The organism is Acidovorax sp. ST3 (assembly GCF_003231145.1).
GTDB lineage: Bacteria > Pseudomonadota > Gammaproteobacteria > Burkholderiales > Burkholderiaceae_C > Acidovorax.
The window spans coordinates 1-111,409 of the sequence record NZ_QKVP01000004.1 but is presented as its reverse complement, the minus strand read 5'-3'; the positions used below and the strand labels follow the sequence as shown (position 1 = coordinate 111,409).

Annotated in this window: 106 protein-coding genes and 2 pseudogenes (1 of these 108 cut by a window edge); 58 read left to right on the top strand and 50 right to left on the bottom strand. The window is 66.0% G+C overall.

Features of this window, described 5'->3' with window-relative positions; genetic code table 11:
- Positions 1–659, bottom strand: a pseudogene (locus tag DNK89_RS13225) (YifB family Mg chelatase-like AAA ATPase); its annotated part reaches 409 nt to the left of the window's first position; the annotation flags it as partial.
- A 213-nt stretch (positions 660–872) separates the two neighbouring features.
- On the opposite strand from DNK89_RS13225, the gene DNK89_RS13220 reads away from it, so the two are divergent.
- From DNK89_RS13220 to DNK89_RS13170, 11 genes are all read left to right on the top strand, one after another.
- Positions 873–1,583 (top strand): TorF family putative porin, encoded by a 711-nt coding sequence (locus DNK89_RS13220; protein ID WP_015012093.1) that lies wholly within the window; start codon positions 873–875, stop codon positions 1,581–1,583.
- A 43-nt stretch (positions 1,584–1,626) separates the two neighbouring features.
- Positions 1,627–1,965 (top strand): P-II family nitrogen regulator, encoded by a 339-nt coding sequence (glnK, locus tag DNK89_RS13215; RefSeq protein ID WP_015012094.1) that lies wholly within the window; start codon positions 1,627–1,629, stop codon positions 1,963–1,965.
- 36 nt (positions 1,966–2,001) lie between these two features.
- The gene (locus DNK89_RS13210) at positions 2,002–3,447 is read left to right on the top strand and encodes an ammonium transporter (protein WP_110960486.1); all 1,446 of its coding nucleotides are present in this window, start codon (positions 2,002–2,004) and stop codon (positions 3,445–3,447) included.
- Between the two features lie 258 nt (positions 3,448–3,705).
- Entirely contained in the window at positions 3,706–4,833 is a 1,128-nt protein-coding gene (gene glcE / locus DNK89_RS13205; RefSeq protein ID WP_110960912.1) for a glycolate oxidase subunit GlcE, read from the top strand.
- Between the two features lie 47 nt (positions 4,834–4,880).
- A complete protein-coding gene (locus tag DNK89_RS13200; RefSeq protein ID WP_110960485.1) occupies positions 4,881–5,690 on the top strand; it encodes a YoaK family protein in 810 nt (269 codons plus the stop codon).
- 41 nt (positions 5,691–5,731) lie between these two features.
- Complete coding sequence (gene glcF / locus DNK89_RS13195; RefSeq protein ID WP_110960484.1) at positions 5,732–6,985, top strand: glycolate oxidase subunit GlcF; 1,254 nt, start codon at positions 5,732–5,734, stop codon at positions 6,983–6,985.
- Positions 6,986–7,058: 73 nt separating this feature from the next.
- Positions 7,059–7,673 carry a cold shock domain-containing protein gene (locus tag DNK89_RS13190; protein WP_110960483.1) on the top strand — a complete coding sequence of 205 codons (615 nt, stop codon included), beginning with the start codon at positions 7,059–7,061 and terminating at the stop codon, positions 7,671–7,673.
- A 91-nt stretch (positions 7,674–7,764) separates the two neighbouring features.
- Positions 7,765–8,682 carry a ProQ/FINO family protein gene (locus DNK89_RS13185; RefSeq protein ID WP_153064286.1) on the top strand — a complete coding sequence of 306 codons (918 nt, stop codon included), beginning with the start codon at positions 7,765–7,767 and terminating at the stop codon, positions 8,680–8,682.
- Positions 8,683–8,915: 233 nt separating this feature from the next.
- Positions 8,916–9,407 (top strand): GyrI-like domain-containing protein, encoded by a 492-nt coding sequence (locus DNK89_RS13180; protein WP_110960482.1) that lies wholly within the window; start codon positions 8,916–8,918, stop codon positions 9,405–9,407.
- Positions 9,408–9,432: 25 nt separating this feature from the next.
- Entirely contained in the window at positions 9,433–10,077 is a 645-nt protein-coding gene (locus DNK89_RS13175) for a glutathione S-transferase family protein (RefSeq protein WP_110960481.1), read from the top strand.
- 59 nt (positions 10,078–10,136) lie between these two features.
- Positions 10,137–10,871, top strand: coding sequence for a YafY family protein (locus DNK89_RS13170; RefSeq protein WP_043565913.1), 735 nt, complete (start codon positions 10,137–10,139; stop codon positions 10,869–10,871).
- Here DNK89_RS13170 and DNK89_RS13165 read toward each other — a convergent pair.
- On the bottom strand, positions 10,861–11,799 hold the full coding sequence (locus tag DNK89_RS13165) for a LytTR family DNA-binding domain-containing protein (RefSeq protein WP_110960480.1): 939 nt from the start codon (positions 11,797–11,799) through the stop codon (positions 10,861–10,863). The two genes, DNK89_RS13170 and DNK89_RS13165, sit on opposite strands and share 11 nt — an antisense overlap.
- Positions 11,800–11,974: 175 nt before the next feature.
- Here DNK89_RS13165 and DNK89_RS13160 point away from each other — a divergent pair, with 175 nt between their 5' ends.
- Both DNK89_RS13160 and DNK89_RS13155 read left to right on the top strand, forming a co-directional pair.
- Positions 11,975–13,195, top strand: coding sequence for an acyltransferase (locus tag DNK89_RS13160; RefSeq protein WP_110960479.1), 1,221 nt, complete (start codon positions 11,975–11,977; stop codon positions 13,193–13,195).
- Positions 13,196–13,207: 12 nt separating this feature from the next.
- A complete protein-coding gene (locus DNK89_RS13155; RefSeq protein ID WP_110960478.1) occupies positions 13,208–13,699 on the top strand; it encodes a GNAT family N-acetyltransferase in 492 nt (163 codons plus the stop codon).
- A gap of 13 nt (positions 13,700–13,712) precedes the next feature.
- Here the strand turns inward: DNK89_RS13155 and DNK89_RS13150 are convergent, their stop codons facing one another.
- The 3 genes from DNK89_RS13150 to lplT all read right to left on the bottom strand — a co-directional run bounded on the left by DNK89_RS13150 (position 13,713) and on the right by lplT (position 16,756).
- Positions 13,713–14,201, bottom strand: coding sequence for a glutathione peroxidase (locus DNK89_RS13150; RefSeq protein ID WP_110960477.1), 489 nt, complete (start codon positions 14,199–14,201; stop codon positions 13,713–13,715).
- Between the two features lie 75 nt (positions 14,202–14,276).
- Positions 14,277–15,176, bottom strand: a complete 900-nt coding sequence (locus DNK89_RS13145; RefSeq protein WP_110960476.1) for a DMT family transporter — start codon at positions 15,174–15,176, stop codon at positions 14,277–14,279.
- 275 nt (positions 15,177–15,451) lie between these two features.
- Complete coding sequence (lplT, locus tag DNK89_RS13140) at positions 15,452–16,756, bottom strand: lysophospholipid transporter LplT (protein ID WP_060985777.1); 1,305 nt, start codon at positions 16,754–16,756, stop codon at positions 15,452–15,454.
- Between the two features lie 156 nt (positions 16,757–16,912).
- On the opposite strand from lplT, the gene alr reads away from it, so the two are divergent.
- A complete protein-coding gene (gene alr / locus DNK89_RS13135) occupies positions 16,913–18,028 on the top strand; it encodes an alanine racemase (RefSeq protein ID WP_110960475.1) in 1,116 nt (371 codons plus the stop codon).
- Between the two features lie 137 nt (positions 18,029–18,165).
- The gene (locus DNK89_RS13130; protein WP_110960474.1) at positions 18,166–19,035 is read left to right on the top strand and encodes a hypothetical protein; all 870 of its coding nucleotides are present in this window, start codon (positions 18,166–18,168) and stop codon (positions 19,033–19,035) included.
- 1,618 nt (positions 19,036–20,653) lie between these two features.
- Here the strand turns inward: DNK89_RS13130 and DNK89_RS25030 are convergent.
- Positions 20,654–23,815 (bottom strand): annotated as a pseudogene (locus DNK89_RS25030) (Ig-like domain repeat protein); the annotation flags it as partial.
- A gap of 637 nt (positions 23,816–24,452) precedes the next feature.
- Here DNK89_RS25030 and DNK89_RS24570 point away from each other — a divergent pair.
- On the top strand, positions 24,453–24,734 hold the full coding sequence (locus DNK89_RS24570; RefSeq protein ID WP_203422260.1) for a hypothetical protein: 282 nt from the start codon (positions 24,453–24,455) through the stop codon (positions 24,732–24,734).
- Positions 24,735–24,830: 96 nt separating this feature from the next.
- On the opposite strand, the gene DNK89_RS13120 is transcribed toward DNK89_RS24570, so the two are convergent.
- From DNK89_RS13120 to DNK89_RS13095, 6 genes are all read right to left on the bottom strand, one after another.
- Positions 24,831–25,337: a phage tail protein gene (locus DNK89_RS13120; RefSeq protein WP_110960472.1), complete on the bottom strand. Its 507-nt coding sequence runs from the start codon at positions 25,335–25,337 to the stop codon at positions 24,831–24,833.
- Positions 25,338–25,370: 33 nt separating this feature from the next.
- On the bottom strand, positions 25,371–25,886 hold the full coding sequence (locus DNK89_RS13115; RefSeq protein ID WP_110960471.1) for a phage tail protein: 516 nt from the start codon (positions 25,884–25,886) through the stop codon (positions 25,371–25,373).
- Between the two features lie 13 nt (positions 25,887–25,899).
- Entirely contained in the window at positions 25,900–26,406 is a 507-nt protein-coding gene (locus DNK89_RS13110) for a phage tail protein (RefSeq protein ID WP_110960470.1), read from the bottom strand.
- Between the two features lie 30 nt (positions 26,407–26,436).
- On the bottom strand, positions 26,437–27,702 hold the full coding sequence (locus tag DNK89_RS13105; protein ID WP_110960469.1) for an ABC transporter substrate-binding protein: 1,266 nt from the start codon (positions 27,700–27,702) through the stop codon (positions 26,437–26,439).
- A 48-nt stretch (positions 27,703–27,750) separates the two neighbouring features.
- Positions 27,751–28,263 (bottom strand): GNAT family N-acetyltransferase, encoded by a 513-nt coding sequence (locus DNK89_RS13100; RefSeq protein ID WP_110960468.1) that lies wholly within the window; start codon positions 28,261–28,263, stop codon positions 27,751–27,753.
- Between the two features lie 212 nt (positions 28,264–28,475).
- On the bottom strand, positions 28,476–28,937 hold the full coding sequence (locus DNK89_RS13095) for a MarR family winged helix-turn-helix transcriptional regulator (protein WP_110960467.1): 462 nt from the start codon (positions 28,935–28,937) through the stop codon (positions 28,476–28,478).
- Positions 28,938–29,012: 75 nt separating this feature from the next.
- Between DNK89_RS13095 and DNK89_RS13090 the strand changes: the two genes are divergently transcribed.
- A complete protein-coding gene (locus tag DNK89_RS13090) occupies positions 29,013–29,825 on the top strand; it encodes a siderophore-interacting protein (protein WP_110960466.1) in 813 nt (270 codons plus the stop codon).
- 37 nt (positions 29,826–29,862) lie between these two features.
- Here DNK89_RS13090 and DNK89_RS13085 read toward each other — a convergent pair whose 3' ends face one another.
- Positions 29,863–30,750 carry a LysR family transcriptional regulator ArgP gene (locus DNK89_RS13085; protein WP_110960465.1) on the bottom strand — a complete coding sequence of 296 codons (888 nt, stop codon included), beginning with the start codon at positions 30,748–30,750 and terminating at the stop codon, positions 29,863–29,865.
- 77 nt (positions 30,751–30,827) lie between these two features.
- On the opposite strand from DNK89_RS13085, the gene DNK89_RS13080 reads away from it, so the two are divergent.
- Both DNK89_RS13080 and DNK89_RS13075 read left to right on the top strand, forming a co-directional pair.
- A complete protein-coding gene (locus DNK89_RS13080; protein WP_110960464.1) occupies positions 30,828–31,436 on the top strand; it encodes a LysE/ArgO family amino acid transporter in 609 nt (202 codons plus the stop codon).
- A gap of 88 nt (positions 31,437–31,524) precedes the next feature.
- Positions 31,525–33,105: an ABC transporter substrate-binding protein gene (locus DNK89_RS13075; RefSeq protein WP_110960463.1), complete on the top strand. Its 1,581-nt coding sequence runs from the start codon at positions 31,525–31,527 to the stop codon at positions 33,103–33,105.
- Between the two features lie 75 nt (positions 33,106–33,180).
- Here the strand turns inward: DNK89_RS13075 and DNK89_RS13070 are convergent, their stop codons facing one another.
- The 3 genes from DNK89_RS13070 to hpaI form a co-directional block, all read right to left on the bottom strand.
- On the bottom strand, positions 33,181–33,804 hold the full coding sequence (locus DNK89_RS13070) for a glutathione S-transferase family protein (protein ID WP_110960462.1): 624 nt from the start codon (positions 33,802–33,804) through the stop codon (positions 33,181–33,183).
- A gap of 76 nt (positions 33,805–33,880) precedes the next feature.
- Positions 33,881–34,858: a 2-dehydropantoate 2-reductase gene (locus DNK89_RS13065; RefSeq protein ID WP_110960461.1), complete on the bottom strand. Its 978-nt coding sequence runs from the start codon at positions 34,856–34,858 to the stop codon at positions 33,881–33,883.
- Positions 34,859–34,892: 34 nt separating this feature from the next.
- Positions 34,893–35,723 (bottom strand): 4-hydroxy-2-oxoheptanedioate aldolase, encoded by an 831-nt coding sequence (gene hpaI / locus DNK89_RS13060; RefSeq protein WP_110960460.1) that lies wholly within the window; start codon positions 35,721–35,723, stop codon positions 34,893–34,895.
- A 114-nt stretch (positions 35,724–35,837) separates the two neighbouring features.
- On the opposite strand from hpaI, the gene radA reads away from it, so the two are divergent.
- From radA to DNK89_RS13025, 7 genes are all read left to right on the top strand, one after another.
- Positions 35,838–37,217 (top strand): DNA repair protein RadA, encoded by a 1,380-nt coding sequence (gene radA / locus DNK89_RS13055; RefSeq protein ID WP_110960459.1) that lies wholly within the window; start codon positions 35,838–35,840, stop codon positions 37,215–37,217.
- A 59-nt stretch (positions 37,218–37,276) separates the two neighbouring features.
- Positions 37,277–37,696, top strand: a complete 420-nt coding sequence (locus DNK89_RS13050) for a glycerate kinase (RefSeq protein ID WP_110960458.1) — start codon at positions 37,277–37,279, stop codon at positions 37,694–37,696.
- 114 nt (positions 37,697–37,810) lie between these two features.
- Positions 37,811–38,749 carry a branched-chain amino acid transaminase gene (locus DNK89_RS13045; RefSeq protein ID WP_110960457.1) on the top strand — a complete coding sequence of 313 codons (939 nt, stop codon included), beginning with the start codon at positions 37,811–37,813 and terminating at the stop codon, positions 38,747–38,749.
- 163 nt (positions 38,750–38,912) lie between these two features.
- Positions 38,913–39,119 (top strand): zinc-finger domain-containing protein, encoded by a 207-nt coding sequence (locus tag DNK89_RS13040; RefSeq protein ID WP_056057299.1) that lies wholly within the window; start codon positions 38,913–38,915, stop codon positions 39,117–39,119.
- Positions 39,120–39,134: 15 nt separating this feature from the next.
- Positions 39,135–39,950, top strand: coding sequence for a glycosyltransferase family 2 protein (locus DNK89_RS13035; RefSeq protein ID WP_110960456.1), 816 nt, complete (start codon positions 39,135–39,137; stop codon positions 39,948–39,950).
- Positions 39,947–41,233 (top strand): O-antigen ligase, encoded by a 1,287-nt coding sequence (locus tag DNK89_RS13030; RefSeq protein WP_110960455.1) that lies wholly within the window; start codon positions 39,947–39,949, stop codon positions 41,231–41,233. Before DNK89_RS13035 ends, DNK89_RS13030 begins: the two co-directional genes overlap by 4 nt.
- 12 nt (positions 41,234–41,245) lie before the next feature.
- Positions 41,246–42,220 (top strand): glycosyltransferase, encoded by a 975-nt coding sequence (locus DNK89_RS13025; protein ID WP_110960454.1) that lies wholly within the window; start codon positions 41,246–41,248, stop codon positions 42,218–42,220.
- Positions 42,221–42,428: 208 nt separating this feature from the next.
- Here the strand turns inward: DNK89_RS13025 and DNK89_RS13020 are convergent, their stop codons facing one another.
- Both DNK89_RS13020 and DNK89_RS13015 read right to left on the bottom strand, forming a co-directional pair.
- Entirely contained in the window at positions 42,429–43,547 is a 1,119-nt protein-coding gene (locus DNK89_RS13020) for a nitronate monooxygenase family protein (protein ID WP_110960453.1), read from the bottom strand.
- Positions 43,548–43,579: 32 nt separating this feature from the next.
- A complete protein-coding gene (locus tag DNK89_RS13015) occupies positions 43,580–44,464 on the bottom strand; it encodes a LysR substrate-binding domain-containing protein (protein WP_110960452.1) in 885 nt (294 codons plus the stop codon).
- Positions 44,465–44,536: 72 nt separating this feature from the next.
- On the opposite strand from DNK89_RS13015, the gene DNK89_RS13010 reads away from it, so the two are divergent.
- Complete coding sequence (locus DNK89_RS13010; RefSeq protein ID WP_110960451.1) at positions 44,537–45,781, top strand: YbfB/YjiJ family MFS transporter; 1,245 nt, start codon at positions 44,537–44,539, stop codon at positions 45,779–45,781.
- Positions 45,782–45,805: 24 nt separating this feature from the next.
- On the opposite strand, the gene DNK89_RS13005 is transcribed toward DNK89_RS13010, so the two are convergent.
- From DNK89_RS13005 to DNK89_RS12995, 3 genes are all read right to left on the bottom strand, one after another.
- Positions 45,806–47,062: an ATP-binding protein gene (locus DNK89_RS13005; RefSeq protein WP_015012130.1), complete on the bottom strand. Its 1,257-nt coding sequence runs from the start codon at positions 47,060–47,062 to the stop codon at positions 45,806–45,808.
- 42 nt (positions 47,063–47,104) lie between these two features.
- Complete coding sequence (locus tag DNK89_RS13000; RefSeq protein WP_110960450.1) at positions 47,105–47,827, bottom strand: response regulator; 723 nt, start codon at positions 47,825–47,827, stop codon at positions 47,105–47,107.
- A 150-nt stretch (positions 47,828–47,977) separates the two neighbouring features.
- Positions 47,978–49,372, bottom strand: a complete 1,395-nt coding sequence (locus tag DNK89_RS12995; RefSeq protein WP_110960910.1) for an AmpG family muropeptide MFS transporter — start codon at positions 49,370–49,372, stop codon at positions 47,978–47,980.
- Between the two features lie 143 nt (positions 49,373–49,515).
- Between DNK89_RS12995 and DNK89_RS12990 the strand changes: the two genes are divergently transcribed.
- Positions 49,516–50,367: a M48 family metallopeptidase gene (locus tag DNK89_RS12990; protein ID WP_110960449.1), complete on the top strand. Its 852-nt coding sequence runs from the start codon at positions 49,516–49,518 to the stop codon at positions 50,365–50,367.
- Positions 50,368–50,550: 183 nt separating this feature from the next.
- Here the strand turns inward: DNK89_RS12990 and DNK89_RS12985 are convergent, their stop codons facing one another.
- From DNK89_RS12985 to DNK89_RS12950, 8 genes are all read right to left on the bottom strand, one after another.
- Complete coding sequence (locus DNK89_RS12985; protein ID WP_110960448.1) at positions 50,551–51,651, bottom strand: GGDEF domain-containing protein; 1,101 nt, start codon at positions 51,649–51,651, stop codon at positions 50,551–50,553.
- A gap of 244 nt (positions 51,652–51,895) precedes the next feature.
- Positions 51,896–52,534, bottom strand: a complete 639-nt coding sequence (locus DNK89_RS12980) for an MBL fold metallo-hydrolase (RefSeq protein ID WP_110960447.1) — start codon at positions 52,532–52,534, stop codon at positions 51,896–51,898.
- 170 nt (positions 52,535–52,704) lie between these two features.
- A complete protein-coding gene (locus tag DNK89_RS12975; RefSeq protein WP_110960446.1) occupies positions 52,705–53,319 on the bottom strand; it encodes a chemotaxis protein CheC in 615 nt (204 codons plus the stop codon).
- Position 53,320: 1 nt separating this feature from the next.
- The gene (locus DNK89_RS12970; RefSeq protein ID WP_110960445.1) at positions 53,321–53,683 is read right to left on the bottom strand and encodes a response regulator; all 363 of its coding nucleotides are present in this window, start codon (positions 53,681–53,683) and stop codon (positions 53,321–53,323) included.
- A gap of 23 nt (positions 53,684–53,706) precedes the next feature.
- Positions 53,707–55,356, bottom strand: coding sequence for a GGDEF domain-containing protein (locus tag DNK89_RS12965; RefSeq protein ID WP_161958939.1), 1,650 nt, complete (start codon positions 55,354–55,356; stop codon positions 53,707–53,709).
- Positions 55,337–55,885, bottom strand: coding sequence for a molybdopterin-dependent oxidoreductase (locus DNK89_RS12960; RefSeq protein WP_110960443.1), 549 nt, complete (start codon positions 55,883–55,885; stop codon positions 55,337–55,339). The genes DNK89_RS12965 and DNK89_RS12960 overlap by 20 nt, the downstream gene beginning before the upstream one ends.
- Positions 55,886–56,082: 197 nt before the next feature.
- Positions 56,083–57,990 (bottom strand): GspE/PulE family protein, encoded by a 1,908-nt coding sequence (locus tag DNK89_RS12955; protein WP_110960442.1) that lies wholly within the window; start codon positions 57,988–57,990, stop codon positions 56,083–56,085.
- 25 nt (positions 57,991–58,015) lie between these two features.
- Positions 58,016–58,819 carry an exodeoxyribonuclease III gene (locus tag DNK89_RS12950; protein WP_110960909.1) on the bottom strand — a complete coding sequence of 268 codons (804 nt, stop codon included), beginning with the start codon at positions 58,817–58,819 and terminating at the stop codon, positions 58,016–58,018.
- Between the two features lie 10 nt (positions 58,820–58,829).
- Here DNK89_RS12950 and pyrE point away from each other — a divergent pair, with 10 nt between their 5' ends.
- Together pyrE and DNK89_RS12940 are read left to right on the top strand one after the other, a co-directional pair.
- Positions 58,830–59,528, top strand: a complete 699-nt coding sequence (pyrE, locus tag DNK89_RS12945) for an orotate phosphoribosyltransferase (RefSeq protein ID WP_060986588.1) — start codon at positions 58,830–58,832, stop codon at positions 59,526–59,528.
- A 5-nt stretch (positions 59,529–59,533) separates the two neighbouring features.
- Positions 59,534–60,232 carry a DUF4124 domain-containing protein gene (locus DNK89_RS12940; protein ID WP_110960441.1) on the top strand — a complete coding sequence of 233 codons (699 nt, stop codon included), beginning with the start codon at positions 59,534–59,536 and terminating at the stop codon, positions 60,230–60,232.
- A gap of 108 nt (positions 60,233–60,340) precedes the next feature.
- Here the strand turns inward: DNK89_RS12940 and gatB are convergent, their stop codons facing one another.
- From gatB to gatC, 3 genes are read right to left on the bottom strand one after another with little or no spacing between them, the layout of a single operon-like run.
- Positions 60,341–61,789 (bottom strand): Asp-tRNA(Asn)/Glu-tRNA(Gln) amidotransferase subunit GatB, encoded by a 1,449-nt coding sequence (gene gatB, locus DNK89_RS12935; RefSeq protein WP_110960440.1) that lies wholly within the window; start codon positions 61,787–61,789, stop codon positions 60,341–60,343.
- A gap of 1 nt (position 61,790) precedes the next feature.
- Positions 61,791–63,284 (bottom strand): Asp-tRNA(Asn)/Glu-tRNA(Gln) amidotransferase subunit GatA, encoded by a 1,494-nt coding sequence (gene gatA / locus DNK89_RS12930; protein WP_110960439.1) that lies wholly within the window; start codon positions 63,282–63,284, stop codon positions 61,791–61,793.
- 12 nt (positions 63,285–63,296) lie between these two features.
- Positions 63,297–63,596: an Asp-tRNA(Asn)/Glu-tRNA(Gln) amidotransferase subunit GatC gene (gene gatC, locus DNK89_RS12925; protein WP_094290150.1), complete on the bottom strand. Its 300-nt coding sequence runs from the start codon at positions 63,594–63,596 to the stop codon at positions 63,297–63,299.
- A 207-nt stretch (positions 63,597–63,803) separates the two neighbouring features.
- On the opposite strand from gatC, the gene DNK89_RS12920 reads away from it, so the two are divergent.
- The 4 genes from DNK89_RS12920 (at position 63,804) to mrdA (ending at position 68,499) form a co-directional block, all read left to right on the top strand.
- Positions 63,804–64,847, top strand: a complete 1,044-nt coding sequence (locus DNK89_RS12920; RefSeq protein WP_008907364.1) for a rod shape-determining protein — start codon at positions 63,804–63,806, stop codon at positions 64,845–64,847.
- 132 nt (positions 64,848–64,979) lie between these two features.
- Positions 64,980–65,903: a rod shape-determining protein MreC gene (mreC, locus tag DNK89_RS12915; RefSeq protein WP_060986583.1), complete on the top strand. Its 924-nt coding sequence runs from the start codon at positions 64,980–64,982 to the stop codon at positions 65,901–65,903.
- 43 nt (positions 65,904–65,946) lie between these two features.
- Positions 65,947–66,465 (top strand): rod shape-determining protein MreD, encoded by a 519-nt coding sequence (gene mreD / locus DNK89_RS12910; RefSeq protein WP_015012147.1) that lies wholly within the window; start codon positions 65,947–65,949, stop codon positions 66,463–66,465.
- A 93-nt stretch (positions 66,466–66,558) separates the two neighbouring features.
- Entirely contained in the window at positions 66,559–68,499 is a 1,941-nt protein-coding gene (gene mrdA / locus DNK89_RS12905) for a penicillin-binding protein 2 (RefSeq protein WP_110960438.1), read from the top strand.
- An 85-nt stretch (positions 68,500–68,584) separates the two neighbouring features.
- On the opposite strand, the gene DNK89_RS12900 is transcribed toward mrdA, so the two are convergent.
- The 5 genes from DNK89_RS12900 to DNK89_RS12875 form a co-directional block, all read right to left on the bottom strand.
- Positions 68,585–69,472: a DMT family transporter gene (locus tag DNK89_RS12900; protein WP_110960437.1), complete on the bottom strand. Its 888-nt coding sequence runs from the start codon at positions 69,470–69,472 to the stop codon at positions 68,585–68,587.
- Between the two features lie 79 nt (positions 69,473–69,551).
- Positions 69,552–70,307 (bottom strand): amino acid ABC transporter ATP-binding protein, encoded by a 756-nt coding sequence (locus tag DNK89_RS12895; RefSeq protein WP_015012150.1) that lies wholly within the window; start codon positions 70,305–70,307, stop codon positions 69,552–69,554.
- Positions 70,304–71,086, bottom strand: coding sequence for an amino acid ABC transporter permease (locus tag DNK89_RS12890; protein ID WP_110960436.1), 783 nt, complete (start codon positions 71,084–71,086; stop codon positions 70,304–70,306). The genes DNK89_RS12895 and DNK89_RS12890 overlap by 4 nt, the downstream gene beginning before the upstream one ends.
- A gap of 127 nt (positions 71,087–71,213) precedes the next feature.
- Entirely contained in the window at positions 71,214–71,978 is a 765-nt protein-coding gene (locus tag DNK89_RS12885) for an ABC transporter substrate-binding protein (protein ID WP_015012152.1), read from the bottom strand.
- 261 nt (positions 71,979–72,239) lie between these two features.
- Positions 72,240–72,998 (bottom strand): TSUP family transporter, encoded by a 759-nt coding sequence (locus DNK89_RS12875; RefSeq protein WP_110960434.1) that lies wholly within the window; start codon positions 72,996–72,998, stop codon positions 72,240–72,242.
- A gap of 518 nt (positions 72,999–73,516) precedes the next feature.
- On the opposite strand from DNK89_RS12875, the gene DNK89_RS12870 reads away from it, so the two are divergent.
- Together DNK89_RS12870 and DNK89_RS12865 are read left to right on the top strand one after the other, a co-directional pair.
- Positions 73,517–74,869 (top strand): ammonium transporter, encoded by a 1,353-nt coding sequence (locus DNK89_RS12870; protein WP_099731499.1) that lies wholly within the window; start codon positions 73,517–73,519, stop codon positions 74,867–74,869.
- Positions 74,870–74,976: 107 nt separating this feature from the next.
- Positions 74,977–75,306 (top strand): hypothetical protein, encoded by a 330-nt coding sequence (locus DNK89_RS12865; RefSeq protein WP_056742135.1) that lies wholly within the window; start codon positions 74,977–74,979, stop codon positions 75,304–75,306.
- 36 nt (positions 75,307–75,342) lie between these two features.
- Here DNK89_RS12865 and DNK89_RS12860 read toward each other — a convergent pair whose 3' ends face one another.
- The gene (locus DNK89_RS12860) at positions 75,343–75,693 is read right to left on the bottom strand and encodes an antibiotic biosynthesis monooxygenase (RefSeq protein ID WP_056057483.1); all 351 of its coding nucleotides are present in this window, start codon (positions 75,691–75,693) and stop codon (positions 75,343–75,345) included.
- 14 nt (positions 75,694–75,707) lie between these two features.
- Entirely contained in the window at positions 75,708–77,399 is a 1,692-nt protein-coding gene (locus tag DNK89_RS12855) for a GMC family oxidoreductase (protein WP_110960433.1), read from the bottom strand.
- A 286-nt stretch (positions 77,400–77,685) separates the two neighbouring features.
- On the opposite strand from DNK89_RS12855, the gene DNK89_RS12850 reads away from it, so the two are divergent.
- The 6 genes from DNK89_RS12850 to DNK89_RS12825 are packed head-to-tail and all read left to right on the top strand — an operon-like array spanning position 77,686 to position 84,000.
- Positions 77,686–78,810, top strand: coding sequence for an ABC transporter permease (locus DNK89_RS12850; RefSeq protein ID WP_110960432.1), 1,125 nt, complete (start codon positions 77,686–77,688; stop codon positions 78,808–78,810).
- On the top strand, positions 78,807–79,682 hold the full coding sequence (locus tag DNK89_RS12845; RefSeq protein WP_110960431.1) for an ABC transporter ATP-binding protein: 876 nt from the start codon (positions 78,807–78,809) through the stop codon (positions 79,680–79,682). Before DNK89_RS12850 ends, DNK89_RS12845 begins: the two co-directional genes overlap by 4 nt.
- A complete protein-coding gene (locus DNK89_RS12840) occupies positions 79,682–80,650 on the top strand; it encodes an MlaD family protein (protein WP_110960430.1) in 969 nt (322 codons plus the stop codon). Before DNK89_RS12845 ends, DNK89_RS12840 begins: the two co-directional genes overlap by 1 nt.
- Before the next feature lie 56 nt (positions 80,651–80,706).
- Positions 80,707–81,408 carry an ABC-type transport auxiliary lipoprotein family protein gene (locus tag DNK89_RS12835; protein WP_110960429.1) on the top strand — a complete coding sequence of 234 codons (702 nt, stop codon included), beginning with the start codon at positions 80,707–80,709 and terminating at the stop codon, positions 81,406–81,408.
- Positions 81,409–81,428: 20 nt separating this feature from the next.
- Entirely contained in the window at positions 81,429–82,151 is a 723-nt protein-coding gene (locus tag DNK89_RS12830; RefSeq protein WP_110960428.1) for a class I SAM-dependent methyltransferase, read from the top strand.
- Positions 82,132–84,000 carry a sulfatase-like hydrolase/transferase gene (locus DNK89_RS12825; RefSeq protein ID WP_110960427.1) on the top strand — a complete coding sequence of 623 codons (1,869 nt, stop codon included), beginning with the start codon at positions 82,132–82,134 and terminating at the stop codon, positions 83,998–84,000. Before DNK89_RS12830 ends, DNK89_RS12825 begins: the two co-directional genes overlap by 20 nt.
- A 142-nt stretch (positions 84,001–84,142) precedes the next feature.
- Here DNK89_RS12825 and DNK89_RS12820 read toward each other — a convergent pair whose 3' ends face one another.
- The 3 genes from DNK89_RS12820 to DNK89_RS12810 form a co-directional block, all read right to left on the bottom strand.
- On the bottom strand, positions 84,143–85,516 hold the full coding sequence (locus DNK89_RS12820) for an NAD(P)/FAD-dependent oxidoreductase (RefSeq protein ID WP_110960426.1): 1,374 nt from the start codon (positions 85,514–85,516) through the stop codon (positions 84,143–84,145).
- Positions 85,517–85,602: 86 nt separating this feature from the next.
- Positions 85,603–87,057 (bottom strand): DUF1501 domain-containing protein, encoded by a 1,455-nt coding sequence (locus DNK89_RS12815; protein WP_110960425.1) that lies wholly within the window; start codon positions 87,055–87,057, stop codon positions 85,603–85,605.
- A gap of 8 nt (positions 87,058–87,065) precedes the next feature.
- Positions 87,066–89,204, bottom strand: a complete 2,139-nt coding sequence (locus tag DNK89_RS12810; RefSeq protein ID WP_238990807.1) for a DUF1800 family protein — start codon at positions 89,202–89,204, stop codon at positions 87,066–87,068.
- A 370-nt stretch (positions 89,205–89,574) separates the two neighbouring features.
- Between DNK89_RS12810 and DNK89_RS12805 the strand changes: the two genes are divergently transcribed.
- The 4 genes from DNK89_RS12805 (at position 89,575) to DNK89_RS12790 (ending at position 92,447) form a co-directional block, all read left to right on the top strand.
- A complete protein-coding gene (locus tag DNK89_RS12805) occupies positions 89,575–89,793 on the top strand; it encodes a CsbD family protein (RefSeq protein ID WP_015012165.1) in 219 nt (72 codons plus the stop codon).
- 120 nt (positions 89,794–89,913) lie between these two features.
- Complete coding sequence (locus DNK89_RS12800) at positions 89,914–90,495, top strand: hypothetical protein (RefSeq protein WP_060985338.1); 582 nt, start codon at positions 89,914–89,916, stop codon at positions 90,493–90,495.
- A 184-nt stretch (positions 90,496–90,679) separates the two neighbouring features.
- Complete coding sequence (locus tag DNK89_RS12795) at positions 90,680–91,216, top strand: hemerythrin domain-containing protein (protein ID WP_110960424.1); 537 nt, start codon at positions 90,680–90,682, stop codon at positions 91,214–91,216.
- Positions 91,217–91,400: 184 nt separating this feature from the next.
- Complete coding sequence (locus DNK89_RS12790) at positions 91,401–92,447, top strand: sensor domain-containing diguanylate cyclase (RefSeq protein ID WP_060985336.1); 1,047 nt, start codon at positions 91,401–91,403, stop codon at positions 92,445–92,447.
- A 104-nt stretch (positions 92,448–92,551) separates the two neighbouring features.
- On the opposite strand, the gene DNK89_RS12785 is transcribed toward DNK89_RS12790, so the two are convergent.
- Entirely contained in the window at positions 92,552–92,914 is a 363-nt protein-coding gene (locus DNK89_RS12785) for a hypothetical protein (RefSeq protein WP_238990806.1), read from the bottom strand.
- A complete protein-coding gene (gene creD / locus DNK89_RS12780; protein WP_110960423.1) occupies positions 92,911–94,347 on the bottom strand; it encodes a cell envelope integrity protein CreD in 1,437 nt (478 codons plus the stop codon). Before creD ends, DNK89_RS12785 begins: the two co-directional genes overlap by 4 nt.
- Before the next feature lie 160 nt (positions 94,348–94,507).
- Between creD and DNK89_RS12775 the strand changes: the two genes are divergently transcribed.
- Positions 94,508–95,044: a hypothetical protein gene (locus DNK89_RS12775; protein WP_110960422.1), complete on the top strand. Its 537-nt coding sequence runs from the start codon at positions 94,508–94,510 to the stop codon at positions 95,042–95,044.
- Here the strand turns inward: DNK89_RS12775 and creC are convergent.
- From creC to DNK89_RS12755, 4 genes are all read right to left on the bottom strand, one after another.
- Positions 95,041–96,507, bottom strand: a complete 1,467-nt coding sequence (creC, locus tag DNK89_RS12770; RefSeq protein ID WP_110960421.1) for a two-component system sensor histidine kinase CreC — start codon at positions 96,505–96,507, stop codon at positions 95,041–95,043. The genes DNK89_RS12775 and creC overlap by 4 nt on opposite strands.
- Positions 96,508–96,639: 132 nt before the next feature.
- Positions 96,640–97,353, bottom strand: a complete 714-nt coding sequence (locus tag DNK89_RS12765; RefSeq protein WP_110960420.1) for a winged helix-turn-helix domain-containing protein — start codon at positions 97,351–97,353, stop codon at positions 96,640–96,642.
- Positions 97,354–97,359: 6 nt separating this feature from the next.
- Complete coding sequence (locus DNK89_RS12760; RefSeq protein WP_015012174.1) at positions 97,360–97,995, bottom strand: MarC family protein; 636 nt, start codon at positions 97,993–97,995, stop codon at positions 97,360–97,362.
- 176 nt (positions 97,996–98,171) lie between these two features.
- Positions 98,172–98,918: an SDR family oxidoreductase gene (locus DNK89_RS12755; RefSeq protein WP_110960419.1), complete on the bottom strand. Its 747-nt coding sequence runs from the start codon at positions 98,916–98,918 to the stop codon at positions 98,172–98,174.
- 133 nt (positions 98,919–99,051) lie between these two features.
- On the opposite strand from DNK89_RS12755, the gene DNK89_RS12750 reads away from it, so the two are divergent.
- Positions 99,052–99,741, top strand: coding sequence for a dienelactone hydrolase family protein (locus DNK89_RS12750; protein WP_108497343.1), 690 nt, complete (start codon positions 99,052–99,054; stop codon positions 99,739–99,741).
- Positions 99,742–99,848: 107 nt separating this feature from the next.
- Positions 99,849–100,709: an amidohydrolase family protein gene (locus DNK89_RS12745; RefSeq protein WP_110960418.1), complete on the top strand. Its 861-nt coding sequence runs from the start codon at positions 99,849–99,851 to the stop codon at positions 100,707–100,709.
- A gap of 168 nt (positions 100,710–100,877) precedes the next feature.
- Here DNK89_RS12745 and DNK89_RS12740 read toward each other — a convergent pair whose 3' ends face one another.
- Positions 100,878–102,128 (bottom strand): magnesium transporter CorA family protein, encoded by a 1,251-nt coding sequence (locus DNK89_RS12740; RefSeq protein ID WP_203422259.1) that lies wholly within the window; start codon positions 102,126–102,128, stop codon positions 100,878–100,880.
- A gap of 58 nt (positions 102,129–102,186) precedes the next feature.
- Positions 102,187–103,194, bottom strand: a complete 1,008-nt coding sequence (gene hemB, locus DNK89_RS12735; RefSeq protein WP_056643000.1) for a porphobilinogen synthase — start codon at positions 103,192–103,194, stop codon at positions 102,187–102,189.
- Between the two features lie 288 nt (positions 103,195–103,482).
- On the opposite strand from hemB, the gene DNK89_RS12730 reads away from it, so the two are divergent.
- The 9 genes from DNK89_RS12730 to DNK89_RS12690 all read left to right on the top strand — a co-directional run.
- Entirely contained in the window at positions 103,483–103,911 is a 429-nt protein-coding gene (locus DNK89_RS12730) for a CopD family protein (protein WP_015012180.1), read from the top strand.
- A gap of 18 nt (positions 103,912–103,929) precedes the next feature.
- Complete coding sequence (locus DNK89_RS12725) at positions 103,930–105,033, top strand: VanZ family protein (RefSeq protein WP_110960416.1); 1,104 nt, start codon at positions 103,930–103,932, stop codon at positions 105,031–105,033.
- A 99-nt stretch (positions 105,034–105,132) separates the two neighbouring features.
- Positions 105,133–105,492 carry a ferredoxin gene (locus tag DNK89_RS12720; RefSeq protein WP_110960415.1) on the top strand — a complete coding sequence of 120 codons (360 nt, stop codon included), beginning with the start codon at positions 105,133–105,135 and terminating at the stop codon, positions 105,490–105,492.
- An 87-nt stretch (positions 105,493–105,579) separates the two neighbouring features.
- Positions 105,580–106,230 carry an alpha/beta hydrolase gene (locus DNK89_RS12715; RefSeq protein ID WP_110960414.1) on the top strand — a complete coding sequence of 217 codons (651 nt, stop codon included), beginning with the start codon at positions 105,580–105,582 and terminating at the stop codon, positions 106,228–106,230.
- A gap of 98 nt (positions 106,231–106,328) precedes the next feature.
- Positions 106,329–107,498 (top strand): D-alanyl-D-alanine carboxypeptidase family protein, encoded by a 1,170-nt coding sequence (locus tag DNK89_RS12710; RefSeq protein ID WP_110960413.1) that lies wholly within the window; start codon positions 106,329–106,331, stop codon positions 107,496–107,498.
- 266 nt (positions 107,499–107,764) lie between these two features.
- Entirely contained in the window at positions 107,765–108,142 is a 378-nt protein-coding gene (gene rpsL, locus DNK89_RS12705; RefSeq protein WP_015012185.1) for a 30S ribosomal protein S12, read from the top strand.
- 175 nt (positions 108,143–108,317) lie between these two features.
- On the top strand, positions 108,318–108,791 hold the full coding sequence (gene rpsG, locus DNK89_RS12700) for a 30S ribosomal protein S7 (protein WP_005798541.1): 474 nt from the start codon (positions 108,318–108,320) through the stop codon (positions 108,789–108,791).
- A gap of 147 nt (positions 108,792–108,938) precedes the next feature.
- Positions 108,939–111,041 carry an elongation factor G gene (gene fusA, locus DNK89_RS12695; RefSeq protein WP_015012186.1) on the top strand — a complete coding sequence of 701 codons (2,103 nt, stop codon included), beginning with the start codon at positions 108,939–108,941 and terminating at the stop codon, positions 111,039–111,041.
- Positions 111,042–111,183: 142 nt separating this feature from the next.
- The coding region (locus DNK89_RS12690; RefSeq protein WP_238990805.1) for a GTP-binding protein at positions 111,184–111,409 on the top strand (226 nt) is incomplete at its 3' end.

Below are 111,409 nucleotides of genomic sequence, written 5' to 3'. Positions count from 1 at the left end.
ATCTCCAGCGCCCGCTTGGCACCGGCCTGGCCCTTCACATCGGCCATGTCGGGCCCAGTGGTGCTGGCGGCGAGCGCGGTGGCCTGCAGGCGCGTCCAGCCGTCGTTGGCCACGTCGGCATCGCCGCCGGCCGTGCTGCCGGGTGGCAGGAACGCCCGTACCACGTCCAGCAGGTGGCGGGCGCGCACCACGCGTGCGGCGGGCACCAGGGCGGCTTCTTCGGCGCTGCCGGGGGGCAGCACCAGCTGGGCATCGATCTGCTGCGTCTGCAGCGCCAGGCTGGTGGCCAGTGCGCCGCGCACGGGGCGCAACTCGCCCGACAGCGACAGCTCGCCCGCAAACTCGTAACCCGCCAGGCGGCTGGCGTCCACCTGCCCGCTGGCGGCCAGGATGCCCAGGGCGATGGGCAGGTCGAAGCGGCCCGAGTCCTTGGGCAGATCGGCGGGGGCCAGGTTGACGGTAATGCGCTTATTGGTCGGAAATTCCAGCCCCGCGTTCTGCAGCGCCGAGCGCACGCGTTCGCGGGCTTCTTTCACCTCCACCTCGGCCAGCCCGACCAGGGTGAAGCTGGGCAAACCGTTGGCCAGATGCACTTCGACGGTGACTGCAGGCGCCTGCAGCCCCAGAAGGGCGCGGCTTTGCACCAAAGCAAGACTCATGAAGCGATTTCTCCCCAGATGGGTGCGTTTTGTAGGTTTTAGCGCGGCCTGCGGGGCGCCTGCACCAGTTGAGTGCGGCGCTCCGGGCGCGGTCACCGCCACTGTACTGGGGATTGTTGTAACGCAACGCAACCGTGCGGCGCCCTGTGCACCTTGGCGTGGCACGGTCCGTGCTTAAAGCGCTTGTCCCTACTTTGTCCAACCGGAGGAAACATGACCCGCGCCATCATCAAGACCCTGGGCGTTGCCCTTGTTGCAACCCTTCCCATGCTGGCCAGCGCCCAGCTCACCGCCAACGTCAGCCTGACCACGAACTACAAGTTCCGCGGCCAGGACCAGGACACTTCCAAGGTCAAGACCGTCAAGCCCGCACTGCAAGGCGGCTTTGACTACACCTTCGGCGAAACCGGCTTCTACGTGGGCAACTGGAACTCCAGCGTGGACTGGCTGTCCGGCAACTCGCTCGAATCCGACCTGTACGGCGGCTACAAGTTCAAGGCTGGCGGCGTGGACCTGGATGTGGGTCTGCTGACCTACATCTACCCCGGCAACAGCGCGGGCAACACCACCGAAGTCTATGGCGCTGCCACCTTCGGCCCCGTGACGGCCAAGTACTCGCACACCCTGTCCAAGGACTACTTTGCCTACGCCGGTCCTGGCATGAAGGGCCGCAACACCGGCTACCTGAACCTGGCGTTTGCCCAGGAAGTGGCCCCCAGCACCACGCTGAAGGCTTCGGTCGGCTTCACCCGCTTTGGCGGTGATATCACGGCCCCCAACTTCATGGATTACAGCCTGGGCGGTTCGTACGACTTCGGCGGCGGCGTGTCCCTCGGCGCTGCCGTGGTCGGCGCCACCAAGAAGGCCTTCTACGGCCCGGTCAACAAGTCGCGCGTGATCGTCACGCTCACCAAAACCCTGTAAGTCTCAATGGGCGCCGGTGGCGCCCATTCCGGAGGATCTGAAAATGAAAATGGTGACAGCCATCATCAAGCCCTTCAAGCTCGACGAAGTGCGCGAAGCGCTCTCCGACATCGGCGTGCAAGGCATCACGGTGACCGAAGTCAAAGGCTTTGGCCGCCAAAAGGGCCACACCGAGCTGTACCGCGGTGCAGAGTACGTGGTGGACTTTCTCCCCAAGGTCAAGATCGAGGCCGCTGTGGCCGACGACCTAGTGGACCGCGTGATCGAGTCCATCGAGACCGCAGCGCGCACCGGCAAGATCGGTGACGGCAAGATTTTCGTGACCCACCTGGAGCAGGTGGTGCGCATCCGCACTGGCGAAACCGGCAAGGAAGCCCTGTAAGGGCGAGGCCGCATCCCATCCAAGAAGAGAAACGCCATGAAAAAACTGCTTGCTTCCTTCATTCTGGGGCTCGGTCTGCTGACCATGGGCAACCTGTCCATGGCCCAGGCGCCTGCCGCCACCGAGCCCGCCGCCGCAGCCCCCGCGGCTGCCGCACCGTCCGCTGATGCTGCAGCGGCTCCTGCAGCTCCCGCAGCCGCTGCCGCGCCTGCCGCCGAGGCGGCCGCCACACCGGCAGCCCCTGCGGCCCCAGCGCCCAAGGTCGATTCCGGCGACACCGCCTGGATGCTGACCTCCACGCTGCTCGTGATCCTGATGACCATCCCTGGCCTGGCCCTGTTCTACGGCGGCCTGGGTCGCAGCAAGAACATGCTGTCGGTGCTGATGCAGGTCTTCGTGGTGTTCTCGCTGATCTCGCTGCTGTGGGCCATCTATGGCTACAGCCTGGCGTTCTCGGGCGAGGGCAAGTTCTTCGGCGGCTTCGACAAGATCTTCCTCAAGGGCGTGACCCAGGAGACCTTTGGCGCCCTGACCACGATTCCTGAGTACGTGTTCTTCGCGTTCCAGGGCACGTTTGCCGCCATCACCGTGGCGCTGATCGTGGGCTCGTTCGCCGAGCGCATCAAGTTCGCTGCCGTGCTGATCTTCTCGGTGCTGTGGTTCACCTTCAGCTACGTGCCCATGGCCCACATCGTGTGGGGCGGCGGTCTGCTGGGTGCTGACGGTGCTCTGGACTTTGCGGGTGGCACCGTGGTGCACATCAACGCCGGTATCGCTGGCCTGGTGGGCGCGTACATGGTGGGCAAGCGCATCGGCTTCGGCAAGGAAGCCATGACGCCCCACAGCCTGACACTGACCATGGTCGGCGCCTCGCTGCTGTGGGTGGGCTGGTTCGGCTTCAACGCTGGCTCTGCCGGTGCTGCCAACGCCAACGCTGGCCTGGCTTTTGTGAACACCGTGCTGGCCACTGCCGCCGCCACGCTGTCCTGGATCGCTGGTGAAGCGCTGCACAAGGGCAAGGCCTCGATGCTGGGCGCTGCCTCCGGTGCAGTGGCTGGCCTGGTGGCCGTGACCCCTGCTGCAGGCTTCGTGGGCCCCATGGGTTCCATCGTGATGGGCCTGATCGCTGGTGTGGTCTGCCTGTGGGGTGTGGGTGGCCTCAAGCGCATGCTGAACGTGGACGACGCGTTTGACGTGTTCGGCGTGCACGGCGTGGGCGGTATCCTGGGTGCCATCCTGACCGGTGTGTTCGCTTCGCAAAGCCTGGGTGGCACGGGCGGCCTGACGCCTGACACCTTCGCCATGGGCGCTCAAGTCTGGGTACAGGTCAAGAGCGTGCTGTTCACCATCGTCTGGTCCGGTGTGGTGGCTTTCATCGCCTACAAGATCGCCGACCTGCTCGTGGGCCTGCGTGTCTCGGAAGAAGCCGAACGCGAAGGTCTGGACATCACCTCGCACGGCGAAACAGCGTACAACCGCTGATCGCTCTGCGCCCCACGCGCTGCGGTGTCTGGTGGCACCGTGGCGTCGCAATAAGAACAAGCGAGTTACTCCTCTGGTTATTTCAGCCCGCCGACCACCGGCGGGCTTTTTTCGTACCCGGTGGGTGACGCGTGTGGGACTGGCGCGCCAGGGGGGCGAAGGCCCCTTGGCATCCGCCAGTCCTTTGCACACCCGCTGTTCAAAAAATTCACGCTCCTCCCCTGCCGTGTGGCCGACCGCTGCCGCTACGATGCACGGATGGACTTCTCCCTCGCCCCGATCACTGAGCGCGTGCGCGCTGCCGCCGCCGACCAGACCCCGTTGCGCATCCGTGGCGGGGGCACCAAGGACTTCCATGGCCTGGCGCTGCACGGCGAGGTGCTCGACACCCGGGTGCTGCGCGGCATCGTGAGCTACGAGCCCAGCGAGCTGGTCGTCACCGTGCGCGCTGGCACCCCGCTGGCTGAGCTGGAGGCCGTGCTGACCGAACAAGGCCAGTGCCTGCCCTTTGAACCCCCGCATTTCGCCAAGACCCCTGCAGACGCCGCCACCGTGGGCGGCATGGTGGCGGCCGGCCTGTCGGGCCCGGCCCGCGCCAGCGTGGGCGCCGTGCGGGATTACCTGCTGGGCGTGACCCTGCTCAATGGCAAGGCCGAGCTGCTGACCTTTGGCGGCCAGGTGATGAAGAACGTGGCGGGCTATGACGTTGCGCGCCTGATGGCCGGGGCCTGGGGCACGCTGGGCCTGCTGACGGAGGTGAGCCTCAAGGTGCTGCCCGTGGCGCCCGGCGAGGCCACGCTCCTGTTTGAGGGCATCAACCAGGCCGACGCTCTGCGCAAGCTGCACGCCTGGGGCGGCCAGCCGCTGCCCCTCAATGCCAGCTGCTGGGTGCAAGACGGTGGTGTGGGCACGCTCTATGTGCGCCTGCGCGGCGCCGTGGCGGCGGTGGAGGCCGCGTGCAAGACCATGGGCGGCACACGCATGGACAACGCCACCGTGGCCGCCGACTGGACCGCCTGCCGCGAGCAGACCCTGCCGTGGTTCACCGACCGGGCCACGCGCCCCGACCATGCCCTGTGGCGCCTGTCCGTCCCCGCCACCGCGCCGGTGCTGGCTTTGCCCGCCGGTGCGCAGCCGCTGGTGGAATGGCACGGGGCGCTGCGCTGGGTGCAGGCCCCCGAGTCGGCAGGCGACGCCCTGCGCGAAGCCGCCCGTGCAGTGGGTGGCAGTGCTTCTGTTTTTATAGCTGCTGAGGCAAATAAAACCGGCGCTAGCGGCGCTTTTGACCTGCAATCCAAGGCGCTGGAGCAAATCCACTCCCGCCTCAAGCACAGCTTCGACCCCGCAGGCATCTTCAACCCCGGCCGCATGGCGCGGGCCTGGTAGGCAGGGCGACACAGCCATCCATCCTTGCCATCCAAGCTTCCTTGCCCATGCGACGCCTTTTTCACCTCACCGGACACCACCGCACGGTTGCGAGCAACCAAGTGCTGGGCCTGCTGCTGGCGTTTAACGCCGGGGCGGTGAACGCGGGCGGCTTTCTGGTGGTGCACCTCTACACCTCGCACATGACGGGTTTCCTGTCGTCGCTGGCCGACAACCTGGTGCTGGGGCAGATGAAGCTGGTGCTGGGCGCCGTGGGCGCGCTGTGGGCCTTCATGTCGGGGGCGGGCACCACGGCCATCATGGTCAACTGGGCGCGCCAGCGCAAGCTGCGCAGCACCTACGCGCTGCCGCTGCTGCTGGAGTCCGTGCTCATGCTGCTGTTTGGCCTGGTGGGCGCCATCACCCTCAGCTGGCCCACGCCGTTTGCGGTGCCCCTCACGGTGCTGCTGCTGTCCTTCATCATGGGGCTGCAAAACGCCACCGTGACCAAGATGTCCTCGTCCCAGATCCGCACCACCCACATGACCGGCGTGGTGACCGACCTGGGCATCGAGATGGGCAAGGCGCTCTACTGGAACCGTACCGGCACCGCGCCCGAGTCGCAGGTGCGCGCCAACCAGGCGCGGCTGCGGCTGTTTGCCGGGCTGGTGGGCATGTTTCTGGTGGGCGGCATTGCGGGTGCGGCGGGCTTCAAGCATGTGGGCTTTGTGTTTGTGGTGCCGCTGGCGCTGGTGCTGCTGGCCCTGTCGCTGCCTCCGCTGTGGGCCGACCGCGCCCGGCTGCGCCAGCCCTGGCGCAAGGCGCTGGCGCTGCAGACGCCGCACGATCCGCCGCTGGACCCACCGACAGCGCGCTGAACCGGCCCCCCTCTTTTTGTTCCTTCGCCCAGGTATGCCCCATGCAAACCCAGCTCTCCCCTGAATACCGCGCCCGCGCCGATGGCCTGGAGGCCGAATCCATCCTGCGCAAGTGTGTGCACTGCGGCTTTTGCACCGCCACCTGCCCCACCTACCAGCTGTTGGGCGACGAGCTGGACGGCCCGCGCGGCCGCATCTACCTCATCAAGCAAGTGCTTGAAGGCGCCGAGCCCACGCGCAAGACCCAGATGCACCTGGACCGGTGTCTCACCTGCCGCAACTGCGAAAGCACCTGCCCCAGCGGCGTGCAGTATGGCCACTTGGTGGACATCGGCCGCAAGATCGTCGATGAAAAAGTGCCCCGCCCCGTGGGCGAAAAAGCCCTGCGCTGGGCGCTGAAAGAGGGCTTGCCCTCGCCCCTGTTCGCCCCCGCCATGAAGGCCGGGCAAATGGTGCGTGGCCTGCTGCCCGAGTCGCTCAAGGCCAAGGTGCCCGCACCGCAGGACGCTGGCGTCTGGCCCACGCGTGAACATGCGCGCAAGGTGCTCATGCTGGCGGGCTGCGTGCAACCGGCCATGATGCCCAACATCAACACGGCCACCGCCCGCGTGCTCGACGCCGTGGGCATCCAGACCGTGATCGCACCCAAGGCGGGTTGCTGCGGCGCCGTCAAGTTCCACCTCAACGACCAGGCCGGCGGCATGGCCGAGATGCGCGCCAACATCGACGCCTGGTGGCCCCTGGTCGAAGCGGGTGGGGTTGAGGCCATCGTCATGAACGCCTCGGGCTGCGGCGTCACCGTCAAGGAATACGGCCACATCCTGAAGGACGACCCACAGTACGCAGCCAAGGCCGAACGCATCAGCGCCCTCACTCGCGACCTGTCCGAGTTGCTGCCTGCCCTGCTGCCCGAGCTGGCCACCAAGCTGCAGGGCCGCGTGAACCAGCCGGACACCTTGTACGCCTACCACCCCCCTTGCACCCTTCAGCACGGGCAAAAACTGCGCGGCGGGGTCGAGGCACACCTGAACCAGCTGGGCTTCAAGCTGCGCACCGCGCGCAACGATGCCCACCTGTGCTGCGGCTCGGCCGGAACGTATTCGGTGCTCAACCCCGACCTGTCGTACCAGCTGCGCGACCGCAAGCTCGGCGTGCTCGGCGAAGCCTTCGGCAACCAGCCGCCCGACATGATCCTGTCTGCCAACATCGGCTGCATCACCCACCTGCAAAGTGGCACGGGAACGCCCGTGCGGCACTGGGTGGAGGTGCTGGACGAGGCGCTATTGGGGCCGTGACCTCGCAGCCTCGCGGTTGGCTGTGTGACCAGCCGCTACCATGGCGCCCCAAACAGCTTAGAAAGGGGAGGCCATGCGCTTCGAGGGGACGCTCACTCGGTGGAACGACGACCGGGGTTTTGGCTTCATCACGCCCATCCCGGCAGGCCAGGATGTGTTCGTGCACATCTCGGCATTTGCGCGCGACGGCCTGCGGCCGCAGCTGAATGAAACGCTGAGTTTTGAAATCTCCCTGAACCAAGACGGCAAGAAGCAGGCGGTTCGAGTGCGCCGAGACCGGCCCGCTGCCGCTTCGCCCACTGCGGCCCCGTCCCGGGCGCGCCGCGACATCGGCCGCGAACCCTCTGAGCCCCGGGGGCTGCCCATGCGCATCGTTGTCTTTGTGGTGGCCTGCGCGCTGTTGGCGGCGGCCTACTGGCATTTTGACCGGCGTACGCAGCGGGCTGCAGCGGTCCGTGCTGAAGCGGCGGCGCAGGCGCTGGAGACACCGCAGCAGCACGCCCCCGCTGCTCCGACGCAAGCATTCGCCACCTCGTATCGCTGTGACGGTCGCCAACACTGCTCACAGATGACATCGTGCTCCGAAGCCAAGTTCTTCCTGCAGAACTGCCCTGGGACCAAGATGGACGGGAACGGCGACGGGGTTCCGTGCGAGCAGCAGTGGTGCACCCATCCACTGGCAAAGTAGCGTGTCCCCAGGGCTGTTTGGCGCCCGCAACGCCAACACTGGCATGATCGAGGGTTTTGTCGCCCTCGATTTGCCCCCGAACCGCATTGCCATGACCGACTCCGCGTCCACACAAGAACAACCCCACGCAGCCCCTGCCAGCGCCCCGACCGCACCGGTGGTGGCCGAGGCTGCCGTTGCCGTGGCAACCCCCGAGTCCCCGGCAGCGCCTGCTGCCGAAGCCGGTGCGCCCCAGCCGCAGCGCAAGGGCGGGTCCCGCCGTGGTGGCCGCAACCGCCGCAAGCCCGAGGGGCGCCAGGCGCCCGAAGGGACCGCCGAAGGCAGCCCCCAAGCCGCCGCACTCGGTGCGGCTTCGCGCGCCCCCCAGCGCGTGCACCCTTCGCTGGAGCAGCTCGCAGCGCTGTACCCCCACCTGTTTGGCGCGGTGTTCCGCCCGCTCAAGCGCGGCATCTTCCAGGACATCCTGGCCGCCCACCCTGAGCTGTTCGAGCGCGAGGCGCTCAAGGTGGCGCTAGGCCTGCACACCCGCTCCACCCGCTATCTGCAAAGCGTGGCGGCGGGTGACAAGCGGCACGACCTGCAGGGGCACCCCGTGGAAGACATGGCCCCCGAGCATGTGCACCATGCGCTGCTGGAGGTGTACCGCCGCAAGAAGGCACGCGCCACCGAAGACCTGCTGCCCAAGCTGCGCAACCGCATGATGGCCGCGTTTGAGGCCTCGGGCCTCACGCGCGAGGCCTACACCGGGCTGGTGTTGAGCCGCGACGATGCCGCCAACGCCATCCTGGAAGAGGCCTTTGCCGAATGGTCGGCCCGCAACGCCAAGGACGAAGCCCTGCTGCGTGCCTTTGAGGCCAGCGGCCAGACGCTGGAGGCCTTTGCCGACATGTACGGAATGGTGCCCCGCACCGTGGGTCAGCAGCTGGAACGCGCCCGCCGGCGGGCGGCTGCTGCAGCGGCTTCGGCTGCGGCCGCTGTGCAGGCGGACAGCGCCTCTACCGCAGCCTGACCGGCTGTGCCCTGTGGGGGCTGCGCAATGCTCCCCAGGCCTTCTCTCGCCACCACCCCCTGGCGCTGCTTCCGTCACCTTGTCGTGAGTCCTGACATGGATCTGAAGCGCGCCCTTGTCTGCGCCAGCGTGTGTCACGTTCCGTGACAGCGCTGCCGACAGGCTACTGACACCATGTTGTCAGCAGCCGGGCTGCAACATGCCGGGCCCAACACAGAGAGAGGAGCTCGACCATGACAACCACCCCCACCCGCACTGCGGTGGCTGCGTTCCACGTTGTAGGACTGACGGTGCGCACCTGCAACCGCGACGAGATGGACCCCGCCACCGCCCGCATCGGCGCCCTGTGGGACCGCTTTTTCAGCCAAAGCTGGGAGCGCACCCTGCCCGGCCGTGGCGAAGAGGGCCGCATCTTCGGCGTCTACAGCGGCTACGAATCTGACGAACACGGCGCCTTTGACGTCACCGCCGGCGTGGCCGTGCCGCCACCCGTTGCCCCGGTGCCGGGGGCCGTGCAGATCGCGGTGCAGGCGGGCGACTATCTGGTGTTCCACGGCCACGGCACAATGCCGCAGATGGTGATCGATGCCTGGGGCGAGGTATGGCGCTACTTTGCGGCCCACCCGCAGGTGCCCCGGCGATTTGGCACCGATTTCGAGCTGTACGAAGGCCCGGACCGCGTAGCCATCCATATCGGCATCGCCCCCGGTGCGCCGCGCGCATGACCTCACCGAACCAGGAGCCTCACCCATGAACACATCTGCCGCTGCCCTGACGTTCTACACCCATCCCATGTCCCGAGGCCGCACCGCGCGCTGGATGCTGGAAGAGTGTGGTGTGCCCTACGACACCGTGCTGCTCGAATACGGCACCACCATGAAGGCCCCCGACTACCTGGCCATCAACCCCATGGGCAAGGTGCCTGCACTGCGGCACGGGCAGGCGGTGGTCACCGAGGTGGCGGCCATCTGCGCCTATCTGGCCGACCTGTTCCCCGACAAATCGCTGGCCCCGGCTGTGGGCACGCCTGCACGCGCTGCGTACTACCGCTGGTTGTTCTTTTGCGCCGGCCCTCTGGAAAGCGCCGCCACCGCCAAGGCGCTGAACCTGCTGGCACCCGCCGAACGCGCGGCCATGGTGGGCTACGGCAGTTACGCCGATGTGATGAATACCCTGGAGCAAGCCGTGAGCCAGGGGCCGTACCTCTGCGGCGACCATTTCACCGCAGTGGACCTATATGTGGGCGCGCACCTGATCTGGGGCATGCAGTTCGGCACCATCGAACGTCGCCCGGCGTTCGAGCGGTATGCGCAGCCGTTCATGCAGCGCCCCGCATTCGTGTGCGCATCCCAGATCGACGACGCACTGGTGCAGCAGAGCAAAGGCCATGGCTGAGTTTTGCGACCTGATACGGCCCAAGCGGTCGGCGGCAGTTCGCCCCCGGGGCTACGTTCATGCGTCGCGCTGACCGCCTGTTCCAGATCGTCCAGCTCATCCGGGGGCGGCGCCTGTCCACCGCCGCCTTCCTGGCCGAGCGGCTCGAAGTCTCGGCCCGCACCATCTACCGCGACGTGGCGGACCTCCAGCACCAGGGCGTGCCCATTGAGGGCGAAGCCGGTGTGGGCTACCGCCTGGGCGCGGGCTTTGACCTGCCGCCGCTGATGTTCAGCCAGGGCGAAGCCAATGCCCTGGTGGCGGCGGCCCGCCTGGCCCAGGCCTGGCTGGACGCCGGCCTGGCCCGCGAGGTGGAGATGGCGCTGGGCAAGATCCTGTCCGTGCTGCCCCCGGCGGCGCGTGTCGCGGCCGAGGCGCAGGCGCTGTACGCGCCCTCGGTGGGGCTCGACCCCCGCGTGCAGTCCCACCTGCAGGCGCTGCGCGAGGCAGTGCACAGCCGCCACATGGTGCAGATCGACTACGCCGACGTGCACGGCCGCCCCAGTCTGCGCCGCCTGCGGCCGCTGGGCTGCTTTTACTGGGGCAAGGTCTGGACGCTGTCGGCCTGGTGCGAGCTGCGCAACGACTTTCGCGGCTTTCGCATCGACCGCATCGTGGGTCTGGTGGTGCTGGAGGAGCAGTTCCGCCAGGAGCCCGGCAAGACCCTGGCCGACCTGCTGCGCAAGGTGGAGGCCGAGATGGCCGAGGGCCCACCCGAATGGGGGGGCGCGAAAACGCCGGGGCTCAATGCCTGAGCCCGTCGCGGTACCGGCGGCTACACGGCACGCTGCTCCCATCCTTCATCACCAAACGCGCGTCGCCGCTGTCCAGCGGTTCGATGACGGCAATGGCATCCAGGTTGACGGCGTAGCTGCGGTGCACGCGCACAAAACGCGCAGGGTCCAACTGCGTGAGGAAGTCGGTGAGCGTGGAGCGCAGCAGGTAGTCGTGCCCGTTCACATGCAGCCCCACATAGTTGGCTTGGGCCTGCAGCCAGGCGATATCGCCCGCAGCGATCAGGAACTCGCGGCGCAGCTTGCGCACCAGGAAGCGCTCGGGGCGCTGCGCGGGCGGTGATGGGGGGCCGAGCGGATCGTCCGGCGCGGTGGCATCCGGGGCCGGGGCGTGTTCCTGGAGTGCAGGCGGGGAGGGGGGCTCGGGCGCATCCAGCACGCGGGCCTCGCCCTGTAGGCGCAGCAGCAAAAAGCGGTAACTCACCAGCGCACACACAGTGAGTGTGTAACTGCGCACATCCTTCAGGTATTCGTACCCCCACTGCGCCCACCAGCCGGGCGGCTGGTAGTGCTCGCCCAGCGCTGCATAGCCCGCGTAGCGCAGCGCCCACATGCCTGCCAGGTGCATGGTGCAATACGCCGCGCTGGCCAGCACATGCCAAGGCAGGTGCCGCCGCAGCGTGCCCCAGCGCAGCACAAAGCGCTGCTCGAAAGTCACCACGGCCGGGATCAGCGCCGCCACCACCAGCGCGCTCGTCAGCTCCCACAGCAGGGGCTCCCACGCGGCCACGGCCTGCCCAGCGCTGCGCAGTTCGATCCGGGTCACCACGGTGTTGAAGGCCGCCTGCACCAGCAGCACCACGGCCCAAAAACAGACCTCAGCACGGCGCCGCAGGGCGCGGTCGTGGGGGTAGCGGTCGATCCAGGCGGGCGCGGCGGGGGCGGTCATGGGGGCAAGTGTAGGCAGGGCTGGGCTGCTGTGGCTCCGGGACGGCTGCGATTCGTCCCGGCCGCCCACCGCTGGTCCCAAAGGCCCCCCAACTCGTCCCCTGGTCGTGGTGGGCGCAGGGGCGGGGCCGCAGCATCAGCCCCTGTGTTCCTTTTGCATTTGTGATGCCATGCCTATGTCCTCCTGTGCCTCCACCCCCGTCCGCCGCCATGACATCGACGCGCTGCGGGCGCTGGCCTTTGCCCTGGTCATCCTGTACCACGTGGCCATGTACTACGTGGTCGACTGGCACTGGCACCTCAAAAGCCCGCACGCTGCGGAATGGCTGCAGGCGCCCATGCGGGCACTCAATCTCTGGCGCATGGACCTGGTATTCCTGATCTCTGGCCTCGCCTTCGGGTTTGTGCGGCGGGGGCAGTCGGTGGCGGGGCTGGTGCGACTGCGCAGCCTGCGCCTGCTGGTGCCGCTGGCCTTTGGCATGGCGGTCATCGTGCCCTACCAGCCGTACGCGCAGGGCGTGGCCAAAGGGCTCATCGCACCGGGCTTCGGTGCGTTCCTGCTGCGCTACTACAGCGGCAGCACCTGGCCGCCGGGCGCATTTGACGGATGGCATGCGGGCGTCACCTGGAACCACCTGTGGTACCTGGCCTACCTGTGGGTCTACACCGTGGTGCTGGCCGTGCTGCTGCCCCTGGCCGAAGCTACGGCCGGGCAGCGTGTGCGCCGGGCGTTCACCGGTCTGCGGGGCGTGGCGCTGATCGGGGTGCCCGTGCTGCCGCTGGCGCTGTATTCGGTGCTGTTGTGGCCGCATTTCCCGCCCACGCACGATTTGATCCACGATGCCTGGCTGCACGCGGTGTACTTCACGGTGTTCGTCTACGGCTACTGGATCGGGCTGGATGCCGGTCTATGGGCGGAATTCGTGCGCCTGCGCTGGCGCGCCTTCGTTTTGGCGGTGGTGCTGCTGGTTTGTTACCTGGGGCTGCTGGGAGCGGCGCAGCAACACGGTTTGCGCGCTGCGCGTCTGCCCCTGCGCGTGCTGGCAGACGGCTACCTGTGGACGACGCTGCTGGCCATCCTGGGCTGGGCGCATCACCGCCTCAACCGGCCCTGGCCCTGGCTGCGCTGGGCCAACGAGTCGGTCTACCCCTGGTACCTGCTGCACCAGACGGCCATCATCGTGCTGGCGGTGTGGCTGGCGCCAGCGCAACTGGGGCCGGTGGCAGAGCCACTGGCCCTGGTGGCTGGGACGGTGGTGCTGTGCTGGGCGCTGACGGCGGTGGTGTGGCGCGTACGGTGGTTGCGGCCGCTGTTCGGTTTGCCGGGTGTGAGAGGGCCGTCTGCGCCCCGTGCGGGAGTCGCCCTGCGGGCACAGGCCCAGCCCCCGATGGGCTGACACAATCCTGGCATGACCGTTCGTGCTCCGGTATCCCTGTTGCCGCTTCTGCGGCCCGCCACCGACGCGGACTGCACGCCCCTGGCCCGCGTCTGGCGCCGGGCCTGGTGCTCCGCCAATCCTTCCGTGGCGTTGGTGGCCCCGCTCGCCCATTGGGAGGCGCGGGTCCGCGCGGAGTTCGGCCCGCCGTGTGTAACGCTGGTGCGTGCCGAAGGCCCCGAGGTCACGGCGTTCCTGGTGCTGGACCCTGCCCAGGCCCATGTGCACCAGCTGTTTGTGGACCCCGACTGGCAGGGCCAGGGCGTGGGGGCCGAACTGCTGCAACAGGCGCATCGCCTGTGCCCGGGTGGCTGGACCTTGCATGTGGCAACCGCCAACAGCGGTGCGAGGCGCTTTTATGCCCGCCACGGCCTGGTGGAAGGGCTGGTGGACGCCCATCCGGTGACGGGCCGAGAGCGGGTGTCCTGCCGGTGGCTGCCTACCCTGGCGGCTGCCGCAGACTGAACAGGTCAGTGATTCAGGCGGCCAACGCCGCCTCAATATCCCCCGCCAGCTTCTTCGGCGTATCCTGCGGCGCATAGCGGCGGATCACCTGGCCGTCCTTGCCGACCAGGAACTTGGTGAAGTTCCACTTGATGGCCTTGCTGCCCAGCAGGCCCGGGGCCTCTGCGGTAAGCCACTGGTACAGGGGTGAGGCGTTGGCGCCGTTCACGTCGATCTTGGCCATCATGGGAAAGCTCACGCCGTAGTTGAGCTGGCAGAAGCTGGCGATCTCGTCGTTGCTGCCGGGGTCCTGGGCGCCAAACTGGTTGCAGGGGAAGCCCAGCACCACCAGGCCCTTGTCGGCATATTCCTTGTGCAGCTCTTCGAGCCCGCCGAATTGGGGCGTGAAGCCGCAGGCGCTGGCGGTGTTCACAATGAGCAGCACTTTGTCCTTGTACTGCGACAGGGGCACGGCCTTGCCGTTCATTTGTTGGGCGTCAAAGTCGTAGATGCTGGTGGGCATGCGGGTTCTCCGGGTGGGGATGACGGGCCATCGTAGCCACAGCTGCAGATGCCTGTGCGCCTGCGGGTCAATCCATCAATGAGGGCCCGCAGCACCCGGCCGGCGGAATTGCAGTGCGGCCAGCAGCGATGCCAGCAGGATCAGCGCCCCGCCCAGCACGGTGCGCGTGTTCAGCGTGGCCGCACCCAGCAGTGCCGATGACACGCTGGCGAACATCACCTCCGACAACATCACCAGCGCCGTGGTGCCTGCCGCGAGCCGCGCAGCGCCAAACTGCAACGCCCAGTTGCCCAGCATCAGCACCCCGGCCAGCAGCAGGCCGGTAACGATCCAGGTGGCGTTGGCGGCAGGGAAGGGCTCCACCACACCCACTTGCAGGCCGATGCAGGCCACCGCCAGGGCCATGAGCATGCAGCCGCCAAACATCGCAAACATGCGCGCGGGCCCCGGCACGGTGTGCAGGCGGCGCAGTGTGACGTTGGTGAGTGCAAACATGAACCCGCCCAGCAGCGCCAGAGCGTCGGCCAGCGACAGGTTCTGCAGCAGGCGCGATGCCGGTGCGCCCTCGGGCAGCAGCACCAGCACCACGCCCGCGAAGGCCAGCGCCAGGCGCAGCAGTGCCGCAGGGGTAGGGCGCTCGCCCAGGATGCGCCAGGCCAGCAGCACGGCCCAGGCGGGCATCAGATAGAACAGCAGGATCACGCGCACCACATCGCCAATGGTCACGGCCCAGTTGAAGGCCACGTTGTTCAGCCCCGAGGCCAGCGCCAGCAGCCACAGCTGCGGATGCGCTCGCACCTGCTGCAGGATGCCGGGGCGCCAGGCCAGCAGGGCCAGCAACACCACCGCATACATGCAGGCCGTGGCCCATAAGGGGTGCAGCCCCGCCTGGTGCATGTGCTGGAACGGCCACCACGCCAGGCCCCAGACAAAGGCGTTGAACAGCAGGGCGGCGAAAGGGAGTGGAGAGTGCATTGAAGGCAGAAACAGGCGGTAGCGCTAGTGGAATATGCGCTGATAGCTATAAATTATGTAGCAAATGGTTCGATGCTGCACAGCCAGTTAAAACTGGCACGCTTCAAGGCCCGTGCCCCCGTGGAACTGGCTTTGCCAGGCCACTGGGTGCGTCCCCCTCCCGCGCAGCGAGAGAGGGGGAAGACGCGCAGCGGCTCAGGGGGAGCCTTCCATAGCTCCAGGCTACCGGGTGCGTCCCCCTCGGGGGAAGCGGCGCAGCCGCTCAGGGGGGCTTCTCAGTGATGCGTATCGTGCCGCGCGATGTCCAGCAGGTGGTTCACCTCGTCGCGGTGGTTCACGCAGTTGCGCTGGTGCCAGCGGCGGATGACCCACATGATGCCCGCCACCACCAGCCCGAAGGTGGTGATGGCGCCGAACACCGACAGGCCCAGCTTGAGCGACAGGCTGTAGAACGCCCCCAGCCCCAGGATGCACGCCTGCTCGTTGAAGTTCTGCACGGCAATCGAGCGGCCCGCGCCCATCAGGTTGTGGCCCCGGTGCTGCAGCAGCGCATTCATGGGCACCACCAGGTAACCGCCCAGGCCGCCCAGCACGATGAGGAAGGGGATGGCCAGCCAGATGTTGCTGATGAACACCATCAGGATCAGCAGCAGCCCCATCGCAATGCCCAGCGGGATCACGCGGGTGGCCATGTCCAGGCGCATGCGCATCGATGCCACCACGGCACCCACAGCGGTGCCAATGGCTACCACACCCGTGAGGGCCGAGGCCTGCGTGGTGTTGTAGCCCAGGGCCACGGCCGCCCAGGCCAGTACGATGAACTTCAGATTGCCACCGGCGCCCCAGAACAGGGTGGTGGTGGCCAGCGAGATCTGGCCCAGCTTGTCGCGCCACAGGCGGCTGTTGCAGGCCCAGAAGTCGGGCAGCAGGTTGAGGGTGTTGGCCAGCACGCTGCGCGAGGGGTCGGCGCGCAGGGGGCGCATCTCGACGCCCGTGTGCGGGATGCGGGTGTTGAACCACGCGGCCAGGGCATACACGGCGATCAGCGCGGCAATGGCGGCCTCGGCGGGGGTGTCCACACCGGTGTCGATCAGCGGAAAGTCAAAGCCCAGCAGCAGGCCCGACAACTGCTGCCCCACCAGCTGGCCGCCAAACAGCACGCCCAGGATGATCGATGCAATCGTCAGGCCCTCGATCCAACCGTTGGCCTTCACGAGTTGCGACGCGGGCAGCAGCTCGGTCAGGATGCCGTACTTGGCGGGCGAGTAGGCTGCAGCCCCCAGGCCGACGACGGCGTAGGCGATCAGCGGGTGGGAGCCGAACAGCATCATCAGGCAGCCCGCCACCTTGATGGCGTTGCTGACGAACATGACCTTGCCCTTGGGCAGCGCATCGGCAAAGGCGCCGACGAAGGGGGCCAGCACCACATAGAACAATGCGAACATGGGCACCAGGGCCGCGCGCTGCCACTCGGGGGCGCCTCCGGTGCGCAGGAGTTCCACAGCGGCTACGAAGAGTGCGTTGTCGGCCAGCGAGCTGAAAAACTGCGCCGACATGATGGTGTAAAAACCGCGCTTCATCGAATGGCTGGTGAGAGCATCAGTTGGGCTGATGCCCTGGTAAATGTGAGGAATCGTAGCGAGGGACAGGCGGTTATATCACGCGGATAAACGGCCACAGTGCCAGAATCCGGCGCTGGTCCCCAGGTAAATCCCTCGCTTCATCAGGTCTGTCCCATGCCCCGTCCCATTGCTGCCACCATCCACACCACGGCCCTGCACCACAACCTGGAGCGCGTGCGCCGGTCGGTGCCCGACGCCAAGGTCTGGGCGGTGGTCAAGGCCAATGCCTACGGCCATGGCATCGAGCGGGTGTACGAAGGCCTGCGCGGCGCCGACGGCTTTGCCCTGCTGGACCTGGCCGAGGCCGAGCGCGTACGCCACCTGGGCTGGCGCGGGCCCATCCTGCTGCTCGAAGGCGTGTTCGAGCCGCGCGACCTGGAGCTGTGCTCGCGCCTGGGCCTTTGGCATGCGGTGCATTGTGACGAGCAGATCGATATGCTGGCCGCCCACAAGACGCAGGTGCCGCACCGGGTGTTCCTCAAGATGAACTCGGGCATGAACCGCCTGGGCTTCACGCCCGAGCGCTACCGCGCCGCGTGGGCCCGGCTCAATGCGCTGCCGCAGGTGGACGAGATTTCGTTCATGACCCACTTCAGCGACGCCGACGGCCCGCGCGGCATCGCGCACCAGATGGCGGCCTTCAACGCCGCCGCGCAGGACTTGCCCGGCGAGCGCAGCCTGAGCAACAGTGCCGCCACACTGCGCCACGCGCAGGATGCGGGCGTGCGTGCCGACTGGGTGCGCGCGGGCATCGTGGTGTACGGCAGCGCGCCCGACTTCCCCGAGCACAACGCCAGCCACTGGGGGCTGCAACCCACCATGACCCTGTCCACCCGACTCATCGCCACGCAGCAGCTGCAGGCGGGCGACACCGTGGGCTATGGCTCGCGCTTCACGGCCGACGGCCCGCTCACCATCGGCATCGCCGCCTGTGGCTACGCCGATGGCTACCCGCGCCACTGCGACACCGGCACACCGGTGCTGGTGAATGGCGTGCGCACGCGCCTGGTGGGGCGGGTGAGCATGGACATGGTGACCGTGGACCTCACGCCCCTGCAGCAGGCGGGTGTGGATGTGGGCTTTGGCAGCGAGGTCACGCTGTGGGGCCGCGCCAGCAATGGCGTGGTGTTGTCCATCGACGAGGTGGCGCAGGCCGCAGGCACCGTGGGCTATGAACTGATGTGCGCCCTGGCGCAGCGCGTTCCGGTGGCGGTGGACGGCGGGGCCTGACGTCCGCCCTCCCTCTCTGTCTGCCCCGGCGGTTCGCGCAGAAGTTCACGCAGTGGGCATAGGCTGCGCGCGGGGTGGCCGCAAACTGGTGTGAAATGGCGCCGTCTGTTTGCCACTATGCGCAGCGCGCTATTTTCATGGCCACATCCCGCAGCAATTCCTCCGGTTCCAAGAAGAAAAGCAGTTCCACCTGGCGCTCGGTGCGCATGCCGCACCACGGCGCGGTGGCGCGCACCCTGCAGCAGCGCTACAGCCTGCGCTGGCATGGGTTGCTGATCGGCAGCTTCACGCTGCTGCTGATGTGGGCCACCTCGCACCTGCAGATGGTGCTGGGCGTGGATTCGTTGGCACTGCGGTACCTAGTCACGCTGTCGGTGGGCTACGTCGGCTATCTGCTGGTGCTGCGCGCGTGGGCGGCGTGGCTGGTGCGTCGGGACGGGTCGCCGGGCGACGGCAGCAGTGTGGAATTGCCCGACATCTCCTGGCCCAGTGGCAATGGCCCCTCGGGGGGCGGCCAGGTACCCCTGCCGCGCACGGGCGGGGGCGACTTTGGCGGCGGTGGCGCATCGGGGGACTTTGGCGGCGGGTGGACGCAAGGCCTGTCCAGCGGCGGCTCCAGCAGCGACACCAGCGTGCTGGGCGACATTGCCGGGGGCGCGGCCGATGCGCTGGGCAGCGCCGACGAGGGCGCGGTGGTGGTCGTGCCCGTGGTGGCCATCTTTCTCATTGGCGCGGCGCTGATCCTGGGCGCGGGCTCGCTCGCCATGCTGTTCTTTGGCTGGGATGTGCTGCTCACGGTGGCGGTGGAGATTGCCTTCTCAGTGGCCACGGCCCGCGCTGCTGTGGGGGTGGAGCGCGAGGGCTGGCTCAGCGCCGCCGTGCGGCTGACCTGGAAGCCGCTGCTCGGCGCGCTGGTCTGCGCCGTGCTGCTGGGCGCCACCATCGACCATTTCCTGCCCCATGTGCATTCGCTGCCCGAGGCGTTGCGGGTGTTGCGTCAAGACTGACATTGCCCTGCTTTGGCAAGCTGGGGTGCGCATTCAATCATTGCGGCAACCCCACAGCGTCTGCCTTCAATGACCAGTACGTCGCCTTCCTAAGGCGGCGGCCCCCTCCACTGGGCAAATGTGGGGGCTGAACTGGGTGCCTTCAGCGCGCCGTCACCTTAAAGCCTTGCACCAAACCGCTCGTGTATCGAACAAACAGTTTGTCGCCCTCAAACCACCAGTTGCTACCGGCAGGGCCCGCGGCTGCAGCAAGCAGGGCTAGGTCGGGCGTCAGGCTGTAGCGTTGGCCTGCCACCACCAGCTCAGTTTGCTGGTCCAGTCCCGTGCGTAGCGCGACATTGGTGCCGAGTACAGAATGAAGCAGGTTGGTAAAGCCTTGATGGTCGGCCACATCGCCCTGTAGCGCTTGGCTTATGCCTCTGGCGTCTGAGAACACTAGGCCAGTTGTGCTCAGAAAGGCAAATCCCGGTGCGTTGCCCGTTCGGCCCATGGGCACCCACTGTGGCCGCACCTGAAAGACGGTGTCGCCTAGCGTGATGCGCAAGGCGCCATTGGGTTGCATCACAGTCGTGGCGCCGAGCGCCGTGAGGGTCTGACCCATCGCAGGCAGTGCTTCCAACGCTGGTCCGAACCGGGTCACCAGTCCGGCGGTGGCTACTTCGATGCTGCCGTCGTCGGCCACCGTGACGCCATCTGGGCGGCCAGGATCCACTCTCACTTCCAGAGGCGTGACTGGCAAGGTCACACCGCCCAGCGTCCAAAGGATGTCGCCGTTGGCAGTCTGGGGCGTACTGACAATTCCAACCGAAGACAGGGCCGTGTTGATCAAAGTTTCCAGCGCAGTCGTCCCGCCGGTCCTCGCTGCAACTCCAGCCAGCCGCACAAAGCCCACATTGGCGTTGATGCCAGCCGGCAGGTCTGTTCGAGGTACCGGGTCACCCAGGCCCGAGCCACTCACCGTGCCCAGTCGCACATTGAGCGCCCTGCCGGTGTCATCGAGGTGAGCCATTTCACCGCTGTAGACCGTGACCGCCCCGTTGCCGCTGGCCAGGGGCGGCAGCGAAATGCGACCATCCCCCACAAACACAGTCCACGATTGAGGCGTACCCACCACAGAAGAAGGAGTGGTCGACAGCGTGACCGTAACCGGACCATCGCCAAGCGTCGTCAGCGGCAGGTTCCCGGTAGGGGTAGACAGCAGAGCCACGATCGTGCCCTGACCTACTGTGCCGCTCAGCGTCACCTGGGAGTCGCCTGAGGTCGAGGGATTGAGAACCAGTGCAACCTGTGGTTGGCCATTGGCGCCGATGAGTGTCACAACACTCAGCACCGTGGCAGCACTCTGCTGCGGCTGGATGCTGAAGGTCTGGCCACCAATCACCACGCTTACCGTAGCGGTAGAACCACCGTTGCCACCGGCTGGAGGCAGTGTGATCGTAGAGCCGCCTGATTGTGGAGTGAGCGTGATCGTGCTACCCGGCGAGGCCGTCACCTGTACGTTGCCGCCCACGGTAACCGGTAAGCCTGGTGTCACAGTCACGCTGCCCTGTGTCACCGTATTGGGAGGCGGCAAGCCACCACCACCGCTGGGGGCTTGAGCTGTGTAGACCAGGGCCGTCGTGCCGCTCTCGTTGTCTGCACTGTCGATGGTCTTGAGCGTGAGGTGGTGCGCGGCGAAGCTCAGGCCACCTAAGGTGATCGAGAAGTTACCGCCCGTGGCCGTTGCGCTGCCTAGCAGGGTCGCGGCTTCGTAGACTTCCACGCGGTTGCCGGCCTCAGCCGTGCCGGTGATCGTCAGTGAAGATCCCTCGCCGGATGCGTTGTTGGCTGGGGAGGTGACCACTGGTGCTGCTGGAGCGGATATGTCATATTTCACGCCCGTAATCGACAAGGTGACGGCGGCGTTGCCAGCCGCATCGGCGGCGTCAAACGCTAAGGTGTACACGGCTCCATCCACCAGTCCCAGCGGTGTCATGCAGCCATTAGCGTCAGTGGTCAGTGCCACCGCGCTAGCGCCTGCATTGAGGGCAGTGCCTTGCAAGGTGCAGGTATGGGGGGACGCGCCGTCGGCAGTGCCGCCCGTCTGGGTAGCGGTGATGCGGGCGCTGGCCACAGGCTCGCTGAGCGTGAAGCCCAGGGTACTGCCGAGCTTGATGGCGCTACCACTGGCAGGGGTCAGGGCACTGAAAACGGGAGCGGTGTTATCCCGCGCCAGGTCCAGGGCCAGCACGGCGCTGATATTGCCTGCTGCATCGCGCAGGTCGATATTGAAGACTTGGTGCTGACCGTTGCCAATGCTGCTTGTGTTGAGCGCAATGCTGACCTTGCCCGTCCCGTCAATGACCAGACCAGTGTTGGCACCATTGACCCAGACTTGGGCACCGGGTTCACCGAGCACTACCACCGTGGTGCTGGTGGTGCTGCCCACGGCGTAGGTCGGCGTGGTGGTTAGCGTTGGAGCGACGGGCACGCCAGTGTCCACCGAGAAGCTGGTGCTGACGGTGGCGGATACGTTGCCCGCCTTGTCGCGCACAAAGCCGTACAGCGTCTTGGGTCCATCGCTGGCGAAGGAGAAGCTGGCAGGTTGCGCACCCCAGGTGCAGCTGCCCACGGCGTTGGTTTCCTGCAGGCAGTAGCCATCGGTGGCGATGCCCGAACCCGTGTCTGTCCCGTTGAAGGCAGTGCCGATAGGGACGTTACGCGCCGTGCTGTAGGCCGGCAGATTGAGCTGGGCCGTGGGCGCGGTGGTGTCGTAGGTGATGTCGGTGACTTGTACCGTAGCGGCGGTGTTGCCGGCGGCATCAGCGGCATCAAAGGCCAAGGTATATGCCGCGCCATCGACGAGGTGGAGTGCAGCTGCGCAGCCGTTGGCGTCGGCGGTCAACGCCACCTGACGCGCCCCGGCTGGGGCGGCCAGTGCCGTGCCCTGCAGGGTGCAGGTATGGGGTGAGCCAGCGTCTGCCGTGCCGCCAGTGCGCGTGGCCGTGATACGGGCTGTGGTGACAGCTTCACTCAGTGTGAAGCCTAACTTGCTGTCGGCCTTGAGTGACCCATTGGCGATCGGTGTAATGGCACTGAATGCTGGGGCGGTGCCATCGCGCGTGAGTTCTACGCTCAGCGCTGCACTGGTATTGCCGGCTGCGTCGCTCAGCGCGATGTTGAAGGTCTGGCGCTGCCCTTCGGCAATGCCACTGGTGTTCAGAGTGATGGTGGTCTTGCCGCTGGCGCCCACGGTCAGTCCCGTGTCTACACCGTTCACGAAGATCTTCGCACCAACCTCGCCCTGTACTTCCACCTGCGTGGAATTGCCGGTGGCCCAGGCGGGCGTGGTGGTTAGCGTTGGAGCGACGGGCACGCCAGTGTCCACCGAGAAGCTGGTGCTGACGGTGGCGGATACGTTGCCCGCCTTGTCGCGCACAAAGCCGTACAGCGTCTTGGGTCCATCGCTGGCGAAGGAGAAGCTGGCAGGTTGCGCACCCCAGGTGCAGCTGCCCACGGCGTTGGTTTCCTGCAGGCAGTAGCCATCGGTGGCGATGCCCGAACCCGTGTCTGTCCCGTTGAAGGCAGTGCCGATAGGGACGTTACGCGCCGTGCTGTAGGCCGGCAGATTGAGCTGGGCCGTGGGCGCGGTGGTGTCGTAGGTGATGTCGGTGACTTGTACCGTAGCGGCGGTGTTGCCGGCGGCATCAGCGGCATCAAAGGCCAAGGTATATGCCGCGCCATCGACGAGGTGGAGTGCAGCTGCGCAGCCGTTGGCGTCGGCGGTCAACGCCACCTGACGCGCCCCGGCTGGGGCGGCCAGTGCCGTGCCCTGCAGGGTGCAGGTATGGGGTGAGCCAGCGTCTGCCGTGCCGCCAGTGCGCGTGGCCGTGATACGGGCTGTGGTGACAGCTTCACTCAGTGTGAAGCCTAACTTGCTGTCGGCCTTTAGTGCACCGCCCGAGGCCGGGGACAGCGCGCTGAATACGGGTGGTAGGGTGTCGTAGGTGACGCCCGTGGTCGTGGTGGTGGTGGACACATTGCCCGCCACATCTGTCGCGACGAAAGTCAGCGTGTAGACGGCACCTTCCACCAGTGCTGTGTTGGCACTGCAGCCATTGTTGCCTGCAGCAAGTGCAATACTGTGAGCGCCCGCCAGTAGAGCGCTGCCTTGCAAGTTGCAGGTATGGGTCGTGGGGTCCACCGTGCCGCCGGTACGGCTGAAACTGATGCTGGCGCTGGTCACGTTCTCGCTGAGCTGGTAATCCAGCATGCTGGAGCCCTTCAGGTAGCCTGAGTTGGCTGGTTGCAGGTCTGACCAGGCGGGCTTGACGGTGTCGCGCGTGACGCTCAGAGTGCTGCTGGTCAACACCGTGGTGCCGGCCCGGGTCTCGATGGCGAAACTCTTGGCGCCGTCGGGCCCGGGCGTGTTCACGGTCGTGAGCAGCGTGCCGTTGGCATCGAGCGTGCCGACATTTGTTCCGTTCACCCAAACCGTTGCGTTGGCCGGGCCGGTCACCTTGATCTGGGCCGTGTCTTGGTTCGTGTAGCCATTCACCACCTGGACAACGCCCGTCGAGAAACCGCTGGCGTGGTTGCTGTCGCCCGAGTAGTCGGCTGCAATGGTATGCACACCCAGCAGCAGGCTGCTGGTGGAGCAGCCTGCATCGCCTTGCCCGGTCAAGGTCAGGGGAGCACATCCTGCGATGGCTTGCAGGCCGGAGCGCAGGCGCACCGTGCCCGTGGCGGGATAGTAGGGGCCGCGCACCTGCACCGCCAGCGCTGCAGCGCTTCCCACCATGACCGGCGTGGTGGGTTGCACGTTGACCATGGGATTGCCTTCCCACACCACATCGCCGTTGCCGCCGGCGTTGTTGCTGCCGTCAACGCTGTTGCTGCCGAGCACCAGCGTGGCACCGCTTTCGTCGGCATTCATCAGCGCGCCGCCGTAGGCGATGACACCGCCACTGCTGCTCAAGCCGATGTTGCCGGTGAAGCTGGAGGTGTTGATATTGATCGTGGTCGAAGGGTGGCTGATCCAGATGGCACCGCCGCGTTCAGCCTTGTTCGTGATGAAGGTACTGCCGTTCACCGTGAGCAGACCAATGTTGCGGATCACGCCTCCTTCGCCGCGCGCTTCGTTGCTAGTGAAGGTGCAGTTAGTGATGTCCAGTGTGCCCCGGTTCTCGATCGCGCCGCCGCTGGATTCCGCGTAGTTGTCGATGAAGGCGCAGTTGCTGAGCGTGACGGTGGCCCCACTTGAGATGAACAGGCCGCCTCCGGAACTCAACCCGCTGCTGGCCAAGGCGCTGCCTTTCTGGACGGTGAGATTGCTGATAGTGACCGCAATCGCACTACCCGGCGGAATGTCGAATACCTGCCTGCCTGTTTTTTTCGTCGGCCCACCTTCGATCTTGGTGTTGGCTACTCCGGAACCCATGATGGTCAAAGAACGGGTGATACTCAATGGAAGAGATCCGATCAGCGTAATCAGCTTTCCGTCCAGTGCGCTTGCGAAAACGATGGTGTTGGGGCCGGCGTCCGCGCCCGTGCACCCCATTTGGGCGCTGCCCGCGTTGGTGCTTGCAATGGCATTGCGCAACGTGCAGCCGCCTGAGCCATCGTCCTTGTCGCTCGTGACCGTCACTGTTCCGGCGTGTGCCAAGCCTGTAGTGAACAGGGCGATTGCCAGCGCAGCCAAGCCAGCCAACGGTCGCTGACGCAAGGCATTCATCCATCGTTGCATGAAATCAACTCCTCGTGCGGTCCGTGGACCGGGGCCACCAATGCGGCCAGTTATGTGGGTTACGGTGCAATCAGTTCTGCGAAGGGAAGATGCCCTGCAGCGCAATGATGAAATTCAGCACGAGGAAGGGCGAGCGGTTCTCGTGGGCCTGGGAACCCCCAATGCTGGTGACAGCGGTGGAGGTGCCGCCCAGAATGCTTCCCTGACCCGCAGTGAAAGGCACATCCGCATTGGAGGAGGCCAGATAGCCATTGGCGGGTGAGGCCTGGGTACCCACTGCGCTGGATGCCTTGATGGCATGGGTGTGTGGCGGCAGTTCCTGCAGGCTCAGGGTATGAGAGTCCGTGCCCGCACGTTCCCCGAGCGTGTGGCCATTGCCTTCCATCAGGGGGCGGCGCCCCCGCAGGTCGGGAAGGGCGAAGTTGACGCGCCCGTCGCCGCCATAGGTAGTGCCCAGCAGCGAGAACAGCCCCTGGTTCTGGTTGATGGGCAGCAGTTGCCCGTTGCACAACGCCCAGCCCTTGGGGGCGAAGTTGAAACTGCTGATGCGGATTTCACCCAGGAATGGTTCAGCCATGGAATGCTCCGAAAGAAATGTCTGTGAGGGCGCCTACGTGCGGGGAGGGAAAACGCCCTGTGTAGCGATATAAAACCCCAGCGTTAGGTAGGGCGACATATTGTTGTGGGGCGCGCCGCCACCCGCTACGGCCATGGTGCCGGCTGCCATCGTGGCGTCTGAGGTCGGTGCGTAAGCCGAGGAGCGGATGCTGGACTGGGCCAGCGGCCCGTCGGGCACGTCGCTGTTTCCGATGCTCGCCACCCCCGAGATCTGGTGGGTGTGCGACGGTATCTCGGACACCTGCAGGCTGACAGTCTCTGATCCGCCGCTCTGGCCAAGGTCATAGAGGCTCAGCCCCGGACCTTGGCCCGGTCCCATGGGAGTGCGACCATTCAGATTGGGCAAGGCAAACGTACTTTTTCCGTCGCCTCCGTAGGTTGTTCCTAGTAGCGAGAACAACGCGGTGTTCTGGGCGATGGGAAGTAACTGGCCACTGCAAGGCGCCCAGCCCTTGGGGGCAAAGTTGAAGGGAAACATGCGGATTTCCGCCACGAAGGGATCGGCCATGAGGGCTCCTGGTTCAGGTGGGCGACGGGAAGATCCCGAACAGAGAGATGATGAAATTTATGACCAGATAGGGCGACATGTTGTCGTGGGGCTGGGCGCCACCAGACCACTCCACCGCGTCGGCCTTGAGTTGCACCGTTGGATTTGTACTGTTCGAGGCATAGCGAAAATCTCTAGCGGGCGTGATGCCCAGCATGCCGCCTTGGGGCGACGCCTGGGTGCCCACGCCATAGACCAGCGCATGGTTGTGTGCGGCGATCTGATTGAACGTGAGCGTGACCCACTCCACTCCGCCGGTTTCGGCAAGGAGATACCCGTTCCCAGCATGCACGGGAGCCCGGCTCTGCAGATCAGGCAGCGCGAAGGTGCTTTGCCCATCGCCTCCATAGGTGGTGCCGATGAGTTGGAACAGTGTTTCGTTCTCGGAGATGGGCAGCAGTTGGCCTGCGCAGAGCATCCAGCCCGCTGGGGCGAAATTCCCGGCAAACATACGGATCTCGCCCACATATGGTTGTGCCATGTCAATTGCTTCCGTGGATGTTGGTGATGGTTATGTAGCGAGGTAAGTGCCTAGTGCCCTGCTGCCCAGGACATCGCAAAGCCCCTGGCATGCTGTCGCACCAGCTACTGGCAAGGGGATTGCCGCGCGTTCCGGGCCTCGGTGTAGGCCTTGTACATGAATGGGGGCCAGGGTCTCGCCCGTGGTCGGATCTATGCGTACTTCGCCGCGTGGGGTTTGCAACGCGGCTTGGGCCATGGCTTTGGCCAGCACAAGGCCGTGTGCCTGCGCCCCACCGTGAATGGCTGCAGCGTGCATGCGCTGTGCCATTTCGAAGCCCAGAAGGTGGAACGGCGTTGGCAGTATGGCGCTGGCGAGTGTGTCCAGGGCAGAGGTGCCAGCATGCGTCCGCGCGGCCCAAACCTGGCTTGCCGCGAGCGCGGCGCCAGCCATTTCTTCGCCCAGCATGCCTGCTGCCACCAGCGGCACTTGCGAGGCTGTGTAAGACGCGTTCCAAAACTGCCGGAAAGCCCTGGCATCGGGTCCCGACGCCAGGACATAAACGAAGTCCGGCCGAGTTTGGCGGACCTTTTGGGCCAGAGCTTCCAGGCGACTCGTCCCGTCTGGGGCTGCGGTGAACAGCAGATCCTGTACACGTCCGCCGGCCGAGGCGAAACCACGCTCGAACGCGGGGATTTGGTCAAAGGCGCTGTCTGCCGGGCCCACTGCCACAATGGCCCGAGGGCCCAACGCCTTGGCGGCCCAGCGGCCGGTGGCCCAGGCCGTCTGCCAGTAGCCCAGGCTGTTGCGCACTACCCAGGGCGTGCGGGCTGTAGGCGCCAGGGCATTGGCCCCAGCATCGCCAACCAATAGCGGAACTCCGTACCGAGCCAGCATTGGTTCCCATTGGGCCGCAGCATTGGCACAGACAAATCCGGCCAGTACATCCACCGTGCTGGAGGCCAGCAGATCCGCAGCTGCACTCTCGGCTTGGCTGGGGCGATTGCCGTAAACGACGGGCATGATGTGCAGGTTGGCTCCCTGCGCCCAGCTTGCATAAACTTGAGCCCCCTTCATGAGTTCGTCGCCCAGCGGAGGGTATGCCTGAGAATCGGGTAGCAACATGCCAATCCGCAATGGAGCAGTGTTCGCGCCCTCGTGGGGGGAATAGAGCGATGTTCCCTCCGATGATGTTGCTTCCCCCGGTATGCCTAGCGCCAGGGAAGCCGTGGTGATGCTGGACAGGGTCACGAAGCGGCGACGGCTCTCCGACTCTGGAGTCAAGCCATCTTTCGGCGCGCATTCTTTCGAATTCATGTAGTTCTCATCCTCGTTCAAAGGCCCATCAGTTTCGGGCTCAGACAGTCAATTGACGTGTTTATGGGATGCATATGGGCTTCCATATGACCACTCCATGCGTTGTACATCTCCCTCGCTCGCGACGCAGGTAAATCCGCAGCGCTCGTACAGGCGTAGTACGGGACTGTTGCAATTGGTATGCAGCTGTAGGCCGACTCCTTCCGCCTCTGCCTCACGTTGTAGGCGAGCGATGACCGCAGTACCCACACCTTTGCCGCGTGCATGAGGGAGAATTTCAATGTTCACCAGCAACCAGCGTTCCGTATCGCGGCACACCGCCAGCATGCCCACCTCCGTGTCTTCCCAAAGCACGATGGTGCATTCAACCGGCGGCTTGTAGTCCCTGTAGCCCGCTGTGCGAAACCGGTGCTGCATGTTGCAGAAGGCCGCAATCTGTGCCTCCGGCCAGCCGATGGCCAGCAGTTCCGGCTCTCGCACTGAGCGATATACAGTGCACAAGAATGCTTCATCCAGCTCCGTAGCGGGACGCAATGCGAGAACCTGTTGCTGCTGAGTCAATGACGCGCCTACTTACTACAAACCTGACTTGCTACCCGACCAGGCAGCCCCAAACCGCAGCCTGAGCCGCAGGCCGTGGAACATATATGCAAATCTTGACGATTGCACGTAAATTTTTACCGAATGGTGAGAGCGTGGTCCTGACGCCGCAGACCTCTTGCCAACCGGAATCTCTTCGTTGCAAGGAAATTCTTGGGCTTTGCGACCTCGATTCAGTTTTGTGGACTGCGGGCTTGCACAGCATTCAGGTCGTCGCGCAGCTTCTCCAACAGCGTCAGCAACTGAGTCTGGGTTTTGGCATCACAGCCGGCCAGTAATTGTGCTGATACCTCCTGTCGAAGACCGCGCACGGCCTCCTGTAGGGTTAGGCCCTCAGGGCTCAGAGCCAGTGTTCGGCTGCGTCCATCCTCGGGGTTGGGGGTGCTGGTGATCCAGCCGCGCTCGACCAGTTGCGCCACCATGCGCGCTACTTGGGCCTTGTCGGCGCCGCTGTGGCGAACCAGGTCTTTCTGAGTTGCGCCCTTGCGGCGGCCCACGAAGCTCAGTGCACGCACCTCGTTCATCGTCAATTCCGGGTGGATGTCTGCAATGGCGCGCACCATGTGCGAACGGTAAACGTGCATCAGGTCGTGCATCGCTTCGAAGACATCGGCGGGGGGCGCGGTTTGGTGCATGGCGTAGTCAGAATGTTGACAAAATCAACCTATCGATGGATGATATGGTTGATTTTATCAACATTATTGTAATTGATGAGCATCGAAAGCCTGTCTTCTATCGCTTCGGCCGACGCCCTGACAACTACGCGTTTGAGCTACACCTTGAAAGCGCGTCACTTACAGGTGGTGCGCCGCACCCAGGTCAGCCCCGGCTTTGTGCGGCTGACCCTGGCCGGCCCCGAGCTGGCGGAGTTTGTGAGCGCCGGGTTTGACGACCACCTCAAGCTCATCCTTCCTGCGCCCGGGCAGGACCGCCCCACCTTGCCCACGCTGCAGGACGGCCGCCCCTTGTTTGACGGCCCGCGCCCCAGGCTGCGCGACTACACCCCCGCGCGCTTTGACGCCGCTGCGGGCGAGCTGGACATCGAGGTGGCCCTGCACGACGTCGGCCCCGCCACCGACTGGGCCGCCAGCGCATCCGTCGGCCAGTGGGTCGGCATTGCCGGACCGCGCGGCAGCATGGTGGTGCCCACGGGCTTTGACTGGCACTGGCTGTTGGGCGACGAAACCGCGCTGCCCGCCATCGCCCGCCGCCTAGCCGAGCTGCCCGCCAGCGCGGCGGCCACCGTGCGCATCCAGCTGAACAACCCGGCCGACCAGCGCACGCTGGCGAGCGCGGCGCAGGTGGACCTGCAGTGGGTGAACGCACTGCCTGCCGCTGTCGAAGCCCTGGCGCTGCCGCCCGGCGCGGGCTTTGTCTGGGCCGCTGGCGAACACAGCGACATGGCTGCCGTGCGCCGCGTCGTGCTGGCCAAGCCGGGTGTGGACCCGAAACGCATGCGCATCTCCGCCTACTGGAAGCGCGGGGCGGCGGACCACCACGAGGACCTGGCGAGCGCTGCGTAGTCGGCCCTTGCTTGCTGCATCACTCTCGACTTTCCTCTCAGCGCAGCAGCGTCAGCGCCGCCGCCTTCTGCACTGCTTGCGTCATGTGCTGCAGCGCCTGCACGTTCAGGCGCCAGCACTGCCAGTACAGCGGCACATCCACCGGCTTGTTCGCAATCAGCTCCACCAGTGCGCCGGTCTTCAGGTCGTCCTCCACCAGCGGGTCGGGCGTCATGCCCCAGCCCAGGCTGGCGCGGGTGGCTTTGACGAAGGCGTGGGCCTCGGGCAGCCAGTGCACGGGTGGTGAGAGCTTGCGGCGCGTGATGCGGCCCACAAAACGTGCCTGCAGCGCATCCTTGCGGTTGAACACCAGCATGGGCGCTTGCGCCAGCGTGCTGGCGTTCACCCCTTGGGCAAAGTGGTGCTCCATGAACGCAGGGCTGGCCAGCGCGCGGTAGCGCAAGGTGCCCAGCGGCAGCACCTGGCAGCCCTGCACGGGCTGGGGGTCGGCTGTCACGGCGGCCATCACGCGGCCCTCGCGCAGCAGGTTGGCGGAATGATCCTGGTCTTCCACATGGATTTCGAAGGTGATGGCCTGCCCCTCGGCCGCCTGCGCCATCGCGGCGGGGAACCAGGTGGCTAGCGAGTCGGCATTCACACCAATCGCCAGCCGCGTGGTGCTGTGCTGTCCGCTGCCAATGGTGGCCAGGGCGTCGGCCTCGCTCAGCGCCACCTCGCGCGCGTGGCGGTACAGGGCCTGCCCTGCCTCGGTCGGCGTGCAGGGCGTGGCGCGGCGCACCAGCACCTGGCCCACGCGCTCTTCCAGCAGCTTGATGCGCTGCGACACTGCCGAGCGCGTGACATGCAGCACGGCCGCCGCCCGCTCGAAGCTGCCCTCATCGATCACCGTGGCAAAGGCGTTGAGCTGGGCGGAGTCGAGTTGCATGGATGGTTAGCTATTCTGACGGATCGTTAAAAAGTATAGCTGGCGTCAACGCATGCGCTTGGCCAGAATCCGTGCCCATGGTCTCCACTGCCTTCGTTCACGGTTTCACTTCCACCGCCATGCTCATCATGGCCATCGGCGCGCAAAACGCGTTTGTGCTGCGCCAGGGCCTGCGGCGCGAGCATGTGATGCCCGTGGTGCTGGTGTGTGCGCTGTCGGACGCGGTGCTGCTGCAGGTGGGCGTGTGGGGCATGGGCGGCGTGCTGATGGCCCGGCCCGAATGGGCGCAGCTCATGCGCTGGTCGGGCGCGTTGTTTTTGCTGGTCTACGCCGCACAGACCGCCGCGCGCGCCTTGCGCCCCGGCCAGTTGCTGGTGGCCACCAGCGGCCCCGGCACCAGCCTGCGCACCACGCTGGCCACGGTGGTGGCGCTCACCTGGCTCAACCCGCATGTGTATCTGGACACCGTGGTGCTGCTGGGCACCATGGCCACGCCGTACCCGGCCTGGGGGCGTGTACTGTTTGCGGCGGGTGGCTCGCTGGCCAGCGCGCTGTGGTTCTTGTTGATCGGCCTGGGCGCCCGCTGGCTCGCGCCGCTGTTTGCCACCCCGGCGGCTTGGCGGGTGCTGGATGGGGTGACGGCGACCACCATGCTGGTGCTGGCGGGGGTGATGGCTCTAAGCTAAGAACGATAAGTTCGTTCCCATGCAGCGTTGCTTGGGGGATAGTGCGGTCATTCAGCATTTTTTGGCGTTTTTGCCTATCCTCCCGTCCATGCGCTTCAAACACCTTCTCCTGGCCGCCGCCGTTGTTGCGGCCCTGCCCCTGGCCGCACAGGCCAAGACCTTCCGCTGGTCCCGCTCGGTGGACATTTCCACCTGGGACATCCACACCCAGAACGTGGGCGTGAACAACACCATGCACGGCGCGGTGTACGACACGCTGGTCGAATACAACAGCAAGACCTTTAAGCCCGAGCCGTCGCTGGCCACCGAGTGGAAGCTGATCAAGCCCACGCAGCTGCGCCTGACGCTGCGCAAGGGCGTGAAGTTCAGCGACGGCAGCGAGTTCACGGCCGACGATGCCAAGTTCTCGCTGGAGCGCGCCAAGGCCAAAAGCTCCAACTTCGCCGTCTACACCCAGGGCATTGACCGCGTGGAAAAGGTCGACGCCTACACCATCGACATCCATTCGGACCTGCCCAACCCCGTGTTGGTGAACCAGCTCACCGAGCTGCGCATCATGAGCAAGGTCTGGGCCGAAAAGAACAAATCGGTCGAGCCCAAGGACATCAAGACCAAGGACGAGAACTTTGCACACCGCAACGCGCTGGGCACCGGCCCCTACCAGCTCAAGCAGTGGACGCCCGACCAGCGCGTGGTGCTGGAGCCCAACCCCCACTGGTGGGGCAAGGGCAAGTACCCCACCAACCTGACCGAGATCATCTACACCCCCATCAAGGCCGACGCCACGCGCACGGCGGCGCTGTTGTCGGGTGAGGTGGACTTTGTGATCGACCCCAGCCTGCAAGACCTGGCGCGCATCAAGCAGACGCCCACCCTGCAGGTGCTGGAAGGGCCGGAGTACCGCACCATCTTCCTGGGCCTGGACCAGTTCCGCGACGAGCTGCCCGGCTCGGACGTGAAGGGCAAGAACCCGCTCAAGGACCTGCGCGTGCGCAAGGCGCTGTACCAGGCCATCGACATCCAGTCCATCCAGCGCGTGGTGCTGCGTGGTCTGGCCCAGCCCACGGGCACGCTGATCGCCAACCAGGTGAACGGCTGGACCAAGAAGGCCGACGTTCGCTACCCCTACGACCCCAAGGCCGCGCAAAAGCTGCTGGCCGATGCGGGCTACCCCAACGGTTTTGAAGTGGACTTTGCGTGCAGCGCGGGCCGCTACATCAACGACGAGCAGCTGTGCCAGGCCATCACCTCGCACTGGGCCAAGGTGGGCGTGAAGGCCAAGCTGCGCTCGCTGCCATTTGCGACCTACTTCCCCATGATTCAGCGCAACGAGGCCAGCATCTACCTGCTGGGCTGGGGCGTGCCCACGTTTGACGCGTTCTACAGCCTGCAGTCGCTGGTGCGCTCGCCCGGTGCGGGCGGTGATGGCAACTTCAACCTGGGCCGCTTCTCTGACCCGCAGATGGACGCGCTGATCGAGCGCGTGAAGAAGGAAACGGACACTGCGACGCGCAATGGCCTGATCGAGCAGGCGCTGATCAAGGAGCACGAGCTGGTGTCGCACATCCCCCTGTACAACCAGGTGATTCCGTGGGCGGGCACCAAGAAGGTGGAGATCATCCACCGCGCGGACAACCGCATTGACTGGCGGTATTTGAAGGTGAATTGATCGCCGTCGCCAGCAAAAAGCCCCGGTGCTTCTGACCCGAAGCACCGGGGCTTTTTTGTGTCCGCCGTGGGCGTTTCAGGCCATTGCTCGCTGCACCGCCGGGCGCTGCAGCATGCGCTGCGTGTGTGCAAACACCTTCGGAAACTGGGCTATATCCACACCGTCGCTGTGCAGCCAGGTGCCGATGGTGAACAGATAGCCGTCGGCCACCGTGTATTGCTCGCCCATCACCCAGGGCCCCTGGTCCGCGTTCGGCAGGTAGTGGCTTTCGATGAGGTTGAAACACTCCGTCATGTTCTGCGGCACCTTGCGCTGCATCGCTGCCTGGGCCTCGGGCTCGTCGGCCCAGCGGCTGGCGCGGGGGCGGTGGGCATGGGCGATGTGCACGGTGGACGCGAGGTAGCTGTGGAACTCCTGCAAACGCGCAAAGCCGTAGGCGTCGGCGGGCGCCAGGCGCGTTGCGGGAAAGCTCTGCGCCACATAGGCCAGCAGTGCAGGGGTCTCCGTCAGCGTGCCTTGCGGCGTGGCCAGCGCGGGCACGCGGCCCTTGGGGTTCACCGCCAGGTACTCGGGTGTGCGTTGCTGGCCGGCCGCGAAGTCCACGCGCACCAGGTCGTAGGGAGCACCCGCCTCTTCCAGTGCGATGCGAACGGCCTGCGCGCAGGTGCCGGGGGTGTAGTACAGCGTGAGTTGGGTCATGGTTGATGTGCTATGAATTAAATAGCTGTTTGCGCATATTCCACAAGCGCCTGCAGCCGATATTGATCGAAATGACTCAGTGCAGGCCGCGTGTGCGGGCCATCAGCCGCACCAGGCCCAGCAAGGCATCGGTGTGGGGCGTGGGCGTGTGGGTGATCTGCCCCAGCTCGCGCACGGCGCCCACCAGGGCGTCGATCTCCAGGGGCTTGTTCGCTTCCACGTCCTGCAGCATCGAGGTCTTGAACGCGCCCAGCTTGCGCGTGACGGCGTGGCGGTCTTCGGGCTGCTGGTCAATTGGCAAGCCCAGCTTTTCGCCAATGGCCTTGGCTTCCAGCATCACCGCGCTCACAAAGCCGCGCACCAGGTCGTCGTCCAGGATGCGGTCGGTGGTGGCGCCGGTGAGTGCACTGATGGGGTTGACCGTGAGGTTGCCCCACAGCTTGAACCAGATGTCTTTCTGGATGGTGGTGCTCACCTCCACATCGATGCCGCCGCGCTGCAGCGTGTCGGCCAGTGCTTGCAAGCGCTCGCTGCGGCTGCCATCGGGCTCGCCCACGATGAGGCGGTTGCCGAAGTGCTGTTTGACGAAGCCCGGTGCCTCCAGCGAACAGCTGGTGTGCACCACACTGCCCACCACATGGCTCGTCGGGATAGCACTGGCGATCACGCCGCCCGCGTCCACGGATTCCAGGGCACGCCCCTGCGCCGCGCCGCCAAAGCCGTCAAGGAACCACCACGGCACGCCGTTCATGGCGGTGAGCACGATGGTGTCGGGCCCGATCAGCGGGGCCATTGCACGCGCCACGTCAGGCAGGCCCGGCGCCTTGACGGCCACCACCACCAGGTCTTGCACGCCCAGGGCCGCCGGGTCGTTGTGGGCCGTGACGGCCACCTGCGCCAGCGTGCCGTCGGGGCGCCGCATGCGCAGCCCTTCGGCCTGCAGGGCACGCAGCGTGTCGCCCCGCGCCACCATGCAGACGGTGTGGCCTGCCTGCGCCAGGGCCACGCCCAGCCAGCCGCCGATGGCGCCCGCGCCGTAAATACATGCTTTCATGGATGTTTGTCCTCGGGTCTGAAAGAAGAAAAGTTCAGTAGCCTGCGGGCCGTGTGGAGGCAGCACTTGGCGCGCTGCGGTAGCGTGCCAGCAGCTCCTGCGCAGCGCTCACCAGCAGCATGGTGTCCACGCCCACGGCCACAAACAGCGCCCCGGCCGCCAGCCATTGGCGCGCCTGCGATTCGGTGGTGGCCAGGATGCCCGGCGCCTTGCCTGCACGCAGGATGCGCGCAATGCCGTCGTGGATGGCGGCTTGCACATCCGGGTGCCCCGGGTTGCCGGGGTGGCCCATCGAGGCCGACAGGTCGGCCGGGCCGATGAACACGCCGTCCACACCGGGCGTGGCGGCAATCGCGTCCAGGTTGGCCATGGCCTCCACCGTCTCGGCCTGCACCAGCAGGCAGATCTGCTGGTTGGCCTCGTGCACGTACTGCGGGTAGGCCTGCCAGCGCGATGAGCGGGCCAGCGCGCTGCCCATGCCGCGCAAGCCTTCGGGCGCATAGCGCGTGGCGCGCACCAGTTGCTGGGCCTGCTCGGGTGTATCGACCATGGGCACCAGCAAGGTTTGTGCGCCGATGTCCAGGTACTGCTTGATGAGTGCCGTGTCACCCACCGGCACCCGGGCGATGGGGTGGGGCGCCTGCATTCCGGGGGGCAGGGCGCTGGTGGCGCTGGCGATGGCCTGCAGCTGGTGCAGGATGGAGCGCAGGTCGTTGGGTGCGTGTTCGCCATCGACCAGCAGCCAGTCGTAACCGGTGCCCGCGAGGATTTCGGCGCTGTAGCTATTGGCCAGCCCGAGCCAGAGGCCGATTTGCGCCTGGCTTTGCGCCATGGCCTGTTTGAAGCGGTTGGTGGGTGTCTGCAATGTCAACTCCGTGCGGTGCCAAGCCCGCCATCGTACGGGCTGTTGTCTTTGTGTGCGGGGCGGGTCGCTATAGTCGGCTGCCCCTGCTTTTGCGTTCGCCCACCGACACCTGCCATGGCCAAAGAAAAAACCACGTTCACCTGCACCGAGTGCGGCGGCACCAGCCCGCGCTGGCTGGGCAAATGCCCGTCCTGCGGCGCCTGGAACACGCTGATCGAGCAAGTGGCCGAGGCCGGGCCGGGCAAGAACCGCCTGAGCACGCCCCAAGGCTACGCGGGCCTGGCCAACGCGCAACCCGTGCTGCCGCTGGCGGCCATTGAAGCGCAGGACGTGGCCCGCACCCCGAGCGGCATCGACGAGCTGGACCGCGTGCTGGGCGGCGGCATTGTGGAGGGCGGCGTGGTGCTGATCGGCGGCGACCCGGGCATTGGCAAATCCACCCTGCTGCTGCAGGCCATGGACGCGCTGCAGCGCGCGGGCCTGCCCACGCTGTATGTGACGGGCGAGGAAAGCGGTGCGCAGGTGGCGCTGCGCTCGCGCCGCCTGGGCATTGAGGGCAGCCAAGTGCAACTGCTGGCTGAGATCCAGCTCGAAAAGATCCTGGCGACAGTGGACGCCACGCAACCGGCCGTGGTCGTCATCGACTCCATCCAGACCACCTATTCCGACCAGCTCACCAGCGCGCCAGGCTCGGTGGCCCAGGTGCGCGAATGCGCGGCGCACCTCACGCGCATGGCCAAGGGCACGGGCATCGCCGTCATTCTGGTGGGCCATGTGACCAAGGAAGGCGCGCTGGCCGGCCCGCGCGTGCTGGAACACATGGTGGACACGGTGCTGTACTTCGAAGGCGACACGCACAGCCAGTTCCGCCTGGTGCGCGCCATCAAGAACCGCTTTGGCGCCGTGAACGAGATCGGTGTGTTTGCGATGACCGAGAAGGGCCTCAAGGGCGTGAGCAACCCGAGCGCCATCTTTTTGAGCCAGCACAGCGAGCCGGTGCCCGGCAGCTGCGTGATGGTGACGCTGGAGGGCACGCGCCCCCTGTTGGTCGAGATCCAGGCGCTGGTGGACAGCGGCGGGCCCAGCCCACGGCGCCTGTCCGTGGGCCTGGACAAGGACCGCCTGGCCATGCTGCTGGCCGTGCTGCACCGCCACGCGGGCGTGGCCTGCATGGACCAGGATGTGTTCGTGAACGCCGTGGGCGGCGTGCGCATCAGCGAGCCTGCGGCCGATTTGGCGGTGATGTTGTCCATCACCTCCAGCCTGCGGGGCAAGGCGCTGCCGCGCGGCTTCCTGGCCTTTGGCGAAGTGGGGCTTGCAGGTGAGGTGCGCCCTGCGCCGCGCGGGCAAGAGCGCCTGAAAGAAGCCGCCAAGCTGGGCTTCAGCGTGGCCGTCGTGCCCAAGGCCAATGCGCCGAAGAAGCCCATCGAAGGGCTGATCATCCACGCGGTGGAGCGGGTGGAAGAGGCCATGGACGTGGTCCGGGGCTTGTAAACCCTGTCTACGCAATGCCCACAGCGCTGCGCCTGCGCCGCCGTATGACAATCGGGCCTATGAATTTGCGCAATATCCTGGTGCCCCTGGGGGCGGTGGCCCTGGTCGGGTTTGGTTTTACCGCCTACGGCTGGGCCGGTGTGGCGGCGGTGGTGGGCGGGCTGGTCATGTGGGCGCTGCTGCACTTCACGCGGCTGGTGAATGTGATGAAGAAGGCCGCCAAGCGCCCCATCGGCTACGTGGGCAGCGCGGTGATGCTGAACGCGCGGCTGGCCGAGGGCGTCAACCTGATGCATGTGGTGGCCATGACGCAGGCGCTGGGCGAGCTGCTGTCGGCCGAAGGTGCCGACCCGGAGATCTACCGCTGGACCGACGGCACCCGTTCGCACGTGACCTGCGAATTTCGCCAGGGCAAGCTGGTGAAGTGGACGCTGGAGCGCCCCGCGGCAGACGCTGACACCCCCGCCCAAGGGGCATAGGCCTCGACCGGGTTCCGGCGGGTTTGCTGCGCTGCACGGGCGGGAGGCGGTTCCTGGCGGGCTGGGGGCCCGTAAAATCCTGCTTTTGCGACCCACAGCAACCAAAGGACACCCATGAGCCCCGTAGTTCCCTCGATGGCCGACCGTGACGGCAAGATCTGGATGGACGGCCAGATGGTCGATTGGCGCGATGCCAAGATCCATGTGCTGACCCACACCCTGCACTACGGCTGCGGCGCCTTCGAAGGCGTGCGCGCCTACAACACCGCCAACGGCACGGCGATCTTCCGCCTGGAAGAGCACACCGACCGTCTCTTCAACAGCGCCAAGATCCTGCGCATGAAGATCCCGTTCACCAAGGAAGAAGTGAACGAGGCCCAGAAGGCCGTGGTGCGCGAGAACAAGCTCGAATCCTGCTATCTGCGCCCATTGACCTGGATCGGCTCGCAAAAGCTGGGTGTTTCGCCCAAGGGCAACCAGATTCACCTGATGGTCGCGGCCTGGGCCTGGGGCGCTTACCTGGGGGAGGAAGGCCTCAAGCGCGGCATCCGCGTCAAGACCAGCAGCTACACCCGCCACCACGTCAACATCACCATGACGCAGGCCAAGGCGGTGAGCAACTACACCAACTCCATCCTGGCCAACATGGAAGCCACGGACGACGGCTATGACGAGGCTCTGCTGCTGGACAGCTCGGGCTTTGTGTCCGAAGGCGCTGGCGAAAACATCTTCGTGATCAAGAACGGCATGATCTACACGCCCGACCTGTCGGCCGGTGCCCTGAATGGCATCACCCGCAACACGGTGTTCCACATCGCCAAGGACCTGGGCCTGGAGATCGTGCAAAAGCGCATCACGCGCGACGAGGTGTACATCGCCGACGAGGCCTTCTTCACTGGCACGGCCGCTGAAGTCACGCCCATCCGCGAACTCGACAGGATTGAGCTGGGCAGCGGTTCGCGCGGCCCGATCACCGAAAAAATCCAGAGCGCCTTCTTCGACATCGTCGGTGGCCGCAATCCCAAATACGCCCACTGGCTGACGAAAGTGTGACAACCCCCTGAGCCGCTGCGCGGCTTCCCCCTTCTCTCGGCTGCGCCGGGAAGGGAGACGACGCCAGTGGCCGGGCAAAGCCCGCTCCACGGCGTCCGCTGGCCGAGGACGCGGCCAGTTTCAAGCACTGCACCCCAGAGTGCGCCAAAGAGAACCCAACCCTATGTCACAAGCTACCGTAGAACTCCTGGCCAAAGACCTGAATGCCCAAGGCGGCGTCTTTTGCCCCAGCCCCAAGGCCGACATGAAGCTGTGGAACAGCCACCCCAAGGTGTACCTGGACGTGGCCCGCACGGGTGAAGCCAAGTGCCCGTACTGCGGCACGGTGTACCGGCTGAAGGCCGGAGAGCATGTGCACGCTGGCCACTGACCGGTTGATGGGTTGATGCCAGTTGCAACCGGCGGCGCAGCGGCGCCGCCCACGTTGACCGTGGCGGTGCTGACCCTCAACGAGGCGCACCGCATCGAAGCCTGCCTGCAAAGCGCCGCGTTTGCCGACCAGTTGCTGGTGGTGGACAGCGGCAGCACGGATGACACCGTGGCCATCGCCCAGCGCCTGGGCGCGGAAGTCCACAGCTACCCCGACTGGAAGGGCTTTGCCGTGCAGCGCAACCGGCTGCTGGCCCATGCGCGGGGTGACTACATCTTCTTTCTGGATGCCGACGAGGTGATGACACCGGCGTTCGCCCAGGAACTGCAGGCCATCGTGCGCTCGGGTGCGCAGGCCGTGTGGACCATCCGCTGGCGCATGGTGGCCTACGGGCACGAACTCACGTACTTTCGCTCGCAATCGCAGATCGAGCGCCTGTTCGTGCGCGCCATGGTCCGCGAGTTCACGGGCGTGGTGCACGAGCAGGCCGAACTGTTGCCACCACCGGGCGGTGGCGCCGTGCCGCGCCGCCTGATCCAAGCGCGGCTGCTGCACTACTCGCGCACCACGGTGCGCGGCAGCCTGGAAAAGCTCACGCAGTACGCGATGTTGGGGGCGGCCAAGCGGGCCGCGACCGGCAAGAAGGGCGGCGTGGTGCGCGGCCTGGCCTCGGGCACCAGCATGTTCCTGCGCCTGTATGTGTTCCGTCTGGGGTTCCTGTGTGGCGGGGCTGGTTTTTTGTATTGCCTGTTTGTGGCGCTGGAGGCGTTCTTCCGGTATGCCGCCCTGGAGTACGACCACCAGCAACTGAGTGAGAGCGTGCGCCGTTGACCAAAGCTGACGATCTTTTTGTGCGCCTGTCGGGCGTGGCGGCGTTCATGGTGCCGGGCCTGGCGCTGTGGGTGCGCTCGGGCTATTCGTGGGGCGCGGTGGTGCTGCTGTTGTGCAGCCTGGCCACCGCCGGGGTGTGGCTGCGGCGCTGGCCGGGGCGCGATGCCTGGCTGCTTTTTGGCTCCATCGTGGCGATGGGCACGGTCTGGGCGCTGGACTTTGACCCGGCCCAGGGCAGCTGGTCCAACCTGGACCGGCCCGCCAAATACCTGTTGGCGCTGTCTTGCCTGCTGTACGTGCTGGCCTATCCCCCGCGGGTGCGCTGGCTCTGGGCCGGTATCGCGGTGGGCGCCTGCGGGGCGGGCCTGATCGGCATGTACCAGGCTCTGGTGCTGCACCTGCCACGCGCCAATGGCTTTACCAATGCGATCCAGTACGGCGGGCTCAGCCTGCTGCTGGGGTTGATGTGCTCGGTGGCGCTGCTGGTGCTGTGGGACCGCTGGAAGCCCTGGCAACGTGCGGGCTGGGCGGTGGGCATTCTGCTGGGGCTGGAAGGATCGCTGCTGTCTGAGTCGCGCGGGGGCTGGGTGGTGCTGCCCATGGCGCTGCTGCTGTGTGTCTGGCTCCAGGGGCGCTCCGGCCAGCCCCGCAGGGCCATCGTCGGTGCCGTGCTGGTTGTGTTGGGGGCGGTGGGCCTGATGGCCTTCAAGGCCAACGAGGTGCGCCTGCGCGTGGATGAGGCGCGGCAGGAGATCACGCAGTACGAGTCGCGGGGCGATGCGGCCAGTTCAGTGGGCCAGCGTCTGGCGCACTGGGGACTGGCCTGGCGCATGGGCCTGGACCGCCCCTGGACCGGCTGGGGACGCTACGGCTACGAGGCCGAGAAACAGCGCCGCGTGGCTGCCGGCGAGGCGCACCCGATTATTTTGCAGTTCAGCCACGCCCACAACGAGCTGCTGGACATCTTTGCCAAGCGCGGCATCCCTGGTGTGGTCGTTCTGCTGTTTTTCTATGGTGTGCCCCTGGTGCTGTTCTGGCCCACGCGGAGGCGCGTGTTCCCGGGGGCTGCGGGTGTGCTCGATGCTGAAGGGCTGTGCCTGCGCATGATCGGCGTGCTGCTGCCCGTGTCGTATATGGGCTTTGGCACCACCCAGGTGTTTTTGGGGCACAACAGCGGCACCATGTTCTACCTGTTCATGGGCATGCTGGTGCTGGCCATCCTGCAAGGCCGCGAGCGCCTGCGGCTGCAAACGCCCGGGCAAGCCGCAGCCTCCCTTTCCTGAAGGACCTCTGCCATGCACATCCTGCTGGTCAACAACTCTCCCATCCCGGTGTACGGCTACGGCGGTACCGAGCGCGTGATCTGGGACCTGGGCAAGACGTTGGTGCAGCAGGGCCACCGCGTGAGCTATCTGGTGCCCGAGGGCTCGACCTGCGACTTCGGCCAGGTGCTGCCCATCCGGCCGGACGAGCCGTGGGAGGGGCAGATCCCGGCCGACGTGGACATCACGCACTTTCAGTTCAACCCGCGCTCCGAGCTGTCCAAGCCCTACCTGGTGACCGAGCACGGCAACGCCCGCAAGCCCAAGCCGCTGCCGCGCAACACGGTGTTCCTGTCGCGCGACCACGCGGCGCGTTATGGCTCCCGCGAGTTCGTCTACAACGGGCTGGACTGGGCCGGTTATGGCCCGGTGGACTTTGACCGCCCGCGCTCGCACTACCACTTCCTGGGCAAGGCGGCCTGGGGCGTGAAGAACGTGCGCGGCGCCATCAAGGTGGCCAAGATGGCCGGGGTGGAGCTGGACGTGCTGGGCGGCAACCGCATCAACTTCAAGCGCGGTTTCCGCTGGACGCTGTCGCGCAAGATCCACTTTCACGGCATGGTGGGCGGCACGCAGAAGACGGGTCTGCTCAACGCCTCGCGCGGGCTGATCTTTCCGGTGCGCTGGCACGAGCCGTTCGGGCTGGCGGTGATCGAAAGCCTGTACTTTGGCTGCCCCGTGTTCTCCACGCCCTACGGCGCCTTGCCCGAGCTGGTGCCCGTGCACTGCGGCGTGCTGTCAGACCAGGCCTCGGTGCTGGCCGATGCGGTGCGGGGCAACCGCTTTGACCCGCGCGCCTGCCACCAGCATGTGGTGGAGCACTTTGGCGCAGAGCGCATGGCGCGCAACTACCTGCGCATGTACGAACGGGTGCTGGCGGGCGAAACCCTCAATGCCCAGCCACCCATGATCCAGGGCCCTGCGCGCGAACTGCCCTGGAGGCAGTGAAGCCCCCCTGAGTCGCCTGCGGCGCCTTCCCCCCAGGGGAGACGCCACCCGTGGCTTGGCAAAGCCAGTTCCACGGTGGCACGGGTTTCACAGCGCGCCAGTTTTTAGTGCCGTGCTCATATCGGGGTGGCCACTGCGCGGGTTCTGGGGCGGTTTTGGCTGCAAGCGCTAGTTCAATGTGCCTCTGTAGCTATAAAAATAATAGTGTTTAGTGGCTGGCTGTCGAGTTGCCGCGCGGCCCGGTGGCCTGCTGCCACTCCTGGGCCAGCAACGCCACCAGCTGCGCCGCTGGCATGGGCCGCACCTGGGCCACACCCTGGCCTGCCCACAGCGACAGGCAGTCCGCCTGGCCCGCCTGGGCGGCCGCGCGGCGCAGTGCGCCCGTCAGTGCGTTCTGCACCGGGTAGGGCGGCACGGTGGCCTCGTCGGCCTGCAGCGCTTGCATCATGCGGTTGACGATGCCGCGTGCCGGTCGGCCCGAGAAGATGCGGGTGGTGCGCGTGTCGGTGGCCTGGGCGCGCGCCAGGGCCTCGCGGTAGGCGGTGCCAATGGCCGACTCGGGGCAGGTCAGGAAGGCCGTGCCCATCTGTACCGCCTGGGCGCCCAGCGCCAGGGCGCCCGCAATGCCGCGCCCGTCCATGATGCCGCCCGCAGCAATCACCGGGATGGACAAGGCCTGCACGCATTGCGCCACCAGCGGCAGCGTGCCCACCATGCTGGCCGCAAAGTCAGCCAATGAAGGCGCCATGCCGGTGGCGCCGGGCTGTGTGGGTGTCAGGAACGTGCCCCGGTGTCCCCCGGCTTCCATGCCAGAGGCGCAGACAGCATCCGCGCCCACGGAGGCCCAGGCCTGCGCCTCGGCCAGCGTGGTGGCGGTGCCGATCACGTAGCTGCCTACGGCCTGCAGCCTGGCCACCTGCGCCGCCGTGAGGATGCCGAAGGTGAAGCTGGCCACGGCGGGACGTGCGCCGACGAGGGCGTCGAACTGTGCGGCAAAGTCTTCGCACCACTGGGCGGGCCGCTCGGGCACCAGGCCGAACTCGGCATAGAACGGCGCCAGGCGCTGCAGCGCAGCTTGCACCGTGGCGTCGTCGGGTGTGGGCGTGGCCTGCACAAACAGGTTCATGCCAAAGGGCCGGTCGGTGCGGCGGCGCACTTCGGCGGCGGCCTCGGCCATGGCGGCGGGCGAGCGCATGCCGCAGCCTAGCATGCCCAGGCCACCGGCCTCGGACACGGCGGCGGCCAGTGCGGGCGTGTCCGACCCGGTCATCGGGCCCTGGATGATGGGCAGCGCAAGGCCCAGGTGGGTGGTGAAGGCGTTGGGCATGGGGGCTCCTTGTGCGATCTGTGGAAGAGGGGTCAGGTGGATGCCGTGGGACGGGGTGCTTCGCCGGCGGTCAGCGCGGCGTGCAGCGCGCCCAGCGCGGGCGACTGGTAGCCGCGCCGGCGCACCAGCACTGTGTCGCAGGTGGCCAAAGGCACCAGGCGCAGGGCAGGCGGCTCGCGCATCAGGTCGATCACGGCCTGGGGCACCACCCCCGCACAGCGCCCGGCAGCCACGCAGGCCAGGATGGCGTGGTACGAGGCCAGCTCCAGCACGCGCGGCGGGCTGCCGTCCTTCTGCTGCAGGAAAGCCTCGCCCATGCGGCGGTAGGTGCAGCCGGGGCTGAAGGCGGCCAGGGTGTCCAGCTGCAGGTCCTGGGGCGTGTCCACGGGCGGGTGGTCGGCGGGCAGGGCCAGCAGCAGGGCCTCGGCAAACACGGCGGTGCGCTCGACCGGCGCGTCGGCGTCGATGCCCGGCGGCGGCCAGGCCACCAGTGCGCAGTCGATGGTGTGGGCCAGCACCTGCTCCAACAGCTGGCGCGAGGGGGCGGTGGACAGCTCGAGCACCAGCGCGGGCCACTGCGCATGCAGCCGGGCCAGCGGCTGGGGCAGGCGTGCGGCGGCCGTGCTTTCCATGGCGCCCAGGCGCAGCCGGCCGCCGGGCTCGCCGGGGTGCACCGACTGGCGCGCCTCTTCGGCCAGCGCCAGCAGGCGGTCGGCATAGCCGCGCAGCGCCTCCCCGGCAGGCGTCAGCACCATGCGCTTGCCCTCGCGCAGAAACAGCGTGGCGCCCAATTGCTCCTCCAGCTGTTGCACGCGTGTGGTCACGTTGGACTGCACGCGGCCCAGTCGCTCGGCCGCACGGGTGACGCTGCCTTCCTGCGCCACGGCCCGGAAAATTTCGAGGGCGGCAAAATCCATAACAATTCTCGTTGTGAGATGATTAATAAAAAATAAATCTCAAATAAGAATCATAGACTGGAAGTCGCCCGCATGGAACCACGCACCGCTCCCCAAGACCGCCCCCTGTCCGTAGCGCTGGCGGGCATGGCCGCGCTGGCGGTGGCGATGGGCGTCGGCCGGTTTGCCTTCACGCCGTTGCTGCCCATGATGCTGCTCGACGGCGTCGTCACGCTGGCGGGCGGCAGCTGGCTGGCCACGGCCAATTACCTCGGGTACCTGATCGGGGCGCTGGCCTGCATGGCGCTGCCCTGGGTGGCGCCGCGTGCGCGGCAGCGGTGGCATGCGGCGCGGCTGGCACGCTGGGGGTTAGCGGCCACTGTGCTGCTCACCCTGGGCATGGCGCTGCCAATGCCGGGCGCCTGGCCCGCACTGCGGTTTGCGGCAGGTGTGGCGAGTGCGCTGGTGTTTTTGAACGTCTCGGTGTGGTGCATGCTGCGGTTGGTGGCGCTGGGCCAGGCTGCGCTCGGTGGACTGATCTTTTGTGGTCCGGGGCTGGGCATCGTGCTCACCGGGCTGTCGGCCAGCGCCATGGTGGCGCTGCAGTGGCCTGCCGCAGCGGGCTGGGCGGTGTTCGGGCTGCTGAGTGTGGGGCTGTGCGCCGCCATCTGGCCCGTGCTGCAAGGGGTGGCCATGCCCGCGTCGGCCGCAGCCGCCGGGCCGGTGGTGGACGGCGCCACCCCCGGCCACGGGTACTGGGCGCGTACGGGGCTCACGTTGGCCTATGGGCTCGCAGGCCTGGGGTACATCGTCACCGCCACCTTTTTGCCGGTGATTGCGCGCGCGGCGCTGCCTTCCGGGTCGCCCTGGCCCGACCTGTTCTGGCCGCTGTTTGGTGCCGGGGTGGCGCTGGGCGCAGCGTTGTCCACCCGCACCCCAGCCGCGTGGGACCGGCGCTGGCTGCTGATGGCGGCCTACGTGGTGCAGGCCGGGGCCATTGCGCTCAGTCTGGTGTGGCCGGGGCCTGCGGGGTTTGCGCTGGGCAGCCTGCTGCTGGGCTTGCCTTTCACTGCCATCACCTTCTATGCGCTGCAAGAGGCGCGGCGGGTGTGGCCTGCGGCGGGCGACAGCTTTCCGGGGCTGCTCACGGCCGCCTACGGCATCGGCCAGATCGTAGGCCCGCCCATGGTGGCGTGGATGCTGCACTACGCGGCCACGCAGGGGCAGGGCTTTGTCTACGGACTCGCCGTGGCAGCGGTAGCACTGGGGGTGGGGGCGGTGCTCTTCGCCGCCATGGCCTGGCGCTGGCCCCTGGCGCACCGCTCGGTGGCGCGCTGATTCCTACGCAGATTTCCGCGTCGCTCAGTGCGTGGACGGTGCCAGCGGTAGCGCCAGCACAAAACACGCGCCGCTATCGCCGTCAGCCCGGTCCTGGCAGTGCACGGTGCCGTTGTGGCGCCCGGCAATCGACCGCACCAGCGCCAGCCCCAGGCCCACGCCGCCCGCGCGCTCGCTGGCGCCCGGCAGGCGGTAGAAGGGCTCGAAGATGCGCTCGCGCTGGCTGGGGGGTACGCCCGGGCCGTGGTCACACACATGCACCTCGGCGCGGCCCTGGCGGCGGTGCACCACCACCGTGATCTCGCCCGTGCTGTAGCGGCGTGCGTTTTCCAGCAGATTGCGGATGGCCCGGCGCAGCAGCTTGGCCACGCCGCGCACCTCCAGCGAATCGGGGCTGGCGCTCACGTCCAGGTCGGCGTCCACGCGCGCACATTCCTCGGCGGCCAGGCCAATCAGGTCCACCAGCTCTACGGTGCCCACGTCGGCCTCGCGTGCGTCCAGGCGGCTGGCCAGCAGGATTTCGTCCACCAGCTGGTCCAGCTCGGCGATGTTGCGCAGGATCTCTTCGCGGAACGCGGGCGAGGGCTGCTGGCCGCCCATCAGCTCCAGCCCCATGCGGATGCGGGTCAGGGGCGAGCGCAGCTCGTGCGAGGCATTGGCCAGCAGCGACTTGTGCGACTTGACCAGGGTTTCCACACGCTCGGCCGCCGCATTGAACTGCCGTGCGAGGTCGGCCACCTCGTCCTGGCCTTGCTCGGGCACGCGCACCGACAGGTCGCCCTCGCCAAACTTCTTCACGCTGCGCTGCAAGGCCTCCAGCCGCTGCGTGAGGCGGCGGATGATGGGGTACACACCCACGGCCACTGCCAGGCCCACGATGCCCAGCAGCCACAAGAAGCCAAAGGGCGGCCGGGTCCAGAATGCGGCCTCGTCCTGGCCGGGGCCACCGGGTCGGCCGCCGTTGCGGCCCATGCGGGGCTGGCGCGGTGCCATCTGCAGGGTGAAGATCTGGCCGTTTTCTGCCTCGATGTGGAATTCCACCACCTCGCCCGGCTCGGACGGCTGGCGCGTGGCCATACCGCGCAGCACCAGGTTGCCCGACGGGTCGCGCACCGCCATCTCGCGCGAGGGCGGCACAAACGGCTGGTTGTTCTGGGCCTTTTGCTCCTCCGCGATGCGCCAGGCCCAGCCCACGGTGAGCGTTAGCACCGCCATGCCGCCGACCACGGCGAGCCAGATGCGCAGATAAAGGCGGCGGGAGAAGGGGTTGGACAGGGACATGCGTGGGGCGGCAGCGCAGGCAGCGGGTGCCTGCGTCAGCGATCAATCCTGCTGTTTGGCAAACACATAGCCCACGCCGCGCACCGTGAGGATGCGGCGCGGGTTCTTGGCGTCCTGCTCGATGGCCGCGCGAATACGGCCCATGTGCACGTCGATGGAGCGGTCAAACGCCTCCAGCTCGCGGCCGCGTACGGCTTCCATGATCTGGTCGCGGGTGAGCACCCGGCCCGCGCGCTCGGCCAATGCCACCAGCAGGTCGAACTGGTACGAGGTGAGGTCCGCCGACTGCCCCGCCACGGTCACGGTGCGCGCGTCGCGGTCGATCTCCAGCGTGCCAAAGCGCAGCACCTGGGTGGCAGCGGCCGCACCGCCGCCGTCCGTGCGCCGGCGCAGGATGGCGCGGATACGGGCCAGCAGCTCGCGGGGCTCAAAGGGCTTGGGCAGGTAGTCGTCAGCGCCCAGCTCCAGCCCGATGATGCGGTCCATGGGGTCGCCCTTGGCGGTGAGCATGAGCACCGGCACCTGCGCCGCGTTGCCTTGCAGCGAGCGGATGCGGCGGCACACTTCCAGTCCATCCATGTCGGGCAGCATCAGGTCCAGGATCACCAGGTCGGGCAGCGGCCCGGCATCGGGGCCCTGCAGCTGCGCCAGGCCACTTTTGCCATCGGCGCGGTGTGTGACCTGCAGGCCCGACTGGCCCAGGTACTCGCCCACCATCTGCGCAAGGCGGGCGTCGTCTTCGATCATCAGCAGTTGGGAGCTCATGGCGGCAGTGTAGTGGCGAGGCTTTGAAACGGTCTTCATGGTCCGGTAGAGCCGTCTCCCCGTGTTGAAGCCCCCGTAAAGTTCCGGTAAACCGGGTGGCGAGAGGCTTCAGGATTTGCTATTGATTGAGTAGCTGTCTGGGCATATGAATCAGGCGCCACCGACCTTCTGGATGCGCGATGCCAGCCACACCAGCACCAGCACCGGCAGCCCCAGCAGCGCTGTGGAGGTGAAGAACTGGGCGTATCCAAACGCATCCACATAGTCGCCCGAGAAGCCCGCCACAAACTTCGGCAGCAGCAGCATCATCGAGCTGAACAGCGCGTACTGCGTGGCCGAGTAGCTCACGTTGGTCAGGCTCGACAGGTAGGCAATGAACGCGGCCGAGGCGATGCCGCTGGCCAGGTTGTCGGCCGACACCACGGCAATCAACGCCGTCACGTCGTGCCCGTGGCCCGCCAGCCAGGCGAACAGCAGGTTGCTGGCCGCGCTGAGGATGGCGCCCAGCATCAGGATGCGCATCACGCCAAAGCGCATGGACAACACGCCGCCCACAAAGGCCCCCGCCAGTGTCATGATCACACCGTAAATCTTGGTCACGGCGGCCACTTCGTCCTTGGTGTAGCCCATGTCCACGTAGAACGGGTTGGCCATGATGCCCATCACCACATCGCTGATGCGGTACACGGCAATCAGCGCCAGAATCAGCGCCGCATGCCAGCCGTAGCGGCGCAGAAAGTCGGCGAACGGGGCCACCAGCGCGCCCTGAATCCACTCGGCGGCATTCTTGGCCGGGGGCAGCGCCACGGGCGCGGGCTCGCGCGAGAACAGCACGGTGACAATGCCCACCACCATCGACGCGGCCATGGCCAGATACGCGGCCTGCCAGGCGCCGTTCTGGTACGCGGCGGCACCTTGCGCGAGGATCTGGCCAACAGCGGGCGCGACCTCAGAGCGTGCGGCAATCCACAGCACACCAGCTCCGGCCCAGATCATCGCCAGCCGGTAACCCGTCTGGTACGACGCCGCCAGCGCAGCCTGGTGGTTGGCATCGGCGGATTCGATGCGGAAGGCATCGAGCGCAATGTCCTGCGTGGCCGATCCAAATGCCACCGCCAGCGCGCACCATACGATGGGCCCCAGGGTCAGGCGCGGGTCGGCCATGGCCATGCCCACCAGGCCCGCCACCACCACCAGCTGCGCCAGCAGCAGCCAGCTGCGCCGCCGCCCCAGCAGCCGTGTGAGCACCGGGATGGGCATGCGGTCCACCAGCGGTGCCCACACCCACTTGAAGCCGTAGGCCAGGCCCACCCAGCTCAGGTAGCCGATGGTGCTGCGGTCGATGCCCGCCTCGCGCAGGCGAAAGCTCAGCGTGCCCAGCACCAGCAGCAGCGGCAGCCCAGCTGAAAAGCCCAGCGTCAGCATGCGCAGGCTGGCGGGCTCCAGGTACACACGCAGGGTTTGCAGCCAGGGGGTGCGCGGGAGCTTGTTTGCGGCGGTAGCGGGAGCGAGGCTGGGGGTGGAAGATGTGGAGGTGTCTGACATGGGCGAGCGGGGGGTTTTGTCTATCATCGCCGACGCACCCTTGCAGCCATTCTGTCAGCCTCCATCTGCGCGGCAGGCTCTGGTGTGTTCTTGGGTGTGTTGTGTGCCAGCGCTGCTCATTATTCCTTCTGGGATTGCCTTGTATGTGTCTTTTCTGCCCCGCTCCTTCCGTCGCGCCGTCGTCCCCCTGGTCCGCACGCCGCGCGTTCCTGCTGGCGGCGGGTGCCAGCGCGGCTGCGCCGGTGCTGGCGCAGGTAGACGTGGGCGCGTCCTCCAGCCTGCGCAAGCTGGTGCCCGCCGAGACGCTGGAGCAGTCCGCCGCCCAGCAATACCGCCAGATGCTGGAGCAGGCCCGCGCCAAGCGCGCGCTGGCGCCCGACAACCACCCGCAGCTGCAGCGCCTGCACGCCATCGCCAAGCGGCTGATCCCGTACGCCACGCCCTGGAACGACCGCGCTCGCCAGTGGCGGTGGGAGGTCAACCTGATCGGCAGCTCGCAGATCAATGCGTTTTGCATGCCCGGCGGCAAGATTGCGTTCTACACCGGCATCCTCGACCAGCTCAAGCTCACCGACGACGAGACTGCGATGGTCATGGGCCACGAGATGGCCCATGCGCTGCGTGAACATGCGCGCGAGCGCATCGCCAAGACGCAGGGCACCAACCTGGCGCTGCGCCTGGGCTCGCAGCTGCTGGGGCTGGGCGACCTGGGGCAGGCGGCAGCGGGCTTGGGCGGGCAGTTGCTCACGCTGCAGTTCAGCCGCTCGGACGAAAGCGAGGCCGACCTAGTGGGGCTGGAGCTGGCTGCGCGCGCGGGCTACCAGCCATCCGCCGCCGTGAGCCTGTGGCAGAAGATGGGCAACGCCAGTGGCAGCAAGCAAGGCGGGCTGGCGTTTTTGTCCACCCACCCTTCAGGCCCTGCGCGCATCCGCGAGCTGGAGCTGAACGTGCCCAAGGTACAGGGCCTGTACGAGGCCGCGCGCCGCAACGGTTGAACTGCCGAGCCGGCGTATCTAAGGCAACGCTGAACAAGTCCCTCGCACACCGCGCACCCCTGCCTTGGGCGGTCTGCCGCGTTGCAAATCCTCGCGATAGCTACGGCTATCGCTGTGGTTTGCGCCTTGCATCCCATCCCAAATCAGGGTGCGCGCCACTGCGGGGACTTATTCAGCGTTGCCCTAAGCGCTGGCCGCCACTGCGTCGGTGGCGTTTTCACCCGCCAGCTGCACCCGGTTGCGCCCCGCGTGTTTGGCGGCATACAGCGCTTGGTCCGCGCGGGCAATGGCGGCCTGCAGATCGTCGGGCCCGTGCACCTGGGCCACACCAAACGACAGCGTCAGCGCAATGGGCGCAGGGCCCACGGACAGCGGCGCGTGGGCCACGGCGGCGCGGATGCGTTCGGCCGTGGCGCGGGCGGCGTCCAGCGGGCTGGCGGGCATCAGCGCCAGAAATTCTTCGCCGCCCCAACGCGCCAGCACATCGCCCTCGCGCAGGTTGTCGGCCAGCACCTGGCCCATGGCCACCAGCACCTGGTCGCCCACGGCGTGGCCGTACTGGTCGTTCACGCGCTTGAAGTGGTCCACGTCGCACAGCAGCAGCGTCACGGGCACGCCGCTGCGCTGGCTGCGCTCCAGTGCCTCGGTGGCCTGGGCGTCAAAATGGCTGCGGTTGGCCAAGCCGGTCAGCGGGTCGCGCGTGGCCTGCTTGCGCAGGCGCGCCTCGGCAATGAGGATGGTGCGGCGGTAGAACGCCGACAGCGCTGCCGACATGGCAAACACCACGCAGATGTGCACCCAGTTCACGATCTTTACGCTCGGCGCGGGCAGCGGGTCTAGCGGCCCCACCGCGTCGCTCAGCATGTGCAGGCCCAGGTAGTAGGCCAGCAGGGCCAGCACCATGGGCGTGGCATAGCCGCGCGTGTTGGCGATCACGATGGCGGGGATGAACATCAGCAGGTAGTAGTGAAAGCCGCTCTGCCAGCCGATGAGCAGCGAACCCAGGGCCGAGTGCCCGATCACCTCCAGCCAGATCAGGGCCAGCGCGGCGGTGTTGTAGCGCTTCTGGATGAGCCGGAAGGCGCCCAGATACATGGCGATGCTCAGCACATTGATGGCCGCCAGCGGCATCGAGCCCAGCCAGAGAAACAGCAGGATGTAGCCCGTGTCGATGGTGGCTGCTGTCAGCGCCACCCGCTGCACCATCGCCCAGTAAGCCTTGCCCGCGAGGCTGGAGCCACGCTGGGGTTCAAGCGGGGGACGCGATGCGTTGGATGGGGTCATGGCACAGGGGCACGGGCGGCCCGCAGGGGTGGCAAACCACACCATCGTAGCCCCCGGCGATGTCGGAGGTGCGGCGAACTGGCCGGTATCCCGGGGCCTGATCGCTGCTGAGCCCCCAGCGGCGCGGAGCACGCCCCAGAGGCCTGCGACGGCCTCCTGCAACCCAATTCAAGCCCAATCAGCCGGATGCGCTAGTGCAATATGCCTGAGATGCTATGAATACAGGAGCATTGGCGATTGGCGCTCAGGTCCCGCCCACGTAGGGATTGCTTTGCCGTTCCCGCCCGAAGGTGCTCTCCGGTCCGTGGCCGGGAATGAACACCGTCTGGTTGCCCATGGGCCACAGCCGCTGCGTGATGCTGTCGATGAGCTGCTGGTGGTTGCCCTGGGGGAAATCCGTGCGGCCGATGCTGCCTGCAAACAGCACGTCGCCCACAAACGCGCGGTCGATCTGCGGCGCGTGGAACACCACGTGGCCGGGCGTGTGGCCGGGGCAGTGGCGCACGTTCAAGGTCTCGTTGCCGATCTGCACCGTGTCGCCATCCTGCAGCCAGCGTGTGGGGGTGAAGTGCTGCGCGGGCGGAAAGCCGAACATCGCGCTTTGCTGCGGCAGCCCGTCGATCCAGAACTGGTCGCCCGGGTGGGGGCCGACGATGGGAAGCGACAGGCGCTGGGCCAGCTCGCCCGTGCCGCCCGCGTGGTCGATGTGCGCGTGGGTGAGCCAGATCTGCGACAGCGTCAGCCCGTGTTCTTCCACTGCGGCCAGCAAGGTGTCCAGGTCGCCCCCCGGGTCGATCACGGCGGCCTGCCGGGTGGCGTCGCACCAGACGATGGAGGCGTTCTGCTGGAAAGGAGTGACGGGGACGGTGAGGTAGCGGAGCATGGGATGGAGGCAGTAAGCCCAGCGCCTGTCACGCCAGGGCCGCTAGCCCCACTCAGGGTGACAGCGGGCTGGCGCGGTGGCGGCAGGGCCGGAAGGCAACAGCCGCGAGTTTCGCACAGGGCCTGTGCAGCGCCCGGCGCCCGTTGGCGGCCGCTTGGCCGCTTCGGGCCTCAGTCGGCGTCCACAGGACGGCCCAGCAGCCGGTTCACGGCGGTGCGCAGGCCTTCCAGCGACGTGGTGTTGAGCACGAACACCACAAAGCCCTCGATCTGGCTGCTGAGCAGCTCAAAGCGGATGTGCAGGAACACCACCAGGTGGTTCTGGATGCGCGTGCCCAGGATGGTGCGGCTGTCGCCCATGTCGAACCGTGGCGGGCTCAGCTCGAACTCGTGGCCCAGCAGGTCGGACAAGGCTGCGACGCAGGCGTTGAGCATCACATTGCCCACCTCGGTCAGCGCATCCTGCTCGATGGCGCTCAGGTCTTCGCGTGGCACGTTCTGCCCGGCGACGATGCGCACGATCTCCAGGCTGCGGTGCCCCGGAAAGATCAGCAATGCATCGCCATTGAGCACACCGCGAAACGGCTGGCGCACGCCATACATGGGGTGGCCCTGGGTGCCCAACTGCTGCGCCGCCTCGTTCACGGTGAACACGCTCACATGCGGCACCGACAGCAGCACCTCGTCGCGCAGCAGACTGCCCATGGCGGCAGCGGCCTTGCCCACGCCGATGTTGAAGATCTCGCTCAGAGCATCGATCTGTTCGGCGTCTAGCTGAATGGGCATGTCAGGCTCCTGCGAGGGCGGCGAGCTGTTGGACGGCTTGCGCGGTGATGGGCTTGGCGATGAACACCATGCCCGCTTCTTCGATGCGCTCCTGCACCGCAGTCTGCACATTGGCCGTGAGGATGGCAATGGGCACCCGGGGCAGCAGCTGGCGCAGCGCCAGGGCGGCGTCCAGGCCGTTCATGCCGTGCATGTTGAAGTCCATGGAAACCAGGTCCACTGGGCTCTCGCGCACCTGCTGCAGGGCTTCTTCGCCGCTGCTGGCATGCACGATGGTCCAGTCGGGGTGGGCCTGCAGCACCAGACCCTGCAGGATCAGGCGGGACATGCGGCTGTCATCCACTATCAAAAGGCGAAGGCTCATGGTCGTTGTGTCGTGGGTGGGGATCAATGGGCGGGAAGGGCGGTCTCGTGGGCCAGCACCCGGTTGCGGCCGGTGGCCTTGGCGCGGTACAGCGCCGCGTCGGCATCGGCCAGCAGAGGTTCGATGCCCGTGTGGTGGCGCTCGCTGGCAGCCATGCCGATGGAGATGGTGAACGTGACCGGATGCCCGGACGGCGACACCAGCCCCAGCTGCGCGATGGCGCCCCGGATGCGCTCGGCCACCTGGCGGGCGCTGTCGGAACTGGCGTGGGGCAGGAGCGCGGCAAATTCCTCGCCCCCCAGGCGGCCGAGCAGGTCTGCCTCGCGCAGGGCCTGGCCGATGGCGTCTGCGCAGGCGCGGATGGCGGTGTCGCCCATCTGGTGCCCATGCTGGTCGTTGATGCGCTTGAAGTGATCGATGTCGATCATCAGCACGGTGCACGGTTGCCCGTGGCGGCGGCAGTGGTCGAACAAGGCCGTGCTGCGCTCCATGAAGGCCCGTCGGTTCAGTAGGCCGCTGAGTGCATCGCGTGTGGCCAGCTCGCGCAGCTGGGCCTCCAGGGCCTTGTGGGTGCTGATGTCAAAGCCCCAAAGTAGGTGGGCCAGCCGGCCCTCGACATCGATGAGGCGTGCCGACAGCGAGCTCCAGCGCGGGGCATGCGTACCGATCTGGGCCTCCATGGCATCGACCTGGCCGTACTGGTCCAGCGTCTGCATGAAGCGCTGGCGGGTATCGGGGTCGTGCAGCAGGTCGGGCAGGAACAGGGTCTGGGGCGCAGCTTTGAGGCCCAGCCGCTCGGTCAGCCGGTGGTTGATGAAATGCACGCGGCCGCTCTCCACCTCAGCCAGCAGCACATCGCTGGGGCTGGTATCCAGGATGAAGCCCAGCAGCGCACGGCTTTCTTCGAGCTTGCGTGTGCGGCGGGCCACGCGGTCTTCCAGCTCCCGGTTGGTCTGCGCCAGTTGCCGCGATGCGGCGGCGGCGGCGCGTGCGTCCTGCACCAGCCGCGCAATCAGCAACGTGGTGCCCACCAGCAGGGCGCTGAGCACGATAAAGCGCTGGTGCAGCTGCCGGCGCGCCTGGTCTGTCTGCTGGGTGCTGAACAGGTGCACGGTGGCCACCGCCTGGCGCAGGCGCTCCAGCAATGCGTCGGACTGGCGGGTGATGTCCTCGGCCACGCGCAGCGCTTGGGGTGGTGTGGCGGTGGCGGTTGTGCGCCGCGCTGCGGTGCTGCCGGATTCGTGAGGCTTGGTGTTCGCGTTCGCGCTGGCCAGCGCCGACCAGTGCTCGACCTGGGTGCGCAAGTTGTCCAGGCCTTGCGCGGTGTCCGGCAGCGCGTCACGCAGCTGGGTGCTCACATGCGGCCCGCGGCCTGTGGTGTCCAGGGTGCTGTAGAGCACGTCCAGCCGGTCGATCAGGTCTTGCGCGCTGGCCTCCCGGCCCCGCAGCTGGCGTGCCAGCAGGCTCACCCGCGCCAGCTCGTTGTGCACGCTGGCGATGTACCAGAGGTCGTTTTGCTGGTGGGGCTGCGCAAGGTCTTGCGCCTGGCGCAGCGTCCACCACAGGGCCACCGACGTGCCCAGGGCCATGGCCACCACCACGGCGAGCAGCCGGTAGGCCGTGCGGGGGCTGCCGGTGGTGGGCGCCTGCGGCTTAGCGGACGGAGACTGCATGGACCTGCCAGATGGTGCGGTTGACGTAGTCCTGCCCCTGCTGCAGGGCAGGATGGGCATCGAACGGGTAGATCAGGATCAGCGGCCCCTTGTCGCGGATGCCCATGCGCTGGCCGTCGCGCCGGTAGGCCAGCACGGGGTTGTAGCGGAGCAGGTCGCTCCAGGGGATCTCGACGGCATAGTCGTTCAGGGCCGTCAGCACGATGCGGCTGCGCTCGCCACCGCCAAGCTGCTCGACCAGGTGGCGCAGCGGCACACCGGTCCAGCGGTGTTCGCCCGCCAGGCCCAGCGCAGGGGGCAAGGTGGTGGTGATGTCGCGCGCTGGCAGCCGCTCCAGAGCCTGCAGGTCGCAGGCCTGTGCCGGGCCGTCGCTAGCAAGCTGCAGTCGCAGCACGCTGCGGCCCTGGGGGGCGGGGCACACCGGAGCGGGGTGGGCCCACAGCGGCAGGCACAGGCTCAAGGGGCCCAGCAGGGCCACTAGGGCAGTGCCTGTGCGGGCCCGCAGGGCCGCCAGAAATCGGAACAACATCGTCGCCACTTTCACATCCCACCAGCGCGCCAGGGCCCGGAATGGCTCCAGGTACGGCGGCTGGCACGGCTTGACTATGCCCGTGAAAGCAGGAAAACCGACCGCCGTCCAACGGAAAATTGCCGCGAGATGGGCGGTTTTGACAATTGTTGACGGTATTTGCCGGTGGGTTGGCGGCCATCGTGCCGCTGTCGGGGCTACAGGTTGGTGGCGGCCACCACTTCGCTCATGTCGGTCAGGCCCTGCAACACTTTTTCGATGCCGTCCTGGCGCAGGGTGAGCATGCCGGCGGTGAGGGCGGAGTGTCGGATGTCCGAGGCCGGGGCCCGGTGGCGGATGTGCTGGCGAATGGTTTCGTCACTCATCATCAGCTCGTGGATGCCCAGACGGCCGTGGTAGCCGTGGCCTTCGCATTTGGCGCAGCCTACGGGGCGCCACATCCGCAGCTCGCCCTGGGCACCGCCGTACTGCTGGCGCCAGCGCCCGATCTGTGCCTGGCGCGCTTCGGCGGTGTTGTGGGTGCCACTGTCCAGGTACTGCGACGCCAGGCCCGTCAGCATCTCGTCGTCGGCCACGCGCGGCTCGCGACAAGAGGTGCACAGGCGGCGCACCAGGCGCTGCGCCAGGATGGCCAGCAATGAGTCCGAAAAGTTGAACGGGTCCAGGCCAATTTCGAGCAGGCGCGCAATGCTTTCGGGCGCGGAGTTGGTATGCAGGGTGGACAGCACCAGGTGCCCGGTGAGCGAGGCCTCGATGGCGATGCGCGCAGTCTCTTCGTCGCGCATCTCGCCGATCATGATCACGTCCGGGTCGGCGCGCAAAAAGGTGCGCATGGCGGCGGCAAAGGTCCAGCCGATGCGCGGGTTCACCTGCACCTGGCGCAGGCCTTCCTGCGTGATCTCGATGGGGTCTTCGGCCGTCCAGATCTTGCGGCCTGCGGTGTTGATGTCGCGCACCACCGAGTGCAGCGTGGTCGTCTTGCCGCAGCCCGTGGGGCCACACACCAGCACCAGACCATAGCTTTTTTGCACTACCGCGCGCAGCGCCAGCAGGTTGGACTGGCTCAGGCCGATGTTCTCCAGCGGCAGCGGCTTGGCACCCGCCAGCAGGCGCAGCACCACGTCCTCCAGCCCGCGCGAGGTGGGCACGGTGACCACGCGCAGCTCCACCGGCGGGCCACCAAAACGCGCAAAGTCGATCTTGCCGTCCTGCGGTTTGCGGTGCTCCGAGATGTCCATGCTGGCCATGATCTTGATGCGCGCCACCATCGCGAAGCGATAGCGCGCGGGCAGCTCCAGGTAGGGCACCAAGTCGCCGTCGATGCGCAGACGCACGCGCACGTTGTGCGGGGCGGGCTCGGTCTCGATGTGGATGTCCGACGCCCGGTGGCTGATGGCCTCGTCGATCACCGAGTTGATGAGCCGCACCAGGGTGTTGTCCGACTCGCTGATCACGTCGGCCTGCTCGGTATCGGCGTCCGGCGACGCGGTGGCCAGGTTGGTCAGCAGCTCCTGCGAGGTGGCACGTGCGCCGGCTGCCGCTCCGCCCGCGTCGGCAGGGCGGGTGCGGTAGGCCTTGTGGATGGCGGGCATCAGCGTGCCGGGCGATGCCCGCAGCGGAATCAGACGCCGTTGGGTCAGAAAGCGGATCTCGTCGATCAGCACCCGGTCCCAGGGGTCGGCCATCAGCAGCACCAGGGCGTCATCGCGCGCGATCAGGGGCAGCACGGATTCCCGCTCCGCCACGGCGCGGGGGATGAGGGCCAGGGCCGACGCTTCGGGTGTGATGTCGCCGGGGTGCACGGTGTATTCGCCCAGCCAGGTGGCAATCACGCTGCGCAGCTGGTCTTGGGTGAGCGCTCCCCGGTCCACCAGTATCTGGCCGATGGGCCGCTGCACGCCGTTGCCGCGCTCCTCCTGCTGCGCCTGCAGGCCCTCTGCAAGGTCCGGTGTGGACAGCAGCCCCGCGTGCACCAGCGCCTCGCCCAGGTGCCGCGCCTTGCCCACCGTGGGGTGGGGGGTGGAGATCTGGCGCCACAGCGCCTCGGCGCTTTGGGGGCGGAAACTGTGGGCGGGAGGCGGGGCGGAGGTGCTGGCGTCGGTCATCGGGGCAAAGGGGCTGGGGCGGGGCTTATAGGGTCAGTGCGTAATCCACCGTGATGGGTGCGTGGTCCGAGAACTTTTCGCCCTTGTAAATATGTTCAGCGCGCGCCAGCGCCGCGATCGCAGGGGTGGCCAGGTGGTAGTCCAGCCGCCAACCCACGTTGTTGGCATAGGCCTGCCCGCGGTTGCTCCACCAGGTGTAGGCGGTGTCGGTGGCGGTAGGTTGTAACTGACGGTAAACGTCTATGATGCCGCCGCCTTCATCAGTTGTGTGCAACAACTTTGTCATCCAGGCGCGTTCTTCGGGCAAAAAACCACTGTTCTTCTGATTGCTGCGCCAGTTTTTGAGGTCGATTTGCTGGTGCGCAATGTTGATGTCGCCGCACAGGATGAAGTCGCGCTCGGCCTTCAGGCGCATGAGGTGGGGGTGGAATTCGGCCAGAAAGCGGAATTTGGCCTGCTGGCGCTCTTCGCCCGACGAGCCGCTCGGAAAGTACGCACTGATGATCGACAGCTTGCGCTCGGGCGTGTCAAAACGCAGCTCGACATATCGGCCTTCTGCATCGAACTCGGTAGACCCATAGCCAACGACTACATCCGACGGCTCGTGCCGCGTGTAGATGCCCACGCCCGAATAGCCCTTTTTCTGGGCAAAGTGAAAGTGCCCCTGCAGGTCCGCGAGGCGCTCGAACCGGTTGGCCATGTCGGCCGCCTGGGCCTTCACTTCCTGCACGCAAATACAATCCGGCCGCGTGGCTGCCATCCAGCTTTCCACGCCTTTGCTGGTGGCCGAGCGGATGCCATTGAGATTGAGGCTGGTTAACTTGAACAAGGATTTCCCCATGGTGGATGTTGGCGTGCAAACCCCCGAACAGGGCCAGCTGGCGCAGGATTTCGTGCGTTTTGCGGTGGAGTCGGGCGTGCTGCGGTTTGGCGAATTCAAGACCAAAGCCGGGCGCCTGAGCCCCTATTTTTTCAACGCCGGACTGTTTGACGATGGCCGCAAGATCGGCCGGCTTGCGGAATTCTATGCAAAAGCCCTGCTGGCCAGCGGCATCGAATTCGACATGGTGTTTGGCCCCGCCTACAAGGGCATTCCGCTGGCCGCCACGGTGGCCGTGGAGCTGGCGCGCCTGGGGCGCAACGTGCCCTTTGCCTACAACCGCAAGGAGGCCAAGGACCACGGCGAAGGCGGCACCCTGGTGGGCGCGCCCCTCAAGGGCCGGGTGCTCATCGTGGACGATGTGATGTCGGCCGGCACCGCCGCCCGGGAGTCCATCGCCATCATCAAGGCGGCAGGCGCCACGCCCCATGCAGTGGCCATTGCGCTGGACCGCCAGGAAAAAGCCACCGAGAATGGCCAGGACGTAGACCACAGCGCGGTGCAGTACGTGCGCAACCAGCTGGGCATGCAGGTGTGTGCCATTGCACGGCTGGCAGACTTATTGCTCTTCCTGGAGCAAAACGGGGAAGAGGGGATGCGTTCCCATCACGAAAAGGTGCTGGCCTACCGCCAGCGATACGGCGTCAACGAGGGGTAGACGGATTGAGCAAATCGGCGTGGATCGTGGGCGGGGTTCTGTTGGCCACCCTGGGCGCTGATTTGGCGTGGGCGCAAGCCCCCAGTCCGTCGGGTGGCATCTACACCTGCGTGGACCGCAATGGCCGGCGCCTGACGGCCGACCGTCCGATTGCTGAATGCCTGGACCGCGAGCAGCGCGAACTCGGGCCCTCGGGCATTGTGCGGCGGCAAATTGGCCCTTCTCTGACCGAGCAGGAGCGCGCCGCGCAAGAGGCCCAGCGCCGCAAGGAGGCCGAAGCCCGTGCCCGCGAGCTGGAGGAGCGCCGCCGCGAACGCGCGCTGACCGCCCGTTACCCGGACAAGGCAGCACACGATGTGGAGCGCGCTGCGGCCATCCAACTGGTGGACGATGTGACCGCCACCGCCGAAAAGCGCCTGGTCGAGCTGACACAGCAGCGCAAGGCCTTTGACGTCGAGATGGAGTTCTACAAGAAGGACCCCAGCAAGGCGCCGATGTCGCTGCGCCGCAAGATTGCCGAGAACGAAGATAGCATTGCCGAGCAGCAGCGGTTCATTGCCGGGCAAGACCAGGAAAAGCGCCGCGTGCACCAGCGGTTTGACGTGGAGCTGGCCCAGTTGCGCAAGCTGTGGGAGGCGCAGCGCATGCCCCTGCCGGGCGCAACGCCCGCCAGCGATGCCGCTGCACCCGCCGCCACGCGGTAGGGCCATGCGCTGAGAGCGCTCCCGTCGCCTGCGCCGTTCACCAGTAGATCCAAACAATAAAGGGCCTCGCGGCCCTTTGTTGTTGGTGTTACCGCCGATCGGCGTGCGTCAGCCCGCCAGCTTGGCGCGCAGCAGCTCGTTGACCTGCGTCGGGTTGGCCTTGCCCTTGCTGGCTTTCATGATCTGGCCCACCAGCGCATTGAACGCCTTGTCCTTGCCCGCACGGAACTGCGCCACGTTGTCGGGGTTGGCGGCAATCACCTCGTCGATGATCTTCTCCAGCGCGCCAGAGTCGTTCATCTGCTTGAGACCCTTGGATTCGATGACGGCGTCTACGTCGTTCGACTCCCCGGTCCACAGCGCATCAAACACCTGCTTGGCGGCATTGTTGGAGATGGTGCCGTCGGCAATGCGGCCGATCAATGTGGCCAGCTGCGCTGCAGTCACGGGAGCCTGCTCGATACCGGTCTCTGTCATGTTCAGGCGGCGCGACACCTCGCCCATGATCCAGTTGCTGGTCAGCTTGGGCTGGCCGTAGGCCTTGGCGGCCGCTTCAAAGTACGCCGCCATGGCCTTGCTCTGCGTGAGCGTGGTGGCGTCGTACTCGGGCAGGCCATAGTCCGCCACAAAGCGTGCCGCCATGGTGCGGGGCAATTCAGCCATCTGCGCCCGTTCTTCCTGCACCCACTGCTCTGAAATGTGGAGCGGAGGCAGGTCGGGATCGGGGAAGTAGCGGTAATCCGCCGCATCTTCCTTGGTGCGCATCGCGCGGGTCTCGCCCGTGTCGGGGTCGAACAGCACGGTGGCCTGCTGGATCGCGTGGCCGTCTTCGATCTGCTCGATCTGCCAGCGGATTTCGTAGTCAATGGCCTGCTGCATGAACTTGAACGAGTTCAGGTTCTTGATCTCGCGGCGTGTGCCCAGGGGCTGGCCGGGCTTGCGCACCGACACGTTGGCGTCGCAGCGGAAACTGCCTTCCTGCATGTTGCCGTCGCAGATGCCGATCCACGTCACGATCTTGTGCAGTTCCTTGGCATAGGCCACGGCCTCTTCGCTACTGCGGATGTCGGGCTCGGTCACGATCTCCAGCAGGGGCGTCCCGGCGCGGTTCAGGTCGATGCCCGACTGGCCGATGAAGTCTTCGTGCAGCGACTTGCCGGCGTCTTCTTCGAGGTGGGCACGCACCAGGCGCACGGTCTTCTTTTCGTCGCCCAGGAAGAACGACACCTCGCCGCCTTGCACGACCGGGATCTCGAACTGGCTGATCTGGTAGCCCTTGGGCAGGTCGGGGTAGAAGTAGTTCTTGCGCGCAAAAATGCTCACGGGTGCAATGTGGGAGCCGAGCGCCAGTCCTAATTTGATAGCACAGGCCACGGCCTCGCGGTTCATCACGGGCAGGGTACCGGGCAGGGCCAGGTCCACCGCGCAGGCCTGCGTGTTGGGCTCGGCGCCAAAGGCGGTGGCGGCGCGGCTGAAGATCTTGCTCTTTGTGGCGAGCTGGGTGTGGGTTTCGAAGCCGATGACGACTTCGTAGCCATGGATCAGTTTGGCGGTCATGTCAGAAGCCCTCCGGACGGCGGAGGTGGAAATCGGTGGCTTGCTGCAGGCGGTGCGCAGCGTTCAGGAGGCGGGCTTCCTGGAAGTAGTTGCCCAGCAGCTGCAGGCCCACAGGCATACCGCCTTCGCCAAAACCAGCGGGCACGCTCATGCCGGGCAGGCCAGCCAGCGAGCCGGGCAGCGTGAAGATGTCGGCCATGTAGTCGGCCAGCGGGTCGTTGCCGTGGTCACCCAGCTTCCAGGCCACGGTGGGTGCCACCGGGCCGGCGATGATGTCGCACTCCTTGAACGCGTTCTGGAAGTCGTCGGCGATCATGCGGCGAATCTTCTGCGCCTGCAGGTAGTAGGCGTCGTAGTAGCCGTGGCTCAGCACATAGGCGCCGATCATGATGCGGCGCTTGACCTCGTCGCCAAAACCTTCGGCACGGGTCTTCTTGTACATGTCCACCAGGTCGGTGTAGTCCTTGGCGCGGTGGCCGAACTTCACGCCGTCAAAGCGGCTCAGGTTGGACGACGCCTCGGCCGGGGCAATGATGTAGTACACCGGGATGGCCAGCTGCGTGCGCGGCAGGCTGATGGGCACGAGCTTGGCGCCGAGCTTTTCGTATTCTTTCAGGGCGCCATCCACGGCGGAGCGCACATCGGGTGCCAGGCCTTCGCCAAAGAACTCGGCGGGGATGCCGATGCGCAGGCCGTCGATGCTGTCGTTGAGCTTGGCGCTGAAATTTTCGGCAGGCACATCGAGCGACGTGGAGTCGCGGTCCGGGTCCGGGCCGCACATGGCGGACAGCAGCAGCGCGCAGTCTTCGGCCGAGCGGGCCATGGGGCCGGCCTGATCGAGGCTGGAAGCGAAAGCGATCATGCCGTAGCGGCTGGCGCGGCCATAGGTGGGCTTGATGCCGGTGATGCCGCAAAACGAGGCGGGCTGGCGGATGGAACCGCCGGTGTCGGTGCCGGTGACGGCAGGCGCCAGGCGCGCAGCCACGGCCACGGCGCTGCCGCCGGACGAGCCACCCGGAATGCGGTCGGTGGCCCAGGGGTTGCGCACGGGCGCGGGGGCGTCAAAGCCCACGGGGGCGACGGCCGAGTTCTCGTTGGCCGAGCCCATGGCGAACTCGTCGCAGTTGAGCTTGCCCAGCGTCACGGCGCCTGCGTCGGCCAGCTTGGTGACCACGGTGGCGTCAAACGGCGACTGGTAGCCCGCGAGCATCTTGGAGCCCGCGGTGCTGGGGAAGCCCTTGGTGACGAAGATGTCCTTGTGCGCAATCGGCACGCCCGCCAGGGGGCCTGGGGTGCCTGCGGCAATGGCGGCGTCCTGGGCGCGGGCCTGGGCCAGGGTGATGTCGGGGTTCACGGCCACGTAGGCGCCCAGGTTCTGATGGGCCTGTGCGCGGTCGAGGAAATGCTGGGCGGCCTCGACGGCCGAAACGCGGCGTTCGCGCAGTTCGGTGGCCAGCTGGGCCACGCCCAGGTCATGCAATGCGGTGGAAGTCATGCGGCGGGGCTCTTACTCGATCACTTTGGGCACGAGGAACAGGCCTCGTTCGACGGCGGGGGCGCTTTGCTGGTTGGCTTCGCGCTGGTTGGGCTCGCTGGCCACGTCCTCGCGCAGTCGCAGTTGCACGTCCTGAATGGCTGCCACGGGGTGGGCCAGGGGCGTGACGCCCGAAGTATCCACAGCCCGCATCTGTTCCACGATGTCAAAGAAGCCGTTGAGCTGGGTGAGCATGCGCTCACTTTCGGAAGGTGTCAGCTCAAGCCGCGCCAAGTTGGCAATGCGGCCGATGTCCTGGGGGGTCAGTGCCATAGGGAGAAAAATTGAAAGAAACCAGACGTAAAGCTGTGATCCGGCCCGCGCCGGAGGGAGTTATTCACAGGGGATGGGGTATTATCCCGGCTTTGCCGCAAAGCTCCCGGAATGGGAGTCAATTGCGTGAAAAAAGCCAATAAACACCCCCTGAAATACCTGGCGATGGCAGGCCGACGCGCATGCCGTGCCCGAGAGGACTTTTGAATGTTCGGAGCTTTCCGTCGGTACTTCTCCACCGACCTGGCCATTGACCTTGGCACAGCCAACACCCTCATCTTCGCCCGCGACAAAGGCATCGTCCTCGACGAACCTTCCGTGGTCGCCATCCGCCACGAGGGCGGCCCGCACGGCAAGAAAGTCATCCAGGCCGTAGGTCACGAGGCCAAGGCCATGCTGGGCAAGGTGCCCGGCAACATCGAAGCCATCCGCCCGATGAAGGACGGCGTGATTGCCGACTTCGTGATCACCGAGCAGATGATCAAGCAGTTCATCAAGATGGTGCACCCGCGCACGCTGTTCACCCCCAGCCCACGCATCATCATCTGCGTGCCTTGTGGCTCCACCCAGGTCGAGCGCCGCGCCATCAAGGACGCAGCCGAGGCCGCAGGCGCCACGGCGGTCTACCTGATCGAAGAACCCATGGCGGCCGGTATCGGCGCTGGTCTGCCCGTGTCGGAAGCCTCGGGCTCCATGGTGGTGGACATCGGCGGTGGCACCACCGAGGTCGGCGTGATCTCGCTGGGCGGCATGGTTTACAAGGGCAGCGTCCGCGTGGGCGGTGACAAGTTCGACGAGGCGATCATCAGCTACATCCGCCGCAACTACGGCATGCTGATCGGTGAGCCCACGGCCGAAGCCATCAAGAAGAACATCGGCTCGGCCTTCCCCGGCTCCGAAGTACGCGAGATGGAAGTCAAGGGCCGCAACCTGTCCGAAGGCGTGCCACGCAGCTTCACCATCTCCAGCAATGAAGTGCTGGAAGCCCTGACTGACCCGCTCAACCAGATCGTCTCAGCCGTGAAGAACGCGCTGGAACAAACCCCCCCCGAGCTGGGCGCCGACATTGCCGACCGCGGCATGATGCTCACCGGTGGCGGCGCGCTGCTGCGTGACCTGGACCGCCTGCTGGCCGAAGAAACCGGCCTGCCCGTGCTGGTGGCCGAAGACCCGCTGACCTGCGTGGTGCGCGGCTGCGGCATCGCCCTGGAGCGCATGGACCGCCTGGGCAGCATTTTCACGAGCGAGTAAGTCGGCAGGCCTGTATGCTGCAGGCACTTTTTTTGCGCTCCGAATTGCATGACTGCCCCTGCTCCAATGCTTGTTTCTGAGCACCCGCCCGTGGAGCCCGCTCCCCGCGGCAGACACTGACCGCTGCGCACCATGCCCCTGGGTACTCTGGAGCGCAGCGCTCCCCCTTTCTTCAAACAGGGCCCTTCGGCCCTGTCGCGTTTGGCCGTGTTCAGTGCGCTGGCGCTGTTCCTCATGGTGGCTGACGCACGCTTTCAGATTACCGGCCCCTTCCGTCAGGCCGTGGCTACGGTGCTGTACCCGGTGCAGTGGCTCATGCTGCAGCCGGTGGAATTTGCGAGCCACGGGCGCAGTTATTTTCAGTCGCTGCAAACCGCACAAGAAGACCTGGACGCCGCCCGCAAGAAGATGACCGTGATGGGCCAGCGTGCCAACCAGGCCGACCAGCTGGCCATGGAAAACCAGCGGCTGCGCAAACTGCTGGAACTGCGCGACCGGCTGCAGACACCCGCTCAGGCGGCCGAGGTGATCTACGACACCGCCGATCCCTACACGCGCCGTGTGGTGCTGGACCGGGGGCAACTGGGCGGCGTGGAGCTGGGCGCTCCCGTGATGGACGAAGCGGGCGTGCTGGGCCAGGTGACCCGCGTGTTCCCGCTGGTCAGCGAAGTCACGCTGCTGGTGGACCGCGACCAGGCGATCCCGGTGTTGAACATCCGCACCGGCGTGCGCGGCGTGGCCTATGGGGACCCGGTGGCAGGCCATGGTGGCGGCATGGAGCTGCGCTTCATGCCCGCCAATGCTGACATCCGCGAAGACGACCTGCTGACCACGAGCGGCGTGGACGGCTTGTACGCCCCCGGCCTGCCCGTGGCGCGTGTGGTGAAGGTGGAGCGCCGGGCCGACTCTGCCTTTGCGCGCATCTACTGCGCGCCACTGGCCCAGGTACAGGGCGCGCGCCACGTGGTGGTGCTCAAGCCGCTGGGCGACAACGAATTGCCCCGCCCGGATGCTGCCCCGGCCGCGCCTGCGACCAAACGCGGAGGCCGCAAATGAGCCTCTGCCTCACCCTGATGACACCGATACAAGGAGGCCCGCGATGATCATGCCGCGGGGTGAGCCCCTGTTGATGCCGGTGAACCCGGTGTTCATCTGGGCCAGTCTGGCTGCGGGCCTGGCCATCAACATGCTGCCGCTGGGCCGCGTGGTGTGGATGCCCGATCTGCTGATGGTGCTGCTGGTGTTCTGGGGCGTGCACCAGCCGCTGCGCATTGGCATGGGCGCGGCGTTTGTGCTGGGCCTGTGCATGGACGTGAGCCAGTCTGCGCTGCTGGGTCAGCACGCGCTGTCCTACACCGTGCTGTCGTTTGGCGCCATCGCCATCCACCGCCGTTTGCTGTGGTTCAGCGTGCCGTCGCAGGCGCTGCAGGTGTTTCCGTTGTTTGCGATTGCCCATGCCATCGAGCTGATGCTGCGCATGGCGGCTGGCGGAATTTTCCCGGGGTTCTGGAGCTTTCTGGCCCCGTTCCTGGAGGCGCTGCTGTGGCCCCTGGCCAGCTGGGTGCTGCTGGCACCCCAGCGCCGCCCGCCTGACAGCGACCAGAACCGGCCTTTGTGACATGACGCACCGTGTGAGCTGCTTCGCGTCGTTGTGCTGGGCTGCGCCTGTGGCGCGGTCTTCTGCGTCCGTGTGGCGCCCGGGAGTTGGCGCATGACCGAGGTGCGCAGCAGCGAAGCCGACGCCTCGCGATTCCGGGTCCGCGCCGTGGTGGTGGGCCTGGTGGTGATGGCAGCGTTCTGCCTGGTGGCGGCGCGCCTGGTGTACCTGCAGGTGGTGCGCCATGAGGACCTGGCGGCCCAGGCCGAAAGCAACCGTACGGCCGTGGTGCCCATCGTGCCCAACCGGGGGCTCATCCTGGACCGCAACGGCGTGGTGCTGGCCACCAACTACTCGGCCTACACGTTGGAGATCACGCCCTCGCGCGCGGGGGGGCTGGACGAGACCATCGACGCCCTCTCCAAGGTGGTAGACATCCAGGCGCGCGATCGCCGCCGGTTCAAGCGACTCATGGAAGAGTCGCGCAACTTCGAATCCCTGCCCATCCGCACCCGCTTGACCGACCAGGAGGTGGCGCGGTTCACCGCCCAGCGCTACCGCTTTCCGGGCGTGGACATCAAGGCGCGGCTGTTCCGCAACTACCCGCTGGGCGACGTAGCGAGCCATGCCATTGGCTACATTGGCCGCATCAACCAGACCGAGAAGGCGCGCATCCAGGACTCGGAAGACGAGGCCAACTACCGGGGCACGGAGTACATCGGCAAGCTGGGCATCGAGCACAGCTTCGAGTCGGCCTTGCATGGCGCCACGGGCGTGGAGCAGATGGAAACCTCGGCGGGTGGGCGTGCCGTGCGCAAGCTCTCCAGCCACGCAGCCACACCGGGCGACAGCGTGATGCTGTCCATCGACATCAAGCTGCAAAAACTCATCGAAGACCTGTATGGCACCCGCCGGGGCGCGCTGGTGGCCATCGACCCGCGCAATGGCGAGATCCTGGCGCTGGTGAGCAAGCCCACCTTCGACCCCAACCTGTTCGTGGAGGGCATCGACGCTGAAAACTGGGCCGCACTCAACGAGTCCATCGACAAGCCACTGCTCAACCGCGCCCTGCGCGGCACCTACCCGCCCGGCTCCACCTACAAGCCCTTCATGGCCCTGGCGGCCCTGCAGCTGAACAAGCGCTCGCCCAGCCTGGTGGTGAACGACCCCGGCTTCTACACCTTTGGCGGCCACACCTTCCGCAGCCACGAAGGCGGCCTGGGCGGTGTGGACATGCACCGCGCCATCCAGTTCTCCAGCAACACCTACTTTTATTCCCTGGCCGTGGACATGGGCGTGGATGCGATCCACGACTTCATGAAGCCGCTGGGTTTCGGCCAGTCCACGGGCATCGACCTCAACGGCGAAGTGCGGGGCACCCTGCCCAGCACCGAGTGGAAGCGCAACACCTACAAGCGCGCTGACATGAAGCGCTGGTTCCCGGGCGAAACCGTGTCGTTGGGCATTGGCCAGGGCTACAACAACTTCACCATGCTGCAGCTGGCGCTGGCCGAGGCCACGCTGGCCAACGGCGGCATCCGCTACCGCCCGCACATGGCCAAGGCGGTGAAGAACTCGGTCACCGGCGCCATCACCGAAATCGTGCAGCCCCCCGGCGTCAACTTGGGCTACCTGCCCAAGAACGTGGAACTGGTGCGCAATGCCCTGGTGGCCGTGAACAAGGGTGGCACGGGCACGCGGGTGTTCATGGGCGCGCCCTACACCTCGGCGGGCAAGACGGGCACCGCCCAGGCCGTGAGCCTGGGCCAGAACGTGAAGTACAACGCCAAGGCGCTGGAAGAGCACCAGCGTGATCACTCGCTGTTCGCCGCGTTCGCTCCCGCCGAAAACCCCACCATCGCCCTGGCGGCCATTGTGGAGAACGCCGGCTTTGGCGCCGCCCACGCAGCCCCGATTGCGCGGCGCGTGTTTGACTACTGGCTGATGGGCGAATACCCCAGCGAAGAAGACATTGCCGCCGTACAAAAGGGCCAGGCCAGTGCGCCCATCGGCAAGCCCCGCAAGGCCAGCGAGGTGCCGCTGGTGGCGCCATGATCAGACGCTAGGTTGCTATAAAAATCATAGCTTTTGGTGCAATATCGACTGGCGCTACCGGCTTATTTTGCTTCCAAAGTGCCCGTCAGGCGCTGGCGGTGCGCGGTGACGGCTGGATTTGGCTGAACACCAGGGCCGCCACAATCAGCGCCGCACCGCTCAGCCCGGCCCAGCCCAGCTGTTCGCCCAGCAACACCCACGCCGTGAGCGCGGCAAACACCGGCTCCAGCCCGAACACGATGGCGCTGCGCATGGCGTCCACACGCTGCTGGCCCCAGGCCTGCAGCGTCACCACCACCACACTGGCCAGAAGGCCCAGGTACAGCAAGGCCAGCAGGGCGTCCACCGGCAGGTGGGCCGCAGCGCGCAGCCAGTCCATGTTGCCGCTTTGCACCAGCAGCAGCGCGGTGGAGGCCAGGGCCATCACCGTGGCCTGGGCGGCGGCCATGCGGGTGGCGCGCAGGGGCTGTGCGGCCGTGCGGCGCGCGCATTCCTCCAGCGCCAGGATGTACAGCGCATAGAACACGGTGCTGGCCAGTGTCAGCGTATCGCCAAGGTTCCAGGGCTCGTTCTCGTGGAACATCAGTGCCATGCCCGCCAGCGCCATCCCGCAGGCGGCCCACAGGCGCCAGCCATAGCGCCGCCCGAGGAAGGCCATGGCGATCAGCGGCACCACCAGGACGTTCAGGCCGGTCACAAACGCATTGCGGTTGCTGCTGGTGCGCGCGAGACCCTCGATCTGCAGCCAGAACGCCAGGAACAGCAGCAAGCCCAAAGCGCAGCCCCAGCGCCGCTCGTGGCGCAGCATGCCGCGCCACAGCGGTGCCAGCACCAGCAGCGCAATCACGAAGCGCAGCCAGATGATCTGCAGCGCGTCCAGGTGCTCCGAGAGCAGTTTCATGGCCGGGAAGGTGGTGCCCCACACCACGGTCACGGCCAGCAGGGCCATCAGGCCCCAGCGTTCAGTGCGCATCGACAAATTCCTCAATACCAAAAAGAAAAAAGGGCCGCCGGTTGCCCGGGCGGCCTTTGCAGTGCGGCGCGGATTCTGATCAGTGGCTGACCTGGCCCAGGAACGCGCGGATGCGGTCGTTGGCCGGGTTGCTGAAGAACTCCTGCGGCGGCGCATCGTGCGCGATGCGGCCCTGGTCGAAGAACATCACGCGGTCGGCCACCTCGCGCGCAAAGCCCATTTCGTGGGTGACCACGATCATGGTCATGCCGCCACGGGCCAGGCTGCGCATCACGTCCAGCACTTCCTTGACCATCTCTGGGTCCAGCGCCGAGGTGGGCTCGTCAAACAGCATCACCTTGGGTTGCATGGCCAGCGCCCGGGCAATGGCCACCCGCTGCTGCTGCCCGCCCGACAGTTGCCACGGGTACTTGTGCGCGTGGTCCTGCATGCCCACGCGGCGCAGCAGCTGCATGGCTTCGTCGTTGGCCTGAGGGCGTGGTGTTTTGCGAATGCGGCGCGGCGCCAGCGTCACGTTGTCCAGCACGCTCATGTGGCCGAACAGGTTGAACTGCTGGAACACCATGCCCACCTCGCAGCGCTGGCGCTGCAGAGTGGCGTGGTCGTCGCTCACCTCCACGCCGTCAATGGTGATGCGCCCGCTGTCGTGGGGCTCCAGGCGGTTGATGGCACGCAGCAGCGTGCTCTTGCCCGAGCCGGAGGCACCGATGATCACCGTGACCTCGCCGGTGTGGAACACGGTGGACACGTCCTTGAGCACCTGGTGTGCGCCAAACGACTTGCACACCCGCTCGGCCACGATGTAGGGCTTGGGCTGGTTCGTCGTCGCGGTCATCGGTTGCGCCCTTCCACGTCAAAGCGGTATTCGACGGCGTTGGAGATCTGCGTGACCAGCGTGGTCAGCAGCAGGTAGGTGATGGCCACCGTGGTCAGCGTGGCGATGGGCTGGAAGGTGGCCGACTGGATGCGGTTGCCCACGTTGGTCAGCTCCACCACACCAATAGCGTAGGCCAGCGACGAGTCCTTGAGTAGCGCCACGAAGTTGCTCACCAGCGGCGGCAGCGAGATCTTGAACGCCTGCGGAAACACCACATCCATGAACACATGCATGCGGCCCAGGCCCAGCGCCCGGGCGGCCTCGGTTTGGCCGCGTGGCACGGCCAGCAGCCCGGCGCGCAGCGCTTCAGCGTTGTACGCGCCCACGTTCAGCCCCAGGGCCACGACGGCGGCGGCAAAGTCTGGCAGGTTCAACCCGGGCACCAGCACCGGCAGGGCAAAGTACACAAACAGGATCTGCACCAAGAGCGGGGTGCCGCGAATGGCCCAGATGTACACGCCAGCAATCCAACGCACGGGCGTCCAGCGGGCCGTGCGGGCCAGCGCCGCGGCCGTGCCCAGCACCAGGCCCACGGCCCCGCTGACCAGCGTGAGCCAGAGCGTGGTTCGCGCACCTTCAGAGAACGCCTGGGCGTTGGGGCCAATGGGGTCGGGAAAGAACGACAGCAATTGGCCCAGCAGCGAGAGGGCCAGCACCATCACGACCAGTGCAGCGACCAGCGTGGCATTGCTGCGCTGCTGTCGGGACCAGCCTTGTGGCCAAAGAGCGAGAAGCATGGATCAGACGACCATACGGTCTTGGTTGGAAATCGGACTGGGGCAGGGCGATCATGCACCCGTCACCAGAAATGGCAAAGGGTGCGCAGCAGGCCCGAGCCTTCTGCGCACCCCATGGGCCATCACATCAGTTGCAGCGCACGTCTTCGTTGAAGTACTTCTTGGAGACGGCGGCGTAGCTGCCATCGGCCAGCACTTCGGTGAACGCCTTGTTCCAGGCATCGGCCAGGCCGGTGTTGCCCTTGGCCATGGCGGGGGCGATGCGCTCGATGAACAGCATGTCGCCCAGCTTGAAGCCGGCCTTGGCGTTCTTGGCAGCGGCTTCCTTGGCCACGAACTTGTCGCTGACCCAGGCGTCCACGCGCTTGGAGATCAGGGCGCGCTGGGCGTCGGTGTCTTGCGGGAAGTTCTTCACTTCCTTCACGCCGCTGACCTTCTTGACCTGCTCCAGGTAGCTGGTGCCGGTCTGCACGGCCACGACCTTGCCGGTCAGGTCCTTCGCGTTGCGGATCTTGTCGTCCATGGCCACGATGATGCCGCCCGAGCAGTAGTGGGGGTTGGCAAAGGTCACGGCCTTGGAGCGCTCGTCGGTCACGCCGTGCGAGGCGATCACGGCGTCCCAGCGGTTCTGGCCCAGGCCGGTCAGCAGGGCGTCAAAGCCCAGGGTCTTCCATTCGAGCTTGAGGCCCATCTTCTTGACCACCAGCTCTGCCACTTCCACCTCAAAACCCGTCAGCTTGGTGCCTTCGAAATAGTTGAAGGGGGCGAACTGGCCCTCGGTGGCCACGATGATCTTGCCGTCTTTCTTGATTTCGTCCAGCGTGCGGGCCTGGACGGCGAGGGCAGCGCACAGCGCCACGGCGGTGACAACGGCAGACTTGAAAAATTGCATGACAGGTTCCTGTGGGGGTGGTTCAGGTACAAAAAATCCGGCCTGCGGGTAGGCAGGCCGGAGCGGGTGGATGCGGACATCGCCATTGGCGATGGGCCTCGTCATCAAACGGAAACGTGCGGAAATTATAGGACGCGCGTTCACATTCAGGCCATGCAGGGCAACCCCGATGACCTCGGGGCGCCCTGGTGGTAAGCCGTGCAGCACGTTGCAAGTTGGGTGCCACCCTGGCAAAGGGCACCTGGTGCGTGAGGTGCAGGCCTACCGCAGGAACGCGTCGTACCCCGTCTTCAATATCAGCGTGCTCACCACCACGATGAAGATGCCCCGCACAAAGCCAGTGCCATGCTTGAGCGCCATGTGTGTGCCCAGCAGGCTGCCTAGCACGTTGGCCACGGCCAGCGTCACCGCAAAGTGCCACCACACATGGCCCTTGGCGGCAAACAGCGCAATGGCAGCAATGTTGGTGGCGCAGTTGAGCAGCTTGGCCGAGGCCGATGCATTGAGAAAGTCGTAGCCCAGCAGCCGCACAAACAAGAAGACGAAGAAGCTGCCGGTGCCCGGGCCAAAGAACCCGTCGTAAAAGCCGATGAGCACGCCAATCAGGCAGGCGGCGATCACCTCGGCCCGGCCCGCAAACCGGGGGGTGTGGTGCCGCCCCAGCTCCTTCTTGGCCAGGGTGTAGAGCAGAACGCCCAGCAGCACCAGGGGCAGCAGCTTGCGCAGGAAGTCGGCCGACACCACGGTGACGGCCCACGCGCCCCCGAACGAACCGGCAAAACCGGCAGCTGCGGCCGGCAGCATGGCCGGCCAGCGGATCTGCACCTTGCGGCTGTATTGCCAGGTGGCCATGGCCGTGCCCCACACCGAGGCCGCCTTGTTAGTGCCCAGCAGCGTGGCCGGGGGCGCGCCCGGAAAAGCCGCAAACAGCGCGGGCACCATCACCAGTCCACCGCCTCCCACGATCGCATCCACAAAGCCCGCGAGCAGCGAGGCCAGGGTCATCAAAATCCATTCCATCGCAGGATTGTCGCACCGGGCCTGCTATCGATTCAGGACCGCTCAGGATCTAGGGATGGCATGCATAACTCCCTGCGGTCGGTGATAGCGCGGCGTCGCGCGGTCCGCTGCGTTGCTTTTCTTGCCAATAGCCGGGCTATTGGCTGTGAAAAGGCGCCTTGCGGCCCATCCCGATCCGCACTACCACCGACTCGCGAGGGTTATGCAGGCCATCCCTAGCAGGCAAGAAAAAGGCGCTGGGATCGCCAGCGCCTGAAAGGGTTCACACCTCGTTGGGTGTTTTGAATGTGGTTCTTGGTAGAAAGGTTGTCTCCTCGGGCCCCTCGCTTGGCACACCGAAGCGCGCTTTCGAGTGCCGTGACTGTAACGGCTGCACCCTGCTGGTGCATTGGGGGTTTCCCGCCCCCCGTTGTTGGGCGCCGGACGGCTTGCGGGGACGCTCTGTGCCCCGATTCGGGGGCATCTGGCTGGCATGGCTCGTGCAATGCGCTTGTAACAAATTGCGAAAGGGAGCGTGCATGCGTGCAGTCAACCACCGGGTGTTTGCGGTCGTGTCGTTGTGTCTGGGGCTGTGCACCTGCGCGCTGGCCCAGGGCGTGCCAGAGGCTCCTGCAGTCGCGGCGCCTCTCACGCGCCCCGCCCTGGTGGCCCAGGACACGGTAAATGCGGCCCATACCGGCTGGATGATGACTTCCACCGCCCTGGTGCTGCTGATGACGCTGCCAGGCATTGCGCTGTTTTACGCAGGCATGGTGCGCAGGAAGAACGTGCTCAACACCATGGCCAGCGTGGTGGCCATTGCAGCGCTGGTCAGCCTGCTGTGGTTTGCGGCGGGGTATTCACTGGCCTTCACACCGGGCAGCGCCTGGCTCGGCGGCTGGGACCGTGCTGGCTTTGCCGGGCTCGACTTTCAGCTGGAGGCGGGCAAGCTGGCCGTGAGCCACATTGCGCCGCTGATCCCGGAGTCGGTGTACGCGATGTTCCAGCTCACCTTTGCCATCATCACGGCCGCGCTGCTGGTGGGCGCGTTTGTGGAGCGCATGCGGTTTTCGGCCATGCTCGTCTTCATCAGCCTGTGGACACTGGTGGTCTATGCGCCCGTGGCGCACTGGGTGTGGGAGCCGGGTGGCTGGCTGGCGCAGATGGGCGCGCTGGACTTTGCGGGCGGCTCGGTGGTGCACGTGAACGCGGGCGTGGCGGGGCTGGTGTGCGCCTGGTTTCTGGGCCGCCGCGCTGGGTATGGGCGCGAGCCGTTTGAACCCTACAACCTGGGGCTCACCATGGCGGGCGCGGGCATGCTGTGGGTGGGCTGGTTTGGCTTCAACGCGGGCTCTGCGGTCGCGGCCGATGGGCGTGCCGGGCTGGCCATGGCAGTGACGCACCTGGCCGCTGCGGCCGGTGCGCTGTCGTGGATGCTGGGTGAGTGGGTGGTGCGCGGGCGCCCGTCGCTGCTGGGGCTGTGCTCCGGCCTGGTGGCGGGGCTGGTGGCCATCACACCTGCCGCCGGTTTTGTCACGCTGCGCTCGGCCGTGGTGATTGGGCTGGTGGCCGGGCTGGCCTGCTACTGGGGCGCCACGGGGCTCAAGCGGCTGCTGCGGGTGGATGACTCGCTCGACGTATTTGGCGTGCATGGCGTTGGCGGCATCGTGGGGTCACTGCTCACCGGTGTGCTGGCCAGCAAGACCGTGGGCGGGGTGGCGGGCAGCCTGCTGACCCAGGCCATCGGCGTGGGCGCCGTGGCGGCCTACAGCCTGGTGGTGACGGCCGCGCTGCTGTGGGTCATCAACTTTGCGATGGGCCTGCGGGTGGACGAACAGAGCGAACAGACGGGGCTGGACATTGCCCAGCACCGCGAGCGCCTGGGCGGCTGAATGAGCCCCGAGAGACCCGGCAGGCCTTCCCCGCTCCCGCATCGTTGTGCAACGCGGGCCAGCGGGTGCAGTCCGATGGATGACCCCAATGCATTAAGGAGCCGACCATGTCCGATTCCGACAAGCTGGCAATTGCCGCCCACCTGCATGTGCTGTTGCGGCGCAAAACGGGTCGCGTGACCGATACCGAATGGATGGCGGTCAACGCCGACTATGCGCAGGAGATCGTGCGGTTCGCGCGCCAGCGCGCTGTAGACGACAACGCGCCCGATCTGGCTGAGTGGGCCGACCGCCTGGAGCACGCCCTGCACGCCACTCCCCTTGCAGCGCCGCGCCGTCCGCTGCTGGACGTGGCGGCGCAGGCTGTGCGCTCGCGCCCCGCACCGCCCCCCGAGCCCGCCCCCGAGGTGCCGCGCTATGTGGGCGGCATCCGCTGAACGCTGCAGCGACCTGGGCGCCAGGGCTTGCAAAGATCAGTGGGGCGCCGTGCCTTGCGTGAACAGCCCGGCCGTGGGCAGCAGCCCGGTCAGCTGGTTGTCGCCGTAGGTGCGCAGCACCTGCGCAATCACCACCTGGTAGCCGTTGAGCCACTGCGCCTGCGCGGCCTTGGCCTTCAGGTGCGCGGGGTGTTGCATCAGTGTTTGCAGCGCTTCCAGCGACTGCCAGTAGTACACGTTGGACACCAGGCCGTTGCCCGTGTCCGTCCAGGACTCCTCGCCCAGGTAGCCGTCGATGGAACGGGCGGCGGTGGCAATCGCCTCGTCCAGGCGGTGAAAGGCGTCGTCGAACTGTTTGGTCGCAAAGATGAAAGTGGAGGAGTACATCGGCGCGATGGTACTCACGCCGCCCGCCTTGCCTGGATGATCCACTCCGCCGCCTTCTCCGCCATCATCAGCGTGGGCGAGTTGGTGTTGCCGCTGGTGATGGTGGGCATGGCGCCCGCATCCACCACGCGCAGGCCGGCCACCACGCCGCCGCGCCGATTGCGCACGCGCAGTTGAGCATCCAGCACGGCCATCGGGTCGCCGTCGCGACCCATCTTGGTGGTGCCCACGGGGTGGAAGATGGTGGTGGCAATGTCGCCCGCCAATCGCGCCAAGTCCTCGTCGCTTTCAAACTGCACGCCGGGCTTCCACTCCTGCGGCTGGTACTTGGCCAGCGCGGGCTGGGCCACGATGCGGCGCGTGACGCGCAGGCTGTCGGCCGCCACCTGGCGGTCTTCGGGCGTGCTGAGGTAGTTGGGCGCAATGGCGGGGGCGGCCTTGAAGTCGGCGCTCTTGATGTTCACCGTGCCCCGGCTCGTGGGGTTGAGGTTGCACACGCTGGCCGTGAAGGCAGGGAAGCTGTGCAGCGGCTCGCCAAACGCATCGAGCGACAAGGGCTGCACGTGGTACTCGATGTTGGGGTAGGGCTGGTCGGGGCTGCTGCGGGTGAACGCGCCCAGCTGCGAGGGCGCCATGCTCATGGGCCCGCTGCGCTTGAGCGCGTATTCAAGCCCGATCTTGGCCTTGCCCACCAGCGAGTTGGCCATGGTGTTGAGCGTCTGCACGCCCTGCACCTTGAACACCGCGCGGATCTGCAGATGGTCCTGCAGATTGGCGCCCACGCCGGGCAGGTCCACCTTCACTTCCACGCCGTGCTGGCGCAGCAGCGCGGCGGGGCCGATGCCCGACAGCTGCAGCAGCTGGGGCGAATTGACGGCGCCTGCGCTCAAGATCACTTCGCCCGTGGCGCGGGCCGTGACCATCTCGTTGCCATCCCACACCAACACGCCCGTGCAGCGCTGGCTGCCGTCGGGCTGGGTTTCGAGGATGAGCTTGGACGCCTGTGCGCTGGTCCACATCTCGAAGTTGGGGCGGCCGTAGCAGGTGGGCCGCAAAAAGGCCTTGGCGGTGTTCCAGCGCCAGCCGCTTTTCTGGTTGACCTCAAAGTAACCCACACCTTCGTTGCTGCCGCTGTTGAAGTCGTCGGTGGCCGGGATGCCCGCTTGTTGGGCGGCGTGGGCAAAGGCGTCGAGCACATCCCAGCGCAGGCGTTGTTTTTCCACCCGCCACTCGCCAGTGCTGCCGGTGGACTTGTTGCCGTGCAGGCGTTTGAAATTTTCGTTCACACCCCCGGGCTGGTCCAGGCGCCAGTGGTCTTCGTGGCGGCGGAAGTAGGGCAGGGCGTTGTCCCAGCGCCAGCTGGCGTCGCCCGTCAGTTCGGCCCACTGGTCGTAGTCGCGGGCCTGGCCGCGCATGTAGATCATGCCGTTGATGCTGCTGCAGCCGCCCAGCGTTTTGCCGCGCGGGTAGCGCAGGGTGCGGCCGTTCAGGCCCGCGTCGGGTTCGGTGTTGTAGAGCCAGTCGGTGCGCGGGTTGCCGATGCAGTACAGATAGCCCACGGGGATGTGGATCCAGTGGTAGTCGTCCTTGCGGCCCGCTTCAATCAGCAGCACGCGGTGGCGGCCGTCGGCGCTCAGGCGGTTGGCCAGCAGGGAGCCGGCCGTGCCCCCGCCGATGATGATGGTGTCAAACGTGGTGTCGCTCATGGAGAAGGGGCGGTGCCGATCAAGGGTGGTAACGGTGGGCCATTGTGCGGATGGGGCAGGCCCTGTCGATAGGGTGTGTGCCTATTGCTACATTTTTAGTAGCTGCTGGTGCTTGTAGTAATTGCGCTTGGCGTCGATTTGATAATAATTACACGCTTCGCATCCTGTCTGTGCTTGACAGGCTGGTGTCCGACAGCGCGTGCAGGATTCGCTCCGCTACCATGCACGCTCTTCCTTGCTGCTTCTTGACGACCCTACCCCTGCGGCTGCCCTGGTGGCCTGACCCATGACCGACCACGCCCCCCACATCGTTCGCGCTGATACGCCCCAAGGGCCGTGCGCGCAGCTGCGTGGGCGCTGGGGCGCGGCCGAACTGGGCAATGCGAAGCAGTGGCAGGCCGTGTCAGACCAGCTGCGGGGCGCACCGCCCGCACCCACCCTGGGCTGGGACCTGCGGCAGCTGCAGTGGCTGGACCATGTGGGCGCGCAGCTGCTGTGGAACCACTGGCAGCACGCCTGGCCCGCCCAGCTGGCCTGCACCGACAGCCAGCGCACCATGCTCACGCGCGTGGCCCAGTTCACCTGCGTGGCACCGCCGCCCGAGCCCTGGCGCCTGGGCGAGCAGATCGACCACCTGGGCGTGCTGGTGCTGCATGGGGTGGACCATGCCCGCCACCTGCTGGAGATGGTGGGTCAGCTGGTGCTGGACCTGGGCCGCCTGGTGCGTGCGCCGCGCAAGGGGCCGTGGCGGGATGTGTCCGGCCACCTGTATCGCATGGGCGCCACGGCGCTGCCCATCACGGCGCTGGTGGGGTTCCTCATCGGGGTGGTGCTGGCCTACCTGATGAGCCTGCAGCTGCGGCAGTTTGGTGCCGAGTCATTCATCGTCAACATCCTGGGTATCTCGCTGATCCGCGAGCTGGGGCCCATGCTGGCGGCCATCCTGGTGGCGGGCCGCTCGGGCTCGTCCATCACCGCGCAGATCGGTGTGATGCGGGTGACCGAAGAGCTGGACGCCATGCGTGTCATGGGCATCCCGCACGGGTTCCGCCTCGTGATGCCGCGCACGCTGGCCTTGGCGCTGGCCATGCCGCTCATCAGCGTGTGGACCACGCTGGCGGCCCTGGCGGGCGGCATGCTGGCGGCCGACATCTCCATGGACATCTCGCCGTCGTACTTTGTGCAGGCACTGCCTGCTGCGGTGAAGATCGGCAACCTGGGCCTGGCCATGGCCAAGTCGGTGGTGTTTGGCGCGTTCATTGCGCTGATCGGTTGCCACTGGGGCCTGCGCGTCAAGCCCAACACCCAGAGCCTGGGCGAAGGCACGACGGCGTCGGTGGTGTCGTCCATCACCATGGTGATCATCGTGGACGCGCTGTTTGCCATAGCGTTCAAGAACATCGGCATATGACTGAGCGCATCGCCAAGCCCGAACACATCGCCGTCGCGCCCGGTGAGCCGCCCATCGTGGACGTGCAAGGCCTCTGGACGCAGTTTGGCAAGGGCGATGAAACCTTCACCGTGCACCAGGACCTGAACTTCACCGTGCAGCGCGGCGAGATGCTGTCGCTGGTGGGCGGGTCGGGCACGGGCAAGACGGTGTTGCTGCGTCAGATCCTGGGCCTGGCCCGGCCCACGCGCGGGCAGGTCACCGTGCTGGGCCGGCCCGCGTCCGAGATGGGGCGCGAGGGGGCTGCCAGCCGGGTGGGCATGCTGTTCCAGCACGGTGCGCTGTTCTCGGCCTTCAACGTGCTCGACAACGTGGCCTTTGCGCTGCGCGAGCAGGGCACCTTGCCCGACGACCTGGTGCGCGATGCCGCGCTGGTCAAGCTGCAGATGGTGGGCCTGCAGCCCGAACACGCCACGCGCATGCCGGCCGACCTGTCGGGGGGCATGGTCAAGCGCGTGGCGCTGGCCCGCGCGCTCATCATGGACCCGCCGCTGCTTCTGCTCGACGAACCCACGGCGGGCCTGGACCCGAGCAGTTCTGACGATTTTTGCGCGCTGCTGCGCGAGCTGCGCGCAGCGCTGGGGCTGACGGTGATCATGGTCACGCACGACCTGGATACGCTGTTCGCACTCAGCACCCGCGTGGCCGTGCTGGCCGATAAAAAGGTCATCGTCACCGGCCCGCCGCACGAGGTGGCGCACTTTTCGCACCCGTTCATCGAGCACTTCTTCATGGGCGAACGTGGCCAGCGGGCCATGGCGCCCGTGCCTTCTGTGCAGCAGGCTCCGGCGCAGGTCGCCCCCCCGCCCGCGCCCCACAAGGAACATCCCTGATGGAAAACAAATCCCACGCCCTCGCCGCAGGCATCTTTGTGCTGGTGGTCGCCGCCATGCTGGCGGGCCTGGCCGTCTGGCTCACGCGCGACAACGCCAACTACGAGCAGTACGAGCTGTCCACCCGCGACGGCGTGAGTGGCCTGCAGCCTCAGGCCACCGTGCGCTACAAGGGCGTGGCCGTGGGCAAGGTCACGCGCATCGGCTTTGATCCGCAGGTCAACGGCAACGTGCTGATCCGCATCGCCGTCAACGAGCAGGCGCCCATCAGCCCCACCACCTTTGCCGTGCTGGGCTACCAGGGCGTCACCGGCCTGGCCCATGTGCTGCTGGACGACGCCGAGCAGCCCTACCCCGAGCTGCCCCCCGGCCCCAGCGGCCTGCCCCGCCTGCCGCTCAAGCCCTCGCCGTTTGGCAAGCTGGCCGAGCAGGCGCCGGCCATTCTGGGTCAGGTCGAAGAGGCCACGCGCCGCATCAACCAGCTGCTGGGCGACAGCAACCAGCAAAAGCTCACCGAGGCGCTGTCCAACATCGGCCAGGCCGCAGGCAGCGTCAACACCCTGACCCAGCGGCTGGATGCCACCGTGGCCCAGCGCCTGGACCCGGCCCTGGCCGCGCTGCCGCCCCTGGCCAGCGACGCGCGCCAGACGCTGCAGTCGCTGCAGCAGGCGGGCGCCAGCGTGTCCGCCCTGGCGGTGGACCTGGGCAAGACCAACCAGCGGCTCAACGCCGAGGGCGGCGCCATCGACCAGATAACCGCCGGCACCCAGTCCCTGGCGCGCGCGGCGGACCAGTTCAGCACCGCGACCCTGCCCCGGGTGAACCGCGCCGCCGACGACACGGCCCGCGCCGCCCGCCAGATGGGCCGCGCGGCGGGGGGCATCAGCGACAACCCGCAGCTGTTCATCTACGGCTCGGGCCGCATCCCGCCCGGGCCGGGTGAGCCCGGTTTTGGTGGTGGCCGATGAGGGGTGTCTCCGACCGCGCCGCATGGGCAGCGTGGGCCTTGTGAGGAATGAATGTGATGACTATCAAAAAAATAGCAACCAAGGCATATACATCTAGCGCTACCGCCCTGTGGGGCTGTGGGTTGGTCGCGGTGCTGGTGCTCACGGGCTGCTCGGCCCTGCCGGCCGCCCCCACCCGCCCCGTGCTGTATGACTTTGGGCCCGGCCCGCTGGTCACCGTGCCCACCGACCGGCGCGCGCCCCTGGCGCCGTTGGCGCTGGCCGACATGGATGCCCCTGGCCTGCCCGAGGGCGGCAACGCCGTGCTGTACCGCCTGGCCTATGCCGACGCGCAGCAGCTGCGCCCCTACAGCCAAGCCCGCTGGAGCCAACCACCCGCGCAACTCCTGCAGCAGCGCCTGCGCGAACAACTGGGCCTGCGCCGCGCCGTGCTCAAGGCCGACGATGGCGCCGCGCAGGCCCGCGAACCTGCCCAGGGCAACAAGCTGCCCCTGGTGCTGCGCACCGAGCTGGAGGAGTTCAGCCATCTTTTCACAAGCCCCAGCGACAGCGCGGGCGTGGTGCGCCTGCGCGCCACGGTGGTGGAGCTGACCCCGTCGGGCGAATCCCTGCGCGGACAGCGCGTGTTCATCGTGCAGCAGCCCGCCAAGTCGGCTGATGCGGCGGGCGGGGTGGCTGCGCTGGCAGCGGCGTCAAGCCAGCTGGCCGGGGAGCTGGCGGCCTGGGTGGAGCAGGTGTCAAACAGCGGTGACAACTAGGTCTTATCTTCCCCTGCGGGATGATTTATCTTGAATATGCTTACCCCATTTTTTTGTGTCATCCGTACAGCAGCTTCATGTTGTGTTCTGGATTAATGGTTTTAATGGTTATGAGAAAAATAACAGAAGAAAATGTAAAAAAAACATATGAAAAATATGCACCAATCTACGATGTTCTTTTCGGCCGGGTGCTTGAGCCAGGACGTCGCAGATTATGTGAATTGGTTGGACAAAGGCAGCCAGCGAGGCTCTTGGAAATAGGGGTAGGTACAGGACTGACCTTGTTCAACTACCCAGACAAAACATCCGTGGTGGGGATAGATTTATCTGCGGATATGCTGGAACAAGCTAGATTGAAGATGGGTGCGTTAAGTCGCAAGCAAATAGAGTTATTGCCAATGGATGCAGAGAATCTCGATTTTGATGATGCATCCTTTGATTGTGTCACTGTTCCGTATGTATTGTCTGTTACACCCAGTCCGCAAAAATTGGTCAGCGAATTGCGCCGTGTGTGTAAACCAGGTGGAGATATATTTATTCTCAATCATTTTAGCGGCGAGCATTTTTGGTGGCTTCTTGAAAAAATGGCCAGTTCGATCGCAGCGAGAATTGGATTTCGATCGCAATTCTTGTTCTCTGAGCAAATAGAGGTTTACGATTGGACCATTGTTTCTGTTGAGTCTGTAAATATGATGAACCTCTCGAAGCTAATACATATAAAAAATGCGCAGCAGGCTCGGTAAAACCTTTTCGGGGTTCGTCTTGGGGCTAGCGCTTTGGTTCTCTCCTGCCTGCCTTTTCTTAAGCCTGCTTCGATCTCGGTATGAGGGTAGCAGCGAGGGTGCTGTTCTGCACTTGCAGATCGTTGGAGTGTTATTTCTGCTTGTGACCTGCATTCGGTCTGTCTGCTATCGCTGCCTGCCCCAACTGCCGGCTGCAATTATTGGTGCACTGACTTTTGCTGGGGTCCTGTCAGCTCTTGTGGCCTACTATGCGATTGCACTGATCGGATTGGATGGCTGGGGTCGTCTGGTCTCTTGGGCGCTCATCGCGACATACATAAATCAATCAGAATTTCTTTTGAAATCTCTGGGGTTTCATCCAGGTTTTTTTGGGGGAATCCTATTTTTGATTTTTTTGGGGGGGGCTACGATTTTGCATTTGGTGTTTCTCCGCAGGGATGGGCTGAAAGATTTTGTTCTGAGAGCGCCGAGTGTTATATGGATCGGAGCAATGGTTTTAATAGCGGCGGTTGGAGGAGTGTCTTTTTGGAGGTTTCAAGAATTCCCAATGACTGCGGCTGGGGAACCTCTCTCTGTTACTTTTTATCCGGAGTTGGTAGGGAAAAAAATTCAATCGCACTTTGCATTTCAATCGAGAGCACTGAGTGAGGCTGAAAATATGCTGAGGCAAAGTTATGTTCCGAGTAAATTTAAAAATCCTGCAAATGTGATTTTGATTGTGGTAGATGCCTTGCGGGCAGATCATTTGTCGGTCAATGGCTATGCCCGTCAAACAACGCCATATTTACAGCAACTCGCATCCTCTCAACAATGGAAAAATTTCGGAAAAATTTATAGTGTCTGCGCGGAGTCTGCATGTGGTCTCATGGCCTTATCTAGTTCAAGAAATATTCACATGTTTGTTGACCATCCCATAACTCTGCAGGAGGTGCTGAAGAGGAACGGTTACAGGATTCATATGCTGCTTGGGGGGGATCACACGAATTTCTACGGACTGCGCGAGGCTTACGGTGAAGTGGATAGCTATTTTGATGCGTCCATGAGCAAAGAGCGATATGTCAATGATGATGCGGCGATTATCGATCAGTTGGCCAGTTTCCCCTCGTATGAGGGCGTTCCGGTATTCATGCAATTTCATCTGATGTCTGCCCATGGTCTGGGAACCAGAGAAAATTCCATTGCTCCTTTTCAGCCATCCAGAAGCTACTACGGCGATATCGGTGCAAGAATTCTTCAAAAAAATGAGGCGCGCCCGGTAGAGTATGTGAATTATTATGACAATGGGGTTCGAAAAGCAGACGATGTCGTGAGATTGCTGATGGATTTGCTTCGATCAAAGGGGTACTTGGAAAACGCCATAGTAGTTGTCACCGCTGATCACGGAGAATATCTTGGTGAGGATGGCCAATACGGCCACGCAAAAGGAGTTGGTGAGCCGGTTCTGGGTATTCCAATACTGCTAGGTAGATACGGAGGGAGTGACATTGCAGATAAATTTGACGACAATTTGATGTCGCAAATTGACATCGCGCCAACCGTTCTGCACGAATTGGGAATTTCTATTCCTGCATCTTGGGCAGGATTGCCTATGCAATCACAGAGGCGTCGATTTGCATACTTCCAACAAAATCGAGTTTATGGATTGATTGAAAAGAAATCTGACGGTTCAGTGTGGAAGTATTGGATGGATGCAGGCAAAACAACAGAGCACCTCTACGAGATATCGGCGGACCCGAGTGAGGCAAACAATCGCTCCAACACTCTGGATGCTGAGCAGAGGAGTCAATGGCGTCACCAATTGATTGATCTGGAAATAAATGCACGGCAATCTTTGGATGCTGCGCCGTGAGTTGTTCGATTTCCAGAGAGTGAAAGCAAAAACCTGATCTTCGGATTGCAGGCCCTGTGTAATCTCAAGCAACAGCATGAAGTACGTGGTGAAACGAGATCTCATGTCCGGTTGCCGGATCTCGTAGCGGCTTTACCACTAGTTAGTCTTTGTGCCCGCGTTTCTTGAAGTCTGGCGGCATGTCCGCTATGCCCGTCACCACCCGCGCATAGCGCGCAAAGCTCCAGTACGCCCAGGCCCAGTCCAGCAGCACCACCAGCCGGTTGCGAAAGCCGATCAGGAAGTACACGTGCGCAAACAGCCAGAACAGCCACGCAAAGTAACCTGAGAACCGCACCGGCCCGGCGGGCGAGGTGAGGTCCACCACGGCGGAGTTGCGGCCGATGGTGGCCAGGTTACCGTAGTCGCGGTAGCGAAACGGCAGCGTGGGCTGGCCCGCCAGTCGGCGAAGGATGTTGGCTGCGGTGGCGCGGCCCATCTGCTTGGCGCCCGGCGACACGCCGGGCACGGGCGTGGGCTCATGGCCTGCCACGTGGCTCTTGGCGGCCGCCAGGTCGCCGATCACGCTGATCTCGGGGTGGCCCGGCAGCGTCAGGTCGGGCTCCACCACCACGCGGCCCGCGCGGTCGGTGCTGGCACCGGTGGCATCCGCCAGGTGGCGGCCCAGGGGTGACGCAGCCACACCCGCTGCCCATACAATGCATTTGCTATTTATTTGATAGCTGCTTGCGCTTGATGTACTAGCGCTTGCAGGCGATTCGACCTTCAAGCCATCGCTGTCGATGGCGGTGACGCGGGCGCCCAGGCGAACGTCCACGCCCAGCTTTTCCAGTTGTTCCTTGGCGCGCTGGCTCAGGGCCTCGGGCATGGCCTGCAGCACGCGTGCACCGCCTTCGAGCAGGATGATCTTCGCGCTCGCGGGGTCGATGTGGCGGAACTCGCCAGGCAGCGTGTGGCGCGCAATCTCTGCCAGCGTGCCGGCCATCTCCACGCCCGTGGGGCCTGCGCCCACGACCACAAAGTTGAGCCAGTCTGCGCGGCGTGCGGGGTCGGGCTCCTTCTCGGCCGCCTCGAACGCCAGCAGGACGCGGCGGCGGATCTCGAACGCGTCGTCCAGCGTCTTGAGCCCTGGCGCGTAGGCCGCCCAGTCGTCGCGGCCAAAGTAGCTGTGCGTGGCGCCGGCGGCCACGATGAGGTGGTCATACGGCAGCGTGGCGCCGTCTGCCAGATGCACGGACTGCTGGCCCACGTCGATGCAGATGACCTCGCCCAGCAAGGTGGTCACGTTGCGCTGCTGCCGGAACAGATGCCGGATGGGCGCCGCAATGGCCGGGGCCGAGAGTCCGGCCGTGGCCACCTGGTAGAGCAGGGGCTGGAAGAGGTGGTGGTTGGTCTTGTCCACCAGGGTCACATCCACCGCCGCGCCCCGCAGGGCGCGGGCGGCTTCGAGGCCGCCGAACCCGCAACCGATGATGACCACGCGAGGGCGAAGCGGGGGAGCAGAGGGAGTCGTCATGCCGCCATTATTGGGGAGCCTGGTGGTGACCCGGCCTCGTGACCTGGGCCTGACCTGCGGCCCCCAGGCTGCGGGGGCTCAATGCGTTACAGGAACCCCAGGTCCACCGGGTAGTCCGGCCGCCCTGCCGCTGCGCCAAAGTGCGTGATGTTGGGCAGCACACCCGCCATTTCGTTGTCGGCCACGCCGAACCATTTGGCCAGGGTGGCCGCGTACTGGTCTACCGAGGTGGAAGGCAGCAGGCGGCCCTGGCCCACATGCCACTGGTCTTCGGGGGCGGCCGTGTTGGTGATGCTGACCGGCGGCGCGCTGCCGTAGAAGGCCTTGCCTTTCACCGCACCGCCGACCACCAGGTGGTGGCTACCCCAGCCATGGTCCGAGCCGTCGCCATTGGAGCTGAGCGTGCGGCCGAAGTCGGATGCGGTGAACGCCGTGACCTTGTCGGCCACGCCCAGCTCCACCGTGGCGTTGTAGAACGCGGTCATGGCCTCGCTCACCCGCTGCAGCAAGCCGGGCTGTTGCGCGATGAGGTTGTCGTGCAGGTCAAAGCCGCCCAGTGACACCATGAACACCTGCCGCTTGCTGCCCAGGTTGGCGCGCGCGCCGATGAGGCGGGCCACCATCTTGAGCTGGTTGGCCAGCGAGTTGTTGCTGGGGAATGTGGTGGTTAGCGTCACGCCAGCGAGCCCGTTGGTGATCTGGCTTTCGGCCGTCACGGCACGCGTGGTCACGCGGTTGTATTCGTTCTCCAGCGTTTGTGCGCGCGGCTGCTGGATGAGCGATGTCAGCGCGCTTTGCACGGCCGATGACCCGTACACCCGGTTCTTCACCCCGTTGATGGCCACGGCGCCGTTGGTGCTCACCTGGTACTGCAGCGCCGAGTCGCCCGACAGGAACACCGCATTGCCCGTGACGGAGATGCAGGTGAACAGCGAGTTGCCATTGGACGACAGCGCCAGGTCACCGATGTTGCCGCCCCAGCCCACGGTGGAGCCCTCGGGCGATGACGACTGCCATACCGACTGTTGGTCGTTGTGCGAGAACAGCTTGGGCGGCACTGGGTAGGTGGCGCGGTCGGCACTGTTGTACTGCGCGCGGGTCAGTGGCACCACCAGCGGGCCCACGTTGAGCTGCACGGCCGCCTTGCCGCTGTTGAACAGGCCGGCCAGCCCTGTCATGGCCGGGTGCAGCGCGTACTGGCGACCACCCGGCAGCGGCGTGGTGGGCGTCAGCAGCGTGGGGGTGAGGGCTGCCTTGGCCAGCGCGATGCCGCCGGCCGTCTGGCCTGCGCCACCGCCCCGGATGGTGTTGTAGCGGTTGTAGCTGTCATCATCGTAGGTGACCACGGTGTTGGCGTAGTCGTTGCCGCCGTACAGGAACACGCAGACCAGCGCCTTGTAGTCGGTGGCATTGAAGGCCGCCGCCTCGCCCATGGCGGCCAGGTTGAGGGCAAAGGGCAGGGCCGTGCCCGCCAGGCCTAGCTGGGTGGAGCGGCGCAGGAACGCGCGGCGGGTATGGAGTTCGGGTTGAAGCAGGTGCATGGCAGGGCTTACTTTTGAACGAGGTATTCGGCCGAAGCCATGACCAGGAAAACGGCGGCCGCCACGCGGTCGAGCTTGACGGAGTCGGTGCTGGCGTTGGTGACGGGCGTCGCCTTGAGTGCGTCCGCAATGAGCTTGACGGTGGCGGCAGATAGCTGGCCTGCACACATCAGCAGGTTGATGCGGGCCACCAGCGCGTCGGCATCGGTCACGATGGCCAGCTCGTTGGTGTAGCTGGCCTTGATGTCGTAGCCGTTGTTGGAGGTGCTGGCGTTGTTGGGCAGCTCGGGGGCGTTCACGTAGATGCCGTTGCGGATTACGCCCTGCATGTAGTTGAGGTAGCCCCCCACGCTGCTTTCGTTGACCAGCTGGAACTCGGGGGCTACGGCGCCTGCGGCGGCCAATGCGGTGGATGGCGGAATGTAGCCCGGGCGGAAGAAGTTGAACACCGAGGGCGAACGCAACGGGCTCTGGCCCAGGCGCGAGCCGGGGTCGCTCAGGTCGCCGATCTTCCAGCTGCCCTGTGCCGAGTTGATGCCGAAGGTGCGGCCCCACTGCACAAAGCGCAGCATGGGCTCGCGCAGCTTGCCAAAGCCGGGCTGGGTGAGGCCTGCGGGCGAGCGGGCTTCGTCGTCCAGCAAGATGGCCTTGACCACAGCGCGCAGGTCACCCCGCACGCCGGCGCCGTTGTTGTTGAAGGCAGCCGCCACGCGCGCCACGTAGGCGGGAGACGGGTTGCTGGTGACCAGCCGCTGGATGAGCTGCTTGCCGATGAACGGACCCACGTTGGGGTGGTTGAACAAGGTGTCCAGCGCAGTCTTGAGGGCTGCAGCGCCGGGCGTGTTGGCGGGGATCGTCGTTCCGAGGAATGTCGCCGCCAGCGTGGAGTGGCGCGAGGCATTGAGTGCCATGGGCAGCCGCGCAAAGGTGGTGTTGGAGACCACCCGCGTGGTGCCTGGCACGGTGGTGGGCACGTTCTGCGTCTGGTCGTAGTCGTAGCCTGTGAACACGCGTGCCAGATTGGTCACGTCGTTCATGGTGTAGCTGTCAATGGGCTTGCCTGCGCCGTCCTTCTTGGGAGTCCCGTCGATGTTCAGTTCGACCAGCCCGATGGACATGAGCTGCATGACCTCGCGGGCATAGTTTTCGTCGGGCTGACGGCCCGTGGCGGGGTTTTCCTTCTGGTTGCCACGGGTGTTGAGGTAGTAACCCATGGCCGCGTTCAGCGTCACGTTCTCCAGCACGGAGCGGTAGTTGCCGAAAGCGTTGTTCACCAGCTGGTCCCAGTACCAGGCCATGGCGTGGCAGCGCCAGGTGATGTCCACGCCGCTGAGCGAGACCACGCAGATCTCGGACAGCGCCAGCGCCACCCGTTTGCGCAGTCCGTCCGGCGACTTCATGAGCTGGTACCAGATCATGTAGTCGGCGGGGTAGGAGTTGTCGTAGTAGGCCGTGTCGTTGCTGATGTCTGCGTAGCCGCGCTGGTTCAGCCAGTCCCAGCCGGAAATACCCGTAGGGGCGTTGAATTGTGAATTCAGCCAGGCATCGAATCCGACAGAGCGGACTGTAGCGATGTCTTGTGTTGAGACCGCCAACCCGGCCTGCAACAGAAAGCGTGCGGCCTCTTTGTCGTCTAGCGGTCGCCCGCTGGAAAAGACCGCATCACTGAAGCTGGCCAGTGCCCCAACGTTGACCACTAAATTGCTGGTTGGTTGGCCTAGCACTACGACGCTGCCTTGATATACGCCCAGGTAGTTACCGGTGCCCCCGTAGTAGCGGAAGGACAGCGCGCCGTCGGTGAGGGTGGCCTGGTGTGAGTCGAAGTACTGCGGGAAGATCATTTCCGCCCAGTCCATAAACTCATCAGGTGTGGGTGTGCGAGCAGCAGCTTGGTTCGATCGATAGAAGCCAGAGCCTTCCATATCACCCAACAATGGCATGCGAGGCGCAGTGCTGGCCTGCATCAGTGTTTTGGGGGCCTCCACATCTCCGCCGCCACAGGCGGCCAAGGCAGTGGACGCGAACAGCGCCGTCAGCAGGGGCGCATGGGCCCGACTGCTGGTGGCTGTTGATGCGTTGGGAAGGGGCTGGCCCTCAGGTGCCTCTGCAACCGCAGTTGTCAGAGTCTCCTCGTATGGATGTGTCATGGTGGTCGTGGTCAAAAGTCTGCCGCTGGCAGCACAGCCGTGACTAAATCACACGCCGCGCCCGCCTGGAAACACAAGTGTTACCAAGCGAAACACGCCTCTGCAATGCCTGCCGCACCCAGGGTCTGAATGATGGGCCATTGCAACACTTTGTACCCTGCGGGGGCGGCGTTGGGCCTTCGCCAGAGGGCCAGAGCCACTGCATCGGCGATGTCCGTCACGCCCGTAGTCCTGTGCTGACGCGTGCTGCGTGGCGCGGACTACGGCGTCGGCGCCCGATCATTTTTACAGTGAACTCCATCGCATCACGCAAAGGTTCCACGCACTTCGAGTGGATGGCTGAAGCGAAATTCGCACAAGGAGTCACACCATGAATGAAGACACCATCAAGGGCAACTGGAAGCAGTTCAAGGGCAAGATGATCGAACAGTGGGGCAAGCTCACGAACGACGATTTCGATGTCATTGACGGCAAGCGCGAACAGTTCCTGGGCAAGCTGCAAGAGCGCCAGGGCATTGCCCGCGACGCGGCTGAAAAGCAGCTCAAGGAATGGCAAGACCGCCACCCTGACTTCCGCTTCAACGACTGATAGCGCAAACAGCGTGACCGCGCTGCGGGGCCTTCGCTCCGCGCCCCGCCAGGCCACCCCTGGCGCACCGCCCCCCAAAAATTCACACCCATTGCATTCAATTTCATCGAGGAGAAAACCATGACATTCCAACGCACCCTGATCGCCGCCTGCGCAGCTGGTCTGATGGCGACCACCGCTTTTGCCATGACCCCTGCGGAACACAAGGCCGCCAAGGAAAGCATCTCGGCAGACTACAAGATGAACAAGCAAAAGTGCGATGCCCTCAAGGCCAACGCCAAGGACATCTGCGTGAAGGAAGCCAAGGGCGCGGAAGACGTGGCCAAGGCGGAACTTGAAGCCCAGTACAAGCCCAGCGCCAAGGCCAGCCAGAAGGTCGCTGAAGCCCGCGCCGATGCCGCCTACGCCGTCGCCAAGGAAAAGTGCGACGACCTGACCGGCAACGCCAAGGACGTGTGCGTGAAGGATGCCAAGGCCGAACACGTGAAGGCCAAGGAAAACGCCAAGGTGGCCGCCGCTCAGGCCAAGCCTGCAGACACGGCCGCCGAGAAGGCTGCCAACGTGGCCGAGGCCCGCAAGGATGCCACCGCCGAGAAGAACGAAGCCAACTACAAGGCCGCCAAGGAGCGCTGCGACGCCATGAGCGGCGACCTCAAGTCCAAGTGTGTGGACGACGCCAAGCGCATGTACGGCCAGAGCTGATCGGCCGGGCGTTGAGCGCCTGACCTGATACCTTGCCCTACCAGGCTGTACCAGGCCCTGCCCGCTGCGCGCGGCGCAGGGCCTGGCTGCGTATGGGGATGCCATGACCTGCATCAACACCCGGCAGGTCCGGGGCTTCTAAGCTCGCAGCTTCGCTTGATCTGCCGCCTGCCCAAGGAGTCCCATGGCCCACCTCGAATGGTCTGATGCACTGAACCTCGACCTGCCCCTGATGGATGACACCCACCGGGAGTTTGTCGACCTGCTGGCCGCCGTGGACCAGGCCCGCGACGCAGAGCTGCTGCCCCGCTGGCGTACGCTGGTGGAGCACACCGAGCAGCATTTCGGCCAGGAAGACGACTGGATGGCTTCTACCCGCTTTGCTTCGGGCAACTGCCACAGCATGCAGCACAAGGTGGTGCTGCAGGTGATGCGGGAAGGCACGGCCCGCGCCGAGCAGGGCGACCTGAAGGTGCTGCGGGTGATGGCCAGCGAGCTGGCGCTGTGGTTTCCGCAGCACGCGCAGAGCATGGATGCCTCGCTGGCACTGCACCTGCGCCGCGTGGGCTTTGACCCCACCACGGGCGTGGTGCACGCTCCCACAGCGCTGCCCGAGGCATTGATCCACGGATGCGGTGGCGCCACCTGCTCAGACTCCGGCGCGCCCGGTGCCGACGAGCCCGCTTCCCAGCGTGATGCCGCACCTGCCTTGGCAGCCTGACCCCCATATATTGACGGACTGCCCGCTGCAGTGGGCACACCGAACGCTGCACCAGAGCATCAAGGTAAGCGTTCCGCCTGACGAAGTCATGGGGCAATCGGGCTAACACCCATGCAGCTGTGCGGCTTGTATGGCATGCTGCCCCATCTCAAGGCAAATGGGGGCGGCGCGGCCGCTTCGCGTCATGGCCGACACCACCCCTTCTGACGACCCCTGCGACGACACCGACCGCCTGCAAGCCCTGCAGCGCTACGGCATTCTTGACACCCCCATGGAGCCCGCTTACGACGAGCTGGCCGACCTGGCGGGTTACATCTGCGAAGCCCCCGTGGCCCTGATCAGCCTGCTGGACAACCAGCGCCAGTGGTTCAAGGCCGCGCGCGGGTTTGCACTGCGGGAGACCCCGCTGAACGAGTCCGTGTGCCGCTACGCCATCCGGCAGTCCGGCGTCTTCATCGTGCCCGACCTGGCGCAAGACCCGCGTTTTGCGCACTACGCCATCGTCACGCAAAAGAACCCGCTGCGCTTTTACGCCGGGGCGCCGCTGGTCACGCCGGACGGGTTTGTGCTGGGCACGCTGTGCGTGCTGGACCACCGGCCGCGCGAGCTGTCTGCCAAGGTGCAGGACCTGCTCAGTGCCCTGGCGCGCCAGGTGATCCGGCTGCTGGAGCTCAAGCGCGCCAACGACCGCCAGGGCCAGATGCTGGTGGAGCTGGAGGCGGCCCGCCACCAGATGGACGTGCTGGCCCATACCGATGTGCTGACCGGCCTGGCCAACCGCCGCTCGTTCACCGACCGCCTGCGCCAGGAATGGGCGCTGCTGCAGCGGGGCCATGAGCCGGCCTGCCTGCTGATGATGGACCTGGACCACTTCAAGCGCGTGAACGACGTGTACGGCCACCATGTGGGCGACCAGGCCCTGCAGCTGTTTGCCACGCTGTGCCGCGACGTCTTCCGTGCGGCCGATGTGCTGGGGCGCTGGGGGGGCGAGGAGTTTCTGGCCCTGTTGCCCGCCACCGGGCTCGACCAGGCACAGGTGGTGGCCGAGCGTGTGCATGCGGCGCTGGCTGCCCACCCGCTGCCCGGCATCGAGCCAGCGCTGGTGCTGTCGGTCAGCATGGGGCTCACGCTGTTCGACCCGTTGCGGCCGCTGGACATCACCCTGCGCCTGCTCGACTCTGCGCTCTACACCGCCAAACGCGAGGGGCGCAGCCGCACTGTGGTGGTGTAATCGCTCTGTTTTTGATAGCTGCTAGCGCATATTGCACTTGCGCTACCGGCCATTTCTATTAAAAATTTTGCCCAGGGACCTGCGCAAGGCCCCCTGGCACACCTTCAGCACTCCGGGCGGCGCGACAACAGCAAGGCCGCTGAGTGCCACGCCAGGTCGCGCAGCGCCCGGCGCAGGGCGGGCGAATCTGCAGCGCCGCCCGCAGGTCCTCCGTGGTCGAGGTCCGCCTCGGGGCGGCGGGGGCAAAAGGCGGCGTCCAGCACCTGCTGCTTGGCACAGTGCAAGGCCAGCCGGTCCTGCGACCGCAGGGCCGCCATCAACTGATCGCGGTGGCGCTGCACGCGGGCCGCTTCGGCGGCAGTCAGCGCGGTGCCCCTTGCGGGGCCGGTCCTGGCGGGCGGCGTCAGGGCCTGGGCCTGCGCCAGGTACTGGGCCCAGCGCGTGGTGTGGGTGGCGGTGGCGTTCATGCGGCCTCCGTGCGCGGCGCTGCGGGGCGCTGCACCGGTGGCATGGTGGGGCGCGGGGGCGTGCCACCTTGCGACAGCCCGTACCAGTTCACCTTGCGCGTCAGCACCATCACCGCCGCCAGCACCAGGAAGAGTGCAATCGCCCCCACCACCAGCGCCGTCTGCTCCAGCTGCAGCAACACGTACAGCAGGCCATACAGCAGCGCAATGCCCGCCCCCAGCGGCACCCCGCGCGTGAGCCCGCCCAGCATGTGGCTGGCGTAGTAGGCCAGCAGCAGCACGCACGCGCTGGCGGCCACCGCGTACGAGATGCCAAACGGCAGGTGCTCCGACAGGCTCACCAGCAGCAAGAAGAAGCTGCACAGCGCGCTGCCCACCAGCAGGTACTGCACCGGGTGCACGCGTAGCTTTTTCATCAGCTCGAACAGGCCCACGGCCACGAAGGTGAGGGCGATGAACAGCACGCCGTATTTAGTGGCGCGGTCAGAGAGGGAATAGGGATTCACCGGGTCGATGAAGGCCACGCTGAAGCTGTCGGCGCAGTCGCCCGGCGTGGCCCCGCTGTGTGCATAGTCGGTGCCCTCATCGGCGCCCAGGCAGATGCGCTTTCCGTTCGCAATGTCGGCCTGCGCGGTAGTGGCCAGCGACGACAGGCGCCACTGGGCCGAAAAGCCGGTCTTCTTGACCTCGCGCTCCGACGGCAGAAAGCGCCCGGCAAACGACGGGTGGGGCCAGCTGCTGGTCATCAGTACCTCGGTGTTGCCGCCCAGCGGCACGATGGCCAGGCGCTCGGTGCCTACCAGCTCCAGGTCCAAGGTGGCCGTGAGGTCGTCGGCCTTGCCACGCACGGATTCGGGCAGCACCGCATGCAGGCCCCGGCTGTAGGTGGGGTGGAAGGTGCCGGGCTTGAGGGCCAGCGCCTGGCTGCCCATGGTGAACTGCGCGGTACGGATGCCGCGCGCATCGCCCACGGCCATCATCACGATGGGCGCGCCGCAGTGCATGCGCGAATTCTTCATGCTGCTCTGCGGCAGCAGGCTGGCCAGCGAACCCCATTGCGCCGTCACGTTGGCTTTGAGGTTGTAGGTGTTCACCTTGTGCAGCCCGCGTGCGCGCTCTTCCATCGCGGCGCCGGTGTTGAGCTTGAGCTGCTCGGGCATGGCGGTCAGGATGAACTCGCGGCGCTTTTCGACCATGCGGCGCTCGTCGCCCTTGCCGACTTCTTCATCCCAACTCTCCACGCAGGCGCTGTGGATCATGGGGCCCATCAGCGTCTGTGGCCCGGCCAGGCTCTCGGCCACGCTTTGCGCGGTGATGCTGCGGTAGCGCAGCCTGTCGCGCACCACGTCTTCGATCAGGCCCAGGCCAAAGAGCAGCAACACGGTGATGGCGGTCAGCGCCGCCAGCTTGGTGAACAAGGGGTGTTTGAACAAAAGATCCTCCACAAGTGACTGTTGTGTGGGCAGTGTTGTGGCGCGCTGTGAGGGCGCTATGAAGTTTGTGAGGCCAGTGTGAAGTGGCGGGGGTGACGTGCGAAGTGCGAAGTGGGGCGCTGGCAGAATCGACCGCCTGTGTCATCCACCTGGGAGTGCCATGCGAAAAACAGCGTCCCGTTTCATGCCCCCGGTGGCTGTCCGCCCGCCATTGCGCTGGCCGGCGCGGTGCTTTCTGGCCGTGATGGCGGTGGCCTTCATGGCCGTGCTTTGGATGCATCCCGTGGCGGTGGGCGGCTCGCTTCTGGCGCTCGGCAGTCTGGTAGCCGTACTGAGCCGGCGCGAGGCCCTGCGCCTGGCCCGCATGGCGCAAGGCCGGGCGGGGGAGTCGATCTGCCAGTTTGCCCGCGCCATTGACTGCCGCCGGGTGGACACCTGGGTGGTGCGCGCGGTGTACGAGGAACTGCAGCGCAGCTTATCTGTAGCGGTGGCCGTGCCCTTGCGCGTGACCGACCACCTTCAGCGCGACCTGCGCCTTGATGCTGACGACCTGGATGACCTGGTCGTTGACATGGCCCAGCGGGCCCGCCGCAGCCTGGCCGACACATCGGCCAACCCCCTGTTCGGCAAAGTGAGCACGGTGGGCGATCTGGTCGAATTTCTCCAGGCCCAGCCCCGCCTCCCGACAGGCTCCTAGGCTCTGCGGAACTCCAGCGCCACCCGCAGTCCCGGCGCCGTATTGCGTGCCACCATCTGCCCGCCATGCAGCGCCATCACGCGCTGCACAATCGCCAGCCCCAGGCCCGATCCGCTGCGCTCGCCGCCCGGCCTTGCAGTGGTGAAAAAACGCTCCCCCAGGCGCGGCAGCGCGTAGTCGGGCACGCCGGGGCCGCTGTCTTGCACGGCCACCGTGGCGCCGTCCAGCTCTACCCGCACCGTGCTGCCTGCGGGCGCAAAGTCGATCGCGTTGTCCAGCAGGTTGGTCAGCGCCAGCGTCACCAGTTCGGCCTCCCATGGGCCGCTGGTGCCGTAGCCGCTCAGCGCCAGGGTGATGCCGCGCTGCCCGGCGCGGGCGCGGGTCTGGGCGATGGCGGCCTCGGCGCAGTCGTGCAGCGCCACGGGCGCGCGGCCTTCGGCGTGCTGGCGTTGCTCCAGCTTGGACAGCTCAAGCAGCCGGTCGATGATGCGCTGCAGGCGCTCGCTCTGCTGCACCACCTGGGTCGCAAACTCGGCGCGGTCGGCGGCGGGCAGCTCGTCCTGCAGCAGCTCGCCCGCGCCCCGGATGGCGGCCACGGGGCTTTTGAGCTCGTGCGTGAGCGCGCGCACATATCCCTCGATGTAGTCGCGCCCCTCCAGCCGCGCGCGCATGCGGTCCATGGCGCGGGCCAGGTCGCCCAGCTCGCCAGGCACCTCAGGCACGGCCAGGGCGGTGGGGGGCGGCAGGTTCGGGTCGTGGCGCTCGCCGTCGGCCGGGCCCTGCACGCTCAGGGCATAGTCGCGCAGGCGGCGCACGTTCCACACCATCCAAAGCGTCACCGCCACCCCCACGGCGGCCGACAGCGCCAGCAGCAACAGCCCGCCCATGAACACCTTGCGCTCGGCCCGGTCGATGAAGCGCTGCACCGTGCGCGTGGGCTTGGCCACGGTCAGCACGCCCGCGATCTGGCTGTTCACGTAGATGGGCGCGGCCACATGCATCACGCCGCTGGTGTCGTCGTCCTCCACATCGCGGGTGGAGCGCGCGCCGTATTCGCCGCGCAGCGTGCGCGCCACATCGCGCCAGCGCGAATAGTCGGCGCCCACGGCGCGGTTTTCCGAGTCGAACAGCACGCGGCCCGTGGTGTCGGTCACGTAGATGCGGTAGTCGAGCGACTGCTTGGAAAAGCCCCAGATCGCCGCGTCGATGGGTCGCGTGGCATAGCGCCGCACATGCTGGGCAAACGGGCTGGTGCTGCTGTTGTTGGCCTCCGCCGCCAGCCGCCCGGCGGCCAGGTCTTCACTGGCCAGCTCGGCCAGGATGTTGGCCGTGTCCACCATCATGTCCTCCATCACCTCGCGCACGCTGGGCTTGATCTCGGCCATGAACACGCGCAGCACAAAGAACGCGGCGATGCCGTTGATGAGGAAGAAGGCGAACAGCAGGCGGATGCCGAGGCGCATTGCTAACCTCGCGCTGCGCGCACGCGCTTCGAAACCGGCGCTGCGCAGGCCAGTGCCACCGTGGAACCGGCTCTGCCGGGCCACGGGTGGCGTCCCCCGCCGGGGGAAGGCGCGCAGCGACTCAGGGGGGTATCACACATCCAGGCAGTACCCCATGCCCCGGTGCGTACTGATGTACTCGCGCGCCGGGTCCAGCTCGCGCAGCTTGGCGCGCAGGGTCTTGATGTGGGTGTCCACCGTGCGGTCGTTGCTTTCGCTGTCGTCGCCCCAGGCGGCGGCCAGCAGGGCGTCGCGCGAATGGATGCGGCCTGCGCCGCGCAGCAGGTGGGACAGCAGGCGGTATTCGCGCCGGGTCAGCGGCAGCGGCTGGCCGCGCAGGCTGATGCGCTGGCCGGCCTCGTCGTCGTGGAAAGGCGCAGCGGCCGAAGTGGCGGGTGCTGAGGCCGGGTGGCCGTTGCCATTTCCGTTCCCGTGGCCCGCGCGGCGCAGCAGCGCCTTCACGCGGGCCGCCAGCTCGCGGGGGCTGAAGGGTTTGGTCAGGTAATCGTCCGCGCCCAGCTCCAGGCCCAGCACGCGGTCGATCTCTTCACCGTGGGCGCTGAGTATCAGCACGGGCAGGGCGGCGGTGGGCGGCGCATGGCGCACATCGCGCAGCAGGTCCAGGCCGCTGCCGTCGGGCAGGCCCACGTCCAGCACCAGCAGGTCAAAACGCGTGCGCTGCAGCTGCTGGCGCGCGTCATGCACCAGCAGGCTGTGCGTGACGGTCAGGCCGTCGCGCTCCAGCGCATAGGCCACGGTGCGGGCGATGGCGGGGTCGTCTTCGAGCAGCAGCAGGCGGGCAGACATGGGCGGTCAGCGCGCGATCAACACCGGGAAAATCTTGCCCAGCCCGTCCGCCATCACCTCCACCGCCAGCGCAGCCAGGATCAGGCCCATGAGCCGGGTCATCACGTTGATGCCGGTTTTGCCCAGCACGCGCGCAATCGGGTCGGCCAGCGCAAAACACACGGCGGTGGCCAGCGCGATGACCACGCCGTAGCCCACCAGCGCCAGCGTCTGCCAGACGCCCTGCGCGCGGTCGGCGTAGATCACCACGGTGGACATGCTGGCCGGGCCGGTGAGCAACGGGATGGTGAGCGGCACCACGGCGATGCTGCTGCCCGCAGCGGCCTTTTCGGCGCCTTCTTCAAACTCGTTGGTGCTGGGCTTGGCCTCGGCGGGCTGGGCGTTGAGCATGTTCATCGCGCTGATGAGCAGCAGCATGCCGCCGCCCACCTGAAAGCTCTGCAGCGAGATGTTGAAGAAGTCGAGGATCTGCAGGCCCAGCAGAGCGCAGGCGGCAATCACGCAAAACACGCTGAAGCTGGCCACCTGGATGGTGCGGCGCCGCTGCGGGTACGAGAAGCCCTGCGTGTAGTGGATGAAGAACGGCACGATGGCCAGCGGGTTCACGATGGCCAGCAGGGTGATCAGGGGTTTGAGGTCCATCAGGGCGCTCCCAAGGGCAAGTGGGCGGGTGGTTCTTCGGGGGGCTCAGGCCAACGGCCGATGAGGGTGGCGCAGCCCGGGCTGTGCGCGAGTATGCGGTGTTTTCTGCGCCGTTTGGCGGTCGGGCATGCTGCGCTGCAGCGTGCCTGCGACAGCGTGGCGCCGGGCCTTCTCTTCTAACGCCCGCCCGACACATCCATCAAGGTGGCGGTGGTGTAGCTCGCAGCGGGCGACATCAGCCAGACGATGGCCTCGGCCACCTCGTCGGCCGTGCCGCCGCGCAACATGGGCACCTGGTGCGAGAGGTCGCGCACGCGGTCGGGCAGGCCGCCGCTGGCGTGAATGTCGGTCTCGATCAGGCCCGGGCGCACGGCGTTCACGCGGATGCCCTCGGCCGCCACCTCGCGCGCCAGGCCGATGGTGAAAGTGTCGATGGCGCCCTTGGCCGCCGCGTAGTCCACATACTGGTGGGCCGAGCCCAGGCGCGAGGCGGCGCTGGACACGTTGACGATGGCGCCACCGCTGCCGCCATGGCGCGTGCTCATGCGCCGCACGGCCTCGCGGGCGCAGACGATGCTGCCGATCACGTTGGTGTCGAACATGCGGCGCAGGCGCTCGGTGCTCATTGCGTCCACCCGGGCGGTCACGTCCACCACCCCGGCGTTGTTGACCAGGGCGCTGATGCGGCCCAACTGGGCGTCTACCGCCTGGAACATCGCCAGGATGTCGGCCTCGCTCGCCACGTCGCCCTGCACCGCGATGGCGGTGCCGCCGTCTGCCCGGATGGCATCGACCACGGCCTGCGCGGCGGCCTCATTGGCGAGATAGTTGACGGCCACGGCCCAGCCATGTTTTGCGGCCAGCCGTGCGGTGGCGGCGCCAATGCCCCGGCTGGCGCCAGTGATTAGTGCGATCTTCTCCATGGGGTGGGGTCTCCTGCAAGAATGGCGCATTGGAACAGGTTCTGCGCCCCGCCGCGCAGCGTCCTGGCCGACATCGCGGGCCTATTGCGGCCCATTCACGCGCCATATTTACCAAAGCAAAGGAGCATTCAGCATGGGACAGTTTGTTGATCTGACATCGAGTGACGGTTTTGTGGCCCCCGCCTGGATCGCCAAGCCCGAAGGCACGCCCCGTGGCGCCGTGGTGGTGCTGCAAGAGATTTTTGGCGTGAACTCGCACATCCGTTCGGTGGCCGACCGCTATGCCGCCAGCGGCTATCTGGCTGTGGCGCCCTCCACCTTCCACCGCGTCAAGCAGGGCGTGGAGCTGGGCTACACCGGTGACGACATGCAGGCCGGCATGGGCCTGAAGGCTGCCGTCGAGGCCCTGCCCGCGCCGGGCGTGATGCCCGACATCCAGGCCGCCATCGACTACGCCGCGCAGCAAAGCGGCGGCAAGGTGGGCATCGTGGGCTACTGCTGGGGCGGCCTGCTGACCTGGCGCTCGGCCTGCCAGCTGCAGGGCCTGTCGGCCGCCGTGCCGTACTACGGCGGTGGCGTGACCACACCGGAAGAAGTGGCCCGCACCCCCAAGGTGCCGGTGCTGGCCCACTTTGGCGAGCGTGACCACTGGATTCCGCTCGACAGCGTGCAGGCCTTCGGCAAGGCCCACCCGGAGGTCGAAGTGCATGTGTACGCTGCCGACCACGGCTTCAACTGCGACCAGCGCGGCAGCTACGACGAGGCCGCTGCCAACACGGCCCGCGAGCGCACCCTGGCCTTTTTTGCCAAGCACCTGGGCTGAGACCGCCCCAGTGACCGCGACACGATAGCGAACGACCAACGGGGGTGATCATGGCGGATTTCAGGCGTTTTTGGCCCCAAGCGCTAGTCCGTCATGCGCTGGCAGCTATGGGTTTGATAGCGTTGTGCGCTAGTGTCCATGCGGCCGATTACACCGGCCCCCTGTTCGACGCCCACCTGCACTACAACGAGGAAGCCTGGGACGGCAAAGCAGGCCCGCACCCACCTGCCGACGTGCTGGCGCGCATGAAGGCCAGCGGCGTGCGCGCCATCGTGGCCAACTCGCGGCCCAATGCCGGGTCGCTCACCCTTGCGGGCCTGCCGCAGACCCGCGAGGCTGGCGTGACGGTGGTGCCGTTTGTGCGGCTGTACCGCAACCGCGCCGACTACACCGGCTGGTTTGCCGACGACACCATCTATGACATGGTGCAGACCGAGCTGGCCCGGGGCACGCCCGCGGGCCCGTACCGGGGCCTGGGTGAATTCCACCTGTACGACAGCGCCAACGCCAACGGCCCCGTGGCCAAAAAGCTCATGGCCCTGGCCGAGCAGCGGGACCTGGTGGTGCTGGCCCATGTGGACGACACTGCCATCGACCTGCTGATGGCCAACACCCCATCCCAAGGCCAGAAGGCCCGGCTGATCTGGGCCCACACCGGCATTGGCGGCGCGCCGGTGGAGCGGGTGGACGCCCTGATGGCGCGCTACCCGGGCCTGGTGGGCGAGCTCTCGTACCGCCCCGGCCTGGTGTGCGACGACAACCAGCTGTGCCCCGCCTGGCGCGCACTGCTGCTCAAGTACCCCACGCGCTTTGTGATCGGCTCGGACACCTGGGTCAACCAGCGCTGGCAGTACTACGAAAGCCTGATGCAGGGCTACCGCCAGTGGCTGGGCGGCCTGCCCGCCGATGTGGCGCGCAAGGTGGCGTGGGACAACGCGGCGGGGTTGTTTGGGGTGGCCAGGCCTTAAGGCACTGGAATGCATGACCCTTCCTGTTTTTGGGTGACGCACGCTGATATGGGCGCTGACCCAAGCCAGGGATGCCAAGCAAGGGCCGCCCCGTAGCGAGGGCATCGTCCCCCTTCCCGGCGAAGCCGAGAGAAGGGGGAAGGCCCGAAGGGCCTCAGGGGGATGTTCCTATCTTGTCCTCGCCAGATAGCGCTTGCGCCAGAACAGCAGCACCAGGGCCACCGCGATGAACACCATCGACCCCATGGCCCACCAGAAGCCATCGGCCTTGTGCACCAGCGGGATGAACTCGAAGTTCATTCCGAAAATGCCTGCGATCAGGTTCAGCGGCAAAAACACGGCCGTGAGCGCCGTGAGGGTGCGCATGATGTCGTTGGTGCGGTTGCTCTGCACCGAAAAATGCATCTGCACGGCGGTTTCGGTGCTCTGCTCCAGGCGCCGCACGTGGTGCACCACGCGCTCGATGTGCTCCAGCACGTCGCGGCTGCGCACCTTGAGCAGGTCCAGCTCGCGCAGGCCGGTGGGGGTGTCGGGCAGGGCCCAGGTTTCCAGCGCGTCGATCCAGTCCTGCACGGCGGTGCGCTGGTCTTCGCAGATCTCGTCGAGCATGTGCAGCGACAGGCGCGCTTCGAGCAGCGAGGTCCAGTTCACATACCGCGCGCGGGGCTTGAGCAGCTCGGTCTGCCAGTGGTCCAGCTGGCGGGTGAGCTCGCGGCGCAGGTCCAGGTAGCCGTCCACCATCTGGTTGACCACGCGCAGCATCAGGTCGGCCGGGCTGGTGGGCAGGCGCGAGCCCGAGATCGGGCTGCTGCGGCCTTCGCCCATGCCGGGGCTGGCGTGGGCATTGCCGTGGGCGGCGGCATGGCTGGCGGTGGCGGTGGCGCCATTGCTATTGCCGTTGCCGTTGCCATTTGCCGGGGTGGCCGCCAGCAGCCGCGTCGCGTAGGCATCGCGCACCGCGCAGTCGGTGGGGTGCACGGTCAGCAGCAGCTGGTCGAACACTGCAAACCCCACGGGGCTGGTGTCGATGCGCCGCAGCACGGGCGGGCCGCTGCGTTTTGCAGGGGCGTTGGGGTGGTCGGGCTCAGTAGCCACGGCCGGTGCGGCGGGTGCGGCCGTCACCAGCTGCTCGGGCGGTGCAGCATCGCCCTGCACCGTGGCCAGGCGGCGGAAAACCAGCAGGTCGTACTGCGAGGTGTAGTCGTAGTGCGAGGGCAGCTGCGCGTTGAGCAGGTCGGACACATGCAGGTCCACCAGCTGCAGCCCGATCAGCGCCTGCAGGCGGCCCTGGATCTCGGCCAGCCGTGCCTGGAAGGCCGGGCGGGCGCAGGCCACCCAGAGAAAGCCCTGCGCTGGCATCTGGGCGGGCAGGGCGGTCAGCTCCTGCACGCCGCTGCTGTGGATGTGAAAGATGCGCATGGACACCGTTTTCAGTCAAAAGCGCCCGTAGCGCTAGTGGAATATGCGCTGACAGCTATTATTTTTGCAGCTTGCGGGCCACGTCGCGCGCAAAGTAGGTCAGCACGCCGTCGGCGCCGGCGCGCTTGAAGGCCAGCAGGCTTTCCATCATCACGGCATCGTGGTCCAGCCAGCCGTTGGCGGCGGCAGCCTTGATCATGGCGTACTCGCCGCTCACCTGGTAGGCGAAGGTGGGCACCTTGAACTCGTCCTTCACGCGGCGCACGATGTCCAGGTAGGGCATGCCGGGTTTCACCATCACCATGTCGGCGCCTTCGGCGATGTCGATGGCCACTTCGCGCAGGGCCTCGTCGCTGTTGCCGGGGTCCATCTGGTACACGTTCTTGTCGGCCTTGCCCAGGGCGCCGCGGGTGCCCACCGCGTCGCGGAACGGGCCGTAGAAGGCGCTGGCGTACTTGGCGCTGTAGGCCATGATGCGGGTGTGGATGTGGCCCTGCACCTCCAGCGCCTCGCGGATGGCGCCGATGCGGCCGTCCATCATGTCGCTGGGCGCGACGATGTCCACGCCCGCCTCGGCATGCGTGAGCGCCTGGCCGGTGAGGATCTCCACCGTCTCGTCATTGATGATGTAGCCGGTCTCGTCCAGCACGCCGTCCTGGCCGTGGCTGGTGTACGGGTCCAGAGCCACGTCGGTCATCACGCCCAGGTCGGGGAATTCTTTCTTGAGCGCCCGCACCACGCGCGGGATCAGGCCGTTGGGGTTCAGGGCTTCCTTGCCGTCGGGCGTCTTGAGCGACGGGTCAATTGCCGGGAACAGCGCCAGCACCGGGATGCCCAGCTTCACGCAGTCTTCGGCCACGGGCAGCAGCAGGTCCAGGCTCAGGCGGTCCACGCCGGGCATGGAGGTCACGGCCTCGCTGCGGTTGGTGCCCTCGTGCACAAACACGGGGTAGATCAGGTCGTCGGCGGTGACCACGTTCTCGCGCACCAGGCGGCGGGTGAAGGCATCGCGGCGCAGGCGGCGGGGGCGGTTCTGGGGGAAGGGGGCAGGGCTTTGGAGGTGCATCATCGGATTATGAAGCCCTCCCTGTGGCGCTGTGCACCGGCTCGCGCCCCGGTGGCAGGAGGACGGGCGGCGGTGGTTGGCGCTTCGGGCGCGCTGTGGAAAAGCCGCTTGTAACCGCCCAGGCCCAGTGCTAGATTGGGGCCGGGCGGCTTGCCGCCCCCCGCTTTTCCTCCCTGAGCGGGACCTGGGCTGCAGCGATGCGGCACAGGCTTTCCCGGCCCGGCGGATCTGCCGGGCTTTTTTTTGGGGTTGTCCCGTCGGAGTGGCGTAGGCCCGTAAACTGCCCCCATGCTCTGGGTCAAAGCCTTTCACATCGTTTTCGTGGCCAGCTGGTTTGCGGGCCTGTTCTACCTGCCGCGCATCTTCGTCAACCTGGCGATGGTGGCGCCCGGCTCGGCCGCCGAGCGCGACCGCCTGCTGCTCATGGCGCGCAAGCTGATGCGCTTTACCACCCTGCTGGCCGTGCCCGCCATTGCACTGGGGCTGTGGCTGTGGCTGGGCTACGGTATTGGCCGGGGCCCGGGCAATGGCTGGATGCACGCCAAGCTGGCCGTGGTGGTGCTGGTCATCGGTTACCACCACGCGTGCAGCGTGCTGCTGCGCAAGCTGGCCGACGGCACCAGCCGCCGCAGCCATGTGTGGTTCCGCTGGTTCAACGAAGCACCCGTGCTGCTGCTGCTGGTGGCCGTGGTGCTGGTGGTGGTCAAGCCCTTCTGACGGAGACGCAGAGGGCGCATGCACAAAACCTCTGCCTGGCCGCTCGCGCTGACGTACACGGCGCTGATCGTCTTTGCCAGCCTGTTCCCGTTTGACGGGTGGCGCGAACAGGGCATTGACCCCCTGGTCTTTTTGTTTGCGCGGATCCCCCCGCCGTACTGGACGGGGTTTGACGTGGTGACCAACCTCGTGGGCTACGCGCCCCTGGGCTTCCTGCTGGTGCTGGGCCTGTTGCGCTCGGGCTGGCGGCATGTGCTGTGGGCGGTGGCGCTGGCCACGCTGGCGGGCACGCTGCTGTCGCTGTGCATGGAGTTTCTGCAGATCTACCTGCCCCGGCGCGTGCCCTCCAACCTGGACCTGGCCCTCAACGCGCTGGGCACGCTGGCCGGTGCGCTGAGCGCCGCACTGCTGGAGCGGCTGGGCGCGCTCGACCGCTGGAGCGACTTCAGGGCGCGCTGGTTTGTGTCCGATGCGTCGGGCGGCATGGTGCTGCTGGCGCTGTGGCCGCTGGCGCTGCTGTTTCCGGCCGCCGTGCCGTTTGGCCTGGGCCAGGTGCTGGAGCGGCTGGAAGCCGCGCTCATTGACCTGCTGGCCGACACCCCGTTTCTGGAGTGGCTGCCCCTGCGCGAGACCGAGCTGGACCCGCTGTCGCCCAGCGGCGAGCTGCTGTGCGTCACCCTGGGGTTGCTGATTCCCTGCCTGCTGGGGTATTGCGTGATCCGCCAGATGGGGCGGCGCGCCCTGTTTGCGCTGGCGGTGGTGGGGGTGGGCATCGTGCTGACCGCTCTGTCGGCCGCACTCAGCTGGGGCCCCGTGCACGCCTGGGAGTGGATGGACCTGCCCGTGCGCGTGGGCGTGTGGGCGGCGCTGGCGTTGGCCCTGCTGATGCTGGCCCTGCCGCGCCGTGCCTGCGCTGCCGTGCTGCTGCTGGCGCTCACCTGGCATCTGGCACTGCTGAACCAGGCGCCCACCAGTGCCTACTTTGCCCAGACCCTGCAGATCTGGGAGCAGGGCCGGTTCATCCGCTTTTATGGCCTGGGCCAGTGGCTGGGCTGGTTGTGGCCCTATGTGACGCTGCTGTACGTGGTGTTTCGGGTGTCGCGGCGAGACGCTGGAGTCTGATTCACCGGGCGACGGCCTCTGGCGTTCTGTATGGCCGCCCAGGGGGTTTGGGGCTGCGCTCCGCCCGGTCTGGAAGGTGGGTGTCCTTAAAATGCGGGGATGAGCGACACCCCTACCGCACCGGCCGCAGCGCCCGGTTACTACCAGCGCCACATCTTCTTCTGCCTCAACGAGCGCACCAACGGGGAAGACAGTTGCGCCCACCACAACGCACAGGCGGGTTTTGACCGCTGCAAGGCCCAGGTCAAGGCCGCCGGGCTGGCGGGTGCCGGCAAGGTGCGTGTGAACAAGGCCGGTTGCCTGGACCGCTGCGCGGGTGGCCCCGTGGCGGTGGTCTACCCCGAGGGCACCTGGTACACCTATGTGGACGCGGCGGACATCGACGAAATCGTCGAATCGCACCTCAAGAACGGCCAGGTGGTGGAACGCCTGGTCACGCCAGCGGAACTTGGCCGCTGAGCGCGGCTCCATCCCTGTCTTGGAACGATTTTGGCAGCAGGCGCTAGTGGATCATGCCCCTGCTGCTATTGATTGAGTAGCAAATCCGTGAATGCCCAGACCGAACGCCTGACCCTGTCCGGCCCCGCAGGCGCCATCGAGGCCGTGCGCGACAGCGCCACCCTGACCGATGGCGCGGCGCCCCGTGGCATCGCCATCATTGCCCACCCCCATCCGCTGTTTGGCGGCACCATGGACAACAAGGTGGTGCAGACCCTGGCGCGTGCGTTTGTGCAGTGTGGCTGGACGGCGGTGCGCTTCAACTTCCGCGGCGTGGGCGCCACGGATGGCGTGTATGACGAAGGCCGGGGCGAGTTGCAAGACCTGCTGGCCGTGGTGGAGCAGGTGGCGCCCGCCGCCGAGGGGCAACCCCTGGCGCTGGCGGGGTTTTCTTTCGGGGCGTTTGTCACCAGCCACGCCCTGGAGGCCCTCTGGCCCTCGCAGCGCGTGGAGAAGGCCGTGCTGGTCGGTACGGCCGCCAGTCGCTTCACGGTGGCCCCGGTGCCGCCCGACGCCCACCTGCGCACGCTGGTCGTGCACGGTGAGCAGGACGACACCGTGCCACTGTCTGCCGTGATGGACTGGGCCCGGCCCCAGATACTGCCTGTCACAGTCGTCCCCGCGGGCGGTCATTTCTTTCACGGACAATTGCCGCTTCTGAAGAACCTGGTGGTCCGCCACCTGCAATCGGGCGCCTGAGGGGCGCCGCCCGGACCGGCTCCGGCCGTCTGCCGTCCTCCCTCTCCCGCCTTTCCTCCCACCCTTTTTTTCGAGCCTCTCCAGCCCCTTCCTGCCCCATGAAACGAATCCTGTCTGCGTTGCGATCCCTGGCCGTCTTTGCTGCGGTGGCCCCGGCTGCCTTTGGCGCTTTTGCCCAGGCGCCCCAGCCCCCCGAAATCGCCGCGCGCACCTACATGCTGGTGGATGTCACCGCCAACCAGGTGCTGGCCGCCAAGGACATCGACGCGCCAGTGGAGCAGGCCTCGCTCACCAAGCTCATGACGGGCTACCTGGTATTTGATGCGCTGCGCTCCAAGAAGATCGCGCTGGACCAGAAGCTGCCCGTGAGCGTGCGCGCCTGGAAGATGCCCGGCTCGCGCATGTTCATCGACCCCAAGATGCAGGTGCCGGTCGAAGACCTGATCAAGGGCATGATCGTGCAGTCCGGCAACGACGCCACCATGGCCCTGGCCGAAGGCGTGGGCGGCACGGCCGAGAACTTCGTCAAGCTCATGAACGACCAGGCGCAGGCGCTGGGCATGAAGGGCACGAGCTACAAGAACCCCGAAGGCCTGACCGAGCCCGGCCACACCACCACGGCGCGCGACCTCTCCGTGCTGGCCATGCGGCTGATGAAGGACTTCCCGGAGTACATGCACTATTACTCCACCAAGCAGTACAGCTACCCCGGCACCCCGGCATCGAACGGCAGCAACCGCAATTCGCTGCTGTTCCGCGACCCCACGGTGGACGGCCTCAAGACCGGCCACACCGCCGCTGCAGGCTACTGTCTGGTGGCCACGTCCAAGCGTGAATTCCCCGGTGTGGGCCAGCGCCGCCTGCTGTCCATCGTGCTGGGTGCTGCGAGCGAAAACGCGCGCGCGAACGAAAGCCAGAAGCTGCTGAACTGGGGCTACACCGCGTTCGAGGCGGTCAAGTTGTTTGACGCAGGCAAGCCGGTGGCGACACCTGCCGTCTGGAAGGGCACTGCAAGCACCCTCAAGATCGGGCGCGAAGAAGCCATCGTGGTGGCGGTGCCGTCCGGCAGCGCCGGCAAGATCACCACCCAGATCGCCCGCCCCGATCCGCTCGTGGCGCCCTACACCAAGGGCCAGGCCATCGGCACCCTCAAGGTCATGCTGGGCGACCAGTCCATCGGCGAAGTGCCCCTGGTGGCGCTGGAAGCTGTGGAGCAGGCCGGCATCCTGGGCCGCGCCTGGGACGCCATCCGCCTCTGGATCAAGTAACTCTGGATTGCCGAAATGAAGAGGGCACTTCTGAAACCATAGCTGGCTGCGCAGGTCCGGCAAGCGCCGGGCCTGGCTTTGGCCTCTGTTTTTGCAGCCAATACCTGCCAGTTACCGGAATCGCAGCAGGTGCCCTGCGACCTCGCAAGCCGCAGCAGGCTTGCCTTCCAGGGGGCATCCTGCTACATTAGAAGGCTTTTCGGAATTTCCGAAGGGATTCACGTTTTCGCTTTCACGAAGCAAATTCACGTTTAGGGACGTATTTCATGCCAACCATTAATCAACTGGTCCGTCAGGGGCGCGAGGTCGAAAAGACCAAGTCCAAGAGCCCTGCGATGGAAAACTCTCCACAGCGCCGTGGCGTGTGCACCCGTGTGTACACCACGACGCCTAAGAAGCCTAACTCCGCTCTGCGTAAGGTCGCCAAGGTGCGCCTGACCAACGGTTTTGAGGTGATCTCCTACATCGGCGGTGAAGGCCACAACCTGCAAGAACACAGCGTGGTGCTGGTTCGCGGCGGTCGTGTGAAGGACTTGCCCGGTGTGCGTTACCACATCGTGCGTGGTTCGCTGGACTTGCAAGGCGTGAAAGACCGCAAGCAAGCCCGCTCCAAGTACGGCGCGAAGAAGCCAAAGGCCAAGTAAGCCCTGGTTTTTCCGGTCTGAAGAATTTTCGGTGCTGTTTTTCCGCGTGGCGCGGAGTTGCAGCGTAGTGACCCCAAACGCAGGTGTTCTGCGCGGGTCGAGTAAGTGGGAGTCCAGAGATTGGCTCTCGCGGTGTCTGAAAAGATGCCAACTGAAGCAAAGATAGAGGTAAAAAATGCCACGTCGTCGCGAAGTCCCCAAACGTGAAATCCTGCCGGATCCCAAGTTCGGCAATGTAGAGCTGTCCAAATTCATGAACGTGATCATGGAAGGCGGCAAGAAGGCAGTTGCAGAGCGCATCATTTACGGCGCCCTGGAACTGATCGAGAAGAAGCACCCCGATAAGGACCCTCTGGAAGCCTTCACCGTTGCCATCAACAACGTGAAGCCCATGGTGGAAGTGAAGTCCCGCCGCGTCGGCGGTGCCAACTACCAGGTGCCTGTGGAAGTGCGTCCCGTCCGTCGTCTGGCCCTGTCCATGCGCTGGATCAAGGAAGCCGCCCGCAAGCGCGGTGAAAAGTCGATGGCCCAACGTTTGGCCAACGAACTGCTCGAAGCCACCGAAGGCCGTGGCGGCGCCATGAAGAAGCGTGACGAAGTGCACCGCATGGCCGAAGCCAACAAGGCATTCAGCCACTTCCGCTTCTAAAACGCGGATTTGCCCTGATATAGGCCCAAGGCTGCTGGCGTTTTGCCTGCAGCCTTGTGTCGATTTCAGGCAGTCACAAAATTGACGGGTTGCAGCGCCAGAATGCTGGGCCCGCCCCCGAAAACACGAACCATCCAAGGATCCACCATGGCTCGCAAGACCCCCCTCGAGCGTTACCGCAATATCGGTATCTCGGCCCACATTGACGCTGGCAAGACCACCACAACCGAGCGTATTCTTTTCTACACCGGCGTGAACCACAAGATTGGTGAAGTGCACGACGGCGCGGCCACCATGGACTGGATGGAGCAAGAGCAAGAGCGTGGCATCACGATCACCTCGGCGGCTACCACCTGCTTCTGGAAGGGCATGGACATGTCCTTCCCCGAGCACCGCATCAACATCATCGACACCCCCGGCCACGTGGACTTCACGATTGAAGTGGAGCGTTCCATGCGCGTGCTGGACGGCGCCTGCATGGTGTACTGCGCCGTGGGTGGCGTGCAGCCCCAGTCGGAAACCGTCTGGCGCCAGGCCAACAAGTACAAGGTGCCTCGTCTGGCCTTTGTGAACAAGATGGACCGTACCGGTGCCAACTTCTTCAAGGTCGTGGACCAGATGAAGCTGCGCCTGAAGGCCAACCCTGTGCCCATCGTGATCCCGATCGGTGCTGAAGACAACTTCAAGGGCGTGGTCGACCTGCGCAAGATGAAGGCCATCATCTGGGACGAAGCCTCCCAGGGCATGAAGTTCACCTTCGAAGACATCCCGGCAGACCTGGTCGAAGTGGCCAAGGAATGGCGCGAGAAGATGGTCGAAGCGGCTGCTGAAGCCTCCGAAGACCTGATGAACAAGTACCTGGAAGAGGGCGATCTGTCGGAAGAAGAGATCACCCAAGGCCTGCGCACGCGCACCATCAACGGCGAAATCCAGCCCATGCTGTGCGGCACGGCGTTCAAGAACAAGGGTGTGCAGCGCATGCTGGACGCCGTGATCGAACTCATGCCTTCGCCCCTGGACGTGCCTCCCGTGCCTGGCTTCGACGAAGACGACAAGGAAGTCACCCGCAAGGCGGACGACAACGAGAAGTTCTCGGCCCTGGCGTTCAAGCTGATGACCGACCCGTTCGTGGGTCAGCTGACGTTCGTGCGTGTGTACTCCGGCGTGCTCTCCAAGGGCGACACCGTGTACAACCCTGTGCGTGGCAAGAAGGAACGTATCGGCCGTATCGTGCAGATGCACGCCAACGAGCGCCAGGAAGTGGACGAAATCCGCGCCGGTGACATCGCTGCTTGCGTGGGCCTGAAGGACGTGACCACGGGTGAAACCCTGTGTGATCCCGCCGCCGTGGTGACGCTGGAGCGCATGGTGTTCCCCGAGCCTGTGATCCGTCAGGCTGTGGAACCCAAGTCCAAGGCCGACCAGGAAAAGATGGGCATCGCCCTGTCGCGCCTGGCTGCAGAAGATCCATCGTTCCGCGTGCAGACCGACGAAGAATCCGGCCAGACCATCATCGGTGGTATGGGCGAGCTGCACCTCGAAATCATCGTGGACCGCATGAAGCGTGAATTCGGCGTGGAAGCCAACGTGGGCAAGCCCCAGGTGGCCTACCGCGAAACCATCCGCAAGACGGTGGAAGAAGCCGAAGGCAAGTTCGTGCGCCAGTCCGGTGGTAAGGGTCAGTATGGTCACGTCGTGCTCAAGATCGAACCCAACGAAGCCGGCAAGGGCATCGAGTTCGTGGACGCGATCAAGGGCGGTGTGGTGCCTCGCGAATTCATCCCAGCGGTGGAAAAGGGTATCAACGAAGCCGTGACGCAAGGCGTGCTGGCTGGTTACCCCGTGGTGGACGTCAAGGTCACGCTGCACTTCGGTTCGTACCACGATGTGGACTCGAACGAACTGGCGTTCAAGATGGCTGCCATCTTCGGCTTCAAGGAAGGTTGCAAGAAGGCCGGTCCGGTCATTCTGGAACCCATGATGGCCGTGGAAGTGGAAACGCCTGAAGACTACGCCGGTAACGTGATGGGCGATCTGTCCAGCCGTCGCGGCATGGTGCAAGGCATGGACGACATGGTCGGTGGCGGCAAGGCCATCAAGGCTGAAGTGCCCCTGTCCGAAATGTTCGGCTACTCCACGACCCTGCGCTCCATGTCGCAAGGCCGCGCCACCTACACGATGGAATTCAAGCACTACAGCGAAGCACCTCGCAACGTGTCTGAAGCCATCATGGCAGCACGCGCCAAGTAAGTAAGCATTTCGCCCGGGCCGATCTGGTCCGGGCTTTGTTTTGTCTGCGATCCGGTGCCACTCTGTTCCCTGTGCGGAGTGAATCAGCAACCAGATGCAGACGTAAAACCACTACACAGGGATTGCTCTTTGGAGAATTAAAATGGCAAAAGGTAAGTTTGAACGCACCAAGCCCCACGTGAACGTGGGCACGATCGGTCACGTGGACCATGGCAAGACGACGCTGACGGCAGCTATTGCCACGGTGCTGTCCTCCAAGTTCGGCGGCGAAGCCAAGGCCTACGACCAGATCGACGCTGCGCCCGAAGAAAAGGCCCGCGGTATCACGATCAACACCGCCCACGTGGAATACGAAACGGCCAACCGCC

Excerpts from the sequence above, each read along its gene's own strand:
- DNK89_RS12995 (WP_110960910.1), bottom strand. The coding sequence starts at position 49,372 with ATGTCAGACACCTCCACATCTTCCACCCCCAGCCTCGCTCCCGCTACC.
- radA (WP_110960459.1), top strand. The coding sequence starts at position 35,838 with ATGGCCAAAGAAAAAACCACGTTCACCTGCACCGAGTGCGGCGGCACC.
- DNK89_RS12805 (WP_015012165.1), top strand. The coding sequence starts at position 89,575 with ATGAATGAAGACACCATCAAGGGCAACTGGAAGCAGTTCAAGGGCAAG.
- DNK89_RS12845 (WP_110960431.1), top strand. The coding sequence starts at position 78,807 with ATGACTGAGCGCATCGCCAAGCCCGAACACATCGCCGTCGCGCCCGGT.
- DNK89_RS13190 (WP_110960483.1), top strand. The coding sequence starts at position 7,059 with ATGCGCTTCGAGGGGACGCTCACTCGGTGGAACGACGACCGGGGTTTT.
- DNK89_RS24570 (WP_203422260.1), top strand. The coding sequence starts at position 24,453 with ATGATGGTCAAAGAACGGGTGATACTCAATGGAAGAGATCCGATCAGC.
- DNK89_RS12785 (WP_238990806.1), bottom strand. The coding sequence starts at position 92,914 with ATGAACGCCACCGCCACCCACACCACGCGCTGGGCCCAGTACCTGGCG.
- DNK89_RS12960 (WP_110960443.1), bottom strand. The coding sequence starts at position 55,885 with ATGTTGTTCCGATTTCTGGCGGCCCTGCGGGCCCGCACAGGCACTGCC.
- DNK89_RS12730 (WP_015012180.1), top strand. The coding sequence starts at position 103,483 with ATGCTCTGGGTCAAAGCCTTTCACATCGTTTTCGTGGCCAGCTGGTTT.
- DNK89_RS12920 (WP_008907364.1), top strand. The coding sequence starts at position 63,804 with ATGTTCGGAGCTTTCCGTCGGTACTTCTCCACCGACCTGGCCATTGAC.
- DNK89_RS13120 (WP_110960472.1), bottom strand. The coding sequence starts at position 25,337 with ATGGCTGAACCATTCCTGGGTGAAATCCGCATCAGCAGTTTCAACTTC.
- DNK89_RS13160 (WP_110960479.1), top strand. The coding sequence starts at position 11,975 with ATGTCCTCCTGTGCCTCCACCCCCGTCCGCCGCCATGACATCGACGCG.
- DNK89_RS13105 (WP_110960469.1), bottom strand. The coding sequence starts at position 27,702 with ATGAATTCGAAAGAATGCGCGCCGAAAGATGGCTTGACTCCAGAGTCG.
- DNK89_RS12825 (WP_110960427.1), top strand. The coding sequence starts at position 82,132 with ATGCGCAGCAGGCTCGGTAAAACCTTTTCGGGGTTCGTCTTGGGGCTA.
- DNK89_RS12900 (WP_110960437.1), bottom strand. The coding sequence starts at position 69,472 with ATGCGCACTGAACGCTGGGGCCTGATGGCCCTGCTGGCCGTGACCGTG.
- DNK89_RS13110 (WP_110960470.1), bottom strand. The coding sequence starts at position 26,406 with ATGGCACAACCATATGTGGGCGAGATCCGTATGTTTGCCGGGAATTTC.
- DNK89_RS12800 (WP_060985338.1), top strand. The coding sequence starts at position 89,914 with ATGACATTCCAACGCACCCTGATCGCCGCCTGCGCAGCTGGTCTGATG.
- DNK89_RS13210 (WP_110960486.1), top strand. The coding sequence starts at position 2,002 with ATGAAAAAACTGCTTGCTTCCTTCATTCTGGGGCTCGGTCTGCTGACC.
- rpsG (WP_005798541.1), top strand. The coding sequence starts at position 108,318 with ATGCCACGTCGTCGCGAAGTCCCCAAACGTGAAATCCTGCCGGATCCC.
- DNK89_RS13075 (WP_110960463.1), top strand. The coding sequence starts at position 31,525 with ATGCGCTTCAAACACCTTCTCCTGGCCGCCGCCGTTGTTGCGGCCCTG.
- mrdA (WP_110960438.1), top strand. The coding sequence starts at position 66,559 with ATGACCGAGGTGCGCAGCAGCGAAGCCGACGCCTCGCGATTCCGGGTC.
- DNK89_RS13020 (WP_110960453.1), bottom strand. The coding sequence starts at position 43,547 with ATGCCCAACGCCTTCACCACCCACCTGGGCCTTGCGCTGCCCATCATC.
- DNK89_RS12750 (WP_108497343.1), top strand. The coding sequence starts at position 99,052 with ATGGGACAGTTTGTTGATCTGACATCGAGTGACGGTTTTGTGGCCCCC.
- rpsL (WP_015012185.1), top strand. The coding sequence starts at position 107,765 with ATGCCAACCATTAATCAACTGGTCCGTCAGGGGCGCGAGGTCGAAAAG.
- DNK89_RS12955 (WP_110960442.1), bottom strand. The coding sequence starts at position 57,990 with ATGACCGACGCCAGCACCTCCGCCCCGCCTCCCGCCCACAGTTTCCGC.
- mreD (WP_015012147.1), top strand. The coding sequence starts at position 65,947 with ATGATCATGCCGCGGGGTGAGCCCCTGTTGATGCCGGTGAACCCGGTG.
- DNK89_RS13220 (WP_015012093.1), top strand. The coding sequence starts at position 873 with ATGACCCGCGCCATCATCAAGACCCTGGGCGTTGCCCTTGTTGCAACC.
- DNK89_RS12870 (WP_099731499.1), top strand. The coding sequence starts at position 73,517 with ATGCGTGCAGTCAACCACCGGGTGTTTGCGGTCGTGTCGTTGTGTCTG.
- fusA (WP_015012186.1), top strand. The coding sequence starts at position 108,939 with ATGGCTCGCAAGACCCCCCTCGAGCGTTACCGCAATATCGGTATCTCG.
- DNK89_RS12830 (WP_110960428.1), top strand. The coding sequence starts at position 81,429 with ATGATTTATCTTGAATATGCTTACCCCATTTTTTTGTGTCATCCGTAC.
- DNK89_RS13180 (WP_110960482.1), top strand. The coding sequence starts at position 8,916 with ATGACAACCACCCCCACCCGCACTGCGGTGGCTGCGTTCCACGTTGTA.
- DNK89_RS12975 (WP_110960446.1), bottom strand. The coding sequence starts at position 53,319 with ATGCCCATTCAGCTAGACGCCGAACAGATCGATGCTCTGAGCGAGATC.
- DNK89_RS13010 (WP_110960451.1), top strand. The coding sequence starts at position 44,537 with ATGGAACCACGCACCGCTCCCCAAGACCGCCCCCTGTCCGTAGCGCTG.
- DNK89_RS12850 (WP_110960432.1), top strand. The coding sequence starts at position 77,686 with ATGACCGACCACGCCCCCCACATCGTTCGCGCTGATACGCCCCAAGGG.
- hemB (WP_056643000.1), bottom strand. The coding sequence starts at position 103,194 with ATGCACCTCCAAAGCCCTGCCCCCTTCCCCCAGAACCGCCCCCGCCGC.
- DNK89_RS13025 (WP_110960454.1), top strand. The coding sequence starts at position 41,246 with ATGCACATCCTGCTGGTCAACAACTCTCCCATCCCGGTGTACGGCTAC.
- pyrE (WP_060986588.1), top strand. The coding sequence starts at position 58,830 with ATGGTGGATGTTGGCGTGCAAACCCCCGAACAGGGCCAGCTGGCGCAG.
- DNK89_RS13090 (WP_110960466.1), top strand. The coding sequence starts at position 29,013 with ATGAGCATCGAAAGCCTGTCTTCTATCGCTTCGGCCGACGCCCTGACA.
- DNK89_RS13065 (WP_110960461.1), bottom strand. The coding sequence starts at position 34,858 with ATGAAAGCATGTATTTACGGCGCGGGCGCCATCGGCGGCTGGCTGGGC.
- DNK89_RS12755 (WP_110960419.1), bottom strand. The coding sequence starts at position 98,918 with ATGGAGAAGATCGCACTAATCACTGGCGCCAGCCGGGGCATTGGCGCC.
- DNK89_RS12865 (WP_056742135.1), top strand. The coding sequence starts at position 74,977 with ATGTCCGATTCCGACAAGCTGGCAATTGCCGCCCACCTGCATGTGCTG.
- DNK89_RS13150 (WP_110960477.1), bottom strand. The coding sequence starts at position 14,201 with ATGCCCACCAGCATCTACGACTTTGACGCCCAACAAATGAACGGCAAG.
- creC (WP_110960421.1), bottom strand. The coding sequence starts at position 96,507 with ATGCGCCTCGGCATCCGCCTGCTGTTCGCCTTCTTCCTCATCAACGGC.
- DNK89_RS13015 (WP_110960452.1), bottom strand. The coding sequence starts at position 44,464 with ATGGATTTTGCCGCCCTCGAAATTTTCCGGGCCGTGGCGCAGGAAGGC.
- DNK89_RS12980 (WP_110960447.1), bottom strand. The coding sequence starts at position 52,534 with ATGCTCCGCTACCTCACCGTCCCCGTCACTCCTTTCCAGCAGAACGCC.
- DNK89_RS13145 (WP_110960476.1), bottom strand. The coding sequence starts at position 15,176 with ATGCACTCTCCACTCCCTTTCGCCGCCCTGCTGTTCAACGCCTTTGTC.
- DNK89_RS13035 (WP_110960456.1), top strand. The coding sequence starts at position 39,135 with ATGCCAGTTGCAACCGGCGGCGCAGCGGCGCCGCCCACGTTGACCGTG.
- DNK89_RS12875 (WP_110960434.1), bottom strand. The coding sequence starts at position 72,998 with ATGGAATGGATTTTGATGACCCTGGCCTCGCTGCTCGCGGGCTTTGTG.
- DNK89_RS12855 (WP_110960433.1), bottom strand. The coding sequence starts at position 77,399 with ATGAGCGACACCACGTTTGACACCATCATCATCGGCGGGGGCACGGCC.
- DNK89_RS12835 (WP_110960429.1), top strand. The coding sequence starts at position 80,707 with ATGACTATCAAAAAAATAGCAACCAAGGCATATACATCTAGCGCTACC.
- DNK89_RS13045 (WP_110960457.1), top strand. The coding sequence starts at position 37,811 with ATGAGCCCCGTAGTTCCCTCGATGGCCGACCGTGACGGCAAGATCTGG.
- DNK89_RS13165 (WP_110960480.1), bottom strand. The coding sequence starts at position 11,799 with ATGACCGCCCCCGCCGCGCCCGCCTGGATCGACCGCTACCCCCACGAC.
- DNK89_RS13130 (WP_110960474.1), top strand. The coding sequence starts at position 18,166 with ATGGCCACATCCCGCAGCAATTCCTCCGGTTCCAAGAAGAAAAGCAGT.
- DNK89_RS13200 (WP_110960485.1), top strand. The coding sequence starts at position 4,881 with ATGCGACGCCTTTTTCACCTCACCGGACACCACCGCACGGTTGCGAGC.
- DNK89_RS13070 (WP_110960462.1), bottom strand. The coding sequence starts at position 33,804 with ATGACCCAACTCACGCTGTACTACACCCCCGGCACCTGCGCGCAGGCC.
- DNK89_RS12725 (WP_110960416.1), top strand. The coding sequence starts at position 103,930 with ATGCACAAAACCTCTGCCTGGCCGCTCGCGCTGACGTACACGGCGCTG.
- DNK89_RS12815 (WP_110960425.1), bottom strand. The coding sequence starts at position 87,057 with ATGCACCTGCTTCAACCCGAACTCCATACCCGCCGCGCGTTCCTGCGC.
- DNK89_RS12795 (WP_110960424.1), top strand. The coding sequence starts at position 90,680 with ATGGCCCACCTCGAATGGTCTGATGCACTGAACCTCGACCTGCCCCTG.
- glcF (WP_110960484.1), top strand. The coding sequence starts at position 5,732 with ATGCAAACCCAGCTCTCCCCTGAATACCGCGCCCGCGCCGATGGCCTG.
- DNK89_RS12820 (WP_110960426.1), bottom strand. The coding sequence starts at position 85,516 with ATGACGACTCCCTCTGCTCCCCCGCTTCGCCCTCGCGTGGTCATCATC.
- DNK89_RS12885 (WP_015012152.1), bottom strand. The coding sequence starts at position 71,978 with ATGCAATTTTTCAAGTCTGCCGTTGTCACCGCCGTGGCGCTGTGCGCT.
- DNK89_RS13170 (WP_043565913.1), top strand. The coding sequence starts at position 10,137 with ATGCGTCGCGCTGACCGCCTGTTCCAGATCGTCCAGCTCATCCGGGGG.
- DNK89_RS13095 (WP_110960467.1), bottom strand. The coding sequence starts at position 28,937 with ATGCACCAAACCGCGCCCCCCGCCGATGTCTTCGAAGCGATGCACGAC.
- DNK89_RS12970 (WP_110960445.1), bottom strand. The coding sequence starts at position 53,683 with ATGAGCCTTCGCCTTTTGATAGTGGATGACAGCCGCATGTCCCGCCTG.
- DNK89_RS13050 (WP_110960458.1), top strand. The coding sequence starts at position 37,277 with ATGAATTTGCGCAATATCCTGGTGCCCCTGGGGGCGGTGGCCCTGGTC.
- DNK89_RS12810 (WP_238990807.1), bottom strand. The coding sequence starts at position 89,204 with ATGACACATCCATACGAGGAGACTCTGACAACTGCGGTTGCAGAGGCA.
- DNK89_RS12890 (WP_110960436.1), bottom strand. The coding sequence starts at position 71,086 with ATGCTTCTCGCTCTTTGGCCACAAGGCTGGTCCCGACAGCAGCGCAGC.
- DNK89_RS13040 (WP_056057299.1), top strand. The coding sequence starts at position 38,913 with ATGTCACAAGCTACCGTAGAACTCCTGGCCAAAGACCTGAATGCCCAA.
- DNK89_RS13185 (WP_153064286.1), top strand. The coding sequence starts at position 7,765 with ATGACCGACTCCGCGTCCACACAAGAACAACCCCACGCAGCCCCTGCC.
- DNK89_RS12760 (WP_015012174.1), bottom strand. The coding sequence starts at position 97,995 with ATGGACCTCAAACCCCTGATCACCCTGCTGGCCATCGTGAACCCGCTG.
- gatB (WP_110960440.1), bottom strand. The coding sequence starts at position 61,789 with ATGACCGCCAAACTGATCCATGGCTACGAAGTCGTCATCGGCTTCGAA.
- glcE (WP_110960912.1), top strand. The coding sequence starts at position 3,706 with ATGGACTTCTCCCTCGCCCCGATCACTGAGCGCGTGCGCGCTGCCGCC.
- DNK89_RS13005 (WP_015012130.1), bottom strand. The coding sequence starts at position 47,062 with ATGTCCCTGTCCAACCCCTTCTCCCGCCGCCTTTATCTGCGCATCTGG.
- DNK89_RS12745 (WP_110960418.1), top strand. The coding sequence starts at position 99,849 with ATGGGTTTGATAGCGTTGTGCGCTAGTGTCCATGCGGCCGATTACACC.
- DNK89_RS12840 (WP_110960430.1), top strand. The coding sequence starts at position 79,682 with ATGGAAAACAAATCCCACGCCCTCGCCGCAGGCATCTTTGTGCTGGTG.
- DNK89_RS13115 (WP_110960471.1), bottom strand. The coding sequence starts at position 25,886 with ATGGCCGATCCCTTCGTGGCGGAAATCCGCATGTTTCCCTTCAACTTT.
- DNK89_RS12720 (WP_110960415.1), top strand. The coding sequence starts at position 105,133 with ATGAGCGACACCCCTACCGCACCGGCCGCAGCGCCCGGTTACTACCAG.
- glnK (WP_015012094.1), top strand. The coding sequence starts at position 1,627 with ATGAAAATGGTGACAGCCATCATCAAGCCCTTCAAGCTCGACGAAGTG.
- gatC (WP_094290150.1), bottom strand. The coding sequence starts at position 63,596 with ATGGCACTGACCCCCCAGGACATCGGCCGCATTGCCAACTTGGCGCGG.
- DNK89_RS12765 (WP_110960420.1), bottom strand. The coding sequence starts at position 97,353 with ATGTCTGCCCGCCTGCTGCTGCTCGAAGACGACCCCGCCATCGCCCGC.
- DNK89_RS12790 (WP_060985336.1), top strand. The coding sequence starts at position 91,401 with ATGGCCGACACCACCCCTTCTGACGACCCCTGCGACGACACCGACCGC.
- DNK89_RS12895 (WP_015012150.1), bottom strand. The coding sequence starts at position 70,307 with ATGACCGCGACGACGAACCAGCCCAAGCCCTACATCGTGGCCGAGCGG.
- DNK89_RS13080 (WP_110960464.1), top strand. The coding sequence starts at position 30,828 with ATGGTCTCCACTGCCTTCGTTCACGGTTTCACTTCCACCGCCATGCTC.
- DNK89_RS12860 (WP_056057483.1), bottom strand. The coding sequence starts at position 75,693 with ATGTACTCCTCCACTTTCATCTTTGCGACCAAACAGTTCGACGACGCC.
- DNK89_RS12985 (WP_110960448.1), bottom strand. The coding sequence starts at position 51,651 with ATGACCCCATCCAACGCATCGCGTCCCCCGCTTGAACCCCAGCGTGGC.
- DNK89_RS13085 (WP_110960465.1), bottom strand. The coding sequence starts at position 30,750 with ATGCAACTCGACTCCGCCCAGCTCAACGCCTTTGCCACGGTGATCGAT.
- DNK89_RS12775 (WP_110960422.1), top strand. The coding sequence starts at position 94,508 with ATGCGAAAAACAGCGTCCCGTTTCATGCCCCCGGTGGCTGTCCGCCCG.
- alr (WP_110960475.1), top strand. The coding sequence starts at position 16,913 with ATGCCCCGTCCCATTGCTGCCACCATCCACACCACGGCCCTGCACCAC.
- mreC (WP_060986583.1), top strand. The coding sequence starts at position 64,980 with ATGCCCCTGGGTACTCTGGAGCGCAGCGCTCCCCCTTTCTTCAAACAG.
- DNK89_RS13175 (WP_110960481.1), top strand. The coding sequence starts at position 9,433 with ATGAACACATCTGCCGCTGCCCTGACGTTCTACACCCATCCCATGTCC.
- DNK89_RS13155 (WP_110960478.1), top strand. The coding sequence starts at position 13,208 with ATGACCGTTCGTGCTCCGGTATCCCTGTTGCCGCTTCTGCGGCCCGCC.
- lplT (WP_060985777.1), bottom strand. The coding sequence starts at position 16,756 with ATGAAGCGCGGTTTTTACACCATCATGTCGGCGCAGTTTTTCAGCTCG.
- DNK89_RS12965 (WP_161958939.1), bottom strand. The coding sequence starts at position 55,356 with ATGCAGTCTCCGTCCGCTAAGCCGCAGGCGCCCACCACCGGCAGCCCC.
- DNK89_RS13000 (WP_110960450.1), bottom strand. The coding sequence starts at position 47,827 with ATGAGCTCCCAACTGCTGATGATCGAAGACGACGCCCGCCTTGCGCAG.
- DNK89_RS12990 (WP_110960449.1), top strand. The coding sequence starts at position 49,516 with ATGTGTCTTTTCTGCCCCGCTCCTTCCGTCGCGCCGTCGTCCCCCTGG.
- gatA (WP_110960439.1), bottom strand. The coding sequence starts at position 63,284 with ATGACTTCCACCGCATTGCATGACCTGGGCGTGGCCCAGCTGGCCACC.
- DNK89_RS12710 (WP_110960413.1), top strand. The coding sequence starts at position 106,329 with ATGAAACGAATCCTGTCTGCGTTGCGATCCCTGGCCGTCTTTGCTGCG.
- DNK89_RS12740 (WP_203422259.1), bottom strand. The coding sequence starts at position 102,128 with ATGCGCATCTTTCACATCCACAGCAGCGGCGTGCAGGAGCTGACCGCC.